Below are 115,343 nucleotides of genomic sequence, written 5' to 3' on the forward strand. Positions count from 1 at the left end.
TTAAACGTAAAGATGATGCCAAACAGCAATAACATCGCAGAGAACACAAGTCTGGTTCTCGACACACGAACACCCCCTAATCAACCACCTGATTATATCATATTTTTCCTTATTATGGTTTGTGACCCAAATAAAAAAAGACGCTTCGGTTTTTAACCGAAAACGTCTTTGGTTTTGCAACTCAAATCTACTTCTTGGACAGGAATGCATCGAGCTGCTCTTGTTTGGCTGCAATGATTTTATCAATGCCTGCAGCTTTCAGCTTCTCCAGATATTTCGGGATCATTTCATTCGGATCTACTGCACCCGAGGTCATGCCCGGTTTGAACTGTTTGTTCACGTTGTTGACCGCAGCAATTTCATTTTTGACGGTTTGACTGTTGAAGGTAAAGCCCAGTGCAGGTGACTTAACGCCTTTGGCATTAAACTCCTTGAATTTTTCCCATTTCTGCGGATCTTCATTATCCCAGAGGTAGTTCAGAAACTGGTTGCCCAGCTGCCATTGTGCGCCCGGATTGTATGTGCGACTGTTGGCATCTACCCCTTCCGGGAGGGTAATAATGTTGTCCTGACCGTCTTTTTTTACATAATGTGTGCCTTCGATTCCGAAATTGAGCAGATTGTTAATCTCTTTGTCGGAATGCAGCAGATTAATGACTTGCATCGCCTTTTCCGGCTGCTCAGAGGAACGGGAGATCGCCAGCATGGCACCGGAAGCATCCCCGGTTGTAATCGTAGGTTGTGTCATCTCAATCTGAGTCAGTGGATATCCAACGTACCCTTCTTCTTCCTTATCCTTGCCCGGCTTCATGCCATCGGTCCAAAGGAAAGCCTTGCCTGCCTTCGCCTGATCTTTCGGGAACACATTGGAGGTCGCCGCATCACTGTTGATGTATCCAGCCTGATACCACTTACGTGCAAGCTCAGCGGCCTCCTTGAATTCAGGGGTCTCCACTTCATTCAGTACCGTCGTTGTACCCGCTGTTTTGGAGATTACACCCGGAACGGATGCATCACCAAGATAATCCCAGTCCAGGTTCTCCAGCAGGCCGTTACCATTGGTATTGGACATATAGAACGGAGTAATACCCGGTTCGTTTTCCTTAATGGTTTTGAGCAGTGGCTCCAGATCAGCCCACGTTTTCACTGCGGTCAGATCCAGTTTGTATTTGTCAGCCAGATCTTTGCGTACGAGTACACCACGTGTTGCTGCCAATTCCTTGTTGGTAGGAACACCATAGTTTACGCCATCCACCTGGGAGCCTTCCAGAAAGGCGGGATCCAGATTCTTCTTGATATCCTGCCCATACTTGTCAAGCAGCTCATTAAGCGGCAGGAAAGCACCTTTTGCCACATTGACGGTATAATTTTGCCAGGCCGCCGTGAAAATAATATCTGATTTTTCGCCGGAAGAGATCATCAGATTCAGCTTGTTATCCCACTGACCCCAGTCGATTGCATTGATCTTGAGTGTTGCCCCGATCTTGGGCTCCATCTTTTTGTTGATCTCGGCCTCGATCAGAGCCACATCTTTCTGTGGCGTTCCCGGATAATACAACGTCACTTCATAAGGCTTGCCTCCACTCTCCGCTGCACCGCCACCCTCTGCTGCCGGTGTTGTTCCGCCTTTGTCCGATGAGCACCCTGCCAGCACCAGGCTCAGCGCCATAACTGCTGCCGCGATACGCGGCCATACCTTAAACGTTTTAACCAAATGAACCCCTCCCGTCATATGTTGGACCCTGCAACCGATTGCCCCAATTCGCCATGTTTTCAATCTGCCAAAGTCCGTACCTTTGCCGGTCCTCCGGCGTGTCTGTACTCGCTGATTTTTGTATATGCCCTCTCAGGTCCATCTTCGTTATCTTCGTTATATATCCGTTGCCCTCTCCGCTAACCGACCGGAGTTACCCCTTCACTGCGCCCACCGTAAGGCCTTTGATGAAATAACGCTGGAAGAATGGATATGCCAGTACAATTGGACCAATACCGACAACAGCCATCGCCATTTGCAGTGTTTTATTCGGCAGATTCAGCAATCCGCCCTGTGACGAAATCTGTGAAGAGACATTGGAGTTGGATGTTAAATATTGAATATCGAGCAGCGTCCGGTACATGAGGTACTGAAGGCTGATCGTTCGGTTATCGGATATAAAAATCATGCTAAGATACCAGTCGTTCCAGTAATTCAATGTGCTGAACAGCGCAACGGTCGCCATCACCGGAAGGGAGAGCGGAAGCACGATACGTGTAAACGTTCTCAGTTCACCTGCTCCATCAATCCGTGCCGACTCAAGAATCGATACCGGAATGGAATTGGCGAAGAAGGTCCGCATGACCAGTACGAAGAACGGTGACAGCAGCAGCGGCATGATCAATGCCAGAATCGAGTTTTTCAAATCCAGTACGTTCACATAAACGAGATACCAAGGAACCAGCCCGCCATTGAACAGCATGGTGAAAAAGATGAAAAAGGCGAACCACCCGCGATACGGCAAATCCCTCCGGGAAAGCGGGTACGCGTACAATGCAGTCAACGCTACACTCGTTATCGTACCTATCACGGTTACGATAATTGAAATGCCATAGGAGTGGATGATCTGATCCATGTCTTTGAACAGAAACTCATAAGCAGTCAGGCTGAACTTCTCCGGAATCAGCTTATACCCGTTCGCAATAACCGTCGTCTCGTCCGAGAATGAGATCGCGAAGACAAGCAGGATCGGCACGATGCATGCAATGGCATAGAAGATAAACATACCGTGTATGATAGACGCGGAACGCCGCGACACAGCTAATGGATCACGTGATTTCACAGCTGGCTTGCCTCCTCTCAAAATAATGCATTATCTTTGTCCATTCTCCTTACGATGGTATTGGATACAAGCACAAGTACAAATCCGACAACCGCCTGATACAGCCCGGCTGCCGAGGACATCCCGATATCTCCCCCAATGAGGAAGGTTCGATATACATACGTATCCAGAACATTCGTTACAGGGAACAATGCGCCCGATTCCAGTGGAACCTGATAAAATAGACTGAAATCCGCGTAGAAAATACGACCGATCTGCAGCAATGTCATAATGACAATCAGTGGGACGAGAAACGGAACGGTAATGAAGCGAATCTGATGCCACTTGCTCGCGCCATCCAGTACGGCCGCTTCATAATATTCCTCATCAATACCTACGACGGCTGCCAGATAAATGACGGCATAATAACCGATATTCTTCCATGTATTTACCAGCGGCAAAATGTACGGCCAGTACTTGGGCTCTGAATACCAATCAATTGGTTGTCCGCCAAAGAGTTGAAGAATCGTTGAGTTCATGAAGCCCGAATCCTTGCCGAGAAAGGCGAGCACGAGATAACTGACAACGATCATCGACAGAAAATAAGGAAGCAGCATGAGTGACTGATACAATTTGGACATCGCCTTGTTCTTCACTTCATTCAGCAAAATGGCAAGCCCTACACCTACAAATAAATTCAGCGCAATAAATACGGTGTTATATGCGAGCGTATTACGTGTGATCTCCCAAGCATCGCTGGTGGAAAACAAATACTTGAAATTATCCCAGCCGCTCCACGGGCTGCCCCAAATACCGTCGGCATAGTTTACATTTTTGAAGGCAATCAGAACGCCGAACATGGGCATATAGTTGTTCACCAGCAGAAACAGAATGCCTGGTAAAAACATGAGATACAAAACCTTGAATTTACCTAGATTGTACAGGACAGACTTTCGTTTTCGAACCGGTATATCCGGTATGTCCCTTCTATCCGATAGACGTGCTCCCTTACCCGCCTGGGGTTGTGTCTTCATAACTTGTTCTCCCTCACTCCTCTTGAATTTCATCCTCAGGATGAAACACCGCTGTGTCTCCTGTGGTTCAAGTATACGGCGGGGCGTTCACGTCCACTATCTGCTGTGGTGACCTGTTCACTTATCAAATTATGACTTTAAGGCGTCAAAAAACAAAAGACGCAGCATGCTGCGTCAAATCTGTACCGTTCGGGACTGTTTGCGAAATTCCTGGGGTGTAATACCCGTGCACTTTTTAAACATCTTCGTAAAATGAGAGTAGTTGTAGTACCCCACCTTGCCTGCGATATCCGTCACCTTCACGGTTGACCGGGACAACAAGGTCTTCGCTTTGGCTACTCTGCGCTGGAGAATGAATTCGGAGAGCGACATGCCCTTTTCTTTACGAAACAAGCGGGACAGATAGGCTGGATTAAATCCGGCAAAGGACGCAAGTTCTTCCCGCATCAGCTCTTCACCAATATGATTTTCAATGTAGATGCATAACTGGTCCACAATGGTCATTGGACTGTGATCGTCCGGGTACAATACCGGGATAGCACGACTGATCAGGTCTGATGTCCACTGCTTCAGTTGGGGCAATGAACGTGTCACAACGCTTTCTTCCGGCTCTCGTTCGCCAGGGTACAGGCTGCGTACGGATACATTTTTCTGATGGAGCAGCGGGTAGATCACATGCAGCATTGCATGATAATACAGGTGGAGAATTTCTGGTGACAGCCGCTCCTGGGCAGCCAGTAATTCAAAGATTTCATCGACACGTTCGCGCAGGTCATCAAACTTCCCCGTTTCGAACAGGATGGACAGCTCGGAAAACCACGGTATGGGCAGAAAGCGATCCTCCGTATCTCGGCCCACTTCGTCATAGATGAAGACCCCTTCAAGCTCGTTGATATTGCGACGCTCCATGTCCTTCAGCTCATTCAGCATACCTTGAAGATCCGTAACAGCCACCGGAACTCCAACATAACAGGATAATCGGCAATAAAAATAATTACCGCACTCCTGAATATAGCTCTGACATCCTTGCGCCAATTCACTCGCCGTTGGTACGATACCGTCCTGTTCGTATGCAAGCACAATATTCAGTCCACTGTGGTCCTGAAACACTTCGCCGGGTTTGTCACCAAGCAGCATTTCCTTGGCAGCATTGCGGAGCGCATATTCCAGCACCTCCTCATCACGCAGGTCGAAGTCTCGCACCCATTCTTCGACGGATATGACAATCGGCAGCACAAGCGCTTGCGGATCAATCTCGGCTCCGTACACCTCGGCCAGTTCCTGAAGCCTTTGATGAGTTAAGGTTACCCGTTGTGAGAGGGCATCTTTCCAGAAACGCTCGGTCAACAGCGGTTTATGAGTTTGCCAGCGTTTGTACACGGTCTCATATACTTCATTGGTGCGGGAACGCAGCTCCCCGTCCTTGATTTTGTCCATTGCCTGGTTCACAACCTTAAGCAGCTGGTCTGCGGGAGCAGGCTTCAGCACATAATCGAAGCTGTTCAGCTTGATTGCGGTTTGGGCATAATCGAACAGGGCGTGCCCCGTAAGAAAAATAGTTAACATCCCGGGATCATGCTTTAACACCCAACTCTGCAGATCCAGTCCCGTCTCACCCGGCATCTCAATATCACAGATCATAATATCGATGGGATGGGTTTTTATCAGCAATCTCGCTTCTTCGGCATCCCCAGCACTGAACACCTGGTCAATTCCGGCCAGGCTCCAGTCCACCCCTTCCACCATCGCTTGCAGGGCATATACTTCATCATCCACGATCAACAGGTTCCGCATAGGCTCTCCCTTCTTCCTCTTCCGTCTGGGCGGGCATATGAATAACGACTGCTGCCCCTCCTTCAGTCTGATTCCTGAATTGCAATCCGGCATGTTCGCCGTATTTCACTAACAGCCGATGGATAACGTTCCAGATGCCAATGTGCTGCCCACCCGGAGCTTCGGCGTATTGCCCCTGCTGCAGTCGCTCCAGTATTTCTTGTTTAAAGCCAACACCGTTATCCGTAATGGAAAGTTGAAGTACCGAATCAATTTCATTTTCGATATGTGAATCAGACCCAGATAACGTTTTCGTTTTCCGGGCAGTTATGCGAATAACAAAAGGCTCTGTACGCCGCTGAAAGCCATGAATGATAGCATTCTCCACAAAAGGCTGAATCGTTAAGGGCGGCAGCACATAGTGCCCGAGATCCGGGCCAACATCCAGAGCGAACTCCAGCTTGTTTGGAAACCGCAGCTTCTGGATCTCCAAATAATGAATGATATGTTCCAGTTCTTCATCCAATCGAATAACACGTTTGCCTGCACGCAGGCTGAACCGGAAATAATCCGCTAGGTGACTAGCCATCTGCTGTACAAGCTCATGCTTTTGCAACGAAGCCAGGCTATGAATGATATTCAAGGAATTCAGATAAAAGTGAGGATTGATCTGCATCTGCAATTGTTTGAACTCTGCTTCCCTCGTCCGCAATTGCTCCTCATACACATCAATCTTCAGATGCTGGATTTCACTTGTCATCTGATTGAAGCTGTGCGTGACAAACTCCAGTTCAGATGAAGCCGGCGTCTCCAGCCTCACATCAAGCTCCCCTCGGCTAACCCTTCTCATCCCGCGTATGAGCACATTCATTGGACGGAACAAAAGCTGCCTGAGAAAAATCATCGCTGTAATCAGGATGACCGCTGCACCAATCGGAAGCAGGCGAATGATCTGCTGAAAAAATGGCAGGTTTCGCATCATATCCTCCTCGGGCAGCAGGACAATATAATTCATCTCGGACATGGCTGAGGGAATTCCAAGCATCAGGTACTGACGTGCACTGCCAGTGGATGTCACTTCAGATATCACCTGGTAGGGATTATTTAACCCAGTAATATGGGCTGCGGCCAGCTTGATTTGTGCCGAGTTCAGGGCTGAATCGGACAAGGCCCCACCATCCGCTCCTACGATGACGGCTCCTCCCCGGTTACCGGATTCTGTAAATTGCTCGGGGTGATTCAGTGCATTCATGTCTACAAGCGCTCCTGCATAGAACTGAGCGTTGATCCGTACTGTTTTGACCAAGGCATTCCATGTGTCTCCCCGAACGATGCTCCACTCCGGCTTCTGGATTTCCCCCTCCAGTTGCTGCATCTGAACTGGCATACTCTCCTGAACAATCGACATTTTGACATCATAATTGCCTGAGGTAGCGAGCAGCAGATCATCATTTACGGCATCGTACAGAAAAAATGAATCGATCAGATTATAAAATCCGATATCTGTCATGAATTTGTTCATAATGCGCTGCTTCGCAATAATATAATCACCACTGCCGTATTTGAGAAAAAACAGGGAAATAATATCCGGGTCACGCTCGCCCAGACTGTATAAATAACGATTGGTCTCCTGCAGCACGCGCTCGTTCTGCTCCACACTCTTCGCCAGATGGTTCATATTGGAGAGAGATACCTGATCACGTACCACTTTCATGGCGTATACGTTGTTGTAATAAAGCAGCATGAATAGTGGCAGCATGATCAAGGTCAAACCCACAATAAACTTAAAGCGCAGTGAACGGATAAAATTCATGAATTCCCGCCCTTTTGTCTAATCTGATTTGAAGTTCATTTGCACATTTTTTGTAAACGCTATCAAAAAACAGGCAATTCCTCCTGTCTTCTGATGCTCCACCTCTGTATTCCTTCCATATTCTTCCTTATAATGGCATGTTTATTGTAGTCATACTTGGTTGCGTCTGTCTATGTAATTCCGTGACCTGTTAGTGTCAATTCTGGTGACTTGCACTTGGCTTACAGTTCGTGTACAAGGTTCCATGCTCTAATAAGTTCTCCATCTGTAAAAAAAATCCTGCTCCCTACTCCACGAACGCCCGGTGATGACATGCATACGATATATCACTCCTTGGGTTGACACCCGGGATGGAAGGAGGTATGTCCGATGAATATTCAACTTGTCCCATTGCATTATGTATATCTGGCTTTTATCGTATTGATTATCGCCGTCATGGTTCGTCGTAGAGATACAACCATCATTTGTGTCGCAGGTATTATGACCATCGGATTTCTGTCGACTGAAACATTAAGCGGATCGGTATCCGGAATCTTCAGCAGTTTTATCTATGCAGCCAAGGAGCTGCTCGGCACTATTTTTATCATCTCAATCATTGTCGCGATGAGCCGGGTGTTAATCAGGACGGGAATCAATGAAGTTATGGTGAAGCCGCTCACCCGGTTCATCCATTCTCCACAGGTCGCGTACTGGGGAATCGGATTCATTATGATGATTGTATCGCTGTTCTTCTGGCCTTCACCTGCCGTTGCTCTGGTTGGGGCTGTACTTCTTCCAGTAGCGGTACGAGTCGGACTTCCACCTATCGGCGCTGCCATTGCCATGAATCTATTTGGGCATGGAATTGCCTTATCAGGGGATTACATCATTCAAGGTGCACCCAAACTGACGGCTGATGCAGCAGGACTCCCCGTTACCTCCGTCATGACTGCAAGTATCCCGCTTGTCATAGTGATGGGAACGGTGTCTACCGTAACGGCATTCTGGATGCTGCGCAAGGAGATGAAATCAGGTTTTACCGTTAAACTTGGTGATCCAGTCTTGGGTGAAGCAGCAGCTGCCCTTCCACCTTCATTAGATTCTGCGCCCGTTTCCGGGGGGCCTTCTGTTCAACATCAACCCATGCCGCGCCGTCTGCAAAAGACATTCGCTCTGATCATCCCATTGTTTTTCGCTGCGGATGTCATTCTGATGTTTTTACTTCAACTTCAAGGCGGGGATGCCACAGCTTTAATTGGTGGAACAGCTGTGCTCATTCTGATCGCCGTCTCCCTTGCCGCGCATCGTCATTCAGGTCCGGAAGAAACAACAAACTATTTAATTGAAGGATTCCAGTTCGGATTCAAGGTGTTTGGTCCAGTCATACCGATTGCCGCTTTCTTTTATCTGGGGGATGCTGCGATCACAGAACTGTTCAACAACCCGCTGCCTGCTGGTTCACACGGTATTGTTAATGATTTGGGGGTAGCTCTTGCCGGGTTGGTTCCACTGAATAATACGGTAGGCGCTATTACGATGACGGTGACCGGAGCGGTCACGGGAATGGATGGTTCGGGGTTCTCAGGGATATCCCTGGTCGGCTCCATTGCGTCTATGTTTGCAGGTTCGGCAGATTCCGCACCTGTACTGACGGCACTGGGTCAGGTCGCCGCCATATGGGTAGGCGGTGGGACCTTGATTCCATGGGCCTTGATTCCAGCTGCTGCCATCTGCGGGGTCAGTCCATTTGAACTGGCACGCCGCAATCTGAAGCCAGTATTGCTGGGATTAACAGTGACTACAATTGTGGCTATCTTTCTGATCTGATCGCGGAAACCATGCTATTCGAACTGAAAGGACGTACGCAGGTGAGCCCAGGACCAAAGCTCATCCTTACTCATTCCGGCCAGATGTAGCATCTCCTCATAGGGGTCTCCCTGAAGTCCCAGTACTGCAGCGAATGCAGGCTCCGTCTTCAAGCCTCCCAGCTTTAGTTTGCGAATCTCCCGATGTCCTGCTGCGCCCCAAAGTTGCAACAATTCCCACTCTACCCGCATGTGAAGATAGGCATTCTGACTGCGTACAGATACGGACTGAGCGAAAATCTCTATAGGCCAGTTTCCAATATCCACACAACAGGTCACATAAGGAAGCTGGCCTGCACGGCCGTCCCCCCATTCACATCGAAAACCTTGCATTTCCCTTAGTTGACGGTGCAATAGGGTTTCAAACGCTTCCAAATCTGCTGCCTCACATAATAGATCAAGATCACTTCCGGGGATATCAATATCAATCGGTACTGTTCCAGCCGGGTAAGGCTGGTAAGCACCCAATATGCTTAATAATCCGCTAGATTGCAGCACCTCATAAGCATCCTGCTGACGCTCGTTACCCGAGGCCAGATGTGTCATTACATCCGCAGTTGTAATCATGTTACAACCTCGGGCACCGGCTCATTCCGACGCTCCCGTAACGACTTGTTTCACACGGCCCACCTGTCCATTAGTCAAACGCACTTTAATTCCATGCGGATGTGTGGGCGATTTGGTTAATAAATCCTTCACGATCCCACGTGTCAGCTTGCCTGTAGGCTGATCTTGCTTGAGTACAATATCCACTTCAAGCCCCGGTTTGATATTTAATCGTTGTTGTCCATTCATGGGTTTCCCTCTCCTCTTCAACGTATTCCATGTCATGCAGCCATAATTCACAAAGCTTCATCTATTGTAGACGTTTTGGATTGAAAACGAAAGCCATGTGCAACGTTCAAAAATTGAACTAAACGGTCATTCCCGCTTTGAAGAGGGATCAGAGGATTTGCTTTTCATCCTCTTCAGAGCTGATCGATACACTTCATCTGCACTCTCTTCAGCTTTATTCGTATCCGTTAACACCGCTTCCTCATCTACTTCAGCAGGTTTACGGAAATGAAGCAAGGCTTGGCGGTAAGCTTGATCACCGTCTGTCGTCTGCGTCTCTCTTATATGAGGTGAAGCAGGCACCTCCAACGTGGAATCCATCTGGTGAATCTCCGTTTGTCTGCGCTCCTCATGTTCTAAAACCTCGGTATGCTCGGCCTGTTCGCTAATTCGATCTTCCTTCCGGGCATGATCTTCTTCATGGAGCAGGACAGGCCCTTCTTCCACCTCTGCTATTTTGGAAGCTCGTGCTTCTGCAGCCTTGCGGGACGATCTGGAGTTATAAATCATCAGAAACACAACCCCAATAACAACGATTACCGCCAAAATGATCAACATGTGTGCATCCTCCTTATCATCCGCCTGTAGGCAACCTTAATCAATATATTGGTGCCCTATTCTGCGAATAATATTTCACCTTGTTTCGTATAGAGCGACAAAGTAGCGGGAATGCTCCAAACAGGATTGTCAACAGAAGACTTTCAGAACCGATTAAAGAGAAGATTCAAAGAAAACCGAATTGAGGAGGAATGATCAGCATGAATTCACGTGCCATTTTGATCAATATCATCGTTATATTGGTGATTTTGGGAGCCGGGGCGGCCGGGATCTACTATTACAACCAATCCACAAGTTATGTTAAAACCGATAATGCGCTAGTAACCGGGCAGCCTATCTCCGTGGCTTCCGCAGTAAGTGGTGAGCTTCGATCCTGGAAAGGCAAGGTAGGTACAACATTTAATGCAGGCGATACCGTCGCCACAGTCTCCGCTGCGGGCAAATCAACATCCGTGACGATGCCTGTTGATGGCACCATTGTACAACAAACCGCTGTCGAAAATTCGCTCGTATCTGCAGGTACGCCCCTCGCACGGGCCTATGATTTCAATAATTTGTACGTGACAGCCAATGTCGACGAGACCGCGATTGATAAGATTAAAACGGGTCAGATCGTAGATGTGTATGTCGACGCTTTTCCGGACACCACTTTGACGGGCAAAGTAGACCAGATCGGACTTGCCACTGCATCCTCCTTTTCGCTATTGCCTTCGTCCAATACGAATGCAAATTACACCAAAGTAACACAAGTCATCCCGATCATCGTTACGATCGAAGGATATAAAGGACTGGGTGTGGTTCCCGGCATGAGCGCTACCGTGCGCGTTCATATCTAAGGCTGCTGATGGAAAATCAAGTGCCACTTGGGAAAACCATCGCTGTCCTGCTGCTCGGCGCATTTATCGCCATTCTGAACCAGACTTTGCTCAATGTAGCCATCCCCCATCTGATGAATGACTTTAACGTCTCGGCAACGACCGTGCAGTGGCTATCCACAGCCTACTTACTGGTAAACGGGGTACTCATTCCGATTACCGCCTACTTGATCGAGTCGTTCGGGACCCGCAAATTATTCGTGACCGCGATGCTGTTATTTACGCTGGGTTCGTTGATCTGTGCCATCAGTCCTGGATTTACGGTCATGCTCATCGGTCGTATCGTACAAGCCAGTGGGGCTGGGATTATTATGCCTTTGGTTATGAATGTGTTTCTGACTGTTTTCCCTCCAGAGAAACGGGGAACGGCCATGGGCACGATGGGTATTGCCATGATGTTTGCCCCTGCCATTGGTCCAACCTTATCTGGATGGATTGTGGAACATTATACATGGCGGATTCTGTTCTATATGGTCATTCCGCTCGCCTTGCTTGATATTTTGTTTGCCTTCATCTGGCTAAAAAATGTGTCCAAGCTTACTTCACCGAAATTTGATGGGTTTGGCGCGTTATTCTCCACGATTGGTTTCGGCTTTCTTCTCTATGGATTCAGCTCTGCCGGAGATAAAGGCTGGACCAGCGCAACTGTGCTGTTGACATTGATTATCGGTGTGCTCTTCATCGTTTTCTTTGTCCTCAGAGAGACGGCCATGAAGAACCCTTTGCTGGAATTTCGTGTATTCAAATACGATATCTTCACCATCTCGACGCTGGTCAGTGCAACGATTAACATGGCACTCTTTGGCGGAATGCTGCTATTACCGATCTATCTGCAAAATATAAGGGGATTCTCTCCCCTGCAATCCGGTTTGTTGCTCCTGCCAGGCGCATTGCTAATGGGCGTCATGTCTCCTATCTCAGGCGCCTTGTTTGACCGGATCGGCTCTCGCCCCCTCGCCATTGTCGGTTTGATCATTACCGCCATCTCCACCTTTGAGTTTAGTAAGCTGACAGGGGAGACACCCTACGGTCACATTATGATGCTATACACGTTCCGTAGTTTCGGGATGTCCATGCTTATGATGTCTGTACAGACAGAGGGGTTAAACCAATTACCGCCTCATCTCACAAGTCATGGGACGGCCATGTCCAATACGGTCAGGCAGGTGGCAGGTTCAATCGGGACCGCTTTGCTTATCACCGTGATGGCGACACGTGCAGGTATTCATTTGGCGGATTACAGCAACACGGTCACCACAACCAATGCAGCATTGACCGAACAAGTCGGCATGCTCGGTACGCAGATGGCTACTGCGGCTGGAATGCCACCTGAGCAAGGTTCCAGTCTCGCATTACAGCAGCTCTATGGTATTGCTGTTCAAACGTCAACAATTGAAGGCATTAATGATGCTTTCATTGTAGCAACCTGGATTTCGATCATTGGTCTGTTTCTATCGCTGTTCCTGCGACGGGCGCGCTCCCGTCCTCGTAAAGTCAAGCCTGAGCGCTGAATTTCACTGGAAACCAATACCCTATGTACCCCAAAAAATCTGGTGATAACAGTGATCGGAAGGTTGTTCTGTCATCGGAGTGGCAAGTGGTAAATATTCTTTAGTTCAATTTATATATTGAAACGATAAAAAAACCGCAGTCTCTTCATCAGAGACCTGCGGTTTTTGGCTTGAACTATGGATGCTGAGGTAAGGATGAATTGTCATCCTTGGCAGCCTCTCTCGCCTTGACGGCCAGTAGTTCCGATACGGTTACAAAACGATATCCCTGCTCCTTGAGCTTGGGCAGAATCGTTTTGAGCGCCGTTATCGTCTGCGACTTGCCATCCACCTTATCATGAAACAGAACGATATCCCCGTTACGTGCGTTCTTCAGCACTTTGTTCACAATGGCTGATACACCTGGTGAAGCCCAATCACGTGTGTCCTGATGCCAGGACCATAACACGATCGTATAGCCTTGCTGCTTGGCGACCTGAATGACCATGTCATTGTAATAGCCTCCCGGTGGCCTGAACAATGTGGGACGCTGCGCCCCTGCTCCAACAATGGATTTCTCCGCTATGTTTATTTCATGGCTGTACTTATCCGCCCTAATTGATCTGACCGCGTACGTATGTGCATACGTATGATTGGCGATTTCATGTCCTTCCCGCTGCTCCTGCTTGATCAGTTCAGGAAACTTTTCGGCCCATTTGCCAAGTACAAAAAAAGTGCCTTTAGCCTGATATTGCTGTAGCAAAGCCAGAATCTGCGGGGTTTGGACCGGATCTGGCCCATCATCAAAGGTCAGTGCGATGAGTTTGTCATGCGTAGGAACCTCCCACACAATCTCTCCCCGTTCCTCATAATACTGTCGATTCTTCTGCACAGGTTTGGCATAGGCAGAACTGCTGCCAAGCAAAATAATCAGCATACACAATCCGATGCATCGGGCTGCCTTCAGGTTCATGTTTATGTCCTGTCCTCTCTTTATCTTCAAACGTATACTCCCTGTTAGCATCTCCCGATTCACCAGAACTATTTAATGAAATATCTGATCAATGAACTGCCGTTCCACAATTGTACACATTCGAATGATCAAGTGTTTTTCAGCGCAGTGGCTTCCACATCATTGATGAATCGGCGGAGTTTTGCGGCCACCTCGCGGTTGATTTCACCCTTTTCGTACAATTGCTGTATGGTATTACGCTGCTCCTGCATCGCCACCATTTGCAATTCCAGCTTATCCTGATCAAATGGATCTTCGGTTTTGCCCTGATTCCAGGTACGCAATTTGGCAATGACCCGTTCATATCTGGAGATGACCGAAAGAGCTACAATCCGGTTACTGTCGTTCATATGCGCTCGGATCGCCTTGATCGCTGCTTCCGAGGTACGCATCTTCACTTGACGGAACAGCTCCGCATTCTCGATCATAAACGGCTGATCCGGTTTCCGTGAACGATGGGTAAACACATGTCCAAACACTCGTCCAATTTCACTGAGTGAGAACATCATCTGGGTATTCGTACGATTCGCAAGCATCATTTCCTTACGATCCAACCAGCTGTTACATCTAAAGGCAGCTTCCGAAGCAATTAGATTTTCGTCCATCATATTCTCGATTTCCTTGCGTTCAGCCCGGGTAGCGATGAGATTAATTGCTGTTTCCTGTTTCAAAATGTCTTTGCGCTTTCCAGCAGTAAGCTCGCCAGCCGCCTGCCTGATATATTTTGACAGATCCGAAACTACGGCAAGCGCAGCAGCCTTGTTCTCGTCGTTCATTTCCGACTTGACTGCGCGAATGGCAGCGTTCAACATAATATCCTGTGCTTTTTTTTCCGTCGTTTGCGGCGCACCTTCCTCCGCTTTCTCTTCGTTCTTCGCAAGAATAGGAAGGAATACACTTGCAGCAATCAGAGTGAACAGAATCACACCTGCCGCCAGGAAAATGATCAGATCCCTTTCAGGAAACGGAGACCCATCCTGGAGAACATAAGGAATGGAGAATGCCCCTGCCAGTGTTACAGCCCCTCTCACACCTGAAAGGGTAATGATCGTAATCTCTTTCAGCCGGGGCGTCCCGCTCGACAACTCCTCACCGGAATTTTCATTTCCTTTCCAGAACAGATAGATCCAGACGAAACGAAGGACCAACAATAAGATTGAAATTAGGCCCACATAGCCGAGTACTTGCAAGTTATCAAATGAAACATTTTCGAAGATGGTACTCAGCACATCCGGGATCTGTACCCCAAGAATGACAAAGACTAAACCGTTCAAAATAAATAAAATCACAGACCAGGTGCTGGCAGACACGACCTGCATCTTCAGTTGTACAGACTCTGTCCGGTCACGCTCAATCGCATGAATGATCCCGCCAGCGACTACCGCCAGAATACCCGAAACCCCGACCTCTTCACTCACCAGATAAATAACGAATGGCGTTAAGATTTGCAACAACATATGAATGGTCACATCTTCCATACCTAGACGGCGAATCCAGACACCCAGTCGGATCAACAGTAAGGATAACAAGGCACCAATCAACAACCCACCAATCGCGATAAGTATAAAACTGAATGACGCCTGAGCCAGGGAAAATACACCCGTCACCGTGGCGGCAATCGCAAATTTGAATGCAACCAGACCGGATGCATCATTCATTAATGCTTCTCCCTCAAGAAGCCTATGTATGCTCTTGGGCAAATGCACACGACCTGCCATGGCGCCTACAGCCACAGCGTCTGTCGGGGACAGTATTGCTGCAAGTGCAAAAGCCGCAGGTAGCGGAATAGTTGGAATAAGCCAGTGAATGGCATACCCTGCAACGACAACCGTGACAAATACAAGGCCCAAGGCCAACAACAGGATGGGCGCTCTTAGATTCCACAGCTCGTGCCTAGGCGTTCGCTTCCCGTCGTTGTACAGCAGCGGAGCGATAAAAAGCACGAAGAACAATTCCGGATTCAGTGGCAGATGCACACCCGCAGGTAACAGTGCTATGGATACACCAAGAACAATTTGAATTAGCGGAATAGGGATAAAGGGTACAAACCGGTTCAAAATATTCGATAAACCGATCAGTACCAGCAAAACAAGCACGGCAATAAACAGTTCCATGATGACAATCCCTTTCCGAGTAATAAAGTGGTGAAACCTTTTTTGTATAGCCTTATTTTAACATAAACCAAAGTTGATTATAAAAATATTGTCATATTCCAATACCAACTCAAAGCGATTGGACCAATAGCCTGGTTAAAGATTTCTGATTGGTTCTGTTTATAAGATGTTACAATATGCTCAGGACAATACCCGTTTGGAAAGGAACTTGGTGTATATGGCATTTGGAATTAAACGACAGGAGCTGGCCGAGTGGAAAGAACGTGTATCTCGTGGCGAACTTGCCTATCTCACTCATTTTTGGATTGACAACCGTTTTCCGGGCATTACCAGTGTGACCAAAGTGGGCTGTGCGGATCTGAATCGGCTTGAACATTGGTGCGCGGAACATGGACTGGACCCACGATACATTCATCGGCGTCAGCCTTTCCCCCATTTTGACCTGCTCGGTAAAAAACAAAAGGAAATTCTCATTCAGGAAGGCCTGACCGATCACATTCAACGCTTCCATCTCTGATTGAAAAAATAAAACGCCAGCCTTCAAGGTTTCAAGTCCCAAAACGGACTCAAATTCTTGAAGACTGGCGCTTTGCACACCCATATTTAGCGATGCGTTTGTTCCAGTGCTTTCATTTTTTCCAGCAGTTTCAACTCAATCTTCTTCAGCATGCCGAACATCTGCAGTTGTTCCTCTTCCGTAAGCGCCTGCAAAAGTTCCCACGTCATTCGACCGCGATTATTAATCAACGTTCTCGCAAGCTGCTTCCCATCTTCCGTTAAGGACAACCATACAATCCTTCGGTCCTCTTCGCTTCGCACCCGCTGGATCAGACCTTCGCTCTCCAGTTGATTCAGCACAATTGTGGTTGCTCCTGAAGATAGACTAAGTTGTCTTGCCACATCTACAGCCATGCAGCGCTCTTCACGTAAAATCATGCCCAATATATGACTTTTCGTCGGATTCAATTTGCAGTTTGTTTCATTCTTTTGCTGCTGATCCAATACCTTATTTTTATATCTGAAGAAGGCCTCCAACAATTGATCGACATTTGCCAATTGAGAGTTTCGCTCCGTGTCCGGGCTCATAAACGTTCCTCCTACCTTTGATCATTAACCTACCTTATATTGTAACATATTTGTACTATTTTGTTTGTGAAAAATGCGCTTGTTTCCCAAAACCCTTTACTTGTCTGTAAAGTTCATGCTTATTTTGCGGTTTCATGTGACAAGCTACCTTATAGCATGAACAGATAACCACACAAGGAGGAATCAAGCAATGAACATTTATATTGTTTTCGATAGTGAAGGCGGCCATACACGGGCGCTCGCCGAATCGATTGCTGCTGGCGCAGCCAGCGTACATGGTGCAACCGTTCATTTGCATTCCACAGAAGAAGCAGACATCTACAAGCTGGTGGAAATGGACGCCATTATTTGGGGCTGCCCAGGCCATTTTGGCTCCATCAGCTCCGGGTTGAAAAAGTGGATCGACAAGCTGGGTTACCTGTGGGCTGAAGGCAAACTTGTAGACAAAGTTGGTGCGGTGTTCTGTACCATCGCCACCGAGCACGGTGGACTGGAGTCAACCTTGATTCATTTGCTGACACCTATGCTTCATCAGGGGATGATTATTACCGGCCTGCCTGGAAACTTTGCAGATAACGCTCTATATGGCTCCTATTATGGTGTTGGGGTGACTTGTCCGGTGGACAGTGATGATCTGCTGAGCGAACAGGGCATAGCATTGGGTAAAGCTCTAGGAGAACGCGTGGCTCGCATAACCAACCGATTGATCACATAGAAATCAGAGTAGTTCCCCATAAAAGAAGAAATTGCTGTTCTTATCAAGCCTGCGCACATAAGCTGTGAAAGATTACTGCAGGCTTGAACTCCCCTCACTTTAGAAAAATAGAATGATTCTATTGCAATATTGGATTGGATTTGTTTATAATAACGTATATCTTTAAAGTTACTTTTAGTTACTTAATGATTTTTATAAATCTGTTATTATAAAGTAATACGATATTCATCCATTATATTGCAAGGGAATTTTACACATGAATCAAAATTCGCATTTAAAAACTGATGTTTGTATTGTGGGAGCTGGCCCCGGAGGGGCTCTACTTTCATTCCTGCTGAAAAGGCAGGGAATATCTACCATTTTGATCGAGCGCCAGCCCCACCTGCTTAAGTCATTCCGCGGGGAAGTGCTTAATGCAGATGGTGAGGCTATACTGAAAAAGCATGGGTTATACCCTGCTGTCACCCAGCGTGGCGTGCTTCCCCTGGAGCAAATTCAATATTGGGAGAATGGCCAGATCATTCAGACCATTTTTCCTGGAGAGCAAGAATCCCATGTGGGCATTCATGTGCCGCAGGATCATCTGCTGGAAGTCATCGTGTCACAATCACAGGAGCAGGAAAACGAACAAGTTCTTTATAATACGGTTATGACTGGATTGCTGCGAAATAAGGCTGACAAGACGATTGGTATCAACATTCGGCAAGCAGGACTGCCTGCTTCCATTGAAGCAGCTGTTATTGTTGGTGCGGATGGCAGATATTCAGCTGTACGCAAACATGCTGGTCTGACCCCGGAGGCCCGTAAACATGGGTACGACCTGTTATGGGCTCGAATTCCTGCTCCAGCAGGCTGGGAACCTGCTGTTCGGATGGCGAGTATGGACGGTCAGCAGTTGGCGTTATTCTCACAATTCGGAGGTTTCGTGCAGATCGGATGGAACATTCCGCAAGGGTCCTTCTCCAAGCTGCGGGAACAGCCTTTCGCTCCCTTTGTACAGAAACTGGTTGCAGCCTTCCCCTGCCTCGCTGATTCGGTAGCTGCACATATCCAGACCTGGAGTGATTTTGTTTTGTTATCCGTAGAGAGCAGTTTCGCTGAATCGTGGGTGCAGGACAATGTGGTCTTGCTTGGCGATGCCGCTCACACCATGACTCCAACGGGTGCTTTTGGATTAAATGCAGCATTGGAAGATGCGGATACGCTCGCTGAACTGCTCATTGAAATGGCAGCTGATCAGTTCACTTCCACTGAACGTTTACATGAACTTCAGGCCAGCCGTGAAGAAAAAGTGAAGCAGCAGTTGGCCAGACAACTGGAAATGGAGTCTTCGTTCCAGCAGCGGTACGAATCTTTTCTATAATGGAGCGTATATTCACTCACAGCTCCTATAATTAAACAGCCGACTGTTCCTGGGGGGGAATAATCGGCTGTTTTCTTCTTTTATGGGCTAACCTGCGTGTATCCATCCGTGAACCTGATTTCCAAATGGTATGTCTGAAAAATTATAAAAAAACGGAACAGGAATCAGGCTTCCCTACCATTCATGGCGCTCACCCTTAGCTCAGTCATAGGCAGAGACAGCTTTTCGGGATGACGTAATCTCACCGTACGGCTCTCACCAGGAAGAAGATCGAAATAGTTATCACTGAAACGAACGCGACCAAGGGGCAGCTCGAGCTTCACCAACCGTGCAATTGCACCAATGGCCGTAACGGATACGGATTGTTCCTCTTCGTTCACATGTACATTGAGCTGCGCTGGAAGAAGGTTAACATTCTTCGGATCTCGTAAGAAATATCGATTCAGTGGCGCAGTGAAACCTTCCGCGACCAATTCAACCAACACTTCTTCTGCCAATCTGCCTCCCAATACTTCCGCTTCGCTCATCTCGGCAATGCGAGTAGAGCATTGTGAACCTGTCTCTACATGATGCGAGCTGGAATATACTTTTTCCCCATTCAGTCCATAGACATTAAGTCGAAGCTGTCCCCTCAACGTCTCCCGTGTATCATTCACGACCCATAACGTAAGAGGCTCACCCGGTTCATGTTCCAGAGACAGCAGTATCGGATGAAAGAATACTTTTCCATAATAAAAGGAGGCCTTCGGCAGCAGCTCGTAGTCAATCATCGACCAACTTGTGCCTGGCCAGCTATCATTCAGCTGCCACACAAGCGCTCCACTATTGCGGTGATTAATTCGCCGGAAATGTTCAATACCGTACCGTAGTCCTTCCGCCTGTGTCAGCATCGAATAATTCATATATTCCTCAATATTTTGCGGAATGCCTGTATAACCTTCCATTAGAAGAATGCCTTTCTGATGATTGGTATCCTTATTCCGATAGGCCATTTCGGGGCTTCCCCAATAGAACTGCCCTGCGGGCATGTTTTTCTCCAACGTGTAGCGGTTGGCCGAGGCATGCATGCCGAATTCACTGCTGAACAGGGCATTATCCTTTTTATAATTTTTGAAAGTCACGCCCTCAATACTGTAGTCCAGCAGTGGTGGCTCGCCGTGTTTACGAGGATAGACGGAACCATGCCATACCTGCCAGTTATGACGATCCCCCACATCCGGATCATTGGCATCATTGCCGTGACTGTCCCCATACGGTGAGGAAGGCCAGTATGGACGAGATGAATCCAGACGCTCCAGCACTTCCGGGATCAGCTCATGGTAGATCAGCTCTCCATAGAAGGGGCTGGTAATATCTCCACTGGCAGACTTCATATCATAAAGCCAGTCAATTTCGTTATTGCCACACCAGAGTGCAAGCGAAGCACGATTGCGCAGGCGCAGGACATTATTTTCAACTTCATCTCGTACATTGTTCATGAACTCCCGATTGAAGTCAGGGAATAATGCGTTGGCAAAAGCAAAGTCCTGCCACACCAGTATACCTTGCCGATCACATTCATCATAGAAGATGTCCTTCTCATATATACCGCCTGCCCAGACACGCAGCATATTCATATGCCCTTCCACGGTCAGCTCGATCAGCTCACGATACCGGGAGGCAGGGATGGCACCAATCAGATGGTCGGCTGGAATCCAGTTGGCTCCCTTTGCGTACACCCGCACTCCGTTCAGGATAAACGTAAACGCATCCTCACCCTGTTCATTATGAAGTGCTAGTTCAATGGTTCGTACACCGTAAGGCTCGTTGTATTGATCCACTTCCACTCCATCCGCCAATAGAGTAACTGCCAGCCTATACAAGTAAGGCTCACCCAAATCATGCGTCCACCATAATTGCGGTGAATCCAATGTTAGTATTGTATCTGCGAGACCATTTTTCACAACGACTTCAGCAGACCGTGCCACTTCCTGACCACTCGCATCCAGTATACGTATATCACATGACAAAACCACAGCTTTTTCACGTTTGTGTCTGCTGCGAAAAGACAATACAGACTTCACATCAGCAGTGACATGGACAGCCGCTAGCTGCTTGCTCACTGATTCGGTACGTGCAAATACGTTCTCCAGCTTTGCGATTGTTCGTCTTTCCAGCCGTACCCTGCCCCAGATTCCTACAGTGACCATCCGCGGTCCCCAGTCCCAACCGAAATTCATCGCAGCTTTGCGCAGCCAAGGCCGTTCCTTCGTATACGAAGACCAGTCGAACGTTTCCTTGTCTCTGTGATGCAGATACAGAGGGTCGAACTTGACCGCTATGGCGTTCCAGCCATTACGAACCAGTGTCGTCACATTGAACGTGTGGGACATGAGCATATTAGCCGTTTTTCCAACTTCATGTCCGTTCACATATACGGTCGCGAACGTATCCAAGCCATCGAAGACCAATTCGAAATACTCCTCCGCTTCCCCATCTTTTACCAGATTGAAATTGGTGCGATACCACCATTCCTTCTGCTCGATCCAACGACTCTTGGCATCGTTATGCCCATAGTAGGGCGGATCAATGATGCTGCGTTCAACAAGAGCAGTGTGCACATCCCCTGGCACCTCCGCTCCAATCCAGAATCGATCATCCAGCGCTGCTGCTGCAACATCCATGGCCCGCTTTTCCCCAACCTCGAAATGCTGAATCTTCCATTGTCCTGACAAATCCTGACTTAAATTATTCATCTTCACGCTTGCCTCACTCCCCAGTTTGCTTGGTAATTAAATATCGAAAACGTTTGCAAAAAAACATGACTGCGTTCGCTATTTTCCTCTGCTAACCTTTAATGTTCAGAAGTCTTGTACGACACTGACTCCTCACGATACTCGCTCGGAGTCATGCCCGTATGTTTTTTGAACAGCCTGCTAAAATACTTAACGTCCTCGTATCCGCTAATGGCGGCCACTTCACTTACTTTCGCGGGGGAAACCGCCAGCATGTCCATCGCGCGCCGAATTCGCATACTTGTTACATAATCACCAAACGTGACGCCAGTTTCCTTCTTAAATAGTTCACTGAGATGACCCGGATGCAGATGAACCTGACCTGCGACATGTTGTAGGCTAAAATCCTGTACCGATCCGGATTCCATATAAGCAATAGCCTTCTGTACATGGGTAGTCCGTCCTTGTCCTATCTCGCTGTGATAGGTATGCATCAGTTCATATAAATGATGAAAAAGCAGATCCCGAAGTTCACCAGCATCGACATTCGAGTCTGGCCTCCATGGTTCGAACCGTTCCAGGTCGTCTCTTCCAATGGCACGCATGGTACGAATCAACCAACGCTGTCCTGCATTCACCGCAGCATGCAGACAGGCATTGAAAGACTCTGGCGTTACTTCGGGGTCCGTCAGGAGTGCATCCACCAGTTTTCGTGTCCATGTGGTCAACATAATTGAATCATTATCCATTAACAATGTTCCCAGCGTGGTTTCTTCCTCATGTTGAAGGACGGTTTTACCTCCTGTGCGGTGCAAAACGTCTTCATATTGCCATATCCTATCCTCAAGTAACCCATGGTAACGATATGCGAAGGACGCCGTTCGGTAGCTCTCATGCAGAAGCTGGACCTCCATGCAGGGTCTACCTACTGCTGCACGCAAAGTACATTTCAACAATTGCTCTATCCGTGTTAACGCAATGCTCAAAGTAAAGTGGAAATCCTGTTCATATGGGGGAAGCTTTACAACACAGATAATCCGGTCCTTTTGAATGTGTGCAATTGCACCTGGCAGAACATCCTCCAGCATATTTTGCACGGCAAAGTTCAGCAAAGCAGCGGAGGAACGATTCCACCCCGCAGCTTTCAAGATCAGAATCTGTCTCTGCATATGCTCCATGTCTGATGGAAATTCGGATTGCCCAGTCATTCCGGATTGGAGAAATACAGGACAAGGACTAGATTCTACGTCTCCCTCAATGATCCATTCAGCGAACAAGCGCTGTTTGTTCTCTCGCAGCAGCTGCCCTTCTCTTGATTTCTCAGCCCAACGTTCGCTAATCCGTTGTTTGGCCTGAAGCACTGTCTTGATAATTTCTTCCGGCTTACTTGTCTTAAGCAGATAATCTGTGACACCTTGACGAATCGCTTGCTGAGCGTAAGAGAAGTCATCGTATCCCGACAAAATAATGACCTCGAGTTCAGGCAGCATGTGCAGCCCTTCCTCTGCCAGTTCAAGCCCCGTCCTTCCCGTCATCCGAATATCAGTCATCAGAATATGCGGCCTCTCCTCAGCCATGCGTGTTAACGCCTCTTCTGCCGAGGCTGCTGGTGTAAGCAGCTCAATCCCCAGTTCATTCCAAGCGATTACACTGGCGAGCCCTGTTCGGATAATGACTTCATCGTCAACAATCAGTAATCTCATGGCGATTCCTCCAAGATTGGAATGGAAAATGAAATTCGGGTTCCACCTCCGACTCGGCTGTCCACTTCGAGCTGCGCCTCAGCTCCATAATGAAGCAGTAGTCTTTCGTTCACATTGCGGAGCCCGTAGCCCCCTTGCTTCATAGGCTCTTTTTCCGTCCGATGGTGGTTTGAATCATGCTGCTCTTCCTCAACCAATGACACCAGGCTGCTTCTGACATATTCCAGTCTGTCCCGCCCCATGCCAGCCCCGTCATCCAGAACAAGCACACTCATTCGTTCCTGTTCTTGCCGAATCATGATCGTAATTGTGCCCATACCTGCTTTCGGCTGAATTCCATGAATCATGGCATTTTCGACGAGTGGTTGGAGCAGCAATTTCAGCATCATTCGCTGTTCAAGTGCCTGATCAACAATATAATGTACGGCGAACTTGTCGGGAAAACGGATGGACTGCACACGTACATAATGGCGAATGTGGGTAATCTCCTGCCCTACAGGACAATAATCCCTACCCTGATTCAAGCTGATACGCAAAAAATCACTTAATCCCTCGACCATCTCTGCGATCCGCTTTTCCTCAGACATCAAGGCAATCCAGTGAATGGATGAAAGGGTGTTATACAGAAAATGAGGATTGATCTGCGCCTGAAGTGCTCTGAGATCAGCTTCCTTCTTGCGGGCTTCACCACGGATAACCTCTTTTTTCAATATCTCAATATGTGCACCGAGCAAATTATAACTCTCTCCCAGCTTGCCGATTTCATCATCACTTTCCGATCGGAATAGGGGCAGCGGTCGATCCGGGTCCATTCGGGACAGATGTCTTGTAAGAACTCGCAGCGGCCTTGTGATTCGTCGCACCGTAAACCAGACAAGTCCTGCACTGATCGCAGCAGACAGGCTCACTGCAACGGCAGTGAGGATAAGAATATAACCGTTTTCGGACTTATACTGATCATAGGGAACCGTTCCGGTCAGCGTCCAGCCTGTCAGCTGTTCCGGATAATACAGCAACGTACGTTTCTCATCGCCGCTGCCATATGTAGCGGTTCCCCTTCCTTCTTGTTGAATCAGCGTTTGTACCTCAGGCTCAATCTTCTCCAATGACTGTCCAAGACGGGATTTGTCCATGGAAGACAAAATCTCTCCAGTGGAGCCGATCAGTTCCAGCCGACCTTCACCCTTACCTAGTCCCAGCGCCGCCCATCCTTTCGAGATGGCCTTCTCATCGAGACTGATCGCCAGCCATCCGATGGGGCGATAATCATGAATACTGCGAATGGGTCGAACCAAGGTAATTACATTTTGGATACCGGCATAATTCTGAACCGGATATACGCCAGTCCAAGCTTTAACTGCATCCCCATGCGGAGCAGGAGGATACGATACATTGGATGATTCATACCAAGTAGCCGTAGAGAGAACCGCATCAAAACGATCCGGATAGATGGCAATGTTGGCAATATATTTTTTGGAAGCGGCCAGATTCGTCATCCTGCCCAAAATATCCACACGCTCCTGCACATCGTCCTCATCGCTACTTAAATACCGCTGAATGTCTCTTTCTCCAATCAGAAAAATCGATAGCGTCTCGACATCCTGCAGCATATAACGCAAATTCGCTTCCACCTGCTTCAATGTGTCCATGCCCGAAAGCTTTGTTTTTTGTTCTGTGATGCGGGAAGAGATGAGAAAGGCGAACAGCCCCAGTGCCAGCAGCGGCACAATCATGGAAGCCGTAACCACGACGGACAACTTCCGTTGCAGTGAAGATGTTAGCCAGCGTCCCACACCTTTTCCTCCTCTGGATGCGCTTTCGTTTACCCTTTGACTGCTCCGGCCGTCATGCCTTTCATAACTTGTTCCTGAAATACCAGATATAGAATGATCGTCGGGATTACGGACAAGGTCATGGCAGCAAGAGTCAGGCCGTAATCGGTCTGATATCCGTCGGCAAAATTGGCGATCGCGAGCGGTAACGTTTTCAAACCTGTCTTGTTAATAAACACGAGTGCGAACGAAAAGTCATTCCACGCGTGCAGAAAACTCAGAATAGTGACCGTTGACAAGGCAGGTACGGACATGGGAAGCATGATCCGGATGAAAAGCCCCCATAGACCTGTTCCATCTATAAAAGCAGCCTCTTCAATATCACGTGGAATACTGGTTAAATAAGCTGTCAGCACAAATATCGCGGTTGGCAATGCAAATGCGGTATACGGCAATATCAGTGCCCAATACGTATTCAGCAGAGACATCTGTTTCATCAAAATAAATAACGGGACCAGTGTGCTGTGAATGGGAATCAGCATGCCTACAACGAAGAAAGTCATGATTAGCCCTTTCCAGCGAAACTGGAAACGTGCAAGTATAAATGAGGCCAGCGCTGCAATAAACAGCGTTAGGATAAGCGAACCTACAGATACAACCAGGGAATTGCCAAAAGCGGTTCCCAGCTTGGAGCTTTCCCAGGCATTGCTGAAATTTTCCACGTTCCATTTTCCCGGCAGCCCAAAGGGCCTGCTATAGAACTCTTCATTCGTTTTGAATGCACTGATCACAAGCCAGTAGAACGGATACAATGTTAAAATACCATAGACCGTCAACAGCGTCCAAACAATTCCACTACCGAATCGGCGAACCGGATAGCCTGAAGTATTCCCTGGTGTTGGCATGGATAAAGGTGTAACACTCATTACATTCCCCCCTCTCTCCTAATTCTCTTTTTTCTTACGACTTGTCGCCCACTGGCTTGTTCCGATAAGCAGCAGGGAAATTAGCACGATGGTGGTCGAGATAGCGCTCCCGAAGCCATAGCGGTACGTTGTAAAGGTTGAATTATACATATACGTTGCAAGCAGCTCTGTCGCATGTGCCGGGCCGCCTTTGGTCATGATGTACACCAGATCGAATGATTTCAGGCTGCCCGAGATACATAGAATGATCGCCACCTGAACCGTTCCCCAGATCATGGGCAAAGAAATGGAAACCAGCTTGCGGATTCCGGAAGCACCGTCAATCTTGGCAGCGTCATGTATTTCACCAGGAATATTTTGCAGCGCCGAGATAAAAATAATCAGGTACAAACCGACAAAACTCCAGAGCAGTGGTGGCACCAGGGAGAAAATCGCAATTTTGTCATCCGAAAGCCACTGCAGCTTCCAGCCTTCCAGACCCAATGCATCCAGCAGGAAGTTCAGTATCCCGATTTGCGGATGATAGATATATTGCCAGATCATACCGATAACTACGGTGGATAATACCATCGGCAGAAATACGGCTGAACGCAGGAAACGCTGTAACGGATTGCTTTTGTGCAAAATGACCGCCAGCATCAACGCTAACGGAATTTGCCCAAATACCGAGGCCAGAACAAAAATGACGTTGTTTTTCAGTGCCCGCCAAAATACGGGATCATGCCATATTTCCACATAGTTATCCAGTCCGATATATTTTGATTCACCGATCCCCGACCAGTTGAAGAATCCATAGTACGCTGACCATACAACCGGCACAAATACAAACAAAGCGTAAATCACAACTGCCGGAGCGAGCCCCAGCATTATAAAACGTCGACTGCGCAATGCGTTCAATTTGCTCACTTCCTTTCATCAAACCTTTGGCAAAAACAACTCTTGATATCATTGTAAAACCCCTCCCCTGGCGGGAAGGGGTTTAAATCTTACCGTAATGCATCTTAACGCTCCAAAATCGGGAAACCTATGACTTAATTTCCGACTGCATTGGCTTGGGACGCCTGAATTTTATTCGCGATGTCTGCGGCTTTGCCACCCATTAATAGCTCCTGCAATCCATTATTGATAACCTCTACGGTTGCAGAACCTAGCTTGGAATCATACACCGGAGTAATTTTCACCTCCTGCATTAAGTCATAGAGTTCCACAAACAATGGATGGGCTTTGGATTTATCCAGATCAATCTTGTAGCTGACCAGCGTGCTGCTATCCAGAGTTGCCTTCTGACCGTCAGGACCTGCCAAAGCGTAGAACAGCTCCATGGCCGCATCCTTCTGGGCACCGCTTAACTTTTTGCTTACACCCAAGCCAGTCCCTACAACGCCAGATGTCGTTCTGGCCTCACCTTGGCCTCCATCTACTGCTGGTAAAATTGTAATATGTGTATTGTTCAAAATGTCTTCCGGTGCGTTGTTGACAAGGTTGGCCAATGCCCATCCACCGTTCATCACCATCGCTGCTTTCCCCTGGAAGTACAGCTGCATCATCTGTGTTTCGTCAATACTGTTGAAGCCATCCTGAAAGGCTTTGCTGTTACCGAGTTCCTGCATTTTGTCCAGCGCCTGGATGAACTGTGGGTCTGTAAAGCTGGCCCCATCCTGGGCTGCTGCCTTTAAGAACCAGTCTGTGCCAGTTACCCGGTCAGCCAATGTACTGAAGATGGTGGATTGGGCCACCCAATTGGCTTTGTTCCCCAGTGCGATCGGTATGATTTTGTTCTCATTAAATATAGCAAAGGCCTGCTCCAACTCAGCCCATGTTTCAGGTACTTTCACGTTGTACTGCTTGAACAGTGCTTCATTGTAATAAATAAAGGATGTGGGTGCGAGATTCATCGGTACCGAGTAAATATCCCCATCGACCGTATATCCATCCAGGGCGTTCGGAATAAAGTTGTCTTTCCATTCCGGCTTCGCGTCCAGCTCGGCATTGATCGGCTGCAGCAGATCCCCCTTCACAAACTCCTTGGTCATCGCATCCGGCCACATGACGAACAGATCCGGCATTTCATTAGCCGCTGCTACCGTCCGGAGCCTTGTTTTGAGGCCATCTGTCGGCAGACCTTCATCCACCACTTCAATATCCGGGTGCGACCCACGGAAGTCTTCAATGATTTTGCGCATCGCCACCGCTTTGGCATCTTGTCCAGTCCAGTTGTGCCAGATGGTGACGGTTACTTTATCCTTGCTGTCGCTGCCTTCTGAGCTTTCCCCGCCGCCGCAACCAGCCAGAACGATGGAAAACAACGCCATTACCAACATTCCCGAAAGCCATTTTTTCAACATCTTTATAGTCCCCCTTGGCAATTTGAATACACTTATTGTAAATGGTGACGCTATCATTTTGTAAGGTGACGATGCACGGATGCAGGGGTGAAAAATATCGGATACCTGGTGGATCCTTCAATCTTTGCTTCCATATAAAAAGAGCCCTCAAAATGAGAGCTCTTTGTTGAATTTGTACTCATATATCATTCATGCTTATAAATAAATGAATAGATAAGTTCTGATTTATTTCATACTGTCTTTCACAAGTGCTGCAAAAGCTTCCGAACCTTCCTTGGTCAGATGTACACCATCTTTTTCAAAATATTCGTCATGCCCTTCACTTGCAGTGTGCCAATCAATAAGAGATACATTGCTGTAATCGGAAGCTGCTTCGTTCAGTGCTTTATTCACCGTTCGTTCCCATGGGCGAGGAACTCGCACGGTAACCAGATAAACATGTTCTTCATCTTTCAAATAATCCAGCACTGAATTCAAACTCTTGGAATTGAATGAACCGTTCGTCCCTAGTTCCAGCACAACCTGACTGCCCATTTGGTTATTTCTCTTCAGGCCATCCAGTACATCGGCAGCCTCCCACATCTGACGGCCGATATGACCATCCACGTGAACGCCCGAAATGGTTTGTTCAAGATAAGGCTTCGCGTCCAAAATAACCGAATCCCCAATGACCGTATAATGAATCTTCCCGTCTTTGGCTGGAGGAGCTGTCTCCCCCTCCTCTGTGGACGAATCTGACGTATTGACAGGATCATCCGGTTGTTCATTACCTTTGTCTTCTGGATTCCCCGGATTGCCGATGCTGCCTTTGGATTTACCAATAACATGGTTTGAGTCACCAGGAGTTGATCCTTTTTCCTCACCTGAACTTGCTTTCTCAGGTTCGGGTTCTTTTTCCGGCTTCGTCGTTTGCTGTTCTCCTTCACCAGGTGGATCTACAGTGTTCGCCGCTGGTTTATCGTTTTTCTGTGGCGCAGGTTGGTCGGTCCCGGAAGTGCCGGAAGTGCTCACTGTCGCTGGAAGGACGTCCTGTCCTTTTTCCTCCGTTACGGAGTGTTCTCCATTCAGCGTAGCCGACATCGATACCGAATGGGAGTCAGAGTTCGCAGCAGACGTAATCATCATCTGTGACACGGTAAACGACATCAGTAGAACGCTCATCAGCAATCCAGCGCGCTTCCACCATACGTTACGTATTCCTGTTGCATTTCGATCTCTTCCCCATAACCGGGACCAAGTATCCCGAAAACCGTTATGACGAATTGGATTCTCAATATATTTAAGTGACAAGGAGGCCAGTGCAACCGTTGCTGCAACCTGCAAAACCATTCGGACAGGATGCGCTCCACCTGTATCTACTGTTGGACTCGTTAGAATAATGACAGGATAATGCCACAAATATAATCCATAGGATCGTTCCCCGATCCAACGCAATGGCTTAGCGCCAATGATCCGTGCCAGGACGGATGAAGGATGAGCCAATACAGCTACGAGCAATGTCGTCGCTATGGCCTGAAGCACCATTCCTCCTCGATACAATGAAGGGTCGTACTCGCTGGTGTTCAGCATCATGTAAATTAACAAAGCCAGCGCAGCTAAGCCTGTCACATCCAGAACAAGTCGATTCATGCTGGCAAGGGACGATGATAGCTTGCGACTTGGCCATACCACGGCCAGTGCTGCGCCAGCCAGTAAGGCAAATGCTCTTGTATCCGTTCCATAATAAACACGGCTCGGGTCCAGATCCGGATTATACATGATGGCCATTGCACCAGCAGACAATTCAGCTGCTACAACAATAAAGACGACCAGCCATCCCTTTCTTTTGAACAAGACGATTGCTGCCACCAGTAGAAGGGGCCATACGATATAAAACTGTTCTTCCACAGCGAGCGACCAGAAATGTCCAAAGGGTGATGGAGGGCCGAAACTTTCGAAATAGGAAACGTTATGAAAGATATACCACCAATTGCTTATGTATAATATTCCCGAGACAATGTCTCCACGCAAGGCAGCGAGTCGAGATGGATCTGTGCAGAGCAGCCAAATCATCACCCCTGCTGTCATCGTGATCATGCCGGGTAGCAAGCGCCTTACTCTTCGCACCCAGAAATCACCGAGGGATATCCGGCCATGCTCCTGCCATTGTGTCAAAAGAATGTCTGTAATCAAATACCCGGAGAGAACAAAGAAAATCCCCACACCGAGCAAACCGCCCGGAATAAAACCTAAATTCAGATGATACCCTATAACTGCAAGCACTGCGATGGCTCGTAAACCATCCAGTCCGTTCATATGCCGCTTGCTTTTCAACGATTGTGACATGCGAGCCCCTCCTTGACAATGTGAGTCGACATCATCCATGTCTGGGGCGTTCGAGAACTCCTTGTGGTTCTGGTTGTCATTAACATACGTATTGCACCTTCCATCATTCATTTAGAACATAAAGAAGACGTAGTACTTAACCATGATGCTTTATGAGTACGATCTCTTTATATCTTTGTCGTTATCTCCCGTTTAGCATTATACGCCCGAAAGAAACATCACAAATTACAGTAATAGTTACAATCCAGTGAAACGATGTAACCTTTCCTGCCAAGCTTATACAGCTGTAAAATCATACTCTAATTTTATTGTTAAATACAGCATTTTTCATGGAATGGCTAATATTACCTTACCTTTTATTGCATATATGAGCAGCCCCCTGTTGGGACTGAAATAGATAAACGAACAATAGGAAAAGGCTGCCGACTTGCTCAGCAGCCAATAACCATTATAAACCTATCTCTTGCCGGATTGAAAGTTTTGCTCATAATTGCATCTTGGTGCCTAGGACCCTAGAGGTAAAACGGATGAATCTTCTCTTCCGCGCCCCCATCAAGGATTCGATAAGAGGATCGTCCTATGTACATTGGAATTTGCAATTTATCCAAATTAACCATTCCATTGTCCAGGAAGTATTCGGGGTCTTGATACCGTTGTAACACTTCGCCTGCAATCCATTCATGATCTCCATACGTCGTTATATCCATGACCTTGCATTCATAAGCAAAGTAAGCTTCGGTTAGAATCGGTACATTCACTTTGATTCCTTCTTCGTATGTAATCCCGAATTTCGAGAATTTATCTGTGTCTCTTCCACTGAAGGTTCCCGCAGCCTGTATCCACTCCGAATGATGACCCGGAAGAAAATGTACTCCGAAAGCTCCACTCTGCTCAATCAACTCATAAGAGTACGTTTCCTTCCGCAGCGATATCCCGTAAATTCCAGGAGACGATCCAATATAGGTATGCCAGCCTGAGGCCATGACATTCTGCAATTCCTTATGACGGGATGTCACGACCGCTACCATTCCGGGATATGAATAAAACAAGGGTTCATCTATCGGTTTCCGCACCTGATCACCTCTTCTTCGTTATCAATCAGCCTCAAAGCTGTAAAAGACACTTTCTCATCCATTATTATACAATATAAGTAAAGGATGAAAAAGAATTACTTTCTGTATCACAAATCTCATTTTACATTTAGAAGTGGGATATTTATTATTTGAAGATAGTTATAATCATGTCGCCATATTTTCAATCTCTACTATTGTTTCGTCGAATACGCTGCTCTCTTCATCCAATCTTTCTGCAATTTCAATAATTCTGTCGATGACTTCCTTCTCCTGATTGATTACCCGCTCACTCGCAATCTGAGCAAGTTGCTCATGCTGCCCAACACAAATGGAACGACTGGCATACTCGAACATGGGAATATCATTCGCATCATTGCCAAAAGCAATGAATTCATACGGAGATACCCCGAGTGCTTGCAAACCTGTCCATTTATTGACACCTTTAGGACTGATATCAATGATATTCTCTGTTCCATGCATGTAGGTAACGACAGGAAGGTTGTGCAATGCCTTCAGCATTTCCTGATGATTACGGCTGCTTAAGACAACTACCTTCACAATCTCGGTTAATTCTTCCAGCAGCACGTTCTTCGCTCTGCACCCAGGATCCAGATTTCTTCGAATCGGATGCTCCGGGTTGCCTGAGTAACAGTAGTCCCATTGACAATCAATTAGATATTCTGCTTCATGCTGCTTCAATAACGCCAGTATATGGTCTGCAATGGAGGCTTCCAAATAAACTGTTGAAATCTCAAGCCCACTGCGATACACAAACCCTCCATTCCCACCTACCATTGGAAACTGCTGCATATGGACAGGCAGAATAGGCAATAAATCGCGGATCGGTCGTGCAGATGCAAAAATAAGTTCATGACCTTTCTCCATTAGAAAGTCCAATGTCTGAACCATTTCTCTGCTTAATGGTTTCCCCTTAAAACAGATCGTTCCATCCAGATCAAACACAAACTTCATCATCATTCCCCCTCGTTATTATAATCATATCAAGTTCATATATAATGAAAAGGACCGATGTCCATTTGAGGTGAAAAAATGAAAATGTACAGGGAACACAAAAAAATACAACCTTATATGTCGCTTATTAATTTGGATCATATCTTTACTGACGCTGCTGCGCTTCAATTTCAGCTTCGGGAGTATGATTCAGACGAATATGTTCTTGAGGAAGGTAATGAACTGGATGGACTTTACTTTCAAGTAGAAGGGCTGACCAGAGTCTCCTCAAGTGTAGAGACTGGCAAATCTCTTTTGCTGCGTTTCTGTCACCCCTTGTCTATCTTTGGTGATATTGAATTAATTCAGAAAGTGGTTGTACAGTCACAGGTTCAGGCGATGCAACCCTCCAAATTCCTGTTTATAGACATACAAACCGTTGAACGAAATTTAATGCAGGATTATCGTTTTTTGAATGAACTGCTCAAACATCTGTCCTATAAATTGCAGACATGTACAGCGGCATCCCGAATCAACTCACTCGCCTCCGTTGAAGAACGGCTTGCCATCTATTTGATGTCCACTCGTCTGCCCAAAGAGTTCGGAAAGGAAATCAGCACACCCCATATTCCGGACATAGCCTCCGTGATCGGTACAACGCCCCGACACTTAAATCGCCTCATTCAGAAACTGTCCGATTTGGACATACTCTGCAAAAAAAGAAAAGGTTTTGTTGTGCTGGATTGGGAGCGGCTGGATGAACTATCAAATGGATTGCGTTATGACTAGCATTCATAGTAATCTTGATTAAACACAACTGAGAAATGGGGATTAGCAATGATTGAAAAAGCAACGTTTGCCGGGGGATGTTTCTGGTGTATGGTAAGTCCTTTTGAAGAGCAGCCCGGCATTCACGGGATTATATCCGGATACATGGGTGGAACCGTAGAAAACCCTACATATGAGCAAGTATTGACCGGAGAAACGGGACATTTGGAAGTCGTGCAAATTTCTTTTGATCCAGCCATTTTCCCATATGAGAAATTACTTGAACTGTACTGGCCGCAGATCGATCCAACAGATGCGACTGGACAAGGTAATGATCGCAAGAGCCAATATCGGGCTGCTATCCTGTATCATAATGAAGAGCAGCACCAATTGGCCCTCAAATCAAGAGAGGAACTGGGCAAAACAGGCCGATTCGATAAACCTGTCGTTACAGCCATTGAGGAAGCCTCCGTATTTTATCCGGCAGAAGAATATCATCAAAATTTCCATCGCAAAGATCCGAAATATTATAAAGAATCCCGGATTTACTCCGGACGTGATGAAATTATCAAGAAATATTGGAGCTAATTTCTTTAAGTTATAAAGCGGCACAGGTGGCCGCTTTTTTGTTGCATCCTTTTTACAGTACATCGATTAAGGCCTTCAAGTCTCTGATGTTATCAATAACCTGATCCGCCTGAGCTAATTCGTCGGCTTGAGCAAAGTCAAAATTACATCCGATGGAGATTAAATCATTGTCCTTCGCAGCCCTAATGTCAGACAATCGATCCCCGATTACCAACCCTTTAGTGATCTTATATTTCTCCACGATGGCGCGTACGAGATCAGACTTATTCTGTGATGAAATCTGCTGTATACTGAATGTTTCGGTTACCCACTCATCCAAATGATAATAGTTTACGATGGCACTCAAGTATTCGATTTGTCCATTACTCGCTATGTATATCGGCATGCTCTTCTCTTTGCAGTATTGAAAGAACTCTTCTACGTACGGATAAAGTGCACCTTGGCCTGACTCGATATTCGCAATCAACTTCTCATGAAACCATTCATTGGCTTGTTGTCTGATTTGGTCCGAGTAGTCGGGCAATAAAGTCTCCCAAACGACGGGCAAAGGAACTCCCATAATTTCACGATACTTTTCTATCGGTGTATTCTGATCCCATAACCCCTTTGATCTCAGATGATTAAAAGTATCATGCAAAGAAGTTTCTAATATTCGATCTGTCTGAAATAGCGTACCATCCATATCAAAAATCAATGAAAGCATGAACAAATTCCTCCCTTTATAACCAGAATCATCTTGAGATAAACTCGTCACTCTACTTAGGTAAAGTCACTATTCATCAACATACGTGAATACCTATCATTTGACAACCCTTCCAGATTCCCTGATTAAAATCGCCCCTTATTCGAAGGTTGGTTATGAACTGCCTCTCATTCGTCCATACTATGACCTACGAATAAAACGTCATCACGTATGGCAGGGGAGGAAGCACCATGAACCGGAAAAACCCGTATCATCTCAATCAACCTGCAGCAGAACTACCCGTTCCACTTGAATTCGATCGCAGCTGGCTAACCCAATTGGAGTCCAGACTTGATAAAGGCGGCCCTTGGGGTGATTACAGACTCTTTCAACTTGGCATTCAAGCGGAAGAGACGAATCTGATTCCCAACTTTGATGAAATCCAGTGTCTGAAGCATTTACAGGGACTCACCCCTCTTCCACACCAGATGGACACTGCACGTAAAGTACTGTTTGAAATGTCAGGCCGTGCCATTCTTGCCGATGAGGTTGGACTTGGCAAAACGATAGAAGCTGGCCTGATTTTGAAAGAATATATGATTCGTGGACTCGTATCCAAAGTTCTGATTCTCGTGCCTGCATCCCTTGTGCTGCAATGGGTCCGGGAGCTGAATTCCAAATTTGGCATCCCTGCGGTTGCACAGAAAAAGGCCTATTCCTGGCAAAATGAAATCGTGGTTGCCTCTATGGATACAGCGAAGCGTGACCCCCATAAGGATTTGCTGCTGAATACCGATTACGACATGATAATTATCGATGAAGCGCATAAGCTCAAAAATAAAAAAACGACCAACTATCAATTCATGCTGAAATTGCGGAAAAAGTACTGCCTGCTGCTCACGGCTACGCCGGTTCAGAATGACATGAGTGAGCTGTTCAATCTCATTAACCTGCTCAAACCGGGACAGCTTGGCCGTCAGGGTGATTTTGCAGCCAATTTTGTCGTCGACAAACGTATTCCAAAAAATCAGGATCAGCTCAAGGATGAGCTGTCCAAAGTCATGATCCGTAACCGACGCGGAGAAGGACCTGTGCAGTTCACCAAACGGAACGTATCCAATGTGAATTTGCAGCTATCTGCTGAAGAACAGGCCCTTTACGATGGTGTAACCTCTTTTGTGAAAGATCAGTATCAGGAAGCGGGCGGCAACTTGAGTAGCATGCTCTCCCTGGTGACGTTGCAGCGCGAAGTGTGCAGCAGCCGGGATGCCGTGTTTGTAACCCTGGTCAATCTGTCCAAGAAACTTCCACTGGACTCTCCGCTTCGAGACAAGATTTGGGAGCTCGTTGCCCATATTAAAGCGATCAAGGAAAATACCAAAGCGGAAAAAACAATGGAACTCGTTCGTGAAATGAATGAGAAGGTTATTATTTTCACCGAATACCGTGCCACGCAGGAGTACTTGCTCAATTATTTTCGCAACAACGGCCTAACCGCTGTTCCCTACCGTGGCGGCATGAATCGGGGTAAAAAAGACTGGATGATGGACCTCTTCCGCGGCCGCGTACAGGCGATGATTGCCACCGAAGCGGGCGGTGAAGGCATCAACCTGCAATTTTGCCATCACATGATCAACTTCGACCTGCCTTGGAATCCCATGCGTGTCGAGCAGCGGATCGGTCGCGTACACCGACTGGGACAGCAGAATGATGTGAACATCTACAACCTTTCGACGACAGGCACAATCGAGGAGCATATTCTGAACCTGCTTCATGAGAAGATCAATATGTTCGAGATGGTCATTGGTGGATTGGATGTCATTCTGGAGCGGCTGGAGAAGAAGGAATCCATCGAAAAAAGTTTGTACAAAATCATGCTTGAATCACAGAACGAAGAAGATATCCGCCGTAAAATGGATTCGCTTGGACAATCGCTGAATTCCATTCAGCGTGAAGTCGCAGATGAGGCACCAGTCGTATCGGGGCTTGACCTTCGCAAAGGAGGCCTCTGATCATGACCATGTCACCCCATGAAGTGCAGGCGTATGTGCTCACTTACCTGGAAACACTAGATTGTCAGATTATGGAGCGTTCCCCTGCCCACGTTACGGTAAAGCTTTCACCTGAAGCCGACAAGGCGTTAACCAATCGTCCGTATTATTGGGGATTTGTGGAGCGAACCGGAGCACCTGCGGAAACGATGTCCTTTACCTTTGTCTTTGATCCGGATGCCTATCAACAGGCACTGGAAACTGAGGAAGCAAAGGCTGCACAGTTAGCTCCTCCACCCCCACCAGGTGCCGATCCCGGTAGCCCCGAGGCTCCCAAAGAAACTATTCTAGGTCGGTACTTCGGTATTGTCCCTTCTCTGCCTCAGCTGGGACCCGGACGGATTTTAAAAGAAGATGTTGTATACGGCAGCCGCAGGTTGCAACAAATTTTCAATGCAGCGCGTGAAGGCGGCGCATTTGTCAACCTGTTCGAACAAGCTGCAAAACGGCAATTGCGTGCTACCGCACCAGCAGTATATGAGCCATGGCTTGGTGTGTGTTTTAAAGTGGAATTTGCCTGTGATTTAAAAAAGGAGGAACTTCATTTTATCGGCATCTCCCTCAGAACAGGGGAAATTGTCGAGAAGTTCGGCTCGAAGCTGAACAGGCGTGACCTTAGCCCAAGACTGGCTGAGAACATGCATGTACAGACCGCCAAAATATCGCTAGTCGATGCCGGAGCAGCTCTGGAATCCCATTTGACAAACCGCTTGCTCGAACTTGACTATAGCTGGGCTGAGAAAGCCAAAGAAAGGCTTGATCTGGAACTGGCTGTCGTGGATACGTACTATGAAGCAGTCCTTAGAGAGGACACCCCCGAGGTCGACGTAGATGTGACCTCCGCCTCCAGTACAGACGGGAGTTCAACTGTTCAGGCTCAAGAGGGGACGGGGCCTTCTGTCCATATCCAGACTTCTCGCTCCGGCCCTTCTCGTATCCAGAATGTACATTTACAGCCCATGGGATCAACTGGTGTAACGGTAACAGCCGGATCTGATGTCGAACTGGCGGCTGAAGCTGAGGCCCAGACAGAACCAGAAACGGACCCGGAACAGGATAAAGCCCGACAAGCGGTGTTAGACCGTGAAGCTATGAAGCTGCAATACGAAACGCGCCGTACCGAGATGATCTGGCAATATGAGCCAAAAGTGAAGGTGACCGCCATTAGCAGCGGCATGTTTCATTTAAGATAGACGACGAAGACACTACTTTTCCCGCAAATGACGGCAAAAGTAGTGTTTATTCATGATGGGCAGCCCGACAGGTTGCAGCAACCTTTGCACAGCTTGTCCTCTAGAATGAAACTAGAACCGATCATGCAACGGGATGTTAAGTCCTTTTTGTCATGATATGTACCCTAGAAAAGTAGGTGTTTAGCATGAAACGACCCTTCCACCCTGCGTGGAACGTATTGCGACGAATTACAGGCATTGCTGTGTGCCTTCTATGTGTAATGACCCTGCTCCCCTTATTGCAAGCCGAAGGTGCTGGAATTCAAAATGCGTCTAGATCGCTTCAACCCTTTACATCTGCCATAAGTACGGCTGAGCTTCATTCCGACACGTTGGCCCCTGAGGCAGTACAACAGTTTGCACGCAAGCAAGCCACCGTCCTCGCTACTGAACATGGAGGAAACCGTTGGGATTACGCTCAATTGGAATTTTTCCCCCTCGGGCCAGGGACGCGCAGCTGGCTTGTATACGCTAATGTTGAAGGTTCACCCGTAGGTTATATGATTATCTCAGCGAACGACCAGGGGCATTTGCAGCTTAGCGAATATGGTCAGGGAGAACAACGTCCGTATGACATTTCCTTGTTGGATCAAGCCCTGGATAGACAGCAATTGGACTTAAAGGATCTAATTACGGACGGTGGAGAGCTCCAACTGCGTTATGCTTTTCCCTTGCTGGCCTATTGGAAAGTCGAAAGACCTGATCAGGATGCAATCTACATTGACGCGACCAACGGTGATACCCTTCCAACCGGTGTTCTGAATGTACTGGATACGGACTCACAGCAGTTTACGAAACGATTGAAGTCCATAAGACCAATATCTGGACAAACTGTCGTTATGACACCCGATGATACATCTAAAGTCGCCTCAACATCTGTTGACTCCATGGACCTGCAACCGCTGTTTGATCCCGCGGACAATCTGTTATGGATCACATCCAAGGCAGTTTCAATCACCGGAATCAAAACATTAAATCAGCAATGGAAGGAACACAAAAAGATTGTTTTCTCTGCGGATCAACAAAATGTCCTATATGGCGGACCTCTGCCCGTCAGTGGTTATCAGATCTGGCGTAACGATCGTGGCACAGTTCAAAATCAGTATGTAGCTATTGGCGGTAAGACTTCGGTAAGACGATTTGTACCTCTTCAAACCTTACTGCGGGACGGGAATTTCTATGCCGTGAAACCATGAACGATTTACACAACAAATAAGACGCCTTCCTCTGGTTCTTCATAGGAATGCGTCTTTTTCTGTGGGGGGGAAGCTAGGCTACTACCTGCGTTAGTTCTTGATTTACCCTTTACCGGAGGAGCTTCGTTTCTTCATGTCCCCCTGCGTATTCATCGTTTTTTCCTTTTTCCCTACCCACAGGGATACAGCAAAAGGAATCATTCCAAACCACTTCATGGTCCACGGTTCTTTGGCTTTGGTGCGTCCTTTACGTTCATCCTTCGGTGTATCGATATAATGAACGACTCTTTGCGTGATGTATTTCACCAACTCATCACTTTTGGCCATAACCTTTGCCTCCTTTAGCTCCGGCATAGCCGGGGCTTATGTTACCTCTATTGTGTGCAGAAGCGATCATCGATAAACATTTTTTTGCTGGGAGGAGTATGAAAAACAGAAGAATGCACAGTCTAATGCCAAAGGTATCCATCCACTACTTCATGGCATAAGATGCCTATTCCAAAAAGGAGCGTGTATTCTCATGTATAAGCTGCTGGCCGCATTGATGGCATTGCTAATCAGCATCAGTTGCATTCCCGTGAACTCCCACGCCGATGCGGCGAAAGTCACACCAACCAATCTGCCTACATTGTATTCACAACGATCACCCATAAGCCCATCCATGCTGCCGGTAACCGATGGAGATGCCTATCATTCCACTCATCATGCGTTTGCAGCACCTGTAATCCTTCTGGACGTCGGTCACGGCGGCATTGATGGTGGAACAACAGACCACGGAGTACTGGAAAAAGACATCAACCTGGCCATTAGCCAAAGGGTGTATCTCCTGCTTCGCAGCAAGGGTTATGCGGTCATCATCAACCGACTTGGAGATTATGCGCTGAGTGACGAAAATCGCTGGTTAAACAGTCGCTCACGCCATCGCAAGGATTTGGCACAACGCAAAAGCCTTAGCGAAGAGGTCAGCACCGACATCGTCGTCAGTATCCATGCCAATTGGAGTCCCAGATCGTCTACACGAGGTCCGGTTGTTTTGTATCAGAATGAAGGACGCAGCTACATGCTGGCAAGCTCCATTCAGAATGAACTTAATCAATTGTATGAGACACAACGCGATGTCGTATGGGGCAAGCCCTTTTACCTGTTAAATCATGTGAAGCAACCCGCTGTAATTGTTGAAACCGGATTTCTGAGCAATGCACGCGATCGCGCGATGATTAGTGATCCTAAACAACAGAAACGGATCGCACAGTCCATCGCAAATGGCATTATTTATTATCTGTCGGCAGTTTAGGCTCGGCTTGCCAATGCCAAACATCACGAACCAGATCGCTAATGCCGACGAACTCAATCTGACCTTTGAGTCGGGAGACGGATTCATGGACTACAGCAGAGGTATTTAATCCGGTATGGCCAACATGGCCGATCACGACACACACATCCTTGTCCATGGCACGCTTGGCCGCCAGATCCATTTGTTTGCGTATATGTTGTTTGGAATTATGGTCATCCAAAAAAATGTCGTTGCCGATAGGTGGCATATTTTTGGTGATGGCCAATTCCCCAACTACGGAGCGGAAATTGGTACGACTATCCACAAAAAACAGCCCTCGCTCTCGACATACATCCAATACAATGGACATGATGCGTTTGTCAGACGTAATTTTGGAACCCATATGATTGTTCATGCCGATGGCATATGGAACCTCATCAATGGCCTTCTCCACTCGATCACGTACTTCTTCATCCGTCAGATTGGAGGTGATCGCACCTGGACCTAGCCATTCTGGTCGTCCCTTATTCGGCTCCATGGGCATGTGAACAATGACATCCATGCCTTTTTCATGCGCCGCAATCGCATCTTTCTTCGTCGTTTGCAGGAATGGCATCACGGCCAACGTCAACTTCACCGGCGTTGCCAAAATTTCAGAAGTACCTTTCATGTCATTTCCCGCATCATCAATAATGATCGCCATTCGTTTATGCTGGGTTGGTTTTGCTGGAGTTTCTGATGATGTATAACCTGAAGTTGAATTCCCAGGTACTTGCATTGAAGATTGCTCCGTTATCACTTGCTCTGGTGCCTGTCCTGAACGAAGCTGTGATTCCGCACTGCTGGCAGAAAGGCCCGTACCATAAACCATTAATATCGTACCTGTCAACACCACTGACAATTTAAATTTCCAGGTGCAGGACCACCCTTTTCGTTCGGCCTTATTCATCCATCGTTCCCTCCTTTGTTCTGTCCCATCATTATTTGAACAATGAAGGGGGAATATGTAGACAAAAAAAGCCTGTTCATTCCAATGGAGCACCTAAGGCCACAGTCTTGGACCGCTGTGAGCGATATTGGCGCGGGGCCTGACCTGTCAGTTGATGAAAGAGTCTGGAGAAATAATGAACGGAGCTAAAATGATATTTCTCTGCGATCTGTGTGATACTTAGTGACGTATGTTGCAGATCATGCTTCGCCCGTCCAATACGAAATTGATTCATATACTGAATGGGAGAGTATCCGGTAGATTTTCGAAACAACTCGAAAAAATGCCCTCGGCTCATATTGAGGTTTTTGTAATAGATCTCCAGCGGCCTGGGTGCCCCGTGAAGTAAGTCCTGCTCCATCATTTTAAGCATATGGGCTATCCGGCGATCAGCGATTACATCGTCCTTCCGCATGCAGCAGTTCAGAAAATAGTCAATAAACGTCTGAAAATTACGCTGAGTCATCAAGCTGCGCATAAAGGTTTGCTCGTTGGTGTATGACCCGCTGTTATAAAAATCCTGGAACAGATCCTGCCAAATCCGCAGCGACTCCACCTTTGAATTTTCCCTAATCGTATAAGGGAAGCCCGGGCCAACAAAGGCTTGATGCAACTCCTGCGGCGGATAACAGATCGGACAGGCTGTATCAAACACAGCTTTTCGCTCCACATAGTGCCAATCAAAATAACAGCACAGGTGTATCATAGGATTCTCCGCATCAGCCACCCATTCATGCAGCTGCCCCGCTGGAATATAGACCAAGGAACCTGGACCAAGCTTGCTGCTGTGACCATTTGTACTTAAAACCCCATATCCTTCGTTAATCAAGTAAATGGAGCTGGTATAGCAAATTCGCGGAGAACTCGTCTGTCCTTTCACAAAAGGGTATCGTGTCGCCAAATATACATAGGGATGCAAGGAAGCAAAATCCATGGGAAGTTTCCTTTCCGACTCCGTTTCTCTTGAGGTTAACCTTTCATCTTCATGACCGAAAGGTACAATTCGGCACTAGAGGTACATATCAGCAGTACCAATTGACCTGACTATCGTGCAAATCATGGACGTCTTGCTAAATACAGCAAACTGCTGTTCAGATACAGTAAAAACTGTACATCGCATGACTTTCATGAGGAGGACGACTTGTGCCAAAGAATGATATGCAAACACAGACAAAACACGAGGTAAATAAGAATAGCGGATATGAGCGGGCCCAGCTGCATCCCATTGCTTTCACGGGTCCTGCACCGGATTTCTTCGAAGGTGCACTGCTCGGCAACGGAGGATTGGGCATTGTGGTAACAACCCGACCTGACGCCGTGTTACTCCATTTTGGACACAACAATGTTTGGGATATTCGCCTCGCCGAAGAACACCGTGACGAGCTGATGACTTTCCAAGAGGTCTATAACAGATTTGCTGCTCTTCCAGCCGACTTACAACGATTGACGGATCATCCTTGGTACAAACAGTATTGTAAGCTTGCCGGGCAAAATTACAGTAAAGCTTATCCCAAGCCCATGCCCTGCGGATCTCTTTTACTGCGATATGATCGACGAAAGGCTGAAATCATTGGCCATACCATTGATATTGCCAATGGCCTTTGTACCGTTGATTTCCTTTTAGACGGCAAACCTGTCGTATTCGAGCTCTTTGTAGAAGCAGAGCGCGACCGGATCTGGATGAACGTGTACGATGGCGATACGGGCGCTTTGGCTGCCTTATTCAATGAGGTCAAGCTGATTCCTGATCCCGAAACACCGTCAGAATTCCCTCAAGCAGCAGTTATAACGGATACAGATACGAATACACAGTCATTTACGCAAATTTTACCGCATGTGGAGCATCCATCTGCGCCTTATGTAACTCAGGTAAAAGATAAGGCTTTCCGGCTCGCTGTAACCGTATCTGGATTATCCCAGATTGAAGAACAGCCCTTCCGCACGCCAATTTCAGAAGTCATTCTCTCTCCTTCCGGAATACATGAGCACGGCTTTCTGGCCTGCGCAGAGCTATGGGAAGGTCTTTATAATGAAATCGATGATGAGGCCCTTCCCCCAGATTTATCCTCCTTCATTCAAGCTAAGGAAGAATCGACTGCAAAGTGGCAAGATTATTGGAGCCGCTCCTCCGTCGCACTGGAAGATGAATTTTTGGAGCGGATCTGGTACCATAATCTGTACTTTTTCAACTGTGCAGTCAAAGAGGGCGTGACCTGTCCTGGCCTTTTTGCCAACTGGAGCTATCGAACCATCGGCGCAGACTGGCATGGGGATTACCACATGAATTACAACACCCAGCAGCCATTCTGGCTCGCATTCTCCAGCAACCATCTCGACAAACATCTTCCTTACGTGGATATGGTTGATCATGTACTTCCTGTCAGCCGAGCGTGGGCACGGGATTATTACGGACTGAGCGGAGCTTATTTCCCACACTCAGCCTATCCTGTTGAGATGTCCATGATGCCCTACCCTGTCCCGCACTGGGGATGGGAAATCTGTGAGACGCCTTGGACCGTACAAAGTCTATGGTGGCACTATCTATATTCCATGGACGAGACGTTCCTACGTGATCGTGCATTTCAACCCATGAAAGAAGCCGTGCTGTTCATGGTCGATTACATGAAACGCCCAGAAGCACAGGGGGAACGCTGGGGAGATGACAATTATCACATTTTTCCGACGGTGGTACCGGAGCTGTATGAGATTGCACCCGGTTTTGGCAAGAACAAAGATGGCCTGATTGACCTGACACTGACACGGTTTCTATTCAATGCGTTCACCCAAGCGTGCGATATTCTTGAAAGGGTAGAAACCGAGCAGAAGCTTCTGGAAAATGTAAAGGAGATTTTGTGCCATTTCCCTTCTTATCCCACAGCCAAATCCGGCAAGGGTCCAGTCTTTGTGTCGGTTGAAGGTGAGGATCCTGACGTGGTGTATAACGTCCCGATTCCGATTACGACCGTATTTCCGGGCGAAGACCACGGGCTTCATTCACCAGAGGAGGAATACCAGACCGCAGTAAACTCCTACCTTAACCACCGCAACGAAGGTGGGAATGAACTGGTATTCTATCATCTTGCCGGAGCCCGGCTTGGCGTATTGGATTTGGAACGATTTACGCGTCAAATCCAGTATTGTCTGCTGCCAAACGGAACTTGCACAGACCGGGTCCTAATGAGCGGTGGTCGCTATGCTGACACGGACAACTTCGATTTCATGTCCCGCATGGGCATCTGGTTCGAAAATTTCGCCCTGCCTGCTGTAATCAATGAATGCCTTCTTCAAAGCTATAATGGAAACCTGCGCTTCTTCCCCAACTGGCCGAACGGTCAGAGGGCAGAGTTCCACACCCTCCGTGCCGTGGGTGGATTCCTCGTCAGTGCGGCTTTCGTGGATGGAGAAACCGATTGGATTGAAATTGAGAGCAAAGCAGGCAGCTCCCTTTCCTTCTATATCCCTTGGACAGAAGGGGCAATGTGCACTCTTTCATCCGGCGAGCAATATATGTTGTCTGGTCCAATTGGCAAGATCACAACAGTAACAGGAGATATTATCACTATTGTTAAAGCGAAGGTGTAGTGCATCGTGTGGAATGCGGTCAACAAGAAGAAGCGCCCCGGATCATCCCAGGACGCTTCTTTTTTCCAAAATTACTCTTCAATTATTTAGAATTCCACAGCTCCATACGCTGAGCATATTTCTCGTTAATAATATCTTCCACTTTCTCATCGCCGGCCTTTTTCATATCCTCCAGCATCTTGTCAAATACTGAATTGGCTTCAGCTTCACTTGGGGCAATAATGGCTCTTGTAATGCTCTGATCCATAATATCCTTCACCTTCTGGGCCGTCAGTGCTTGAGGTGTTCCCCCATCCGGATTCAGGTTATCATACTGTGCTGTATCCCATACGGAATCGCCGAGACTCTTGAGGGCCAGTTCATCCACTTCACTACGCTGGAATTTAACCGCCATGTCATACGGCTGTCCATTCGGATCCAGACCATTTTTGATAAACCATAACCATTTACGAACACCGCTTTTCTTCACCGTGTCATCCCAGTTATCCTTGAAGCTTTGCAGGAATGCAGGGTCTGGTTGTCGCTTACCATCCACCATCGTATATTGCTCGCCTTCCTTACCCCACAGCAGCAAATGCTGTCCTTCATCACTCGCCAGATAATTAAACAGCTTTATGGTTTCTTCCGGGTGTTTGTTGTTTTTGGTAATAGCAATGGCATCCCATCCAAGCGAGCTTCTTGGACCAAATGTCGTTTGAGCCGGATCTACGCCCGGAGCAACAACCTTGTATGCAAACAACTGATTCTTTTCCCCGCCGTCCTTCTTCAGGGCCGCATTACCGTTACCTGGGTCCCAATAAGCACCTGGTGTAGCGAACACCGCACCAGTCGTCAGCTTTTGAATCCAGGTCTGCGTTTTGCTAATAGCAAATTCCTTCTCAATCAGACCTTCTCTATATAAGCGATTGATATATAACAGCATCTCACGATATTTGGGGTCCTTGACATCATATTGCAGACGTCCGTTGTTATCATAATACGTTTTTAAGCCCCACATGCCTTTGAAAGTTCCGAGATTCGCACCCATGTTCTCACCGTTCATGGTCATGGGGATGGACTCTTTGCCATCAATCGTTTTGTATTTTTCTTTAAAATTTTTCAGGAGAGCTTCAAACTCATCCGTTGTGAGTGGCTTTGAACCATCTGCCTGGTCTGGAAGAAACTCTTCCAGCAGGTTTTGTCTCATCAGCATACCGAAGACCGGATCACTGTCGAGTCCATACCAGTTTGCCAGATAGTAGTTCTTGCCGTCTGTATAACGTGTTTTGGTCAAGGTTTCGCCATACATTTCTTTCAGATCAGAACCGTACTTTTCAATTAACTCATCCAGTGGAATGAATGCGCCGCTTGAAATGTACTTATCGAGGGAAGCATCTCCCCGGCTCATGACCACCACATCCGGATAGTCACCACTGGCGAGCATCAGGCTCAGTTTTTCCGTTGGATTACCCGTTGGTTGTTGGATGGAAATCTCTATGCCTGTCTTTTTGGTAATTTCCTGGGCAACCGCATCGGTAAAAGGTTCTCCTTTGGTATTGCCGTCAAACCAGGTTAGCGTAATCGGCCCTTGATCACCATCTTTACCCGCTGTATTGTTCTCTCCGTCATTGGAGGAGCAGCCCGCCAGCAAACCAACGACTAATGCAGCTGTAATTCCCATAGTCATCCATTTTTTTGTCTTTGTCATTGACACCCTAATTCCTCCCAATGAATAAATTCCTGTAGTGCTAGATTGAGCATTTCCAAAACGATCTCTGCCCACCCCCTTTCAGAGAGAGGCCACCGGACAAACCTTCCCTGCAACCGGATTATGGAATAGATTAACTCTTCACCGCTCCCAAAGTCATGCCTTTAACAAAGTATTTTTGCAGGAACGGGTACACCATAACGATTGGTAAGGTGGCTACCATGGTAGCAGCCATTCGAATGGTATCGCTGGAAACCGCATTTCGTTTAGCCGAGTTGGCCAGCATTTGCGTTTGTGAGATCATGCCACCGGTCTGAAATTGATTCAATATTTTGACGAGCACGGCTTGCAGGGTCTTCAGATCCGAGCTGTAGGTAAACGCATAGGAATCAAACCAGGCATTCCAATGTCCAATGGCTTGAAAAAGGCCCACCGTTGCAAGTACAGGTGTTGTCAGCGGCATCACAATTCGGAAGAAAATGGTCAGATCGTTAGCGCCATCCACCCTCGCCGATTCTTCAATCTCATGGGGCAGCTGCTCCATAAAGGTACGGACAATAATCATATAGAAGACATTCATCAAACTTGGCAAAATAAATACCGAGAATGTATCTATCATATTCAGTGCCTTAAGCACCATGTAGAACGGAATGAGTCCACCACTGAAATACATGGTAAAGATAAAGTACAGGTTCCAGCCTTTACGACCAATCAGATTTCGCCGACTTAGCGGATATGCAAGCATCGTAATGACGAGAACCGACAGTGGTGCGCCAATCAGCGTTCGTTTGACGGTTACCCACAGCCCGTTTAAGATCTCACTATCTTTTAAAATCTGCTGATAGCTGTCCAAAGTTAAATCCCTGGGCCACAGGTATACACCGCCCCGTACCGTATCCTCCGCGCTGTTCAATGAAAGAACGAGTATATTCCAAAACGGAAGAAATGTAACCAGTAATACGAGAATAAGAATGAAATACACAATGATTTTGAAAATACGATCCCCGAATCTGTTCAGTATCATCACAAGCGCTCCCCTCTGTCTCTTTTATAGTTAGAACAACGCCTGATCGTTCACTTTTCTGGAAATCCGGTTCACGATGAGGACAAGAATAAAGGCAACAACGGATTTGAACATTCCCACAGCAGCCCCGTAAGAGAACATGCTGTTCTGTAGTCCGTATTTGTAGGCATAAATATCAATAACTTCGGAGTATTCAAGCACCGTATTATTTTGCAGCAGGTATTGCTGTTCAAATCCCGCATTCAAAATGCCTCCGACCGCGAGAATGGCCAATATGACAATGGTAGGGCGCATGGAAGGCAGCGTAATATACCACATTTGCTTAAATCGACTCGCTCCGTCCACCCTTGCCGCTTCGTAGAGCTCCGGATTAATGGAAGCAATTGCGGCGAGATACATAATGGCGCTAAAACCCATCTCTTTCCACATGTTCGACAGTGCAATAATCCACCAGAATAGAGGCCCGTTCTGCAAAAATGCGACCGGTTCTTTGACAACGCCCAGCAGAACCAGAATATTGTTAAGCATTCCATCTGAAGCCAGCAGCGTAATTACAATGTTGGCTGCAATAACCCATGAGATAAAATGCGGCAGATAAGAAACCGTCTGTACAAAGCGCTTGAAAAATCCCTGTCTCGCTTCATTCAGCACAAGCGCGAGAATGATCGGCGCAGGAAATCCGAAGAACAGGGTCAGCAAGCTTGTTGCAAGCGTGTTACGCATAACCCGATAGAAGTCTCCTGTTGTAAAGAAATACTCAAACCACTGGAAACCTACAAATTCGGCATGGAAGAACTGATGAAAAAACGATCCTCCACCCGGCTGATAATTCGTAAACGCCATATACAGTCCAAACATCGGACCATAGGAAAATAGCAATGTCGCAATGAAGGCAGGAAGCATAAGCACGAATAACCATTTTTGCTCTTTTAGCCTGCTTATCAGATTATTGCTCCTGACTGTTTTGATAGCGCTTACCTTATGCATTAAACACCCTCCCTTTTTCTATACAGCAGTATGGCCGGCCATATCTTGATTCAACTTCTCTCCTATTTATCATAAATTTGACGCAGATCGCTTGCCATAGTCGAATTCTCCGAAAGATACCGCTTTTTAAAGATGTTTTGGTGCAAAGAGAGGATTGGATTTCCATAATCACTCTGCTATGATGAACTGTGCAACGAATAATCAGTCAAGAGAGGGCTTCCCGATGCACCAATTCTATCGAAAATACATATACATGCCTTTTGTTAACCTGAGCTTTCGTTCCAAATTATTTATGGTATTTGTACTAGTCACCATCATTCCGATGATGCTATTGGTTTATTTTTCGTATGAACTTACCAAAACGAAACTTACCGAGCAGATCTACATCAACATGACGAACTCAACCGCTCAGATCACTAAAAATCTGGAGAATAAACTGGACAGCTACGAACATATTTCGGCTTCCATTTATTTGGATAACCGCCTTGCCAATTACCTTACGAACGAATATCAGGATGATCCATCCTATTTGGATGTCTATAATTACATTGGCAATCGAATTGACACCGTGATGGCTGCCTACCCTGATTTTGATAGCGCATTCATTTATTCAGACAATCTATCGCTGCCCAAAGACAATTATTATATCAGACCAATTACACCCGAAGTTGAAAACACGGAACTGTTCCACAAGTTAAAACAATCCTACGGGAACATTATTCATCTCTCATCGCCACAGACAGAGAATGGTCCTGCCATGTTTACGCTCGCCCGGCTACTGAACAACAATAGTAATCAGTACCCCTACGGGATGCTGGTCTTTCAAATTTCCGAGTCTGTCATCTATTCTCTCATGGAAAAAGAAGCAGGCGGCAAAGACATCTTTATCATAAACGACAAGGGCATTATTCTGTCTTCAGCGGACAAGCAGTTGATCAACACAAGCCTGCCCAAGCTACTTCATCAGAATTTTGATGAGACGCCTTCAGGCAGATTTGATACAACGTACCAAGGGGTGAAGGCTCTAGCGGTGTATAACACGCTCAAAAATGGCTGGAAAACGGTGTCCATCTTTCCTTATGACAGTATCATCAAGGATGCCAAATCTCTCTCTCAGCTTATTATCAAGATTTCACTGGGCTTCATTGGCGTGGCCTTGCTGCTCATCTATATTACCGCCTCGCTGTTCAGCAAACGCATCAGGACGTTAATTCGGATGATTCGGCGCATTGAACGGGGGGATTTCAACCCTACCCATGAGGAACAAATGGGCAGTGATGAGATCGGACAGCTTCACTTTGCATTCGAACAGATGACAACACGGTTGAAAAGTCTGGTTACAGAGGTCTACCAGAAGGAGCTACAGAGCAAGGAAGCCGAGCTTGACCTGCTACAAGCTCAGATCAATCCTCATTTTCTGTATAATACACTCGGCTCGATCTCCTCTCTGGCCGTAAAGCATCAGGACCCTCAGATTCAGGATATGGTTCTTCATCTGGCCAAGTTCTATCGGATATCCCTGAATAAAGGAAAGAGCATCCTGACCATCAATGAGGAATTGAAGCTGACGCAGAGCTATAATGCCATTCAGCTTATTCGGTTTAAGGGCAAGCTGAATATCATCTACACGATAGATCAATCGATCCTGCCCTACTCAACAGTGAAGCTTGCGTTACAGCCTTTTGTAGAGAATGCGGTGATTCATGCACTTTGGAATCAGGATCGGCCCCTGAATATCCATATCAAGGGTGTCATTGAGAATAATAGTATCGTCTTATCTGTCATAGACGACGGAATGGGCATGCGGCGTGAGACGCTTCAGTCTTTGTTTGAAGAGAAAGAAGGAAGAGGCTATGGCATTTCGAATGTGGATCGGCGGATTAAGCTGAAATTCGGTGAATACTACGGTGTTAAAGTGTATAGCAAACTAGGTATCGGAACCACGGTCCAGATCCGTCTGCCCCAAAAAGAGATTCAATAAAAAGGAGTGCAATGCTGCCACGATTGGCTTGCAAAGCACTCCTTTTAAACCATGCTATAGAGTCATTACACCTGCTCACGGATACGATACACCAAGCTGTCGAAATCGCCGCGTAGGGGCAGTTCTACTCCGATGTTCATCAGCGCACGCCCACTGACCGATAACCCCAGCTCATCAATGTAATAGCTCTTGTCAGCCTGAAGCCCTGCCAAACGCAGTCTTGGTAACGGTTCACCCAGCTTCTGCGAGTGAAGAAAAGCGAACAGCACATGATCACTTCCTTCCGTATTGCTGTACTGGACAGCCGTAACCCCTTTATGACGAAGCGCAGTCAGACGGAACTGTCTGCCGAACTGGACCAGGTGGCGAATGGCTTTGTACTGACCGATGAATTCCCCGGACTGCTCAATCCATTCATCACTCCACTCGTTCAGATTGGAGCCAATACCAAGCGTGCCCATCATTGCACTGTGGAATCGATATTTCAGGGAGACGTTTCGTCCATTCATTCCTGTAGGCGACTCGGTCACCCAACAGGTCATCATACGTGGTGCATACGTATACGAGAAGCCTTCCTGAATGCTCAGACGGTCGAACGCATCCGTATTGTCACTCGGCCAGGACTGGTCGGCATAACGGAAGATGCCCAGATCAATCCGCGAGCCCCCTCCTGCGCAAGTCTCAAACTCCACATTCGGGAACTTGGCTCGCAGCTGTGACCAGATATCATACAGGCTCTGGACATGCCTTACCCAAACTTCTTTCTGGCGGTTAATGGGGTGATCCTTCATACCCGGCTCCGTGATGGTCCGGTTCATGTCCCATTTAATGAACTTAATCTCATGATTGCCCAGCAGTTCGGTCATAAAATCAATAATGTATTGCTTGACCTCCGGCTTGGAAATGTTCAGCAGCAGTTGATTGCGAAGCTCCGTGCGTCCCCGGGTCTCAAAATGATATACCCAGTCTGGATGCGCTCTGTAGAGATCACTATCCGGGTTGACCGACTCCGGCTCCACCCATATGCCAAATTCCATCCCGAGTCCGTGAACCCGGTCAATCAGCTCCACAAGACCGTTCGGGAACTTCTCCTTGTTCACGTTCCAGTCGCCTAACCCCGCACGGTCGGAATGCCGCTGCCCGAACCAGCCGTCATCCACGACAAACAGCTCCACACCCATCTTGGCTGCCCGCTCGGCAAGCGCCATTTGGTCCTGAGCATTCACATCGAAGTAGGTAGCTTCCCAGGAGTTGTAAAGCACTTTCCCGATTTCACTGCGCGGCAGTATGTAATCATATTGGTACTGATGCAAGCGGTGGCTCATGCCGCCAAAGCCTTCAGGGCTAAATCCGCCAACAAAGACAGGCGTCTCGAACGTTTCCCCTGCACCCAGCAGCCATTCATTGTCAAAATCATTGATACCGCCCGTTACCCGGACATGGGTGAACGGCGTTTTCTCGGCGACAATCTTCCAGTTCCCGCTCCAGGCGAGAGCGCCAAACCATACCCCGCCGCCGCTTTCTGTCGAAAGACCGTCATCAATGGCAAACCAGGGGTTGGCATGACCGTCGGTGAAACCTCTCCGTGATTCAAGCACCTTTTTCCCCTCAGTCAAAACGGTATTGCGCAGTTGGAATTCACCCGACCATTTACCCGTAACATGCGTCAGGCGATAATCCTGGAGATAGGGCAGGGTCCAGGCTGCGGATTGCATGCTTTCCAGCACGATAGCTTCCTGTCCCGTATTTACGATATTCGTATAACGCTCCACCAGGTCGAATTCCGGGATGACCCGATATACCAGCTGCGTTTCAAGTGCATACACCTGATCCTTTAGTGTGACAATCAGCGTCTGTCTGCCATCCTGCTCAATGATCTCGTGACGGTCATACCTTACTTGAAGATCGCGGACACCATCAGGCATACGCAGTTTCAGAGATGGCTCTGTGTAAGATGCGCCTCCCCAGAAGCTATACTCTTCTACCTCTCCTTCGACTTCTGCATCAAAAGAGCTATGGGATTGTAGATGGAGCAACGGAGCGCTGTCTTCAATTTCCACCGGGACTCCCCAATATAGATGCTGGAGATGTTCTCTTTCATTAATTCCAAAAATATAGGACGAGTTCTTCATCTGTATTGCAAATATGCGTTGTTGTTCATTATATTGAATCGTCAAGTTTATCATCCTTTCGAGTTCCTGTTACCCTTGTGCTGTGTATTGTGAACATACATATTATTGTAGGAAGCAGGAGTTATATTAGCCATATCGCAATCTTACAATCCATAGGGGAAATCATCTGTCATTTCAAAGTGATGAAAATAAGGCTGCGATGTCCACTCGCAGCCTCATAGCTTACTTCAAAATCAGGTTGTAGATGACCTGAGCGGCTTCTGCACGGGAAGCAATCCCTTGAGGTACAAACTGTCCCTGTCTTTGTCCTTGAACCAGACCCAATCGGGCTGCATCTTGTACCGAAGCAGTTGCCCATGAAGAAACCTGATCCATATCGGTAAACAAGATGTCTGTAGAACCAGCAGGCATTTTTCCAACATACAGTTCATTTGCCTTCACCAGCATCACCGTGATTTCCTCACGGGTAATCTGTGCGTCCGGCTCGAACCTGACATCACTTCTACCGTTTACAATACCGGCTTGGGTCGCGATCGAGATGGGTTCCTCGTACCAAGCATCTGTCGCCACATCTGTAAAGAGCACTTCCCCTGCTATGGTCAGTCCCAGGGAATGAACGAGCATAGCGGTGAATTCAGCGCGGGTGATTGCACGTCCGGGCTCAAATTGATCCTCATTTGTGCCATCAACAAACAGTTTAGCCGCTAATTCCTTGATGACAGAGCTGGCCCAATGATTGGCCGGAACATCAGCAAACGTCCGATTCAGTTCCAGAACAGCATACTTGCTGAAGTGGCTCACTTTAGTTGTTAATACGCCATTCGTATAATCCGATTTTAGAAATTCAAGTTTTCCATTTTCGTTGATATAATAAATTCCTCCCTGCGTAGGCTCGAAGCCTTCAGCAACTGCCAGACTCAGCGTAATTGGATGATCAAACGCAGAGAGTGTTTCGGTTGTACCTGATTTTGTTGTTGCTGAAAGGCTGAATTCATAGATTTCTCCCTTAAGGGAAACGGTTGCCCGGGAAGATGCATCCACTTCAGCTATGACCTCCTTGGCCTTGCTGCCAAGCGGAATCATTTTCAGGGAAAGCGTACTATCTTCCTGTTGCCCCGCTGGTAGTTTGCTCAGTAGCTGCTGGAACAAACTCGCAGGGATTTGCAGAGTTAGCTTGCCTGATTTCACTTCCAATGTATGGTTGCCGAGCTGACGTAAGACAGCCGATGACAGTTGCAGCTCCTGAGTACCCGCTTGGATGTCCACAACGGCTCTCCCTGCCCCACTGTCCACTTTCAGCATATCGGCTGTAATGACGAGTTTTACTGTATCGTTCTCCGGAGTCGCGCTGTTGCCGGAGTTCCCGCTAGTATTATTGGTATTGCCATTGTTGCCAGGGTTGCTTGGATTATCTGGATTACCTGGGTTGCCTGGATTTCCCGGATTTTCCGGGGTGACTGGTTTTTCGGTCAATTTAACCAACTTCGATTCATCCGGTGCCAGCGAGATGGACCATGAACCCGTGGCTGACGAAGATTCACCTGTCCACAAGTCTTTTAACGTGTAGGATTTGGAATCATTCAACCCAGCACGACCCAACTGAATCGTTTTGTTCGTTGAAATATTGCCGCTGTAATTAAATACGGCAAGGTAATAATCATTGCCGTCCTTCAGAACAAACGTATCTGCTGCGTTTGCATTCGTATTCCCTTCAAGCGGCTTGAATACTTTTCCTTTCAGCGCCACCTGAAGAACATCCGTGTTATTGTACAATGCCGTCATGTATTCCTGTGCCTTGGGATCGTTCACATCATCGGAATCCAGCATCACCGTACCGGCAATCACACCGGAATTTACCCGGCTGCGGGCTTCCTCCAGACTTGATGCACTGCTTAATGCCAGATGATCAGGGTCTGTATAGGAATAGATCGTGCCATTTTGCCAGAAACCATATGTCAATGAATTAAGCATGTACTCCGTCTCATTGATTTTGCCATAGGTGTCACAGGAGATCCGTCTGCTGTGCGCGTATTGACTTGGAAAGATCGGTGCAATGGACGCACTAATGAACATTTTTCCGTCCAATCGCTCTTCGACGTAACGCATTCCTTCATTGTATGCCTGGATTCCTGTCATCACGTTAGTGTCATAGTGTTGGCCTTCCAGTGAGCCATGCGTCAGGAAATCCAGTTTGATGAATGTGAATCCAAGTGTTTTAAACTTATCCAGAAAATAATTCATGCGCATTTGACTCCCCGGATGTGTCACATCCAGTGCATATGCCCCATCCAGCGTAGGCAGAGGTTTCCCCTTAGCATCCTTGAGTACAATATCACCATACGTATATTTCCCGTTGGTACCATCTACCGTTTGGCTCATATCGTTGCCCCAGTACACAAATGGTCCCCAGTAGATGCCCGCATGCTGACCATTGTCCTTAATTACAGATACGGCTTGGGCAAGCTCTGCATCACTCAGATTATCCCAGTAGGAATCCATATTAATGAATACATTGCCGTTATTGTTGAACTTCTTCAGGCTGTTCTTAAAATAATTGGACACATCTACTACATTCTGATACGAAAGGCTGCTGTCATAAGCGCCCCAACTATTCCATCCAACCGGAACACCTTGCGGCAATTCCGGATTCAAGGCCAGAGGAGGCGTGATGATCGCATTCGCTTTACCGTATTCTTCAAGTCCTGTACGATAATCACTGAAAGCACCTACCATAATCAGTGGTGAAGACAGTTCAGTACCGCTCAGGCTGCCATGGGACTGGGTATCGCGGGTAACATCACTCGCTGCACCACCATACACAGCGAATTCATTCAGACGATTAGCAGAACCTTTCCAATCAATACCCGTCTTCCATGTGTCATGGGTTACTGAACCGATCACCAGACCATTACGAGTCGAGTTATTGAATACCGTTGTCATTTCGTAACTAGTATCCGCCCGGTTCATCGTTTGAGATTTGTAGCGAATCCAGGCATCATTGTCAAAAGGCACTGTCAGTACTCGATTATCCGAGCTAACGCCGATATCTACACCGCCCGTATTTTTCACCGTAATTGGTGACATATAATTGCTCTGGATCTCCGAATCACTGAGGGCATCCAGACGGTTGAGGAAATACGATTTATCTTCATAAAACCGGTAGACCTGCTTCAGGGTTGGTTTGCCAGTGGAAGTATGAACAAAAGTCAGCTCAACGCCTTTGCCGAATCCATCCTCAATCTCCAGTGGTGCTCCACCGCTCGCATGACTCTCATACCCTTTGGTTTCCACAAGGCTCTCACCAAGTTTAATGCTACTAAAGATGCCCCGCATCTTCTGCCCATCTGCCCAGCTATAGCCGACTAATCCAGTCTGGGTATTATAAGACACTTCATATTTTCCGTTCGATACCAAGAGGCCATACGTATAATCGGTTACCGTGATATCCCCGTAACGTTCCGAGTCACCCGGTGTTCCCAGATCGTCATCTCCTTCACCCGGATTTTCAGGTTCTGTCTCTATCGCAGGCTCTACGATAATCCGGTCCAAATCGGGAGAATAGCCATTGTTGTCTGAAAAAGTAATCGTATTCTCACCTTCAGTTAACGGGAGTGTAAGGTCATAGGTACCTACCGTATCCCAATCCGTTGTTTTGGGCAGGTCATGGTATTGCTCTTCTCCACTATTTGCGTGGACATAAAAGCTCCGAGGATCACCGGAAAAATAAGCTACATTAACGCGGTAATCCCCTGTCATCGGGGCTATAATCTTATTGAACGTCAAGGAGCTCCCGCCATTCAAATAGCCAACCTTTTTGCCACCTGAAGCATTGGAACTGTCCATTACACGCGCTTCACCAGTCAGCGTATTGTCCGAATCTTCGGCTTCATAGCTGATCGTATACGGGATTACTTCAATTCGGTCAAAATCGGGGGAGTACCAATCATGATCCGAAAATGTGATGGTATTAACACCCTTATGAAGGGAAGCTTCCACATCATACATGCCTACTGTATTCCAGCTTGCCGTTTTGGGCAGATCAATCATCTCATCCGTGTCATTGTTCACCTGCATATAGACTGGTCGCTGGTCACCGGAAATATAAGATATTCGGATCAAATATGTACCATCTGCCGGTACAGTGACATTCGTAAATTGCAGTGAACTGTTTTTGTTCAAATCGGTTACTTTCTTTCCACCTGAACTAACGCTGCTGTCTACCACCTTGGCATTGCCTTTCAAAATATTGTCAGCTGCTTCTGCCTCAATGATTGCACCATGCAGATTTTTCTTCCAGTCGTCTCCGCCTCCTTCTCCCGGTTGACCACTGTCCAAACCGCGAATCACAATCTTGTCGATGTCGGGAGAATACCAGTTGTTGTCATCGATCAGAATGGTATTGGTACCCGCGTTCAACGGAAGGGTCACATCAACCATTCCCACCGTATCCCAATCGACTGTCTTGGGCGGTTCTTCAAATTGCTTCTCCCCGCCGTTCGCGCTAATATTGAATGGCCGCGAATCACCTGAAATGTAATAAACGGAGATCTTATAATTTCCTGCCTCACTTACAGTAACATTGTTAAATTGCAAGGAACTGCCTTGGTACATGCCTCCGACCTTCTTGCCGCCCGAAGCCGTCGGGCTATCAGTGATTGTCGCATTGCCGAGCAAAATATTCCCCTCGGCCTCAGCTTCATAGGTATTCGTATCATCGGCGTGAGCCGTTCGAGCGAACTTGCCCCCGCTAACTACCAAGCAAATAATGATAAAGAATACAAATCCTTTTTTCATAATTTGTCCCAACATAACATGCCTCCATTTTCTTTTGGTTGAGTTAGGTCTCCATATGCCTATTCCTGTAGTGGTTCACAGCTATCATCTGTAATCGCTTTCATAAAGAGCTGCCAAATCCCCTCTCTCCCCCTTCCTTTCCTATATGCCTAATTGTAAAAAGGAGGAGGGGGATGTTCCATACCACAATGTTACTATTCATACAGGAAAGCCTCTTTCATTTGCCATATCATAGGTTAGTAAGAGGGAGCTACCCAAATCATGTTCAGGAAAAATCGGAGGATCATTATCTTTACCTGACAGCCTGCATTATCATATACTTTTCCTGTATTCGTTAGGTGTTACACCTTGTGTCTTTAGGAATAGAGAAATAAAATAGGACGTACTCTCATAGCCCACATTCTGTGCGATATCATGAATCTTGAGCGAGCCATCTGCCAGCAGTTCCCTGGCTTTATCCAGTCTGATACGTGTCAGATAATCGTGGATTGTCATCCCAGTTTTTTCCTTAAAAATGGATCTCAAATAGTTTGGTGACAAGTATACCTGATCAGACAGACTGTTGATGGTAATCGGCTGATTGTAATTCTGGTCGATGAGGGTGCGGACCTTGTGAATCAGTTTGGCATTTTTGTCCATAAACCGCTCACCCAGCATGCTCACGGCATCTTCCGCAGTACCGAGAATCAGATCCTCGATCTCATGCAGAGTCAGCGCATTATAGATGGAATGATACAGCTCTGCCCGCTTGGGAACAGGCTTATGAAGCTGCTCCAGCAGCTCATTAACGAGATCTATCGACCAGTCGCAGATGATTTTTTTCTTGACTCGCAGTGTTGCCAATCCCTCAATATATCCGTGCAGCTTCTGCGCGGCCCATTCAAAATCCAGGCGGTTAATGGCCTCAAACCATTCCTTCTGATCAAATGGGGGCATATGCTCCGTATAAAACTGATTCGAAAGCGTCTCCGCATGAATAATCGTACCTGTACCTTCATAGAAACGCTCGTTCAAAACGATACGCGTCTGTTCGTACAGACAATGAATATGGGATAACTCGGCTTCTTGTCCCCCTACAGCTGCCGTCACTGTAAAGTCCAGGGCATTACGGATAGCCTCAGATAAGTCTTCCCACGCGTAATGTCCCGGCTGCTGGGCCGCTTCCATAAATACACCGGTCTCCCCTTCCTTGTAATCCACAAAGGTCGCTTTCAGGTTCTTCGCCTTGAAGAAATGATCAAGAAAAGACACCAGTCGAGATGTGCAATCCTCCAGACTTTGCTGTTCCCCTTCGGCCTCCTTGGGATCGATACTGAACAAGGCCATTGCATATCGGGTGGTTTCCGGCTGACGAGTTAGACGGCTGAAACCAAACGCGAGATCGATAGCACGATCCGCATCTTTTTCGTAAGATAACTCCTTCAGAATATTGGCTTTGGCCGCCTCCAAGGAACGGTTTTTAATTACAACTTCCTCACAACGCTGTTTCACTTTGTTGATAACGCTTTCAATTTCATTTAGATCGAGCGGCTTTAGCATATATCCTACAGCCCCTACGTTAATAGCCGATTTTACATATTGAAATTCATCGTGTCCGGTCAGAAACATCACCTGGATCGAGTCAAAGCTCTCTTGTATCTTTCTCGCCAGATCAATACCGTTCATCATCGGCATCTGTACATCCGTAAGGACGATATCAGGCTGGGTGGCCTCGATTTTCTCCAAGGCCTCCCTGCCGTTGCTCGCTGTTCCCATAATATAGATACCCATCTCTTCCCAGCGGATATAATCCCTCATCATCTCAAGTTCCAGTTCTTCATCGTCCACCAAAAAAATACTATACATCAACGTCCCCTCCCTTTTGTCTCTTTCTGTCTCTATTATATGTTTTTCCCCCCGTGGGACCATGGTCCATATAAATGAAAGTTATTTTCAAGTATAGATCGTTATTTTACCAACTGCAGCTCGCTATTGAAATAGTAACTTTCACCTGCTTCTGCATGAAGGATCGTTCTCTGTTTGCCCCAACAAATCGTGAACGTTCCCGGTGAGAAAGTGTGAATGGTCGTAGATATCAGCTTTCCATTGTCCCAGACAGCGTCTACCTCCGCATTTCCTTTCGCTCTCAGCCCCGTTATCGAGCCTGTGCTCCAAGCCAGCGGGAGCGCTGGCAACAGATGAATCTCGCCTGCATAACTTTGCAGCAGCATCTCCGCAATGACAGCTGTACCGCCGAAATTTCCATCAACGACAAAGATATTGCTCTCTGCTCCGGCAATGCCCGATTTGGAATAGGTAAACAGATTATCAAAGCACAAGCCGCCAATCAAGTGTGAAAGCTGTTTATAGGCCATCTGCCCATCATGCAGCCTTGCAAAACCCAGGCCAAACAGGGCAGCTGTAAACTCGACATCCTCCAGCTCTTCCTGAAGCATGCGGTTCTCCAGCGTTACACGCGCTGCCGCACTGAGTTCCGGTGTCCGGTCTGGTGTAATCTGACTGTCTGGATACAAAGCGTACATATGGGATAAATGTCGATGCTCCGGCTGTACCTCCTCGTAATCCTCCAGCCATTCCTGAAGCTGGCCTTTCTTACCGATCTGTAGAGGTGGCAGCTTGCTGATGGCTTCCTCCAGCTCCCTTCCCCAATCCTCATCTCTGTCCAGAAGCCTTGCTGAAGTGAGGCAGAATTCAAAGAGCCGGCGCACCAGTATCTGGTCCATTGTCGTACCCATGGACAGTTGCTGGGCATCATCTCTCGAATGACCAGGATAGAAATGATTCTCCGGCGAATTGGAGGGACCCGTCACCAGCCAACCGTTCCGAGGATGCTCACACATGTAGTCCAGATAGAATTTCGCGGATTCTTTAAGTACAGGATAGGCCACATTCTCAAGGAAAACATGATCCTGACTGTACTCATAATGCTCAATCAGGTGTGTAGCCAGCCATAATCCGCCTGTAACATTCAGCCCCCAGGAAGTCTCCCACCCAGGCAGCGTAAAGCCCCATACATTGGAGAAGACGTGAGCGACCCATCCGTCGCATCCGTATAGATTACGTGCCGTTTCCCTGCCCGCTTGTGCCAGATCCTCAACATACCGAAGTAACGGAAAATGGCTCTCCCCCAGATTCGTAATCTCTGTGGGGTAATAATTCATCTCGGTATTCACATCAAGATGATAATCACAGCTCCAGCCCATTCGGCACGCTTCACCGTCATTCCAGATTCCCTGGAGATGCAGAGGCAGCGGAGAGTTCTCGCGAGAGCCCGCAATAGTCAGATACCGTCCATATTGAAGAAACAAGGCGAATAACTGTGGATCTTCATCCCCGCCACCCTGTTCCAACAAATGAATACGATGATCTGTAGTCAGATCGGATTTTCCTTTGGCCCCTAACTGAATATCTACCTTGTCATATTGCTCGCTGTAATCTTGAATATGATCCTCTCTCAGCAAGGCATACCCCTTGTTTAAAGCCTTCATCAGCGTATCCTCGTTCTCCGTTACCCAATCCTGATCTGTACGTCGATAATCTGTACTTACACTGAAATAAATCCATGCCTCATCCGCTTCGGTCACGGTCAATCGACCCTCTTCACTGGCGATGGTCCCCCCGGAAACAACCAACTTCACCAAGCCCTTGGCCCATACGCCGCAAGTCCCATCACTATGTACATTTTCCGTCGCCTGACCTTGGAATTCGAGCGTGTTGTCATTTAGGGCGACAACTTTGAATGATTCCGTGCTTCCCTCCAAACCAAGCGTGAAAGATATACTACCTGGCGTATCGCTCCAAATTCTGGAGGCCACTATATCATCGGTGTGGGAAGCAAACACTTCACGAAGAATCGTGGTATCTTCATCCTTCCAGAACGCCCCGGCAAGCGCCTGGGTCAGATCCAGTTCTCGTTGGAAGTTACCGCCCTCATCAGAACCCGAATTCTTCTTCTCAAATTCAATAACAACATCACATAATCCAAGATTAGTGCCGAAATTACGCTTCGTTGGCTGTAAATGCTGCTTGGCAAGACGATCTCCTCCAGCATAATCGCTAGCGAAGAAATAACCGCGCATCTCTTCCAGTGCAGCCTTGCCTCCTCCGGAAGGGTGCTCCGCGTCAATCCGACCTGACCAATAGGTGACCTCGCTCATTTTCCATACCTCACGATGCAATGACGCCATAACAACTGCCCCTATTCTTCCATTGCCCAGCGGCAAGCCTTGGGACCAATCCGCTGCAGGGGTTGAATACCACAAAGTAAAATCGTTCATATCATATCCTCCAGTCCAAAATGATTATCTTACAAATAGACTCATATGCGGTCCAGTTCATTCCCAAAACAGACAAACGCGCGATCTGTGAGATACAAAAGCGCGCGTTTGACTTGTTTTTATTCTAAAACCGAATCACTGCTCTGAATTGCCAATTCGCCCCAGCAGTTTCACTTCACAGTCAATCTGAAGATTTTGGATTCTGCGGGTTCCAGTGAGACTGTAAGCTCTCCAGACGTTTCCCCTTGGGAGCCTTCCCACAGGTCTTGTAAGCTGTATACGGCATTGGCGTTTAGTCCGGCCCGCTCCAGCGAGACAGACTTCACCGCAGCTTGGGCAGCATCAAAGTTGAAGACAGCCAGATAAAAGCTCTTCTCTTCCGGCGATTCAAGGACAAACACGTCAGAAGACAGCTTCCCAAGATCGCCTTCGACTGGACGGAAGGTTCTACCCATACGAGCGACATTCAGAATATCCTTGTTACCAAGCCACGCTCTTGCTCGTTCGGCAGCATCCTCTTTGCGGAAGTCGTCCCCGAGCAGAAGCACCGTACCGGCAATAACTGAAGCGGTCAGGCGGCTGCGCCCTTCATGCCAGCCGGTGGCTTCCTGGTTGAAGCTCTTGTACAACACGGAATGGTCAGGATCATTGTAGCGATACAGCGTATTGCTCATCCACCAGCCGTGTGTCAGCGAGTTCAGCAGATATTCCGTATCCGCAAGTGTACCGAAGACATCACAGGAAATACGGCGGCTGTGGGCAAAAGCATATGGAAATAATGGAGCGATGGACAAGTTAATGAAAAACGGCCGACCGATTACTTCTGGCGAAAGCTTGTGCTGTAAATAAGACATGCCATAGTGATAAGCCGCGATCCCTGTTGTAATATCCGGATTGTGGTGCTGTCCTTCCAGTGAGCCATGCGCCAAGAAATCCAGTTTGATATATTCGAAACCTTCCGAGATGAATTTGTCCGTGAACCAGTCGATCCTTTGCAGGTTGCCAGGATGTGTCGGGTCAATGGCCAGACCGCCGTCCACATCCGGCAGGATCTCACCCTCACTGTCACGTAGCAGAATGTCTCCATAGGTATATTTTCCGTTCGTTCCTTCGACTGCCTGACCGAGCTGATCAGGTCCACCCCAGAAGGCAAATGGAGTCCAGTACGTGCCCGCTCGATGTCCATTTTGCCGCACCCGCTCCAGTGCATTCTTCATTTCTTCCGGTGTAAAATTGTCCCAGAACGCATCAAAATTGATGTATAACGTATCCTCATTCTGGAATCCAAGCGGCTGCACTTCATTTTTCAGAAAATCGCTGGTCGCTGTATACAGATCATAGTCCAGATCACTCATGGCCGCAGACCAGCTGTTCCATCCGATCGGCACACCGCCCTCCCAAGGCAATTGAGCCTCAATCCAGGTATTGGCCTGACCGTAGGCTTCGAGACCTTCACGGTAATCCTCATAGAAACCGATGAATACGAGGGGAGATTCCACTCTTCTGCCTTTCACATAACCGTGAGGCTGGGAATCGCGAGTCAATTCACTCACAGCACCGCCGTACAGATCAATTGCCTCGATACGTCCACTTTGTTCGCTTTGCATACGAATCCCTGTTTTCCATACTTTATGCGTAAGGGAACCCATCACGATTCCCCGACGGCTGTCGGGCACAAACAAGGCTGTTGCCTCGTAGCTCTCTACATCCAGCGGTGGCTTGACCACCGTATATCTGACCCATTTATCGTTATCAAACGGTACACGCAAAATGCTCGGTTCATCCTGGCTGGATTCTCCACCGAGGGATACGGCTTTGGACTGGATGACAGCCATACGGTTCGCCTTAAGCTCTTCATCGCTGACAATAGCGGTTTGCACCAATACAAACGGTGAGGATTCGTACATATAGAAATGTTGCTCCAGTTGCGGCAGTATCGATGTTTTATGCAGAACGACCAAGTGGATACCTTTTCCAAAACCCTCCCGAACAATTGCTTCCTGTGTCGTCAGTTCATGGCTCTGATAATGGTCCGTGCTGTATTCACGTCCCTGCCAGCGAAAAGCGCTGCGAATGCCCTTCACATGGGATGAATTGCTGGCAATGCAGGCTGCTTCCCCGTTACCCAGATCAATCTCCAGGCTTAGGTGTCCGTTCGTCGCACGGATATAGGTGTCACTCTGTTGCTGCACTTGTACAGATGTATCGCTAGTTAGCATCATATGCCTCCTTATTGTTGCATGCTGTAACTTGAAGTGGGCATGCTCATGCGATGTGATGGCGGGTTACCACATGTCAAATGTCCGCCCACCCAAGTCTGCCCTCATTATAGGGACAGAATAGAGCGTTTTCCATGCAACGATCTTCCGATCCATATCGCGATTTAACACATCTTCATCCTACTGTTTTATAACCCCCATCAGACGTAATGTCGTACGTCTGTCCGGCAGATGTCAGGAAACTTACGGTATTCGCATCATTGCGTATAGTCTCAACCACGACGCCGTCCAAGGTTACGAGAATCCGGGAATTACACCGGAGCACACAGTCTGTGCCTTGCAGAGAAGTGATCTTTGCTTCCGCAAGCTGTCCCTTGTCCCACCGGATGTCTACTTCAAATCCACCGCGTGCACGAAGTCCTTCAACACTTCCCTGCTGCCATGCATCCGGCAATGCGGGAAGCAGCTCCAAATATGGACGATGTGATTGCAGAAGCATCTCGGCAATGCCCGCAGATGCTGCAAAGTTGCCATCAATCTGAAATGGCGGATGTGCACCGAGCAGATTGGCATAAACGCCGCCGTGGTTGTATTGCTCCGAACTTCCATCCTTGACCAACCGAAGCATGTTGGAGAGCAGACGCAAGGATCGATTGCCATCCCGGAAGCGGCTCCACAGAGCTACTCTCCAGCCCAGGCTCCAGCCTGTGCTCTCGTCTCCGCGACGTTCCAGTGAGGTCCTGGCAGCAGAAAACAGCTCTGGTGCCTCCTCTTCGGACAACTGTCTTCCTGGATACACGCCTACCAGATGCGAGGTATGCCGATGGTACGTATCCTCGTCCTCGAAGTCCTTCGACCACTCCTGCAATTGGCCGTATTTGCCGACCTGAAGTGGCAATAGCCGCTTGCGAGTATGCTTCAGCTCTTCCCTGAAATCCTGATCTATTCCGAGCAGCTCGGAGGACTCGATGCAGTTCGTGAACAACTCCCAGATCAGCGAGATGTCCATGGTAGAGCCCGGACTTACCGCAGCTACACCTTCCACTGTCCTGAATTTATGCTCCGGCGAAGTGGACGGCGAAGTCACAAGGCTGCCGCTGCCATCCTCAATGAGCCAGTCCAGCGCGAAGAGGGCTGCCTCCTTCATCACAGGATAGGCGGAATCTCGCAAATATGTTTCATCTCCGCTAAAGGCATAGTGCTCCCACAAATGCTGGGTCAGCCAGATGCCTCCCATCGGCCAGTACGCCCAGCTTGGATCGCCGTCTCCGTAATCGCCAACCGGTGCAGACTGTCCCCACAGATCCGTATTGTGATGGGCTGTCCAGCCGCGTGTGCCATAGTTGACCCGAGCTGTCTCGGCTCCGTTTTTCGCCAAATTGCCGATCATGTCCAACAACGGCTCGTGGCATTCTGCCAAATTGCATATTTCAGCTGGCCAATAGTTCATTTCGGTATTGATGTTCAGCGTGTAATTGCTGCTCCAAGGAGGACGGGTTAACGCATTCCATATCCCCTGGAGATTCGCGGCCTGCGTTCCAGGACGTGAGCTAGAGATGAGCAAATAGCGTCCATAATGAAAGAGCAGCTCCACAAGCCCTTGATCTTCTGCCCCAAAAGTCGTAATTCGCTGCTCAGTGGACATCTGCTCCGAAGCAGGCGATTGTCCAAGGTGAAGCTTGACCCGATCGAACAGCAATCGATAATCCGCAATATGGGAGTCACGCAGTCCGATGTATGATTTGGTTGCTGCCTTTTTCAGTATGGAGCCAGCAATCAGGGAGGCATCTTTCCCTTCAATTCCCGGAATTTTGTGAATCCCATTAAAGCTAGTAGCCGCACTGAAATAAAAGGTTGCCATCGTTGCACCCAACACATGAATTCCGCTGCCATCCACCGTTACCTGTCCATCCTCTGTCGTTACGGCTAACTGTCCTTCAAAAGTCATGCCCTTGTTATCGCCGGGTTCACCATATCGGATAGGATCATTGCTTGTCACATAGCTGGGGTCTACATGCTCCGGAGCTGTTCCTGCCAGAACAACTCTTTCTTCCTGCACTGAAATTGTGTGACGAAGCGGACTGTCCAGCGTGGCATGCACATTCAGCGCTCCCGCAACACTAGCGGTAAGATGCAGCACGAGCACTTGATCGGGATGAGAAGCAAACATTTCACGGGTATACCGCACATTGCCAACCTGATATTCAAGGCTGTGCAGTGCATGTTCCACATCCAGCGAACGTTTGTAGGAATGATAGATACCCCCATGGTCAAAACGGAGGAGCAAATCCCCAAAAGGAAGATACGATTGGGTGTACGGTCCCAGCATTCCTTTCGTTAAGGCATCCGCCTCCGTATAACGGCCCTCTTGTATCAGCTTGCGGACCTGAGGCAGAATATCCTTAGCGCCAGGGTTATTGCTTTCCTTTGGATATCCAGACCATAAGGTATCCTCGTTCAGGCTAACTTTCTCCAGCTCCACTCCGCCGAATATCATGCCACCCAGACGGCCGTTTCCGATGGGAAGCCCTTCTGTCCATACGTCTGCCGGTTTATCATATTGTAATTTCATGTTCTCTCTCCCTCCCAATCACTCATTCAAAAGTTAATCAGACACCTTTACTGCACTACTGATCGTATTGTCCGCTATGTCTACCTCACTGCAGGCGATTAAATGGATTACCTCTTCCATGCGGGGTAATTTCCCCATTTCGTGCATGGACAGAATTTCATTCGACTTGAAGGTTAGCCCGCCAGTGCATTTGGCGCTTAGAACCGGTATATCGCAGTCGGTTTCAAACTGATTGTTCCGAACAGTGACTTGTCGGTGAACTGGAGCGCTTGCATCCACGTCCACGTTCTCTGGGGAAATGAAGATCACAGGATGCTCCCCGCTGCCACACTCGACAAAACGGTTACCCGTAATAGTCACATCGTCCACCCGTCCAGACTCATACCAGGATTCAGCGTCTACGGCGATGAGAATGGCATTCATGTGAATCCGTTCAAAGGTATTGCCGACAATAGCGACTTTGCGCCGCGTCGTCACAAGGATGCCGCGCGTGGGCACCCGGGCAAAGTGATTATTTATAATGTCGACTTCAGGCGTCCACGTCACATTCTCGATCACATCATGCCTGCCAATGCCATCCGGCACCGGATGGACTAGCGTCAACAGCAGCTCACGCGGATTCAGCCTCACAACGTCAAGCACTTCATTAGCTCCATAGGTAGTAAGGGAACCGGAACGAACAAATTCAATTTTGTCTCCTGGGTAAAATCCTGGCAGTCCATATGTTTGAGGATGCATAAAGCGAACCTTCACGGAATTCTCGCCTGGCTGTTCTATGATTCGCAGGTAGGTGCCATGAACATTGACAGGATCATCATGCGAACCGGAAAAACGGCTCTCTTCTACCTTCACCTTGCCCCGGCAGCTGGACATATGGATAAAATCCGCAAAACCAGCAACGATCCTTCCCGTTTCCGGACGTGGAGACAGGTCCAGCCTACGGAAGGTGAGATTTTCGCTGAATTGACCTACAATACCAAGTCCATGCAGAAAATGCAGGCCGACATCAGTAAAAGTGACATCCGAACTTTGAGTAATAAATACACCTACCTGATCCCGAATGCCATCGCGGTTCTGCAAAACATGACCCGGAACCACCATCGGTTGATGATCGAAATGAAGACGTACCTTCATCGGTTCGAGCTCTTCGACAGACTTGGCCTTTTCCAACCAGTTGTCCATTCTCCAGGTCGTATTCCGCACCGGGTCAAAGGTCTGCATGGGGCCTTCTGTGAATCTCCAGCCCTCTCCGACCCAGGTCAGTCTACCATCCTGAATTTCATAGCAAGAATGGGGATGAACCTCGGTATCGAAGAAATCATTGCCACATCCAACAATCTTCATCTCGGTTACCGTTGGTCGGTCATAATCGGTATGTAGATTACGTATCAACACATGTGAACAGCCGTCTAACAGGAACATGGTCTGCTTGCCATGAAAAATAAACAGGGAGCCGTTGCCCTCTATTGTGAACTGATCCAGATCCTTCAGCAAAATACCAATAGTCCTCGTTATATCAGCGTTTTCTCCCTCACTGGCTGTATTCGAAATATAATAGGGCGCTCGAATCGCCTCTTTCGGGTAGAAATGATACGTACCTTTCGCACATTCCAGCACAACAGGACCAGCAATTTGGGCCGCAGCCTGAATCGCACGGGCCATGGCCGGCTGGGTATCCAGCCCCGAGTCTGGCTGGGTGCCGTAGTCGGTCAATCTAACAATGGTGGAATTCACAGTTGTGCCATGTTCAGTAGAATGAATAAGTATCCCGCCCTTCTTTTTTGTTTCTCCGTTATTAAAACTCGGATTCTCCTTAAATACAAGGAAATCAGGTGCCGGCTCTATCATAAGCACCTGATTTCGATTTGTATCTTGATTACTGGGTCACATCATAGGCCTTTTGCAAAATTTCCAAATAACGGTCAAGCTTCAGATTCTGCAGACCTTTAACATAAGCGTCCCAGTCCTTATTCAGATCCTTGTTACCTGTGATAAATTGCAATTCATTTTGCTCGATATAGTTTCTGATGTTGGTTTGCAGCAAGCTGGCTTCGTCAATTTCGTTTGGATCAATCCAGACGGACCAGATAGGGAACAGCTCTTTGGGTTCATGCCCTTCATACAACAGCGATGCGTCATATAATCTTCTCTCATAACCATTGGATGCATAAATATCTGTGCCCTGAACGAAAGTATCGCGATATTCTTTGGGCATATAGAAGTGAGCCATACCACTCCAACCTGCATTGCGCGGTGCTTCACCTTCAGCCATCGGAATTTGTTTTACTACAGGTTTAACGTCTTTCCCCAATGCCACATCGCCATCCACCGGATCAGTCCAGTCAATTCCCTTCATGCCGCTTGCACCGTTTGTTTGACCTTCTGAAGTGAACATGTAGTCAACCATTTTGATCAGGGCAATTTGCGCTTCTTCACTGGCCTTGTTCGTAATTACAAACTTCGCTCCCGGTGATACACCGCCCGCATCATGCGTCGCGTAGGACACACCCTGGGGTCCAGAAATCGGTGGCAGCGGGTTATAGTGCGCCGAGCGAGTATTGCCTTCATCAATGTTTACGAAGATCGCGGGATGCATGGCTGCACCAGCACCCAGAATTTCTGCATCGGCATTTTCACCGATTTTTTTGAAAGCTTCTGCGTTTTGTGTGAATGCACCAGGGTCAATCAGACCTGCATCAAAGAGGGACTTGATGTAAGTCAATCCTTCCTTCCATTCTGGTGTAATGGCCGCCGATTGAACTTTCCCATTTTCCATTTGCAGGTAGTTTCTGTCATCATCATAGACAAATGCGTTCATCAGGAACGGAATAATCCGTACGCCGAACTCCTCTATGGAACCACTCAGCGGCACCTCATCTGCTTTGCCGTTTCCGTTCGGGTCCTGTGTTTTGAATGCTTGCAGCACGTTTTTGAATTCTTCGGTAGTCTTTGGCATTTCCAGATTCAGCTTTTTGAGCCATTCGGTATTCATCCACATCTTGCTCGGGTAGGAGCAGTGGAAACATTCCGTATACGCAACCAGTCCATAGATATTGCCATCAGGTGCTGTGTTAAGCGTTTTCAAATTAGGGTTCTTCTCCATGGCCGCTTTGATGTTGGGCGCATACTGATCAATTAGATCATTCAAAGGAACGAGCACCCCCTGCTTGCCATACTTCAGAAGATCAGCCTGAGAGAACTGGTCTATATAGTGGGTAAGCAGATAGGCATCAGGATAGTCGCCGCTTGCCAGTGAGATTTGCCGCTTTTCCTTGGCCCCGTCCGAAGGATTAATCTCCCAATTGAATTTGATATTAAATTTGTCTTCCACAAATGCAGTGAATTTATTGGTCGGAATATCAATGCTAGAGTCCTGAACCGCGAACACGCTGATATTCACCTTGCCGCCCTCTTCTGAGCTCCCCGACTGTGCAGTGGATGAGCTGCCATTGGAACACCCGCTCATGACAACTGTGAATGCCATTACCAGCATCATTAGCGTTACCATACTTTTCTTCAAATCTGATCACTCCCTTTTGTAGTTTACCAGTTTGAAACGATGAACCCTTGCGTATGAACGCTCTATATCTTTTATTCTCCATACACCAAAACCAAAGATCAACCCTTAACGGAACCGACCAGCATCCCCTGTACAAAATGACGCTGTACAAATGGATAGATGACGAGTACAGGCAAAGTGGCGACCACAATTAACGAATATTTTAACAGTTCGGTAAGTTGCTGTCTTTCCACCATTTTCGCCACGTCCATGGCGCCCGAACCGTTGTTTTGAATGATGATACTTCGCAAGATGAGTTGCAGCGGGAACAGATCTGCCGATTTGAGATAGATTAAGGCATCAAAGTACGCATTCCACTGCCCCACAGCATACATGAGAACCAACACGGCGATGATCGGCTTCGATAATGGAAGTACAACGCTCCAAATGAACCGCATATCACTGCACCCATCAATTTCGCTGGCTTCCAGAAGCTCCCCGGGAATAGAGGATTGAAAGAACGAGCGGGCAATAATCACCTGCCATACCCAGATTGCGTTTGGAATCAGCAGCGCCCAACGGGTGTCAATCAGATGTAGCTGCTTTACCACCATATAGGTGGGGATCAGCCCGCCACTGAAAATCATGGTGAAGGTGATGATCATCATCAGGGTGTTCCTGCCGAAAAAGGTTTTACGCGACAATGGATAGGCGATCATGATGGTCAGCGCTACGCTGATCAGCGTACCCGCGACCGTATAGAAAATGGAGTTACCATAGCCGATTAGAATTTCAGGCGTGTTGAATAATGCCTTGTAGCCGTTGAAGGAAATATCTACGGGCCAGAGCCATACACGACCGGAAGTTACTGCTGCCGGGCTGCTGATGGAGCTGCTGACGATAAAGATCAGCGGATAAATGACCACCAGCGCCACGATACTGAGCAAAATATAGATAGTAACCAGGAACGTTTTGTCCGCAGCGGACTCTTTAATCTTTGTTTGAACGGTTGCAGCCATAGGTGAACTCCTTTCCTACCAAATGCTATTCTTAGTAACTCTCTTTGCCAAACCATTAACCGTAACCAGTAAGACCAGATTGATCAGTGAGTTGAACAGCCCCACCGCAGTCGCAAAGCTATAGTTGGCATTCAATAAACCGACGCGATATACATAGGTTGCAATGATTTCAGAATTGGCCAGATTGAGCGGATTCTGTAGCAGATAGACTTTCTCGAAACCAATTGCCATCACATTCCCGACATTCAGAATCAGAATGATGACAATGGTTGGCACAAGCCCTGGCAGATCCACGTGACGGATTTTTTGAAAACGCGAGGCTCCATCCACTTTGGCCGCTTCGTACAATGTGGGATCAATTCCCGCAAGTGCTGCCAAATATATAACCGCACTATAGCCCGCAGTCTGCCAAATGTCGGACCAGACATAGATCGAACGGAACATGCCAGGCTCACCTAGAAAATTCACGGAATCCAGTCCAAAGAAATTCATGGCGATGTTTACAAAACCAAGCCGCGGTGCCAGAAACAGCATAATCATGGACACCATTACGACCGTTGAGATGAAATAGGGAGCAAAGGATACAAGCTGGACGAACTTCTTGAACTTGGCTCCGCGTACCTCGTTAATCATGAGTGCGAGCACAATCGGAATTGGAAATCCGGCCAGCACTAAATAACCGCTCAGCAAAATGGTGTTCTTTACAAGGGTCCAGAATAATGGGTTCTCAAAGAACAGACGAAAGTTTTGAAAACCAACCCAATCACTTCCCCATATTCCCTTGATGACGTTATAGTCCTTAAAGGCAAGAACCGCATTGATCATCGGATAATACTTGAAGATGAGAAAAAATAGCAAGGGCGGAATCACCAGCAGATGTAACTGCCAGTGCTTCATCATTCTTTTGCGGGCATTGGTCAGAAAACCAGGTCCCTTTGGCTGTGTTGATGTCTTGTGATTCAATACGATTTCCTTCTCCAGAACAATCCCCCCTTACCAGCTGTCTGTGATGCGCTATTTTTGGTAGCGCTTTCTTAGATCTGATCATAGTCGATTTTGACGTCCCATAAACAGGTACACCTCCGCCGTTTAACGTACAGTTATCCCGCTTTTGGGGGCACAAATCCGCAGCACGACAGCCATTTTTCCATTATGGAGGCATATTCGCAAAAAAAAAGACCGCATTGTCCGGAACACGGACAACACAGCCTTAGGGTCCTGAATTTATTTAATCATCAACCGATTGTCTAAATACGCTGGGCGAAATGCCGTTCAATCGCTTGAAGGCCCTTCTAAATGAGTGAGAACTATTGTAACCTACCCGTGACGCAATCTCGTCCACCGTATAATTGCTCTCTTTTAACAAAATTACGGCCTGATCCATTCGGACTTTGATAAGATGGTCAGAGAAATTGACACCCGTAAACTCTTTGAATAATTGAGAAATGTATTTCTCGGGCCGCTCCACATGCTCTGCAACCCGATACAGAGTCAGCTCTGTATCGGAATACATTTTCGCAGTATATTCCTTGATCTGTTTAATGATTTGAATATGGGCATCCTTCTTTTTGTTCGCAATAACGGAGCACAGTTCTTCCATGATTTCATAAAACTCAGCCTTTATCGTTTCGAGCGGCTCCGAGGAACCAATATCAATAACCCGTCGTTTCACATTCTCGATGGAGGTGTATTCCGTAAACGCCTTTTGATCCAGCAGCTTGAGAAAAGTCCCCTTCATTTCTCCAACAAGTTGATGCTTCATTTCCATGGACAGTTCACGCTGCTCCATGTTCTGCTCAACTATTGCTTCGACAATCCGTTTGGCCTCTTCAAGTTCTCCTGCACGGATCGTGCCAATCAGTCGCTGCTCCGAATCCAGTGGATAATAATAAGTTGTGTTTTCGGTTTGGGTTTCGTTGTTCCACATCATGCCTTTTTTGTTCATGTAGACTGCATATTCCAGCGCTTGATTGGCCTGATCAAAGGAAAGACTGACCTCTGTCAACGATGTAAATAGATTGCCGAATCCAGACTGGATGGTGATCCTGTATTCATTGAACACATACTGTGCCAGATTCTCCATGGTATGCGTGATATCTTCCTTTTCACGATCCATTTGGGGGTCGGTTTCCTTGGAAAAGAACAGGATGACCACTTTATCCGAGCCCATATCCGTCATCAGGACATCTACGCCCAGTTCAGCCAATGCCTGCTTCAACAGTAGGCGGGAGGCATTCAGTTCATTCAGGATCTCAACGCTATCCATACTGGCATACCCCTTAATCTGAACAATTCCGGCATACCCCGTGCCTGGATACAAATTAATATCTGCCTGTTCGGCGGCGGAAAGAATCTCATCCCGTGATTTGAATTCACCGGAGATCAACCGCTTCAGAAAGGCATCTCTGACCAGTGGGAGCTGGCGATTCAATTCGGATTCGAGCAGCTTGTTCTTGGTCAGCATATCCGCAATATTTCCACTCAAAAAATCAAATTCATTTTTGGGAGCCGATTCATCTTTCCCAAACTGCTCTTTCATTACACTTAACAGTCGATTGATTGGCATACTGTTGCGATAGGCCAGCACGAGTCCAACCATCAGTCCGATGAGCAGTGTGCCGCCGGTAATCAGTAGCGTCATCCCCTTGATCCTGTTTGCATTCTCCATCAGGACATGACGGGGAATGCCTGCCTGGTATACCCATCCGTTCTTATCGGATCTTGTAGTGATTACGAGATCATCCCCATAGAACTGGCTGACTCTACTTGGGTCAAAATGAGAGTCGGAAGCCATTTTCACCATCTCGGGCTCGGAGCTCCCCTGCAGCGCAATGGTATTGCCCTCCCTATCGCTGATATGAACCCAGCCACCGTATCGGTCATTCAGGCTGGACAACAGATTGAGAATCATCTTCTCGTCAATGATTACAACGGCAACAGCCGGTGAAGAATCATTAAAGCTGTCCAGAGGCAATGACTGCATATATGTGATTACCGAGGTCTGCTTTCCCCTGCTGACATAGGAACTGAGCGGTTTAATTTCACTCCGGTGGGTCTTCCCCAACACGTCCTTCATCCATTCTTCCAACGAAAGATCGTTATAACGGAAATCCGTGTAATAGTGATTCGGTCTGTACGAAGAGCCCGGGGTCAAAATTAGATTGTAATTCGCAAGATAAATATAATAATTTTGCAGAAAATCGTTGGTCTGTCCAAAGGTCAACACATTCTCCATCGTTCTCCAGATCCCATATACGTTGGTTTCGTTGTCCCTTTCATTCATGAGAACGTTCAATTCCTGATTGACCGCAAGCTGCCGGGTGAAACCCTCCACTTCCGCCATGCGGCCCTCCAGTATTTCCTGGCTTTTCTGAAGTTGGGTAACACTATTCTCAATGGAAATGGACTGTGTTACGGAGATGGAAGTCAGATAAGACATATAACCGCCAATGCTGGGTATAACCAAAATGATCACGTATGAAATTAAAAATTTACGAAAAAGATTGGAATATTTAATGGGTAACCCTCCTCCCCCTCCTTGAGGTATTGGTAGCGTTATCAAAGATAATAACATTTTGCTGCTTAGTCAATTGTTTTATCTCATTTCTCCATCGTGTTTCATTCGGGAATGAATAAAAGGCAACGATAAAAGTAGATTATCATTGCTTTTTTTAACATTTCCGAAGCTCTTTGGTTTGAGATGATGCGTGACTTCAATAGCGCATTTTCCGGTACGACAAGCCTGCCCTCCCAAAACTTCTTATCATTCAGAAAAAAGGGGCCATGATGGCCCCCAATCCTTGTTTCACTTCATTTCTTCTTTGCTTCTTCGTCCTCTGTCCGGGGGGTTACAACCTGATCGGCCGATGCTGCTTCAATATCGCCAAGAGCCCAGTGTGTGGAAGGAACATCTTTCCACTGCGGCTGCGAAATGTTCGTGAGTGGTGCTCTGCCTATAGCTCGATTGATGGCAACAACTGCTTCCGCTCTTGTCAGTACGGCATTTGGTCGGAAAGTTCCATCACTATAGCCTTTCAGGATGCCTGCACTTTGCGCTTTCAAAATGGCTTCCTTGGCCCAGTGACTGCTGATATCAGAGAATCCACTGCCTGGAGTTCCGGCATCCGGACCAAGAAGGGCAACAAGACTGGCCAGCTCCGCGCGAGTTATGGACTGATTTGGCTTAAACGTACCATCCTTGTAACCATTCATCAGCCCCAGTTTGCTTACCTTGGCAATGGCGTCAGCTCCCCAATATTCAGACTTAACATCACTGAATGAAATAGCAGGTCCTGTGGCTTCTTTCTCAGATACCATTGCCAGTATGGTTGCCATCTCTGCACGGGTGAGCTTGTTATCCGGCTTGAACAAACCACCCGGATATCCTTGAATATAGGCCTTATACTGAATATCCTGACCATTGCCAGTACTTGGTCCCGCCTCTGGTGTGCCAGATTCCGGAGTTGGTGATGGCACAGAAGTATCTGAAGGCTGGACGACTGGAGTCGATGGTCCGCCTGGATTGGATGGTGCACCCGGATTGGATGGCCCACCTGGATTCGACGGATTTGTTGGTTCTCCATTTCCGGTAGGGACAGCAAATTTCAGTTGGTCGGCCAGCATGAGATCACCGGATTTCTTAACAACTTTGAGTGTATGCTGGCCTTTTGTCAGACCCGAAATGCTGTAAATCTCCTGCATCATTTGCCGACTTGGACTATATACGTTCACAGTTTGCTTCAGTTGTCCGTCGACATAAATATCCACTTCTCCCTGCTCGGGTCCAGTAGGTGTAATCAAGCTTATTCCGGTCCCTTTGAAGGTGTATTCGAAGAAATCTCCATTCGCCGTCGTAGAATGTACGTCATTGAGATAATCACCGCCGAAGGAAAAACTGAGATTCAACGTTCCCACGGGCTGGGCAGCTAGATATGTTTTGCTCAGTGTAACGTGCTCTCCATTCAATGTGTAATCAGTGCCCCGAATCAATTCATTAGAGCCGTTGGTAACACCCTTGAAGCTTTCCACCTGTTTCAGCAGCGTTACATCAATATCAGCCTGAGCGGAAGCTAATTTGTCAAAGCTCGCATTCACCGGATTAATCATATTCGGAAGCTCAACCTTGAGCATATCAAGTAGCATGAACCTACCCGACTTCTTGACGGCCTTCAGTGTGTGCTGTCCATCCGGAAGGCCCGAGATGCTGTACAGGTTCTGCTGTGCCAATCGTCCGTTGCGATACGCACTGACCGTTTCCTTGAACTGACCGTCCACATAGATATCCATATCCCCCTGTGACTGGTCTACCTCCGTGAACAACTGGATCCCTGTACCTCGGAAGGTATACTCAAAGGAATCACCGTTTGTCTCGGTATATTGTACATCATCCTTATAGTCACCCATGCCTCTCCCCGTGCTGCGGGACCAAGAGCCATTGTATTTAATGGCTGGATCGTCATTATTGATGAGTGCATAACGAATGCCCGTTGTATCACTGACTTTAACTACAAGAGTCTGCGGATCACCAGCGCTGAAAGTGACGCTTAAGTCTTTCGTTCCTACAGGCAATTGGGTGAGATATTCTTTCTTGATGTTCAACTTATCATCGACCACCGTGTAGTTGTCTTCACTGAGCATTGCTCCGTCATTTTCAATGCCAGTTAATGTGTTTCCGTTCAATGACAGTGTAACAGCAATGTCCTTCTGTTGTTCAGTTGCCTTGTCAAAGTCGGCAAAAGCCGGACTAATGGTGCTGTTCTGTACTCCTGTGGCAATTTCCGTTGTTACTCTAAGCGCATCCAGCAGCATATATCGGCCCGATCCTTTGACTACCTTCAAGGTATGCAAACCGTTATCCAATCCGGCCGCACTATACAGCACCTGTTGGGCCTCTCGCTCACCACTCGTATTAGAGCTAACCGTTTCAGGCGTTCCATTATCGAGTGTGACTATCATTTCTCCCAGCCCTTGATCTTTCTCCGTCAGCAGGTCAATGCCTGTTCCAGTAAAGGTATATTCAAAAGAATCACCGTCTGTTTCCGTAAAATGTACATCATCTTTGTAATCCCCAAAACCTCTGCCGGTGTTTGGACTCCATGAACCCGTATATTGAATATGGTTGTCATCATCATTAATGTAAACCACATCGGTCACGGCAGCAGCATCCATGGCAGCAGCATTTGCTGCAATTTCATTTTCTGCATTCGCGGCACGTTCAGATCCAGCGTCTAGGTCAGATCCTTGCTGCGTATTTATATTCGCTGGACTAGTGTTCGAAGAATCCGAAATAGCGATGCTCAGATCCTGTTTGCCATCGATTTGCTCCTTGCCTCCGTTACGCTTCCAATCCCCACTATAGTGCATGCCTGTATCATCATCATTAACGGCTGATGTGCCGCTCAGTGCGGTTACCTTAAGCATTCGGGAGGCATGGGGTTCCAGCACGCCGCCACTGAATTCCGTATTAAAAGTTCCCAATTCGGAATGACTCCAAAGGTCACGAACTGAAGCTGGACCTTCCAGTCCAAGATCACTCCATTTCACTTTTACTTCGGCACTCCGATTGCCCAGATTGAACAGAGCTACGCTGTACGTACCATCTCCGTTATTGGCATACCAAACCTGCTGCTTGGTATCTATGGATACCGGATGGCCTGGACGTCCGGCCTGATTGACCGCAATGACTTCATCATTAGTAAGTAATTGAAGTCCATAGCTGTCCAATCGTGTCAAGTCATTTCCGGTATAGAGGGGCGCTGAAGAGATGGACCAGAACGTCATGGCAGTCTGGCGCTCGTCCTTGGTCAGACCATCCATAGAGCCATTCCCGATATTCAGGGAGTCGAAATCATTCCAACCCCCTGGCCCTGCATCACGCCACCAGATGGCCGCTATGGGGAATAAGCGTGAAATACTCGACCATTCAGTCAACCCCTTACTGCTATCGTAGGCTTCAATATCCCAATCAATCCGCCAGCCATTTGCATACTTTTTCCAGACGTCCACGTAGTTGTGGTCAAGCGCCCAGGAAAGCTCAAACCAGATGTTATTTCTATCCAGTGCTTTGGACCATGCCTCCACATCACCGCGTGCATCCCGGCTCAGGTTATTGATGCCTGACCCTGGAGTCACACTGTCGAATTTGACAAAGTTGATGCCCCACTCACCAAGAAGATCCACGATGGAGTCAATGTACTTCTGTGAGCAAGGGTTCGAAAAATCAATTTTGTAAGTGTATGAATCCCAAGCATCCATTACAACGAGCGGCTTTACCGCAATATCCTGCATACGACATGCTCCACCCGTCCCATAAACCTCAAGATTTTTATTATAAGCAGTAATTGATAACCCCGGAATCAGATAGATCCCGATCTTCTGTCCGTTATTATGAACATAATCAATAACCTCCTGAAATCCGTTCGGATAAAGAACAGAACTCGGGATCGGACGGCCGTATTCATCCTCGTCACCGTTCCAGCCAGCATCAATATTAATGTATTCATATCCATGAGCTTGCAGCTTCTCACGCATGGCGTCCGATTGCTTCTTAATGCTCTCGGCCGATGTCCAGTTACCCGCCCCGTCATATACCTGCATGCTGTAACTGCTCCAGCCCATATACGGCTTCTGGGCCAGACTTTTATCTGCTGCTTGTGCCACATTGCCTGTCGTTCCGATCATTCCGAACTGCACTGCTGCAATCATGAATACCATAAAACACATTGCCATCCTTTTTCCGATTCGTTTCAAATTATCCCTACCCCCTCTGAATTTGGTCGTTCAAATCCTTGTTGATAGCGCTTCCATACGAGAAGAGAATAGTGGATGAGGGATCCCTGGAATAGGTACAATTCGGTATTTTACGTACAATTAACCTGAAATACAGGGGCAAATCGTCGCATAACGAACCTTTTTCCATTACTGGATAAATAAACAAACAATCAGGACGAGCAACGACTAAAATCGGTAAGCAAATAAAAAAGGCTCCTGAAGGCATCAATGCCATTCTAGGAACCTTTTTCGTGATACATTATGATGCGGTCGAGAGGACTCGAACCTCCACGGGGGTTAGCCCACACGGACCTGAACCGTGCGCGTCTGCCAATTCCGCCACGACCGCGTATGTCGTATCTCCGAGAAATTATATCGCGGCGACAAGAAATAATATATCATGTGCAGGTAATTAGTGTCAACAAAAAAATATAATTTCCCACTTCAATGTATGTAATATAACCAATACATTGTCCAATTTCTCTCCCGTTGAAACAGTAGTTACTTTTTTGTCATCGATTAGAATCCAACATTCGAGTTTTTTCAACATAAAAAGTCAGAATTCCGTTAACATTGAGGTGCTAAGAAAACATTAAAACAGGTTTGACATTTTCGCATTTATGCAATATAGTTTCAAAAGGTTACAAAAACTTAATTATTCATTTGCCGAGTTTCATGTTTGAAAACGGGGGAACCATTTTGGGTGAATTATTCTTATACATAGGAAATATAGGGAACCTTCTACCGAACCCTTAGCTAACTCCGTAGGCATCGAAGGGAGAACACAAATTTTGAAAAAGCTTATCATCTCCATTTTTGGAGCAGCAGTACTATTTACATCCGGGGCAACAAGCACTGAGGCAAGCAGTATTAACACCGTGGTAAACAACATGACAGGCATACCTTACAAATGGGGTGGCACTACGCTCGCCGGGTTTGATTGCTCGGGATTTATGAGATATATTTTCAACAAATACAGCATTGAATTGCCACGCACTTCGCAGCAGCAAGCCAAGGCTGGCACGCCGGTATCCAAAGCTAATCTGCGTACAGGTGACCTGGTGTTCTTTAATACGATGGGTAATGGCATTTCACATACAGGTGTATATATCGGTGGCGGACAGTTCGCTCACGCTTCAAGTAGCAAGGGTGTAAGCATCACTCAATTATCCAATCCTTACTTTAATGATCGTTACGTAACAGCTCGCCGGGTAACAGGACAGTTTATGTATAACAAAATGCTGGGCAAAATATAAGAACACGAAAAGGCTTCGGTTATCACCGGAGCCTTTTCTTTGTCTGCCCTATATTTCTACAGAAAGCTGGACAATATTGTTCTGCAATATATAGGTTAATGTAAAGCCTTCTGTACTCTCATTGCACCCTGAGACAGCGCATGGCCTCCGCCTACGGCTCCAGCCACAGCCACCGTCTCCATAATCTCCTGATCGGTCGCTCCTTTGGCACGTGCCTCTTCCACATGGTAGAACGTACATACCTCATTATTGGCAAACAATCCAATGCCCAGGGCAATCAGCTGTTTGGTCTTGGCATCAACCGCTCCTGCCTGAAAACATTCTCCAGTGAACTCATGATAAGACTTCACCACTGCAGGCAGCACGTCGCTTAATTCACCCATCTGATCTTTATAGGCATGAACCTTATCATTCATCAGTGTCATGGTTACCGCACATCCTCTCGGCTGATATGTTACAAACTCTCACTGTACCTATCTTCTCTCCCGAGAGGTGCAATTATGCCAAAACATCCATGGTAAATGAACCTAAAACGCATGTCCTATTCTTCGAGCAGGCTCTTGCGTGGTTCGCTGAACAACTGGTACTGATAATTCCGATCAAGCTTGACCACACGACGATTCTGACGGCGAATGAGTACCTGCTCCCCGTCCCAGGCTACGACAATGCCTGTCACATCATTGGACTGAATCTCGTCCCGAATCACCCTTACTTTTTCACCCGATAAACGCAGTGCATCCAATTCTGCATCACTGATCATATTCTCGACGCCTACTTTCTCCATAAAAATTATTTACAAAAAGAGACCTAAATGAAAAGTCATTTAGGTCTCACGTGACTGTATTGGACTGTCATGTCATTCGAAAGTATGTCCCGACTGAAAGTTACCGCTGCGCGTGCTCTTTGCTGTCGTTCTTCTCAAACCAAAAATCAAGCACTTTGGCGGACATCACACGTTCTTCAAGGTACTCCACTTGATGCGGTGTAAATTGTTCTTTCCAAGAGAAGGACAACTCTTCGCACAAGCCTACAATCGTCAGCAATTCTGACCAGGCAACGTAGCGTTTGTACCAGAAAAATTGAGGATGTTCAATCATATAGGGATAAAGGTCATCGAATTCCGTATGTTTACAATCCAGGGCACGCTCAAAATGTACTTTCGATTCCGCCAGCTTATCAATAAAAAATTGTTCTGTTGCCGGTTGGTTACCCATGGTGTTGCCTCCTCTCCCTAACATAACCCCATTATAAATGAAATCAGCGGTCATGCAAAGGCATTGTTATAAAAATAGGCACTTTTTCCTTTAAAAAGTCACATTTCGTTATCGTCAAATTGCACGGTGCCGTCGTTCAATGAACGAATGCGCACCAACGCTTCAACCGGGATGCCCTGCTCACGAATCGTACGCGCTCCAGCCTGAAAACATTTTTCGACCACGACACCGAATCCAACCAGCTCCGCACCCGAACGTTCAATAATTTTAATAACGCCGCGGGCAGCATCACCATTGGCAATAATATCGTCAATGAACAAAATACGATCATTCTCATGAATATATTCACGGGATACCATAATATCCGTTACGATTCCTTTGGTAAAAGAAGGCACTCTTTCACAGTAGGCATCGGGGTCAGCCAAAAGTGTTTTTTTGCGACGGGCGAATACCAGCGGAACACCCAGTTCATATGCGGCAGCAAAGGCCACCGGAATTCCCGAAGACTCCACAGTAATGACCCGAGTTACACCACTTTCACGGAAACGAGCGGCAAATTCACGTCCCATTTCCATCGTCAATGCAGGATCAATCTGGTGATTCAGCAGACCATCCAGCTTCAGCACCTGATCTGACATGACTACACCTTCTTGTAAAATCCGTTGTTTCAATACTTCCATAATTTGACCTCCCAAGCCTATCCTATGACGTAAAAGTATCATAGATCCGGCTAACAGTTCAAGCGAAATTGCCTTTACTCTTGTCCAGAGCATGTAAATGACCCCATGCCGCACTTCAATTGTCATGACTTTGATGGGTCAAGCATACCTTGTACCATGGCACCCGCATGTCCAAACTATTCAGGGGCCTGAGAGGGGAAACACATGAAACAGGCATTTCGGGTGCTGCAGATCGCATTTACATACATTGGAACGGTAGTAGGAGCCGGCTTTGCAACAGGGCAGGAGATATTGCAGTTTTTTACCCAGTATGGCAAATGGGCCACCATTACCATTGGCTTATCGACCATACTCTTTATCTGGTTAGGTACAAAAATGATGCTAATTGCCCATGATACCGGCTCTCGCTCTTACGAGGATCTTAACAAGCATCTATTCGGTCAAAAAGCAGGAAATTGGATTACCTGGGTGACTCTCCTGATTCTCATTGGAGTAAACAGTGTCATGTTGGCCGGAGCCGGATCGGTCTTTGTAGAGCATCTGGGGCTCCATTACCAGACAGGTCTAATTGTTACACTTATCGGTACATATCTGCTGCTTGGACGCGGCATTCAGGCCATCCTGCAAATGAACAGTATCGTGGTGCCCATGATGCTCCTGCTTTCCCTCCTTATGATCACCAGCACCATACATCATCCCGGCGCAAACCGATTTATTACCTTAACCACTGACAGCAATCCAATCCAGGTCTGGTTATCGCCTCTGTTGTATACTTCATTCAACCTGGCACTTGCCCAAGCTGTACTCGTTCCGGTGGGGAATCAGATTCGCAGCCGAAAAGTACTGAAATGGGGCGGCGTTCTAGGCGGGATTGGTGTAGGATTCATGCTTATGGCAGCTCACTTTGCCATGTCAGCCCAGATGCCTGGCATCACGCAATTTGAAATTCCAATGGGCAGCATTGCCTTTCAACTTGGATGGGTCGTCCAGTCAATCTATGTATCCCTGATTTTCATGGAAATCTTCAGTACGTTTGTAGCCGATATTTATGGAATGACCCTCCAACTCAGACAGCATGTCCGAGTACATCCCAAACTGATCATCCTGGCTATCATGCTCTTATGTTATTCGCTCAGCCAGTTTGGATTCAGTTCACTGCTCTCTATCCTTTACCCCATTTTCGGCAGTTTGGCACTGTTCTGGGGTGCAAAATTAATAATGGATCGATGGGGAAGCTTTCGCGGGCGCAAAAAACATCTATAACAATGAACGATATGGTTGAATACATCTCTTCCCTTAACATAACAAAAGCCGCTGATAACCCAGCGGCTTCTTTCTTTTCCCTCTCCAGAACCTAATTCTGGCTCGGAAATTGCAAATACATTTTTTTCAGTTCATTGACCGATCTGCCCAGAGAGTAATGGGTTTTGGCTTTCTCACATGCCGAACGAGCCAGCTCATAACGGTACGCCGGGTCAACCATAACCTGCTCCAACGCTTCTGCCAATGCATACGGATCTTCTGAGGGCACCAGCAAGCCGTTGCTCCCGTTCTCGATCTGCTCTGGTATGCCGCCCACATCTGTCCCTACAAGGGCAAGACAGCTAAGCGCTGCTTCAGCAAAAACAGACCCGAATGCCTCGGCCCGTGAAGGAAGAACAAAGATATCAAAAAATGGCATGAATTCCTCAGGATGCAGAGTATAACCATAAAAGATAGTCTCATTATAAATACCCAGCCGCTGGGCCAATTCTTCCAAATCGGGACGAATCGGTCCGTCCCCAATAATATGAAGCACGTAGTCATGTCCCCGGGCTTTCAGCTCGGCACAGGCTTTGAACAGAATATCCAGCCCTTTCGCAGGAACCAGTCGACATACGGTGACCAGTTGTGGTATGGCATTTTCATGGGGGATGGGCTTGAACCTTTTCTCATCAAAACCGTTCGGAATCACACCGATGACATCAGGATGCTGCACATAAGGCGCCAGATAACGACGGAATGAATCCGATACCGTTAATAGTCGCTCAGCTTGATACTCCAGCTCACCATAGATCGCCAGCAGAAACTGATGCTCCGGTCCTTCCGGCTCAATACGGCCGTTCAGGATTAGCTCTCGCTCATAACTGGAGTGAATCGTTTGAATGAGGGGAACATCCGGGAAAACCTTCTTCATTGCAAGCCCCGCGATCGGGTGATGGGCATGAATCAGATCGTAAGGCTTCAGAATACGCAGCTTGGTCCACCACAAATAATCCCGGTAGGTTTGCATATATTTTTGAACGACAGGACTATCCTGATACTGGGTCCAATCGAACGTCTCAAACTGGATATCCTCTCTGCCCTTGTTGCGAATTCGCTTAGGCAGCGAGAACAGATCCATCTCCCACCTCGGGGTTGTAAACCTCTCTTGCATATACGGAATCATAGAGGATACACCTCCGGGCTGCTCCGGAGGAAAGAAAAGCGCCTGCAGCAATCTCACCGTTAGTTTCCCCCTTTCTAGCATAAGTCTTTTCAGTAGATCTTCCATCATGATATATCAGAACATATGTTCAGTAAAGGTACAAAATGAGATTCCTTATCACTCGGACATCAATAGCTGAATAATAGAATTCATTTCAATATCGATTGTACCATGCTGGTTCTGACGCTGACGACATTACGAATATTGTTAGGTTTTAGCGCACAGTCTTACTTCTGAGTCGTATATACAACATATTCAGGAGATGCTCGGCTAAGAAGCGGATATATGAATGGAGAGTTAAACCTCTTTATCGATATGTCGGTATGCTAATGAAAGCCGGTGAGCAGTGGGTTGCTCCCGGCTTATTACATGTATTTTATATATTGCATACTGGTTATACAGACAGGCCTGTGACCGCCTTTTCATACGTACTAAAGCCTTCTGTCTCTCCCACAAAGGTATAGCCATTACGCTTATAGAATTCGTTCAATGTTGCGTTATCCGCACCGCAATCCAATCGGACGATGTGTTTATCCTCAAACTGTATCCCGCTGCTGGACCATTGCAAAATCGACCGTCCCAAACCACTCTGAGCATATTTTCTACGTATCGCTAATCGGTGCAGATAAAGTGCGCCATCCCCGGCATGCGCTTTGCTTCCCCATAAGTGCACATCCCATGCGCTTGGCTGGCTCATTAAAATTACCATGCCAGCTACGTCAGAACCCTTCTTAAATACAAATACGTCCCCACGCTGAATCGCCTCTGCCGTATTATGGGAATCCTCACCCTTTAACAACGCATTCCACTGAGAAGATCCCTGGCTCCGTAGCCATTCGGCTGTTTCCATGAGCAGGGACATCACATCCTCCGTGTCTTCCGGCTGAGCCTGCAGTGCTTTAAATTCATCATTAATGTAGTCTGTTGTGATACTGAAATAGTGCTCCATGATTCTCCTCCACTTCCAGGTCTCTCTAAAACTAATGGTACTATACCGGGAAATGACTTTTTCGTCAAAAAGAAAACAAAAAAGGTAAGAGGATGTCCCTCTTACCCATCTATCTTCGCTTCATCAATAATTTGATTCCGGTATAACATCGTGAGATGTAATGTATCAAATTCAAGCTCTTTGTCCAGCTCCCGCATCAGAACTTCAACCAGACTCTTTCGCTGAGCACTGGTGCCAGGAACCTCGTAATCCATATAGCCTGACAAATCGGCATATGAGGTATCAATCGTTGCTGTGCCGACAGGTAATCCTCCGCGTTCTTGCAGATACAGTTCATATATGCGAAATTCCCGATCTTTGCGCACCAACATGACGTAACAGGTTTCTTCAGCAGCTTCAATCTCTTCGAGATCTTCTGGATACTCGATCTCTACCTCATCCGCAAAATCCCGGTGCACCCATTCCAAGGATTCCAGTTCCTGTCCCTGATGCCACATGCGAATTGTAATGGTGTCGATTATTTCTTCATCCAGCTCTCGTACCAGCAGCTCAGCAGCGGCATCCTGATAACTCTCTGCGGGGTCATCATACCAATGTATCTCACCCTGTACATCGGCACCATATTGTTTTAGAGAGGCTTCCGCCACTTCCTGTCCATTCGCGTCATTAAATACATAGGTGGATATGCTGCGTCCGGCGCTTACCATTTCCATCTCCAGCATATGTTCCGGGTCTTCATATGTAAATGATTCGGCTTGTGAACCGGGGATGACATGTACTTCATTTACAGCATCTCGAATGTTCTTTCCATCGGGATAATACGTATCATCAGACTGCGACGACTGAATTAGCAGATCCGTATGGGATTCTGGCTTCTGTAACACAGAATACAGTGTACCGCAGCTCACAAGTACTTCATATTCAGCAGCACTTACCGCATCCGCAAGAGAACGAATATACTCGTGCACCTTCTCGACAATAACCTGTTCTGACTCGTCAGGTAACGAATTCTGCTCCATTTGAAGGCTGCCGGATACCCGATCCCCTTCCCTAAACACTAGCAGAAGCGAACCTGCATATTGACCGTCCACCATAATATCCTGAACTTCGCCACCTGATGTGCGAAGATCAGGAATCAGCTCTATTTTCAGTTCCATGTACCTGTCCCCCTCAGTTCCTAACGTTATTCTGTTAGGATGCCCTTGTGAGCGGTAGTTTATAAGATAAAGCGTCAAATCCGATTTAAGAGCACATTGTTAGACGGACAACACATATTTTTGGATAGCGTGAGCTACACCCTGATCGTTGTTTGAAAGTGTAATCTCATCCGCAGCAGCCTTAACTTCCTCCGGTGAATTGTCCATCGCAATCCCTTTGCCTGCAAAGGTCAGCATTGTGATGTCATTGTAGTAGTTACCTACCGCCATGATCTCGGAAGGAAGGATTCCTTTGGCTTCAGCCAGTCTTTTGAGAGCTGCACCTTTGGAAGCTTCGGGATGCATCAGATCAATGAAAAAATCACCGCTGCGCGTCATATAATAAGGAAGATTCCAGGTCGACCACTCCTGTTGCACCGCGTTCATCTGCTCGATTGATCCAAACGCAGTGAATTTGGCAAGTGGCTCTGTCATATCCGCCCACTGTGGCAACTTTAATGGCTCTGCCATGAAGTTTTGATACATCTCGCGTACCTGCAACTCCAAACCTTCCGGCTGATCCACATAGAGTCCAAACGCCGTGTTGATATCAAAATGCACACCTTGCGTTCGGCAGTATGTTATGAAAGGCTCCAGTCCCTGTCCATCCATGGCAAAATGGTGCACCACTTCACGAGTCTCAACCTGTGCCGTTACCGCTCCATTATGTGTAATGACATATCCGTCAAGTCCCATCTGCTCCATAAACGGAATCGTATTCGCCGGACCTCTGCCTGAACACAGGACAATCTCGGCTCCCTGACGGGAAGCACGAATTAAGGTCTCTTGCGTCATTTCGGTAAGTTCATGATGATCATTAAGCAGCGTTCCATCGACATCCAGTGCGATTAATTTAATTGTCATTGTCTTCATTCCTTATCTGTAAGAGAGTCGCACCCACCCAAACCCTCCCTTCCGAGGGAGGGCCCCAGAGGGCTCTGCCCTCTGGACTCCCGCTTTGTTAACCGGCGGCGGGTGGGATCTTGCTATGTGACGGTTGACGTGGGAGCGCTTGGTTGCCGGGTCCTCCGCTTGACAGCGGCGGTCCCGCCCAAGCTTAAGCGGGACCATTACGGGCAGCGCTTCGCTCCCTGCCCGGCTCCCTGCTCCGCTTCGCGAAGGACGGGAGCTGTTGCGCCTTTGGCGCGATGGGCAGGGCTTCGCTATCTGCCCAAGCTCCCTGCTCCGCTCCGCGAAGGGCGGGAGCTGTTGCGCCTTGGGCGCGGTGGCCAGGGCTTCGCTTTCTGCCCAGGCTCCCTGCTCCGCTCCGCTCCGCGAAGGACGGGAGCTGTTGCGCCTTCGGCGCGGTGGGCAGGGCTTCGCACTCTACCCCGGCTCCCTGCTCCGCTCCGCGAAGGGCGGGAGCTGTTACTTCCGCAGAAGGTCTAATTCTTCTGCGGTTAGCTCGCGATAGCTGCCAATTTCCAGATTGGCATCCAGCTCCAGGTCACCCATGGCTACGCGTTTCAAATATACCACGCGCTTGCCTACAGCCTGGAACATTCTTTTCACCTGATGGAACTTGCCTTCATGAATTATCAATGAAATGGAAGAGAATATGCCCTCTTCCGTTTCCTCACGATGAAGAACAGTCAATTCCGCAGGCAAAGTCTCATATCCATCATCCAGCTGAATGCCGGCTTTGAATCGTTGCACATCTTCTTCATCAACGTTCCCCAGCACACGAGCTTCATACGTCTTGGGTACATGTTTGCGGGGGGATAACAAATCATGCGCAAGTGGACCGTCATTCGTTAGAATAAGAAGGCCCTCTGTATCTTTGTCCAGTCGTCCCACCGGGAACGGATCGAAGACACGATCTTCTTTACGCAGCAGGTCAATTACCGTTTTATCCCGATTATCTTCAGTTGCCGACACCACGCCAGGTGGTTTGTGCAGCATCAGGTAGATCATTTCCCGATACATGATCCGCTCTCCGTCAGCTTCAATCACGTTCACTTCCGGATTGACCTGCACACCGCTATCTTTCACCGGTTTACCGTCCACACGAATTCTGCCCTGCTTCACCATCTTTTTGAGTTCACTTCGTGACCCCACACCCATATGGCTCAATATTTTATCCAGACGCAGCGTTTGTTTGCCTTTTCCATTCATACCGATGTCCACCTCCAGCCTGCCGGATATTCATTCTTCAGTACACCATCCAGCCATTTCCCCCAGCCGGCAGCGAAACCATCCACACATACCAGTACATAACCTTTGGCTGCCGTATCTGCTTTGCGTTCTACACGCGATTCTTCGATGTTCAACGTCTCTCCCTTGAGGTACCTTACGGCTTCTCCGTTAGCGGATGATAGATTGATGAATCGCTGCGCCTCTGTTGTATGCAATGCACATGCCAGCGGATGAGAGGGCACAAATCGCCCATTCTTCACGTTACCCATAAACCAGCCTGGCCGTATAACCTTGAGCCCTTCCAGACGAGCAGCACCCACAGAAGATTGATACACCCGATCGCCGTAATACACCGTTTCTCCAGCAAGCTCGATTTCCAGATTTTCTTGTACAAATTGAGTATATACCGTTCCCGGATCGACACTCGTCTGGTCGGCTCCTCGTCCCTGAACCCGTTCGTTTTTGCGGCCACCCCGTTCGTTTCCTTTACCCGGTTTTCCCTGAGCCCTGCCACCACGTGAACTCCTGTCATTGTCATTGCGCTCCCTGGATTCGGTTCTCATAAGACGTTCCCGTTTCCGTTCTTCTTTCGTAAGAGGTGGGGATACATGGATAGATCGGTCCTCGGATTCACCGGGATGCGTGAAATCTCCATCCACTGCCTGTCCAGTCTGGACTTCACTGTTCGCTTCACGACCTGCATCTTCTTCGGCCAGAGATTGCGCACGATGCTGCAATACAGCAACATAATGTCCTTCCCCCTCCAACAGATGAGGCCATAACCTCGCAGTGCCGCGTGTTTGGTCCAGCACAGATTCCGTCTCTTCTGCTGTCTCAGGCAGCATCTGACGCACCCAATCCGGGCGCCCTGGAGCAAATCCTGCAGTAGCAGGGATGTCATTCACCACAAAATCAGGATTGATGTTCAGAAACTCCGCAATCATCGCTTCATTTTCCTCTGGTGCAAAAGTACATGTGGAATATACTATCGTTCCTCCTGGAGCGAGCAGCCTGGCTGCCGTCTCCAAAATATCCCGCTGCATCAGCACACATTTTTCTACCGAATGATGTTCCCAGGATTTCACCATGTCCTCATCTTTGCGGAACATGCCTTCACCGGAGCAAGGAGCATCGATTAACACTTTATCAAAATAATGAGGGAATGCCTTCGCAATTCGCTCAGGTGACTCGTTCAGTACAACGGCATTACGTACCCCGTACAATTCCACGTTTTTGGCGAGTGCCTTCGTTCGTTCCGCGTTAATATCGTTGGTCACGAGCACACCTTTCCCTTGAAGCTTGGCTGCGATTTGGGTTGTTTTCCCGCCAGGAGCCGCGCACAAATCAAGCACACGTTCCCCAGGCCGCACATCCAACAATTCAACCGGAGCCATGGCGCTTGGTTCCTGAATATAATACAAGCCTGCATGATAATAAGGATGTAACCCCGGCTTAACCCCGTGAGGCACATAAAAACCCGTTCCGCACCACGGAATGGGTCGCATATCAAATGGAGCAATTTCCTTGAATTGTTCCAACGATATTTTCAGCGTATTCACTCTCAGCCCCGCATGTGGCGACTGCTCATAAGATTTCATAAATTGTTCAAATTCATCGTCTAACAAGCTTTTCATTCGCTCGGCAAATATCGAAGGCAGCTGTACAGCCATAATCCCACTCATCCTGTCTTGTTAAAATTGCATATAGTTCTATGTTATCATATCCGGGCATGGCTTTCCTATTGATTCATACGTATTCCACTACAGCGTGTAATGTAGTATAATGGCAAGTAGATTGATTGATGTGCAAAAATTCGGGTGTTTATGCATATTATCCCATCCTGTATTTTTGCCAAAACTATATTTCGATATGATCGATGGGGGATGTCTTAATGAAATCCAAGAAGAAAAAGAAAAGTGCTGCAATCCTTATTTTCCTGGGTGTTTTCATTGTAATGATTGCCGTACTCGTTCTGGTGAATCAGCAATCCAAGAAACAGATGGATAGCGTGCAAAATGCCTATGGCATCGCCGCTTCCAAGCTTAATCCCGCAACACGCGAATTGCTGGACGATCCGAACTACCAACAAATTATTTTACCTGATGATCTGAAAGCCAAAATCGATAACAAAGATAGCTTCTTTGTCTATTTCTTTGCCTCCGACTGCTCACACTGCCGTGCGACAACACCTCAGCTGATGCCACTGGTGGGCAGTGAAGGCATCGAGCTTCCTCAGTTCAATCTGCGGGAATTCGATTCCGGCTGGACTGATTATAACATTGAGTACACACCGACTCTGGTATATTATCAGGATGGTGTGGAGAAAGACCGCATGGTTGGCGGACTGCAGGAAAATGGCAGTGACAACGGTTATACTTTGGATGACTACAAGCAATTTTTCGAGAAATATAAGGGCAGTGCCACTCCATCAGCAAGCTAATCGTATATCCCTATAATATCGAACACCCCGGCCAATTCCTCTAGAGGAGCTGTCGGGGTGTTTTTTATCAAGTCATATGTTGGACACTATGTTATTGATCAAATGAATGATGACTTTCCATGACAAGCTTACTCGCTCTGCAAGTTCTGTTCCTGCTGCAATGCTTTCATCTTCTCTTCATAGATTCGTCCACGTGTAGGACTTCGGCGTTGGGGAATATTGGGCTTCAGTTCAAGGGCTCGTTCCCGAATCTTCTGAACCAGCACCTCATCCTTAATTTGAATGTGCAGGTCTCTGTAAGGAAATTTCTGTGGCTCAGCACTCGAAAGTCCATCAACCAGTTCCTGTACTTCTTGCACCAATCGCCCAAGGGCAATGCCTCGAGCAGTTTCCGGATAGGACTTCAGCAGATCTACCGAACTCTGTAACATCATACGTCCCCCGCGAAGGTTCGCATTCCTGAAATGATACAGCCCCACTGCGATTTGCAGTAATCCTTTGTACAGAGAATCCCGATCACGTTCAAGCCACAGCTCTTCCAATACCTCATGGCATTCAAAGTAGTCCTGATCGCGATTGAAGTAGATTAGATAGTCAACATACAGCGGCTCATAGCTGCTCATCCGGGTTTTCGCCCTTTCTGGCCGCATTCAGAAGTGCTTTCACATCATCGAGAAGGTCTTTCAACCCTTCCATATCATGACGCTCCCAGCAGTCATTGAAGCGCTTTTGTGCCTCTATCGCTTCATTCACGAGATGGTAGAAATACAACTGATGTATGATCTTCAGCGTTCTTGATACGATATTGGAATCATCCTCAAAAGCCTTTTGCGCCTCCAGAATTTGCAGACGAATCGCCGACATTTCATTATCGAGTACAAAAGCGGCTTCAGCCGTTTTTTTCAACCTTGCCCGCATATCATCAGGCAGGCTCTCCCGAAACTTGTAACTCAAGGAGTGTTCAATAGTAGCCCAGAAGTTCATCGCCAGCGTCCGAATCTGAATCTCGGCCAGCACGTTCTTCTGTCCAAGGGCTGTTTGAACAGGATACTCAATAATCATATGGAAACTGCGGTAGCCGCTCTCTTTGAAATTGGTGATATAATCTTTCTCGATTAATACCGTCAAATCCTTACGACCGCGAATATACTCGGCTACCCGCCGAATATCATCCACAAACTGACACATAATGCGGATACCTGCAATATCCTCAATGCCCGTTTCCACCTGATCAAGCGGCACATTCAGGCGTCTGGATTTCTCCAGAATGCTGGATATTTTTTTGACACGACCGGTAACGAATTCGATCGGGGCGTATTCTTCCCTTTTCTTAAGCTCCGCCCGCATCGTTTTAAACTTAACTTTCAATTCCTCTACCGCTTGTTCATAAGGAAGTAAAAATGTACCCCAGTCTCTACCGTCCATGCTTATGCCTCCTGTCTCTATAGCTTCCCCTGTTCTTATCCATTATACATGATGTTAAGCGGGGGGAAGAGTCCCGTACGACATTACCCTCTTCCACGCTTCTAATTTCCAGTTCGGGGAACTTCGAAACAACGCTTAACGATGCTCTGCACCGACAGCTTCCGATATATGGCTGTAACCGTCTTTGCGCAGCAACTCACGCAGTCCGGCATGAATCCGCCGATTCACTTCAGGTCCTTCATAGATTAATGCCGTATAAATTTCCACCAGGCTGGCTCCAGCTTTAATCTTTTCGTAAGCATCTTCGCTAGTGAAAATGCCACCCGATCCGATGATCGGCAGCTTGCCTTCAGTCTGGCGATAGATCTGACGAATGATTTCGGTGGAACGGTCACGCAGCGGTTTGCCACTTAGTCCACCTGTCTCTTTGGCATGCTGATGGGATAGTCCGTCTCGGCTGATCGTTGTATTCGTTGCAATGATTCCGGCAACCCCACTATCTGCAATGGTACTTACCATATATTCAAGCTCCTGGTCATTCACATCCGGTGCAATTTTGACCAGCACCGATTTAACGGCACCGCCCGCTCTTTTGCGCTGCGTCTCCATCTCTTTCATGACAGCAGCAAGCAATTCCTTCAATTCATTCCCATGTTGCAGATTACGCAAATCCGGTGTATTTGGTGAACTAATATTCACCACAAACAGGTCCGCATAATCGTACAGCGCCCGAATGCATTTTTCATAATCCAGATGGGCTTCTTCATTTGGAGTCGCTTTATTTTTACCTATATTTACGGCCACTGGAATTCGGCGCTCCGTAAGGCGTGCCAATTCACCCGCCATCGCTTCCGCTCCGAGATTATTAAAGCCCATTCGGTTCACCAAGGCCTCATCGGGAGGCAGGCGAAATAAACGCGGCTGATCGTTGCCAGGCTGTGCAAGCGGTGTGACTGTGCCTACTTCCATGAAGCCAAACCCAATGGAAGAAAAGCCCGTTACAGCCTGTCCGTTTTTGTCCAAACCGGCAGCAAGGCCTACAGGCGTAGGGAAGTGGCAGCCAAACATATCCACAGCCAGATCCGCTGTTTCACGCACGCCATACATGACGCGCAAACCGGATGGAACCGGGCGAATACTCCCCATTCCGCTGAGGCCGCCGATAATTAGATGATGGGCCTGCTCAGGGTCCATTTTGAACAACAAGGGTTTAGCAAGACTTCTGTATAACAAATCACTCACTCCGTTCTGGTCCGGTACGCTGAAAAAACTGCTTTCCGTCTTTTTCATATGTAAAAAAACACTCTATACACAAGTCTATCCGTTTCTTCTGCAAAAGGAAAGTAGTTTGAGCATAGACAGAAGCATTTAGCTTAAACTCTAAGCGCTCACAAGAAATCCACCCGCCTACTGGAAATGACGAGTTGAATTCTTTACAATGGGAGCATGGCTAGATCGTTATTAGCCTTATTCCATGAAGGAGGAAACAGCCCATGGCTCCCAAACGCAAACCACCTACTTTGCAGCAAAAGAAAGATGAGGTCAACCGGAAAGCGATTATCTGGACGGCAGCCAGCGTCGGTGGACTGATCATTATCATTGGTGCGCTTATTATTATCGCCAACCTGTAAATGCTCCAACCGACTGTTTTAGCATCTACATACCAATCCAGCTTGGATTTTACGTTTTCTTCGGTCTGAATCATTTGGTTTTACGTTTAATTCAACCAATGATACGTCTTATTCGGATTACTTTGCTTGGGAACGAGTGTGTACCGGTAGCGATCCTTTGCTTCTGGAATAACAGCTGTCTCTGGCAGCAAATCTTTCCCGATGCGTACCGGAGTTCCCTGAGGAGCAAGCGCAAACAGCTCTTCCACATCTTCAGTACTCATCCTCACACATCCAAGGGATTCATCCAGCCCGATACTGTTTGGCTCGTTGGTCCCATGGATGGCATAATTCGTGTCAGATAACTGCATTCCTCTACTCCCAAATTCGCCGTTGGAGCGACCATTTGGATTAACAACCTTGTCTGATATTTCAAACGAACCCTCTGGCGTGCGATCTCCCCCAAGCCCTACCTCGTAATTCCGAATAATCGTGTTACCGCTAATCAGTGCAAGCTTATGTCTGCTCTTGTCCACAATAATCTCAAGCCGATCCTGCAAAAAAGGCTTTCCGCCTAACGTATCCACAAATGCAGCGTTTTTGCCTTGCGTCGAATCTGAAATCACACGCGCTCCTTCATCTCTGTTCTTCCCGTTCCCCATTTCCCCTTGCTGATGCATGGCTAGTAGTGCCGGGAACATCCGGGTCATGCCTGGTGCAGTTTCTCCCAGAATATTATCAGGAAAGGGCTGGGCAAGCTGTGCCACATTCTTAGGCCAGGTTCCATTTTGTTTTTTATATGTAATCATTGCACTTGACAGCGCTGCCGCGGATTCCTGTTTCGCTGTCCAGGCTTGTGCCAGCCGCTTGATCTCTTGTGATACTTCGGGTGGTTCACAATTACACTGCTTGGCATCATAACTCTGTGCGGTTAATTTGCCATTGCTGTTGGTCTGTACGATGTATTTCACCGACATATTTCGCTTCCACAACGTCCAGTTACCAGCAACCTGCATCCCAAGCACAGCTGATGTCTGCACTTTCGGACCAGAGCCCGACCATGCAGCTGCCAATGCAGCTTCACCCTGGTCACCTCCACCGAATGCCGCTGCTGTAAACACATTGGACTTCACTACAGGAGCCGGATCATCTGCCGGGCTATCTCCTGATTTGTCCGCGGAATCATCCGTCGGTTCCAACGCCGAGGCCAAGACATCTGCCGCATCACGATTGAATCCAGGAGCATCCGCAGGCGGTAATCCTGCCAGTACAAGGAGCATCAGCAGAGTGAGCCACATCTTGCGAACACGATGTTTTTTCTCCTTTTGCTCAGCCACCTCGACCAGCTTCTCCTGATAATCCACCCATATATCTGCCGGTGCCTTGCTTCGCTCGAAAGCTTCGTAGACTTCACCCGCCTGCTGAAAACAATAGTTCGCCTTGGCCTCCTGCCCTTCACCCAAATATTCCTTACCGAGTAAATACCAGGCCATTTTATTATCTGGATGTTTCTTTACATAAGTTCGTAAATGAGTATTTTGCATCCGATCCTCCATCATTTCGCCGTATTCCGTTTCTTTCTATATCGGCAATTGATGACAAGAAATCCATAGGACTTGAGTACCCGGATCGATGCCTCAATATTCGACAAAAAAAGCACACTCCCCTGTCCCAAAGACAGAAAAATGTGCTTTTGTATGTTTCATATGAAAGGAATTAGCCTTCTTTATTGAAAGGTTCATCCGCTACTTTAATGGAGTCCGTAGGGCAGCCGTCACAAGCATCCTGCATGTCGTCGAACAAGTCATCCGGAATTGCTTTGATCCCTTTGTTGGCATCCCCATCGAAAATTACTTCTGCCAAACCTTCATCATCATAGTCATAAATGTCTGGCGCCGTTGCTCCGCATGCTCCGCACGCAATACATGTATCCTTTTCAACCCAAGTATATTTACTCATTACCTATCTCTCCTCCTATTATTCAAGAACGCACAGTATTTTTATCTAGAAACATATTAATACAAAGTAAGAGTTATTACAAATCATTTTAACAGCCTCAAGACTCCATTATGCCCTATTTAATCAAGACTTTGCAAATTATCTTTTTGCAGCGAAGTTCCCCGCACTTTATGATTTCGTAGTAATACGGAAGGATCATCCCCCAGCATTCCAGCTGTAACAACAGCATTTTCGCCAAATTTGTCACGTAATTGATCCATAATGCGAATCAGGTTTTCCTTCTTCGGCTTCTGCTCATATTCAAACAAATCAAGCTGTATTGCCGACTCCTCACGCGGGATTAGCGTTTGAAGGGTAACCCCCAGCATACGAACCGGCTTGCCCCCGCCCCAATGTTTCGCAAACAAAGCACAGGCTTCCCGGTATATGACCGACGCATCTTCAGTAGGCACTTCCATCATGCGCGATCTCGTAATGGTCTTCATATCCGGTGTACGAATCGTAATCTGAATGCCCTGACTGAGCATTTCGTGCTTGCGCAACCGTCTGGCAACCTGGTCACTTATATTCAGTAACACCCGATGCACATCATCCATTTCAGATATATCCGCAGGTAACGTTGTCGTGTGTCCAATCGATTTGTTCGCTTCACGTTCAGCCTGAACTGCTGAATGATTAATACCGTTTGCTGAATTTTTTAACCAAGAGCCATTGATTCCAAACACATCGGTTAACATCCGTTCGTCTGATTTGGCCAGCTGTCCTATCGTTTCAATGCCCAGCTTCTTCAGCTTTTCGGCTGTTTTTTTACCAATGCCAAACATCTCGTTACACGGTCTATGCCATAAAATCTGAGGCACATCTCTCATCCGCAAAATCGAAATGCCATTAGGCTTTTTCAAATCAGAGGCCATCTTGGCAAGCAGCTTGTTGGGTGCGATTCCGATTGAACAAGGCATCCCCAATTCATCCCGGATTCGGTTCTGAATACTCTCTGCAATTTCCAGCGGTGTACCGAACTGTCTGGACCCTGTAATATCGAGGTAACATTCATCGATGGAGGTCGCTTCGAGCAGCGGCGTATAACTGTAAGCTATTTTCATGAATTCTCTCGAATACCTTCGATACAAATGAAAATCCGGTCGAATCACTATTAAGTCAGGACACTTCTTCAGCGCTTGATGAACGACCATACCTGTGGAGATGCCCCTTCTGCGAGCTGTGTACGAACAAGTTACAATGACGCCTTTGCGCACTTCACTGCTGCCAGCAACGGCCGTCGCTTTTCCTCTATATAATTCCGGTTCCTCGGCTTCATGTACAGAGCAATAAAAAGCATTCATATCGACATGCAGAATCACTCGTCCGGCGGCAGGATAATATCGATCTACGTTCATGTTATTATTCGTTTGGTCTGAAGACATGATCTACTACCGCCCTTTCATATACACTATTCCTCGAAAAGCATTCTCTTATCTATTATATCAAAATCCCTTATGTAAATATCATTCATATCCCCTTATTTTCGAAGAGATTTAACGATCATTCGAATGACACCCCACACGGCAACGACCATAATAGCGAAATCAAAATGAAAGAAATGATTATATTCTCCCAGACAATAGTCATCCTCTTCCCCCCATTTATGCAGAACAAATTTAGAATTCATATTCAATCCCGGAATAGCTGCATATAGATGAAGCATACCATATTACAAGACTACTGTTTACAACACACTCTACTCTACAATCCATCATTTGTTACACCAAATGGTGAATTCGATGTAGCATTTGGCGATAATGGTGCTATAATAATTAATTATACAAATTCACGATTTTATGACAAATCTACACTTTGAATTTAATACAGTGTAGCGTTACAGAATCGAAGGATTCGTCACCCATATGATCAACCGTTTTTTTCAAACACACCATTAAACTTTCTAAAAAAAAGCGCTTCATCTTAAAGGAGGATCTTCATGTCAAAGGCCATCTCCATCTTCGATACGACTTTACGTGACGGCACACAAGGGGAGGGAGTCAGCTTATCGGCAGATGACAAGCTCAAAATTGCCAAGAAGCTTGATGACCTCGGTGCTCATTATATTGAAGGCGGAATTCCCGGCAGTAACACCAAGGACATAGAGTTTTTCAAAAGAGTCAAGGAATTGAACCTGAATGCCAAAATTGTCGCTTTTGGCAGTACGCGTCGTAAAGGCAGCATCGCGAGTGAAGACGCCAATTTGAAGCGCATGATTGAATCAGGTGCTCAGGCAGCGACGCTGGTTGGTAAATCATGGGATTTCCACGTGCACACGGCTTTGCAAACCACTTTGGAAGAAAACCTGTCCATGATCTACGATTCTATTGCCTACCTGAAACAAAACGGCATGGAAGTCATCTTTGATGCAGAGCATTTCTTCGACGGATTCAAGCACAACCCGGAATATGCACAGGCCGTGCTGACCAAAGCCCATGAAGCCGGAGCGGACTGGCTTGTGATGTGCGATACCAATGGCGGAACGATGCCACATGAAGTGTATGAGATCGTATCCACACTGGCTGAGCGCCTTCCACAGGCTCAATTGGGTATTCATACACATAATGATTGTGAACTTGCTGTCGCCAATACGTTAAGCGCTGTACAAGCTGGGGCCAGACAGGTCCAGGGTACAATGAACGGTTATGGAGAGAGATGCGGTAACGCCAACCTCGCTTCCATTATCCCTAATTTGCAACTGAAGCTTGGATATGAATGTGTGTCTGAGGATTCGATGCGTCAGCTCACAAATGTGGCCCGTTACGTTAGCGAGATTGCCAATGTAAATATGCCGATCAATCAGCCATATGTCGGAAATGCAGCTTTCGCCCACAAGGGCGGCATCCACGTCTCAGCTATATTGCGTGATTCGCGAACCTACGAACACATCGCGCCCGAGCTTGTAGGGAACAAACAGCGTGTACTCGTCTCCGAACTGGCAGGACAAAGCAACATCGTGTCCAAAGCACAGGAACTGGGTCTTGAATTCGATCCGAGCAGTGCCAACTCACGTCAGATCATTGAGAAGATCAAAGATCTGGAACATCAGGGTTATCAGTTCGAAGGCGCCGATGCCTCGCTTGAATTGTTGATTCGTGAAGCCAACGGTGACATGAAAGAATTGTTTACCTTTGAATCATTCAAGATGCTTGTTGAAAAAGTGGCTGGCAAGTCTGTTGTTTCGGAAGCCTTTGTTAAACTTAATGTAGGCGGGACAAGTGCTTATACTGCGGCTGAAGGCAATGGTCCAGTCAATGCACTGGATAACGCGCTTCGTAAAGCCCTTGTGCAATACTTCCCTTCCCTTGCCAACATGCATCTCTCCGACTATAAAGTACGTGTTTTGGATGAAAAAGACGCTACCGCAGCGAAGGTTCGTGTATTAATTGAATCCAAAAACACCGAAAACACGTGGAATACGGTCGGTGTATCCGAGAACGTGATTGAAGCGAGCTGGGAAGCACTTGTACACAGTTTCCGTTATGCCCTTCTTCAGGAAAAATTGCAGCACGAGCCTGATGTAGTCAACATACCTGCTCACGGACTAAGCAACCATTAATGCATATTTCCCGGAAAATAAAAGAAGCGCCTGTCTTCCAATAAACATTGGAAGACGGGCGCTTTTGTTTCTCTCTTGGCTAATCCGCAATTAATTCCTTAATTTTGCGCTCCAGCTCTTTTTCTGGCAGAATCCCCAAGATAATTTCCTGAACGACACCTCTGGAGTCAATCAGTACATTCGTCGGAAAAGCGATACCGTTATATTTGGCATATGCTGTTCCGTCTTCATCAAGCAAAATAGGGAACGTCAGTTTGTATTCATCCACAAAGGCTTTGGCATCCCTGATTTTATCGTACGTTGTTACATTCACACCGTACAGATCCAGTTTATCTTTGTATTTTGCTGCCAATGTATTAAGCTCAGGAGCCTCCTGCTTGCACGGTTCACACCAGGATGCCCAGAAACTGACGAAGATGGCCTTTTCCTTTGCTCCGCCTACAGAGTAGGTTTTCCCATCCATGGCGTGCAAAGAGAAGGCTGGTGCCAGTAAACCCGCCTTTGGCCCCGTCTCTGTGGGCATCGGCTCCTCTTGCTTAAACACAGCTGCAATTCCGTTGTCTGCATTTTGAGCCAAAGCAATGCCCACAAGCAATACAACACCCAGCAGTATGTATATGTTTCGTTTCATGGCCAGCCACCCTTTTATTTGATCAGCAAATCTAACGCAAATGCAGCAGATAGTAACGCTTTTTTGGACTTAATCCAAATGCGTTCTTTCATATTGTACCCTGTTCCTTTAAAATTTTACAATCCGGGTTACACAAAATAAAATTAAAAAAGGACTCCTGCCGAAGCAGGAGCCAAAGAGAGAGGGGTGAATACAAATGGCAGCACTTCACGGGCAGCAGAACAGCTTCTACATCCCCCGCTCGGTAGAGCAAGAGATGTCTAAGCATATGTTCGCTTCGCTGCCAATGGAAGCCTGCGGGGTTGTGCTGGGTGAAGCCGCAGCGGGCGGCATACGAATCAGTCGGTTTCAGCCGATTCGTAACGTAGCGCCTGACCCGCTGCACCATTTTTCGCTGGATGATGCAGACTGGATTCGGTGTGTGTTCAATGAGCCACAATTAATTGGACTCTTTCACTCCCACCCCCGAACCACGCCCATTCCTTCCAACGAGGATCTGCGTAACCTACCGATTTTCGCCGGATTACTCCAGGTATATCTTATCGGGTCGCCTGATCTTAATGCTGAATCACAACCAAAGATGCTTCTAAACGGTTATCAGATCCACACAGGCCCTGATTCATCCATTGGAATGGCCCATGTCCATTCTTACAGCTTACAGGCCGCCCAGCTATGCGTGACTTAACTGGGTGTACAGATCGCCCAATGTGTTTACATTTTGATGAGTCATATCCTCCAGATAACAGGACCATAATTGTGCAGTCATTTTGGCATCCTCCAAGGCGTGATGGCGTCCATAGATTGGAATGCCTCTGGATTCCAGCAATTCATCCAGCCCATAGCCTGTTCTGCTCGGTTCAAGCCAACGCGCCAGCATCATCGTATCAATGAGCCGGTGCGTGAGCCTTACTTTGGATGTCCGCCATAAGGCCGCATTCAGAAAAGCCCGGTCGTGCGCGCTTGCATGAGCAACCAGTACACTCCCGCCAACAAAAGACATGAAATCATGCAAGCCTTCCAGCAGCGACGGAGCATCCAGCGTCATTTCCTGTGTAATTCCCGTTAATTCGGTAATGTGTTCCGGAACGGTAACTTTGGACTGAACCAACGTATAGAACTGCTCATTCTCCAGCATGACACCGCCACGAATGCGCACCGCCCCAAAGGAAAGAATCTCATCCCCATGCTGGGGAGAGAAGCCTGTCGTTTCCAGATCAAATACGACCGCATTCAACTCATTCAAGGGCGTGTGCAGCACCTCGGGTCTGCGCTGTTCTCTCATCATCGAACGGATAAACGCCATATGTTGCGCCGTAGGGGCTCCCATTATGGAAGCGATGGCGGAAGGAACCCCTCCCTGGCGCAGCGAATTCCAGAATCCAGTATTGCCCCTTGCCGGCTCTCTCATGGACGTCTCCTTTCTGCAAACCGAAGTTGTCTTTGCAGCGCACGATGTACTCGCCGCACCAACCCTAACGTATCCCGGAGCTCATAAAGCATTTGTTTTTCCTTCAACTGTTTCTCATTCAGGAAACCACCGCTATGCTGCAATCCATGTTTGATCACAATAGGTGTACTGCGTCGAAGCCTCAAAGCTGTCATAAATGCACGCTGAGCTGCATCCAGCAAAGTAAGCGGAACTGCTTCAAGCGAAACCAACCTCTGAATTCGCTTGAGCGTGGATGTTTCCTTGATACCATGCTGCAAAGCCAGAAAACGCGCACTGTTCACCAGTGGAATATACAAGCCGTATTTCACATCAAACCCACCTGCATGTTCACCGAATCGTTCGGTCACTACCCGTCCGAGGATGTTGAGTGTCGCCTTGTGTTTAACGGTATTACGCAGCACGGCATCGGAAAGCTTAGGAACTGACCTGAACCCTTCATAAAACGCAGAAATCCATTCCTCCGCCAGCTCAGGCTCACCCGCAACAAAACGCATGTCTGAAGCGATAATCAGATTGCGAACCGGCTCCCATGACAGATCCGATCCCCATGCTTTCAGTTGTTCCTTCCATGATTCCAGCGTTTTCCTCCATAAAGACTCAGAACACATCACTTTGCCTTCACATTTGGCATAGCCTAGTTCCTCCAGCATATCGGTCATTCGAAGTCCGAGTTCGGCAAAATATGTTTCTTTATCCTCATGCGGGGTATCGCTGATTATCATGCCATTGTCCTGATCACTCCATAACGTCGCTTCCTGCCTGCCGGAACTGCCAAAAACGATAAAGGCATAGGGGACGGGAGGTCGGCCTAGGCCTTCCTCTACCATCCCCTGGATGCATAACTCTACTGCGCGCCGAGCAACCCGGTCATGCAGTTCATTTACCGTCTGGTACCATTCAATCGGCGACAAGGAAGCGGACAACAGTTCCAGGAGCTCATTCTGCAATATCACACGTGCCTGGCGCAGTTCTTGAGAAGATGCCGCACCATCTATCCCCTGATAGGACCAGGATTGATTTATATACGGGATGGGTTCCATCATGTCCAGCCTCCTTGAAGCATGATTCAGCAATCATTCCTCTTAGGAGCTGAACGTACCGCCATTGGATTTCGTTTCACCATTTTTCATTTGTTCAGGGTACCCGTAAGTTCCATGCTCACTTAAATCCAGACCCATCGTCTCTTCTTCTTCCGTTACACGGATTCCCATGACAGCTTTCATACCACCGAGAATAATGAAGGACATGACCAATACGAAGGCAAATGCACCTGCCAGACCCAAAAGCTGAACACCCAGTTGGTGGAAACCACCGCCGTAGAACAGACCCGCTTGACCTACGCCTGCATTCTCAGCAAGTTCCGGTGTTGCGAACAAACCTGTGGAGATTGCTCCCCACATACCAGCAATACCGTGTACAGAGAAAGCATAGATTGGATCGTCAATTCCTTTGCGCTCAAAGTATTGAGCTGTGAAGAATGTGATAATACCAGCCAGAGCACCAATAACCAGAGCTGCCCATGGTTCAACGAAAGCACAAGCACCTGTGATGGCAACCAGTGCCGCGAGCACACCATTCAGCATGCTAGGGATATCGGATTTACCCAATACAGCCCATGAGATTAACAGTGCAGCAACACCACCGGCCGCCGCAGCTACGTTTGTAGTTAATGCTACATAACCGAAGAATCCATCACCCATAGCAGATAATGTACTACCTGGGTTGAAACCGAACCAGCCGATCCAGAGGATAATTACACCCAGTACGGAGTAAACCTGGTTATGACCTGGAATGATGTTAGGTTTACCATCTTTGTTATACTTGCCGATACGCGGCTTCAACAGGATCGTTGCTACCAGTGCAGCAGTTGCACCCGTCAAGTGGACAACTGTGGAGCCTGCAAAATCTTGCATACCAAGCTCAGCCAACCAGCCGCCGCCCCATACCCAGTGAGCAACAACCGGATACATAATAATGGTATACAGCGTACCGAAAACGATATATACACTCATCTTTGCACGTTCTGCCATACCACCGCAGGCAATCGCCAGGGATACCGCTGCAAAGGCAAGGTGGAATACAAATTTGATTGTTAGCGGAACATCAGAGAAGGCCAGTGATTCGAACGAAGCAGCCATTCCGTCCCCACTCAGGAAAAACCCGGTTGTTCCGAAGAAACTGTTACCATTACCGAAACCAAGACCGAAGCCCAGAGCCCAGAAGGCAATAACCGAAATTCCCAATGTCAGGATGGTTTTACCTGCAATGTGTCCTGCGTTTTTCATTCGAGTCGAACCCGCTTCAAGTAGAGCAAATCCCCCTTGCATCAGGAAAACCAGCACAACAGCCAGAAACGTAAAGGCTGAGTTCAGACCGCTTTGAAGTTCGATGTTAGTCGGCCCCTCCGCAGCTGCAAATGCGCTGACCGGGAAAGCCAGTAACGTGAGCATTATTAACACCGACACCAACCATTTCTTTTTCATATACCCCACTCCCTTTTGTGTTAGGTTTATTAACATATCGTGAAACTCTTAATGCCATTATAAGCAGAAGACAGGAAAGTTGACAAGAGTATTTTCATCAAAATTGAAAAATATTTCTGGGAATAAAGTCATACGTCTTTTTCTTGCACTTAAGTACATAATCATGTCCCATAAGCACATAGATATAGAAACGCAGCTGAACAGGCCACTAAAGCGTAACGTTTGACTGTATGGTTAAAGATCATGTATCATAACTAATAGTAAGAAAAAAATTGGGCGGGTTATGCAAAGCCGCAACTGGAATCTACAATTCCCTACATTTGAATGTGCAAGCGAGGTGAATATCATTGGGGATATGAAATTATTTCGGATTGGCGAACTTGCCAAAACTGCAGGCGTGAGTGAACGGACGATTGATTATTACACGAAGCTCGGTCTCATCGCTCCTGAAGAGCGTACAGAAAAAAACTATCGTCTTTATAGTAATGAAACTTTAACCAGGCTTGAACGTATTGTACAGATGAAACAAGAGAAATATAGTCTCGACGAGATTAAGCAGTCTCTTGAGAAGTGGAGTCTGGTGAGCACGGAAGAACAGGTTGCCAGCAAATTGACAACCTTAGAGCTCCACGTGCAACAGCTTGAGCGAGAGGTGAATGAACTTAAACCACTGCTTGGCGAGATGAAACCTGTACAAGCACGCAAAATGATGGCTGGATTACTCGCCAAAAGTGCCGGTACGATGGAAGCCTTAAAAATCTTGCTTGAGAACACCATGATGTAGCTTATTATTAGAAAGCGGAGGAATGAATATGAGTTTTAATAACGGTATGTTCGTTTTGATCATTATCGCCTTTTTGCTCTCCTTATGGGCGCAATTTCGCGTTAAGAGCACATTCAACCGATGGTCCGATGTTAAAAACCTGAATGGAATGACCGGGTACGATGCTGCCCGTCACATGCTGGACTCAAACGGCCTGCACGACGTTCCTATTGAGCCTGTGCGTGGAGCACTCTCCGATCACTACGATCCGATTAATCGAGTCGTGAGGTTGTCTGAGCCTGTATATTACGAAAACTCTATCTCGGCTGTCTCCGTTGCGTGTCACGAAGTAGGCCATGCGATCCAGCATAAGGAAAATTATCCGATGTTGGCACTACGTCACCGGATTTTCCCAATCGTCAACTTTGCATCCGGACTTGCACCTTTCTTGCTCATTGCCGGTTTCATCTTTAACGCAATGAACCTTGTCGGAATTGGTATCATCTTCTTCTCGGTAACCGTTGCGTTCCAACTTATTACTTTGCCGGTCGAGTTCAATGCAAGTAACCGCGCAAGAGAGATTATGGTATCGGAAGGTTATATCCGGAATGAAGAAGAGAGAGGCGTCGCCAAAGTATTGAATGCCGCAGCATTGACCTACGTTGCCGCAGCGCTAATCTCATTGCTTGAACTGATTCGTTACATCGGAATTTTCAATAGCCGTGACTAATTGAATACCAAAACAAAAACAAAAAAAAAAAAAAAAAAAAAAAAAAAAAAAAAAAAAAAAAAAAAAAAAAAACAATACCCCACCGTCAATCGGATGGGGTATTGTTTTGCTGTAAACCGAAATAATTAAGCAAGAATGAACGAAATGACTGCGCAACAAGTGGAAGCTTGTCATCTGCACGGTGGATCAATCCAATTGTACGCGTCACTTTCGGATGAGAAATGGCTACATGCGCCGGCTGCAGCGGATTCGTTTGGAAAAGCGCCATTTCCGGCAGCAAACTTACACCCATGCCAGCCGCAACCAGCCCGCGAATGGTATCCGTCTCTTCACCCTCAAAAGCAATTTTGGGCGTAAACCCGGCTTCAAGACACGCATGCCAGACAATCGGACGCAGAGAATATCCTTTACTGAATAACACAAATTTATCATCTTTGAGCTGCTCTAACGCAATGCTCTCTTCACCGGCCAATGGATGATTCGGCGGAAGGATTGCATGCAGCTCTTCCGTAAGTACAATGTCACCATCCACCTGGTCGTGCTTCTCCGGGAACGGAGATATAAATGCCAAATCCACCTCAGCCGATAACACATCACGAATGAGCGTTGGGAACATGCCTTGCTTGAATCTGAATTTGACGTTAGGATAACGCTGACGGAACGCTGCTACAACCGAAGGAATCAAGTGAATACCGAGACTGTGAGGAAAACCGATACGAATTTCACCATGCTCCGGGTCAAGAAACTCATGAACCTCCCCGACCGCCTTGTCTAGATCTTTCAATATGCCTTCTACTCGTTTGCAAAAGAGCTGTCCGACTGCGGTTAACTGCAGATTTCGCCCTTTTTGCATAAAGAGGTCTACTCCCAGTTCTTCCTCCAGCTGATGAATCTGACGACTCACCGCAGACTGCGCCACATGTAATTCCTCCGCCGCCTGCGTAACATGCTCCTTCTGTGCCACTTTCAAAAAGTAATGCAACTGTCTTAATTCCACTGCCCCTGATCTCTCCAATCTGCTATACCCTACTTATCCTTGATTGCATTCCGTCTTCAGATCAATCCGACTACTGCTTAAAGCTCCGGGGTTTCCACAAGCGGATGAGAAGTCCATAAATGAAGAATCCACCTAACAACCCACCCAAATGAGCCATCCAGTTAATGCCTGACATGGCAAAGGAAAAAATAATTCCGAATACAAGCAGTGTATACAACGTTTTACGTGAGGCTTCATCCATCATCGTCCGCTGGAATAACGCTACATACAGAAACGCACCATAGATTGCATAGATCGCGCCTGAAGCACCTACCGAGATTGTTGTCGCTCCAACCGAGTTATACCATGCCACAGCCAGAATGTTGCCCAGAATGCCTCCACCCAAGTACAGCACACCATATCTCACCGACCCAAGCAGTCGTTCCATTGGTGGTGCAAATACGATGAGCGCGAAGCTGTTAAACAACAAATGACTGAAGCCTGCATGCAGGAACATCGACGTAATGTAACGCCACCACTCAGCGAATAGTTCATGATTTGAGAGCGCACCAAATTTAAGGAGCGTCATGCTATTCGTCGAACCACCGTTCAGGCTTAACACAATAAACATCACAACATTGGCAATTAAAATAATCGACGTCAAAGGGAAAAATTTCAAATAACTTTTCCAGTTCTCATACCTTATAAATATCATAAGTCTCTGCTTTCACTCCACCCTGTTCAGATCGGCCTGCAAGTCTGATCCATTCTAATGATCTTTCGTCCGAATTGGACAATGCCTTTCATAAAAGATTATAATGGATTTTGGCACGGATCACCAACTTATAAGGAGGAACATTATTATGGCACAAGAACGTACAGGCGCAGCCACCTTTAAAGGTAACCCTATTACATTGATCGGACCCGAGTTGAAAGTGGGCGATCAAGCACCCAATTTTACACTGAGCAAAAACCTGGTTGAAGATGCATCACTGAAAGACTTCGCAGGTAAAATCAAATTAATCAGCGTTGTTCCTTCATTGGATACTGGCGTATGCGATGCCCAAACTCGCCGCTTCAATGTTGAAGCTGGAGATCTTGGAGATAACGTTGTCGTATTGACAGTTAGCGTTGACCTTCCATTTGCACAAGAACGCTGGTGTGGAGCAGCCGGAGTTGATCGCGTCGTAACACTGTCTGATTACAAAACACGTTCATTCGGTGAAGACTATGGTGTTCTGATCAAAGAATTCCAATTGGACATGCGCTCTATCTTCGTGGTGGATGCTGAAGACCGAATTACATATGTGGAATATCTGCCTGAAATGACAGACTCCCCTAACTTCGAGCAAGCGATTTCCGCTGTAAAAGCCTTGCTGTAAAAGGTAGCTCACGTTCAGAACAAAAGCGAGGAAGGTTCACCTTCTCTCGCTTTTTGTTATTCACCATCTATTTCAATCATTTGACTTATACTTGCTCAGCTTCTTATCCAATACAGAGAACAAATTCATGATTGTGCGATAATTAGAACCCAGGTCTCCGAGTGAACCACGTGAAGCCGAATACATATCGACCGCACTGCGTACAGGACTTACCGATATAATGGAAACCGTAATATCCATCGTCCGTCCAAAGGTAGTCCGCTTCTCCAGTATGACCTCTCCCACAGAAGGCACTTCATGCAGTACTTTATAACCCGGAATTTTTTTGAGTGTCGAAGAAACTTCTTCCCAGGCTCTGTCTTTGGATAAGTTATAATACCGTGTTTTTAATTTGGGATCCTTGGCTCGATCGCTGGTCCCCTCCATGCTGCGGATGATACCGACGAGCGTTCTCTTTAAGGTCAAGACCCTTCCTCCTTTGAATGTAACCGTTCCATTTATGTATACTAGTGTAACATTGTTCATGTAGTAACAAAAGGGCAAGCAACACTTTTAACAAAATACAGCCGATTCAACAAAAAAATCAAATAAAAAGCACCCTGCAATTCCTGGATTAGAGGAAAAAGTCAGGGTGCTGTACATGATAAAAATAGAAACCCGCCTATGCCGTCCGGCTACATTGTCTTATGAACCTGCTTGGCAGGTGGGTGGCCGCAAAAATGTTTTTTGAAGTCCCCATGTCATATAGACAGGGCGTTTCAGCAACATTCTGTATTGATCTCCCGAAGACATCATCATTGGTTCAAAACAACGAATAACCGAAACGTACATCGCAGGATGTACAATTATTATATCCCTAACTGTGTAAAAAGTAAATGGTGACAGCTCATGTTTTATTTTTGGAGATTATCGTGTTTTTCGTCAGTTGGCTTCGGTTCAGAGGATTCAACCGTCCCTACTATCTCAACCGAGTCTCCTGCCTGTTCTGCGGCTTGTGCGGCTTCCTCTTCTTCTTTCTTCAGCTGCATCTTCTCCATCTGCTCCTGCATCTTATTAAAGGTTGCGTAGAAGTTGAAGAAAGCAAACCAGGCAACAATGCTAATGATAAAGAAGATGAACAAGACCGGATAACGAAAACCGATATAGAACAACAATCCACTTCCCAGCAACGTGGAAAATACACGGAATGGTCTAATCAGCGTCAACAGAACCGCATTTTTGATAATCAATCCGATAGACATATGGTAATGTACAACCATCGAGAAGAAGTTAAAGAGAGAAACAAACAGCAGCAGCAACAGTACGAGCATAATAATTCCGACCAGCTGCATATTCTTGAATTGTGTCATGTATACTGTGTAATCCAGATACATAATGGCAAACAGCAAGGTATAAAAGATACCTCCGATTAAACTCTGTTTGTAGTTCTCTTTGTAACCTACAAAGAAAGTACGGAAGATCGGCACGTCCGTATCACCCATATTCCATTTACGTACGACCGTAAACAGGGCCGAAGTCGCCGGGAATAGTGTAAGCGGTGCCACAATGGCTATAGCCCAGTTCATTTGAAGTGATTCGTTGGCGAGGTTCTGCTGCATGACGAGCACTTTCATAAACAAGAAAAACAAGAACGGAGACGAACAAATAGCCCACAACAGATTGGTTGCGGCCAGTCTCGTAATCCACTCTGTAAGTCGGTAGATCCCACCCATAGCTCCTTTAAATTCCAAACAATTCTCCTCCTCCGCAGCCTTGCGTCTAACCTGAAGTCTAATAATATTAATATACCTTATTATAGATAGGAAAAGCCAGCACTTCCCGAAAAGAGATCAACGGTACACCGGGATGGCATATTCTGCACATAAAAAAATGGAGCAGTCGCCCTGCCCCATTTTCCAGTTCAAACTTATATATTATTCGAAAGAAGAATCTTTGGCAGGACGACGTCCTTCGTTGTTGCTTGGACGCGGTTTGCGGTCACGGTTGTAACCACCTTCTCTGCTGCCACTTGCACTGCCACTGCTGTTACGATCGCGGTTATATCCACCACGTCCGCCGCTACCACTGCCACTGCTGTTGCGATCACGGTTGTAACCACCGCCACCACCACTGCTGCGGGTGCCGCTGTAACCCGATGGTTTGCGTCCGCCAGAGCGAACATCCGGTTTACGACGTTTTGCACGGATCGGATCTTCAGGAGTCAGATCAACTTGAGCATCTTTTTTGTCACCTGTCAGGAGCTTCAGAGCAGCCGATAACAGTTGAACAGAATCATATTGCTCCAGCATTTGAATCGCGATACCTTTGTATTCGTTCAGTTCGCCGGATTGTACGATTTCGAGCAAACGCTCAGCTGTCAAACGTTGTTTGCCTTCTACCGCTTCTGCCATTGTTGGCAATGGTTTGCGTGGAATACGATGACGTGTTACACGCTCGATAAAGTGCAGGTGGTCGATTTCACGCGGAGTAACGAAAGACCATGCAGCACCCTCTTTACCTGCACGACCTGTACGGCCGATACGGTGAACATAGCTCTCCGGATCTTGCGGAAGGTCAAAGTTCACAACGTGAGTTACGCCGGATACATCGAGACCACGAGCAGCTACGTCTGTTGCAACGAGTACATCAATGCTGCCGTCACGGAACTTACGCATTACTGTATCACGTTGGTTTTGGGACAAGTCACCATGAAGACCATCAGCAGAATATCCACGTTTTTGCAGAGCTTCAGCCAATTCGTCAACACGACGTTTTGTACGTCCGAATACGATCGCCAGTTCAGGAGATTCCATATCCAGCAAACGGCTGAGTGCTTCGAATTTTTGACGCTCAGGCACTTCAATGTAAGCTTGGTCAATCAAAGGTGCGCTTACTTGTTTAGGAATCACGGATACGTGCTCAGGGTTGTTCAAGAATTGTTGAGCCAATTTTTGAATGTTAGGAGGCATTGTAGCTGAGAAAAGCATCGTTTGACGGTCGTCCGGAACTTGTTTCAGGATGGATTGAATATCCTCCATGAAACCCATGTCGAGCATTTCATCTGCTTCATCCAATACAACAGTTTGTACATCATCAAGTTTGATTGTTTTGCGGTTGATATGGTCCAGGAGACGTCCCGGTGTACCAATGATGATCTGTGGTTTTCTTTTCAGTGCACGGATTTGACGAACGATATCTTGTCCTCCGTAAATTGGCAGGGAGCGCAAACCTTTGAAGCGGGTGAGTTTTTCGATTTCTTCGGCAACCTGAATCGCAAGTTCACGTGTAGGTGCCATAATGAGGGCGCGGATTTTTTCATCGCTTTTGGAGATTTTGCTGATCAATGGAATACCAAATGCAGCGGTTTTACCAGTACCCGTTTGAGCTTGACCGATCAAGTCTCTGCCTTCAAGAGCAAGAGGAATTGATTTGGATTGAATTGGGGTTGCCTCTTCAAAACCAAGTTCGGTGATCGCTTGCAGCACCAGTGGTTCAAGATTGAAATCAGTGAAATTTAAATTTGTCAAAATTATTCATACTCCTTCTATATGGTGGACATGGTGGACAATCCACTTTGTTGTCTGTATTCTTAAGTAGCGTTAATATTTATAGGTTATCCCATCAAGCCGAATTATTTTCACAAACGAACATAATTCGTGAATGGGTCCCCAACATAAGACTAAAACTACATACATGTGTTTGAAACATTTCAAATTTTATCGTTCCATTTGGAAAAAGTTTCCTACTCAAGAATATCCACAAATCATTATATCACAAAACAATTCAAGATTACCAGCAATCTGGTTTTAAATATAAATGAGGTGATTAAATTGCCCAAAATGGTTTGGCACTTTTTAGTGATCGTATTGGGTGCTGCAGCTATTGCCTGCGGCTTCAACTGGTTTTTGGTTCCCCATCAGCTTCTTAGCGGCGGGGTATCCGGTATTTCCATGCTTCTTGGCTATTTTACAAATTTGAATCTTAGTATCATGTATTTTGTTCTGAACATCCCCCTGCTCGTTGCAGGCTGGTTTATTCTTGGACGACGCTTCATTACATTAAGTATTGTCTCGGTAGCAGCCACCTCCTGGTTCATCGCGCTTCTGCCTGTTTTTGCTGTGGCAACAGATCCCCTTCTGAGCTGTGTATTTGGGGGTGTGTTAGTGGGACTGGGCACTGGTATTTCCTTCAGGGTTGGCGGCTCGACTGGCGGGCTCGACATCGTCGGTTCCATTTTCACCCGTAATCGCGACTTCCCTATTGGTACGGTGATGGCAGGGATGAACGGTGCTATTATTATGCTCGCTGGCTATCTAAATAATGACTGGAACATTGCTCTTGCCTCCATGGTATCAATTTATATCACGGGTAAAGTGCTGGATCTGATTCACATCAGCCATGTGAAAGTCACATTGTATATTATTACAAATGAAACCGAAGCGATGTTGAAAAAATTGCTTATTCGCCCTCGCGGGGTCACCAAAATCAAGACCCAGGGAGCATACACAGACATTGAAAAGGACATGTTAATGACAGTGACTACTCGGTACGAGCTTGTTGAAATCAAGCGAATTATCAAGGAAACGGACCCGAACGCCTTTGTTAATATTGTGGAAACAGTTGGGGTCATGGGCTCTTTCCGCCGAAGTTGAGACAGATGTACGGTTAACAATTCAAAACATTGTGGTATAATAACGGTGTACGGCTCCTAAATATGTTGTATAGCAGGATGTGCCCTTCAATTTCACAGCACCATGTGCTTTTCCGATTCGCGCCGAATGACTTACCATTTTGGAATTCGAGTAGGAAAGGGTGATTATTGTGGATATGGAAACGGTAAAACTGTTTGAAATCGTCAACAGATGGTGCCCGGAAATGCTCCCTTTCTTGAAACCGAATGAGCTCGACTCACTGATTGTTCTCCGGGATGGGCTGGGCATCCTGGAACAGGGAGACGCAATGGAAATCATTCAGTACAGTATTTGTGAGCATCAAAATGAGATTTACATTCAATAATTTTTTTTAGATTGATCATGCCGCTTCTTGTGGGGTTACCCTCAACAGGAAGCGGTTTTCATTTTTTCCATCTGTTTCATTACTTGATTAATATGGTTAAAAGCCCAGAGGCTTTATTGTATAATTCAAACATGGAATGCACATAGGGGAGTGGAAATGAATGAATATGTTTTGGGCTTTACTGGCTATGGCCTTGGGAACCTTCAGTGGTACACCAGCTACAGCAGATCAAGGGAATCAACCTTTTCAATCATTAACAAACAGTTTCAACACCGCCATCATTCAATCTCAAAAAGGTCAGGTCGTTATTGATGCGGATAACCCGCCTGCCAAAATTGACCCACAACCCGATGCACCCGTCGTCAAAGGCATCTATGTAACGGCCTACAGCGCAGGTGGTGCACGCATGACATCATTGCTCGATCTGATGGATAACACGGAGCTCAATTCCATGGTCATTGATATCAAGGACGATCTCGGATACATAACCTACCCTACGGAAAACAAGACGTTACAGGAAATGGGCAAATCCCAACCTTTTATCCGTGATATGGATGCGCTGATGAAACGCCTGCAAAAACATGATGTTTATCCGATTGCAAGAGTTGTTGTATTCAAGGATACGATTCTGGCCAAGAAAAATCCGGAGCTCTCTTTCCGCAACAAGGACGGTTCCATATGGGCCAACGGCAAAGGCGACAGCTTCGTAAATCCCTACAGTAAAGAAGTATGGGATTACAATATAGAGATTGCCAAGGAAGCTGCCAAATTGGGATTTAAGGAAATACAGTTCGACTATGTTCGGTTCCCGGAAGGCTTTGAAACGCGTGCGGACGCATTGAAATACACCAAATCCGACAAGTCCCGGGTCGACATCGTAGCCGAATTCGTGCAGTATGCACGCAAAGAGCTTGCACCGCTGGGGGTCCGAGTCTCGGTTGATATATTCGGTTACGCCGCCTCTGTACCCGCAGCTGAGGGAATTGGACAGGATTTTGTGAAAATATCTGAAAACGTGGATGTCATCTCGCCCATGGTTTATCCAAGTCACTACTCCACCGGCTGGTACGGTTTGAAAGACCCTGACAAAAATCCATATGCGACCATCAAAGGCTCCATGGAAGATACACATAAAAAACTTGATCCAACCAAGGAGCTCAAACCCGTTATCCGCCCATGGATTCAGGACTTTACAGCAAGCTGGCTAGGCAGTGGACATTACATCAAATACGGCAAAAAACAAGTCGAGGATCAGATTCGCGCGATGAAAGACATGGACGTGGATGAGTACCTGCTCTGGAATGCCTCCAACCGATATACGCCAGATGTAAACTATAAATAATGCACTCTTATTCTCGATCACTTTATTCCAATGACCTCGTTCCGTCCCGTACGGAGCGAGGTTTTTTTACTGTCTTCTCACCTTTACTTTCCGCAGCAGCCATGATCCCCTCCCTGTTCAAACGGGGCAAAATCCACTACAATAAATAGCTGTCCGTACATGACAGTTTAGTGATAACTCTTTAGAATAGCGAGGCATTGCCAGTGAACATGACCACCACCAGCT

The 115,343-nt window shown here is 47.2% G+C and carries 91 protein-coding genes, 1 tRNA gene, 1 other RNA gene, 1 pseudogene and 1 riboswitch (2 of these 95 cut by a window edge); of the genes and pseudogenes, 27 read left to right on the forward strand and 67 right to left on the reverse strand.

Annotation, left to right across the window (positions count from 1 at the left end; translation table 11 throughout):
• The 6 genes from QP794_RS00220 to QP794_RS00245 all read right to left on the reverse strand — a co-directional run.
• Positions 1-65 carry the 5' end (the start) of a hypothetical protein gene (locus QP794_RS00220; RefSeq protein WP_024630100.1) on the reverse strand. The gene continues 634 nt to the left of window position 1, outside the view, so 65 of the gene's 699 nt are visible here — the first part of the coding sequence; the start codon lies at positions 63-65; its stop codon lies beyond the left edge, outside the window.
• A 122-nt stretch (positions 66-187) separates the two neighbouring features.
• The gene (locus QP794_RS00225) at positions 188-1,714 is read right to left on the reverse strand and encodes an ABC transporter substrate-binding protein (protein ID WP_285074415.1); all 1,527 of its coding nucleotides are present in this window, start codon (positions 1,712-1,714) and stop codon (positions 188-190) included.
• Between the two features lie 193 nt (positions 1,715-1,907).
• Complete coding sequence (locus QP794_RS00230; protein WP_024630098.1) at positions 1,908-2,816, reverse strand: carbohydrate ABC transporter permease; 909 nt, start codon at positions 2,814-2,816, stop codon at positions 1,908-1,910.
• Between the two features lie 17 nt (positions 2,817-2,833).
• The gene (locus QP794_RS00235) at positions 2,834-3,829 is read right to left on the reverse strand and encodes an ABC transporter permease (protein WP_179132696.1); all 996 of its coding nucleotides are present in this window, start codon (positions 3,827-3,829) and stop codon (positions 2,834-2,836) included.
• 174 nt (positions 3,830-4,003) lie between these two features.
• Positions 4,004-5,623, reverse strand: a complete 1,620-nt coding sequence (locus tag QP794_RS00240; RefSeq protein WP_285074418.1) for a response regulator transcription factor — start codon at positions 5,621-5,623, stop codon at positions 4,004-4,006.
• A complete protein-coding gene (locus QP794_RS00245; protein WP_285074420.1) occupies positions 5,598-7,415 on the reverse strand; it encodes a sensor histidine kinase in 1,818 nt (605 codons plus the stop codon). The genes QP794_RS00240 and QP794_RS00245 overlap by 26 nt, the downstream gene beginning before the upstream one ends.
• 369 nt (positions 7,416-7,784) lie before the next feature.
• Here QP794_RS00245 and QP794_RS00250 point away from each other — a divergent pair, with 369 nt between their 5' ends.
• Positions 7,785-9,221, forward strand: a complete 1,437-nt coding sequence (locus tag QP794_RS00250; RefSeq protein WP_285074421.1) for a hypothetical protein — start codon at positions 7,785-7,787, stop codon at positions 9,219-9,221.
• A 14-nt stretch (positions 9,222-9,235) separates the two neighbouring features.
• On the opposite strand, the gene QP794_RS00255 is transcribed toward QP794_RS00250, so the two are convergent.
• From QP794_RS00255 to QP794_RS00265, 3 genes are all read right to left on the reverse strand, one after another.
• On the reverse strand, positions 9,236-9,826 hold the full coding sequence (locus QP794_RS00255) for a DUF4269 domain-containing protein (RefSeq protein WP_285074422.1): 591 nt from the start codon (positions 9,824-9,826) through the stop codon (positions 9,236-9,238).
• Positions 9,827-9,847: 21 nt separating this feature from the next.
• Positions 9,848-10,054 (reverse strand): YwbE family protein, encoded by a 207-nt coding sequence (locus QP794_RS00260; RefSeq protein WP_285074423.1) that lies wholly within the window; start codon positions 10,052-10,054, stop codon positions 9,848-9,850.
• A gap of 126 nt (positions 10,055-10,180) precedes the next feature.
• Positions 10,181-10,651, reverse strand: coding sequence for a hypothetical protein (locus tag QP794_RS00265; protein WP_285074426.1), 471 nt, complete (start codon positions 10,649-10,651; stop codon positions 10,181-10,183).
• A 200-nt stretch (positions 10,652-10,851) separates the two neighbouring features.
• On the opposite strand from QP794_RS00265, the gene QP794_RS00270 reads away from it, so the two are divergent.
• Both QP794_RS00270 and QP794_RS00275 read left to right on the forward strand, forming a co-directional pair.
• A complete protein-coding gene (locus QP794_RS00270; RefSeq protein ID WP_024630090.1) occupies positions 10,852-11,487 on the forward strand; it encodes a biotin/lipoyl-containing protein in 636 nt (211 codons plus the stop codon).
• Between the two features lie 8 nt (positions 11,488-11,495).
• A complete protein-coding gene (locus QP794_RS00275) occupies positions 11,496-13,037 on the forward strand; it encodes a DHA2 family efflux MFS transporter permease subunit (RefSeq protein WP_094936493.1) in 1,542 nt (513 codons plus the stop codon).
• 175 nt (positions 13,038-13,212) lie between these two features.
• Here the strand turns inward: QP794_RS00275 and QP794_RS00280 are convergent, their stop codons facing one another.
• Positions 13,213-13,989 carry a polysaccharide deacetylase family protein gene (locus QP794_RS00280; RefSeq protein WP_285074430.1) on the reverse strand — a complete coding sequence of 259 codons (777 nt, stop codon included), beginning with the start codon at positions 13,987-13,989 and terminating at the stop codon, positions 13,213-13,215.
• A gap of 128 nt (positions 13,990-14,117) precedes the next feature.
• Positions 14,118-16,142: a Na+/H+ antiporter gene (locus tag QP794_RS00285; protein ID WP_285074431.1), complete on the reverse strand. Its 2,025-nt coding sequence runs from the start codon at positions 16,140-16,142 to the stop codon at positions 14,118-14,120.
• A 217-nt stretch (positions 16,143-16,359) separates the two neighbouring features.
• Here QP794_RS00285 and QP794_RS00290 point away from each other — a divergent pair, with 217 nt between their 5' ends.
• Positions 16,360-16,659, forward strand: coding sequence for a hypothetical protein (locus QP794_RS00290; protein ID WP_024629306.1), 300 nt, complete (start codon positions 16,360-16,362; stop codon positions 16,657-16,659).
• Positions 16,660-16,745: 86 nt separating this feature from the next.
• On the opposite strand, the gene QP794_RS00295 is transcribed toward QP794_RS00290, so the two are convergent.
• Positions 16,746-17,228 carry a MarR family winged helix-turn-helix transcriptional regulator gene (locus QP794_RS00295; protein WP_079347159.1) on the reverse strand — a complete coding sequence of 161 codons (483 nt, stop codon included), beginning with the start codon at positions 17,226-17,228 and terminating at the stop codon, positions 16,746-16,748.
• Between the two features lie 190 nt (positions 17,229-17,418).
• Here QP794_RS00295 and QP794_RS00300 point away from each other — a divergent pair, with 190 nt between their 5' ends.
• The gene (locus QP794_RS00300; RefSeq protein ID WP_053783691.1) at positions 17,419-17,943 is read left to right on the forward strand and encodes an NAD(P)H-dependent oxidoreductase; all 525 of its coding nucleotides are present in this window, start codon (positions 17,419-17,421) and stop codon (positions 17,941-17,943) included.
• 256 nt (positions 17,944-18,199) lie between these two features.
• The gene (locus tag QP794_RS00305; protein ID WP_285074435.1) at positions 18,200-19,306 is read left to right on the forward strand and encodes an FAD-dependent monooxygenase; all 1,107 of its coding nucleotides are present in this window, start codon (positions 18,200-18,202) and stop codon (positions 19,304-19,306) included.
• 164 nt (positions 19,307-19,470) lie between these two features.
• On the opposite strand, the gene QP794_RS00310 is transcribed toward QP794_RS00305, so the two are convergent.
• From QP794_RS00310 to QP794_RS00350, 9 genes are all read right to left on the reverse strand, one after another.
• Entirely contained in the window at positions 19,471-22,041 is a 2,571-nt protein-coding gene (locus QP794_RS00310) for a beta-mannosidase (RefSeq protein WP_285075174.1), read from the reverse strand.
• Positions 22,042-22,139: 98 nt separating this feature from the next.
• The gene (locus QP794_RS00315) at positions 22,140-23,723 is read right to left on the reverse strand and encodes a helix-turn-helix domain-containing protein (RefSeq protein ID WP_285074436.1); all 1,584 of its coding nucleotides are present in this window, start codon (positions 23,721-23,723) and stop codon (positions 22,140-22,142) included.
• Complete coding sequence (locus QP794_RS00320) at positions 23,720-25,516, reverse strand: cache domain-containing sensor histidine kinase (protein WP_285074438.1); 1,797 nt, start codon at positions 25,514-25,516, stop codon at positions 23,720-23,722. Before QP794_RS00320 ends, QP794_RS00315 begins: the two co-directional genes overlap by 4 nt.
• Before the next feature lie 29 nt (positions 25,517-25,545).
• Positions 25,546-26,400 (reverse strand): carbohydrate ABC transporter permease, encoded by an 855-nt coding sequence (locus tag QP794_RS00325; RefSeq protein ID WP_483311869.1) that lies wholly within the window; start codon positions 26,398-26,400, stop codon positions 25,546-25,548.
• A 39-nt stretch (positions 26,401-26,439) separates the two neighbouring features.
• Positions 26,440-27,318 carry a carbohydrate ABC transporter permease gene (locus tag QP794_RS00330; protein ID WP_285075175.1) on the reverse strand — a complete coding sequence of 293 codons (879 nt, stop codon included), beginning with the start codon at positions 27,316-27,318 and terminating at the stop codon, positions 26,440-26,442.
• Between the two features lie 134 nt (positions 27,319-27,452).
• The gene (locus tag QP794_RS00335) at positions 27,453-28,766 is read right to left on the reverse strand and encodes an extracellular solute-binding protein (protein WP_079347170.1); all 1,314 of its coding nucleotides are present in this window, start codon (positions 28,764-28,766) and stop codon (positions 27,453-27,455) included.
• Between the two features lie 225 nt (positions 28,767-28,991).
• Positions 28,992-31,091, reverse strand: a complete 2,100-nt coding sequence (locus tag QP794_RS00340; protein WP_285074441.1) for an acyltransferase family protein — start codon at positions 31,089-31,091, stop codon at positions 28,992-28,994.
• A gap of 512 nt (positions 31,092-31,603) precedes the next feature.
• A complete protein-coding gene (locus QP794_RS00345; protein ID WP_285074442.1) occupies positions 31,604-32,164 on the reverse strand; it encodes a flavin reductase family protein in 561 nt (186 codons plus the stop codon).
• Positions 32,165-32,329: 165 nt separating this feature from the next.
• Positions 32,330-33,142, reverse strand: coding sequence for an HAD hydrolase family protein (locus QP794_RS00350; protein WP_285074444.1), 813 nt, complete (start codon positions 33,140-33,142; stop codon positions 32,330-32,332).
• Positions 33,143-33,253: 111 nt separating this feature from the next.
• Here QP794_RS00350 and QP794_RS00355 point away from each other — a divergent pair, with 111 nt between their 5' ends.
• The gene (locus QP794_RS00355) at positions 33,254-33,904 is read left to right on the forward strand and encodes a Crp/Fnr family transcriptional regulator (protein ID WP_285074445.1); all 651 of its coding nucleotides are present in this window, start codon (positions 33,254-33,256) and stop codon (positions 33,902-33,904) included.
• 48 nt (positions 33,905-33,952) lie between these two features.
• A complete protein-coding gene (msrA, locus tag QP794_RS00360) occupies positions 33,953-34,471 on the forward strand; it encodes a peptide-methionine (S)-S-oxide reductase MsrA (protein WP_079347174.1) in 519 nt (172 codons plus the stop codon).
• Between the two features lie 52 nt (positions 34,472-34,523).
• On the opposite strand, the pseudogene QP794_RS00365 reads toward msrA, so the two are convergent.
• Positions 34,524-35,240, reverse strand: a pseudogene (locus QP794_RS00365) (HAD family hydrolase); the annotation flags it as partial.
• A 164-nt stretch (positions 35,241-35,404) separates the two neighbouring features.
• Here QP794_RS00365 and QP794_RS00370 point away from each other — a divergent pair.
• From QP794_RS00370 to QP794_RS00380, 3 genes are all read left to right on the forward strand, one after another.
• A complete protein-coding gene (locus QP794_RS00370) occupies positions 35,405-37,165 on the forward strand; it encodes a DEAD/DEAH box helicase (protein ID WP_285074449.1) in 1,761 nt (586 codons plus the stop codon).
• Between the two features lie 2 nt (positions 37,166-37,167).
• Positions 37,168-38,397 carry a YqhG family protein gene (locus QP794_RS00375; RefSeq protein WP_285074451.1) on the forward strand — a complete coding sequence of 410 codons (1,230 nt, stop codon included), beginning with the start codon at positions 37,168-37,170 and terminating at the stop codon, positions 38,395-38,397.
• A 185-nt stretch (positions 38,398-38,582) separates the two neighbouring features.
• A complete protein-coding gene (locus QP794_RS00380) occupies positions 38,583-39,632 on the forward strand; it encodes a hypothetical protein (protein WP_285074453.1) in 1,050 nt (349 codons plus the stop codon).
• Positions 39,633-39,734: 102 nt separating this feature from the next.
• Here the strand turns inward: QP794_RS00380 and QP794_RS00385 are convergent, their stop codons facing one another.
• A complete protein-coding gene (locus tag QP794_RS00385; protein ID WP_079347185.1) occupies positions 39,735-39,959 on the reverse strand; it encodes a YqzE family protein in 225 nt (74 codons plus the stop codon).
• A gap of 193 nt (positions 39,960-40,152) precedes the next feature.
• Here QP794_RS00385 and QP794_RS00390 point away from each other — a divergent pair, with 193 nt between their 5' ends.
• On the forward strand, positions 40,153-40,926 hold the full coding sequence (locus QP794_RS00390) for an N-acetylmuramoyl-L-alanine amidase family protein (RefSeq protein ID WP_285074455.1): 774 nt from the start codon (positions 40,153-40,155) through the stop codon (positions 40,924-40,926).
• Here QP794_RS00390 and QP794_RS00395 read toward each other — a convergent pair.
• On the reverse strand, positions 40,901-41,854 hold the full coding sequence (locus tag QP794_RS00395; protein ID WP_285074457.1) for a divergent polysaccharide deacetylase family protein: 954 nt from the start codon (positions 41,852-41,854) through the stop codon (positions 40,901-40,903). The genes QP794_RS00390 and QP794_RS00395 overlap by 26 nt on opposite strands.
• 76 nt (positions 41,855-41,930) lie before the next feature.
• Positions 41,931-42,827 (reverse strand): AraC family transcriptional regulator, encoded by an 897-nt coding sequence (locus QP794_RS00400; RefSeq protein WP_285074459.1) that lies wholly within the window; start codon positions 42,825-42,827, stop codon positions 41,931-41,933.
• 209 nt (positions 42,828-43,036) lie between these two features.
• Between QP794_RS00400 and QP794_RS00405 the strand changes: the two genes are divergently transcribed.
• The gene (locus QP794_RS00405; protein ID WP_285074461.1) at positions 43,037-45,475 is read left to right on the forward strand and encodes a glycosyl hydrolase family 95 catalytic domain-containing protein; all 2,439 of its coding nucleotides are present in this window, start codon (positions 43,037-43,039) and stop codon (positions 45,473-45,475) included.
• 82 nt (positions 45,476-45,557) lie between these two features.
• Here the strand turns inward: QP794_RS00405 and QP794_RS00410 are convergent, their stop codons facing one another.
• From QP794_RS00410 to QP794_RS00420, 3 genes are all read right to left on the reverse strand, one after another.
• On the reverse strand, positions 45,558-47,162 hold the full coding sequence (locus QP794_RS00410) for an extracellular solute-binding protein (protein WP_285074463.1): 1,605 nt from the start codon (positions 47,160-47,162) through the stop codon (positions 45,558-45,560).
• Positions 47,163-47,295: 133 nt separating this feature from the next.
• Complete coding sequence (locus QP794_RS00415; protein WP_029880772.1) at positions 47,296-48,186, reverse strand: carbohydrate ABC transporter permease; 891 nt, start codon at positions 48,184-48,186, stop codon at positions 47,296-47,298.
• Between the two features lie 30 nt (positions 48,187-48,216).
• Entirely contained in the window at positions 48,217-49,173 is a 957-nt protein-coding gene (locus QP794_RS00420; RefSeq protein WP_285074470.1) for an ABC transporter permease, read from the reverse strand.
• Positions 49,174-49,351: 178 nt separating this feature from the next.
• On the opposite strand from QP794_RS00420, the gene QP794_RS00425 reads away from it, so the two are divergent.
• Positions 49,352-51,154 carry a cache domain-containing sensor histidine kinase gene (locus tag QP794_RS00425; protein ID WP_285074471.1) on the forward strand — a complete coding sequence of 601 codons (1,803 nt, stop codon included), beginning with the start codon at positions 49,352-49,354 and terminating at the stop codon, positions 51,152-51,154.
• 65 nt (positions 51,155-51,219) lie between these two features.
• Here QP794_RS00425 and QP794_RS00430 read toward each other — a convergent pair whose 3' ends face one another.
• The 13 genes from QP794_RS00430 to QP794_RS00490 all read right to left on the reverse strand — a co-directional run bounded on the left by QP794_RS00430 (position 51,220) and on the right by QP794_RS00490 (position 79,785).
• Positions 51,220-53,340 carry an alpha-galactosidase gene (locus QP794_RS00430; RefSeq protein ID WP_285074472.1) on the reverse strand — a complete coding sequence of 707 codons (2,121 nt, stop codon included), beginning with the start codon at positions 53,338-53,340 and terminating at the stop codon, positions 51,220-51,222.
• A gap of 168 nt (positions 53,341-53,508) precedes the next feature.
• Entirely contained in the window at positions 53,509-58,095 is a 4,587-nt protein-coding gene (locus QP794_RS00435; protein WP_285074473.1) for an S-layer homology domain-containing protein, read from the reverse strand.
• A gap of 297 nt (positions 58,096-58,392) precedes the next feature.
• A complete protein-coding gene (locus tag QP794_RS00440) occupies positions 58,393-59,925 on the reverse strand; it encodes a response regulator (protein WP_285074474.1) in 1,533 nt (510 codons plus the stop codon).
• Positions 59,926-60,026: 101 nt separating this feature from the next.
• Positions 60,027-62,357, reverse strand: a complete 2,331-nt coding sequence (locus QP794_RS00445) for a glycoside hydrolase family 95 protein (RefSeq protein ID WP_285074475.1) — start codon at positions 62,355-62,357, stop codon at positions 60,027-60,029.
• A 170-nt stretch (positions 62,358-62,527) separates the two neighbouring features.
• Complete coding sequence (locus tag QP794_RS00450; RefSeq protein ID WP_285074476.1) at positions 62,528-64,579, reverse strand: alpha-galactosidase; 2,052 nt, start codon at positions 64,577-64,579, stop codon at positions 62,528-62,530.
• 172 nt (positions 64,580-64,751) lie between these two features.
• The gene (locus QP794_RS00455; protein WP_285074477.1) at positions 64,752-67,148 is read right to left on the reverse strand and encodes a glycoside hydrolase family 95 protein; all 2,397 of its coding nucleotides are present in this window, start codon (positions 67,146-67,148) and stop codon (positions 64,752-64,754) included.
• 33 nt (positions 67,149-67,181) lie between these two features.
• A complete protein-coding gene (locus tag QP794_RS00460) occupies positions 67,182-68,996 on the reverse strand; it encodes an alpha-1,3-galactosidase-related protein (RefSeq protein WP_285074478.1) in 1,815 nt (604 codons plus the stop codon).
• A 28-nt stretch (positions 68,997-69,024) separates the two neighbouring features.
• Complete coding sequence (locus QP794_RS00465) at positions 69,025-70,668, reverse strand: extracellular solute-binding protein (protein WP_285074479.1); 1,644 nt, start codon at positions 70,666-70,668, stop codon at positions 69,025-69,027.
• 98 nt (positions 70,669-70,766) lie between these two features.
• Positions 70,767-71,666 (reverse strand): carbohydrate ABC transporter permease, encoded by a 900-nt coding sequence (locus tag QP794_RS00470; RefSeq protein WP_024629273.1) that lies wholly within the window; start codon positions 71,664-71,666, stop codon positions 70,767-70,769.
• 15 nt (positions 71,667-71,681) lie between these two features.
• Complete coding sequence (locus QP794_RS00475; RefSeq protein ID WP_024629272.1) at positions 71,682-72,536, reverse strand: ABC transporter permease; 855 nt, start codon at positions 72,534-72,536, stop codon at positions 71,682-71,684.
• 358 nt (positions 72,537-72,894) lie between these two features.
• Positions 72,895-75,141, reverse strand: coding sequence for a helix-turn-helix domain-containing protein (locus tag QP794_RS00480; RefSeq protein ID WP_285074480.1), 2,247 nt, complete (start codon positions 75,139-75,141; stop codon positions 72,895-72,897).
• Positions 75,142-75,476: 335 nt separating this feature from the next.
• Positions 75,477-79,370, reverse strand: coding sequence for an S-layer homology domain-containing protein (locus QP794_RS00485; protein WP_285074481.1), 3,894 nt, complete (start codon positions 79,368-79,370; stop codon positions 75,477-75,479).
• Positions 79,371-79,701: 331 nt separating this feature from the next.
• Positions 79,702-79,785, reverse strand: a tRNA-Leu gene (locus QP794_RS00490).
• 305 nt (positions 79,786-80,090) lie between these two features.
• Positions 80,091-80,222: riboswitch (cyclic di-AMP (ydaO/yuaA leader) on the forward strand.
• A gap of 5 nt (positions 80,223-80,227) precedes the next feature.
• Between QP794_RS00490 and QP794_RS00495 the strand changes: the two genes are divergently transcribed.
• On the forward strand, positions 80,228-80,692 hold the full coding sequence (locus QP794_RS00495) for a C40 family peptidase (protein ID WP_024629269.1): 465 nt from the start codon (positions 80,228-80,230) through the stop codon (positions 80,690-80,692).
• Between the two features lie 95 nt (positions 80,693-80,787).
• On the opposite strand, the gene QP794_RS00500 is transcribed toward QP794_RS00495, so the two are convergent.
• From QP794_RS00500 to QP794_RS00515, 4 genes are all read right to left on the reverse strand, one after another.
• Positions 80,788-81,117, reverse strand: a complete 330-nt coding sequence (locus QP794_RS00500; protein ID WP_285074482.1) for a carboxymuconolactone decarboxylase family protein — start codon at positions 81,115-81,117, stop codon at positions 80,788-80,790.
• Between the two features lie 116 nt (positions 81,118-81,233).
• Positions 81,234-81,452: a hypothetical protein gene (locus QP794_RS00505; protein ID WP_024629267.1), complete on the reverse strand. Its 219-nt coding sequence runs from the start codon at positions 81,450-81,452 to the stop codon at positions 81,234-81,236.
• Between the two features lie 124 nt (positions 81,453-81,576).
• A complete protein-coding gene (locus QP794_RS00510) occupies positions 81,577-81,906 on the reverse strand; it encodes a hypothetical protein (protein WP_024629266.1) in 330 nt (109 codons plus the stop codon).
• A 98-nt stretch (positions 81,907-82,004) separates the two neighbouring features.
• Positions 82,005-82,586 (reverse strand): xanthine phosphoribosyltransferase, encoded by a 582-nt coding sequence (locus QP794_RS00515; RefSeq protein WP_079347234.1) that lies wholly within the window; start codon positions 82,584-82,586, stop codon positions 82,005-82,007.
• A 204-nt stretch (positions 82,587-82,790) separates the two neighbouring features.
• Here QP794_RS00515 and QP794_RS00520 point away from each other — a divergent pair, with 204 nt between their 5' ends.
• Positions 82,791-83,849 (forward strand): YkvI family membrane protein, encoded by a 1,059-nt coding sequence (locus QP794_RS00520; protein WP_285074483.1) that lies wholly within the window; start codon positions 82,791-82,793, stop codon positions 83,847-83,849.
• A 91-nt stretch (positions 83,850-83,940) separates the two neighbouring features.
• Here the strand turns inward: QP794_RS00520 and QP794_RS00525 are convergent, their stop codons facing one another.
• The 6 genes from QP794_RS00525 to QP794_RS00550 all read right to left on the reverse strand — a co-directional run bounded on the left by QP794_RS00525 (position 83,941) and on the right by QP794_RS00550 (position 91,004).
• On the reverse strand, positions 83,941-85,071 hold the full coding sequence (locus tag QP794_RS00525) for a glycosyltransferase family 4 protein (RefSeq protein ID WP_285074484.1): 1,131 nt from the start codon (positions 85,069-85,071) through the stop codon (positions 83,941-83,943).
• A gap of 376 nt (positions 85,072-85,447) precedes the next feature.
• Complete coding sequence (locus QP794_RS00530; RefSeq protein ID WP_285074485.1) at positions 85,448-86,002, reverse strand: GNAT family N-acetyltransferase; 555 nt, start codon at positions 86,000-86,002, stop codon at positions 85,448-85,450.
• A 101-nt stretch (positions 86,003-86,103) separates the two neighbouring features.
• Positions 86,104-87,159, reverse strand: a complete 1,056-nt coding sequence (locus tag QP794_RS00535; RefSeq protein WP_285074486.1) for a hypothetical protein — start codon at positions 87,157-87,159, stop codon at positions 86,104-86,106.
• A 99-nt stretch (positions 87,160-87,258) separates the two neighbouring features.
• A complete protein-coding gene (locus QP794_RS00540) occupies positions 87,259-88,062 on the reverse strand; it encodes a Cof-type HAD-IIB family hydrolase (RefSeq protein ID WP_285074487.1) in 804 nt (267 codons plus the stop codon).
• Between the two features lie 504 nt (positions 88,063-88,566).
• Positions 88,567-89,313, reverse strand: coding sequence for a pseudouridine synthase (locus QP794_RS00545; protein ID WP_285074488.1), 747 nt, complete (start codon positions 89,311-89,313; stop codon positions 88,567-88,569).
• Positions 89,310-91,004 (reverse strand): RsmB/NOP family class I SAM-dependent RNA methyltransferase, encoded by a 1,695-nt coding sequence (locus QP794_RS00550; protein WP_285074489.1) that lies wholly within the window; start codon positions 91,002-91,004, stop codon positions 89,310-89,312. Before QP794_RS00550 ends, QP794_RS00545 begins: the two co-directional genes overlap by 4 nt.
• 221 nt (positions 91,005-91,225) lie before the next feature.
• On the opposite strand from QP794_RS00550, the gene QP794_RS00555 reads away from it, so the two are divergent.
• Positions 91,226-91,774, forward strand: a complete 549-nt coding sequence (locus QP794_RS00555) for a thioredoxin family protein (protein WP_285074490.1) — start codon at positions 91,226-91,228, stop codon at positions 91,772-91,774.
• A gap of 128 nt (positions 91,775-91,902) precedes the next feature.
• Here QP794_RS00555 and QP794_RS00560 read toward each other — a convergent pair whose 3' ends face one another.
• The 3 genes from QP794_RS00560 to QP794_RS00570 all read right to left on the reverse strand — a co-directional run bounded on the left by QP794_RS00560 (position 91,903) and on the right by QP794_RS00570 (position 94,432).
• Complete coding sequence (locus QP794_RS00560) at positions 91,903-92,397, reverse strand: DUF309 domain-containing protein (RefSeq protein ID WP_285074491.1); 495 nt, start codon at positions 92,395-92,397, stop codon at positions 91,903-91,905.
• On the reverse strand, positions 92,384-93,199 hold the full coding sequence (gene yjbM, locus QP794_RS00565) for a GTP diphosphokinase (protein ID WP_024629255.1): 816 nt from the start codon (positions 93,197-93,199) through the stop codon (positions 92,384-92,386). Before yjbM ends, QP794_RS00560 begins: the two co-directional genes overlap by 14 nt.
• Before the next feature lie 135 nt (positions 93,200-93,334).
• Positions 93,335-94,432 carry a quinone-dependent dihydroorotate dehydrogenase gene (locus QP794_RS00570; protein ID WP_285075176.1) on the reverse strand — a complete coding sequence of 366 codons (1,098 nt, stop codon included), beginning with the start codon at positions 94,430-94,432 and terminating at the stop codon, positions 93,335-93,337.
• A gap of 260 nt (positions 94,433-94,692) precedes the next feature.
• Between QP794_RS00570 and QP794_RS00575 the strand changes: the two genes are divergently transcribed.
• On the forward strand, positions 94,693-94,830 hold the full coding sequence (locus QP794_RS00575; protein ID WP_162842436.1) for a hypothetical protein: 138 nt from the start codon (positions 94,693-94,695) through the stop codon (positions 94,828-94,830).
• A gap of 86 nt (positions 94,831-94,916) precedes the next feature.
• On the opposite strand, the gene QP794_RS00580 is transcribed toward QP794_RS00575, so the two are convergent.
• The 3 genes from QP794_RS00580 to QP794_RS00590 form a co-directional block, all read right to left on the reverse strand.
• On the reverse strand, positions 94,917-96,353 hold the full coding sequence (locus tag QP794_RS00580) for a L,D-transpeptidase family protein (RefSeq protein WP_285074492.1): 1,437 nt from the start codon (positions 96,351-96,353) through the stop codon (positions 94,917-94,919).
• 172 nt (positions 96,354-96,525) lie between these two features.
• A complete protein-coding gene (locus QP794_RS00585) occupies positions 96,526-96,768 on the reverse strand; it encodes a ferredoxin (protein ID WP_090924741.1) in 243 nt (80 codons plus the stop codon).
• Between the two features lie 119 nt (positions 96,769-96,887).
• Positions 96,888-98,192 (reverse strand): DNA polymerase IV, encoded by a 1,305-nt coding sequence (locus QP794_RS00590; RefSeq protein WP_285074493.1) that lies wholly within the window; start codon positions 98,190-98,192, stop codon positions 96,888-96,890.
• 554 nt (positions 98,193-98,746) lie between these two features.
• On the opposite strand from QP794_RS00590, the gene cimA reads away from it, so the two are divergent.
• Positions 98,747-100,366: a citramalate synthase gene (gene cimA, locus QP794_RS00595; RefSeq protein WP_285074494.1), complete on the forward strand. Its 1,620-nt coding sequence runs from the start codon at positions 98,747-98,749 to the stop codon at positions 100,364-100,366.
• A gap of 79 nt (positions 100,367-100,445) precedes the next feature.
• On the opposite strand, the gene QP794_RS00600 is transcribed toward cimA, so the two are convergent.
• Positions 100,446-100,997, reverse strand: coding sequence for a TlpA family protein disulfide reductase (locus QP794_RS00600; protein WP_094937460.1), 552 nt, complete (start codon positions 100,995-100,997; stop codon positions 100,446-100,448).
• Positions 100,998-101,193: 196 nt separating this feature from the next.
• Here QP794_RS00600 and QP794_RS00605 point away from each other — a divergent pair, with 196 nt between their 5' ends.
• A complete protein-coding gene (locus QP794_RS00605) occupies positions 101,194-101,682 on the forward strand; it encodes a M67 family metallopeptidase (RefSeq protein ID WP_285074495.1) in 489 nt (162 codons plus the stop codon).
• On the opposite strand, the gene QP794_RS00610 is transcribed toward QP794_RS00605, so the two are convergent.
• Genes QP794_RS00610 through QP794_RS00620 form a run of 3 tightly spaced genes read right to left on the reverse strand, consistent with a single transcriptional unit; the run spans position 101,668 to position 104,930 of the window.
• Positions 101,668-102,405 (reverse strand): exonuclease domain-containing protein, encoded by a 738-nt coding sequence (locus tag QP794_RS00610; RefSeq protein WP_285074496.1) that lies wholly within the window; start codon positions 102,403-102,405, stop codon positions 101,668-101,670. The two genes, QP794_RS00605 and QP794_RS00610, sit on opposite strands and share 15 nt — an antisense overlap.
• The gene (locus tag QP794_RS00615) at positions 102,402-103,496 is read right to left on the reverse strand and encodes a DUF294 nucleotidyltransferase-like domain-containing protein (RefSeq protein WP_483311870.1); all 1,095 of its coding nucleotides are present in this window, start codon (positions 103,494-103,496) and stop codon (positions 102,402-102,404) included. Before QP794_RS00615 ends, QP794_RS00610 begins: the two co-directional genes overlap by 4 nt.
• Before the next feature lie 33 nt (positions 103,497-103,529).
• Positions 103,530-104,930 carry an ammonium transporter gene (locus QP794_RS00620; RefSeq protein WP_285074497.1) on the reverse strand — a complete coding sequence of 467 codons (1,401 nt, stop codon included), beginning with the start codon at positions 104,928-104,930 and terminating at the stop codon, positions 103,530-103,532.
• A gap of 355 nt (positions 104,931-105,285) precedes the next feature.
• Between QP794_RS00620 and QP794_RS00625 the strand changes: the two genes are divergently transcribed.
• Both QP794_RS00625 and QP794_RS00630 read left to right on the forward strand, forming a co-directional pair.
• Positions 105,286-105,714, forward strand: a complete 429-nt coding sequence (locus QP794_RS00625; RefSeq protein ID WP_024629244.1) for a MerR family transcriptional regulator — start codon at positions 105,286-105,288, stop codon at positions 105,712-105,714.
• A 28-nt stretch (positions 105,715-105,742) separates the two neighbouring features.
• On the forward strand, positions 105,743-106,423 hold the full coding sequence (locus QP794_RS00630) for a zinc metallopeptidase (protein ID WP_024629243.1): 681 nt from the start codon (positions 105,743-105,745) through the stop codon (positions 106,421-106,423).
• A gap of 85 nt (positions 106,424-106,508) precedes the next feature.
• On the opposite strand, the gene gltC is transcribed toward QP794_RS00630, so the two are convergent.
• Together gltC and QP794_RS00640 are read right to left on the reverse strand one after the other, a co-directional pair.
• Positions 106,509-107,420, reverse strand: coding sequence for a glutamate biosynthesis transcriptional regulator GltC (gene gltC / locus QP794_RS00635; RefSeq protein ID WP_024629242.1), 912 nt, complete (start codon positions 107,418-107,420; stop codon positions 106,509-106,511).
• Positions 107,421-107,490: 70 nt separating this feature from the next.
• Positions 107,491-108,114, reverse strand: coding sequence for a rhomboid family intramembrane serine protease (locus tag QP794_RS00640; protein WP_285074498.1), 624 nt, complete (start codon positions 108,112-108,114; stop codon positions 107,491-107,493).
• Between the two features lie 148 nt (positions 108,115-108,262).
• On the opposite strand from QP794_RS00640, the gene tpx reads away from it, so the two are divergent.
• The gene (gene tpx, locus QP794_RS00645; protein WP_024629240.1) at positions 108,263-108,781 is read left to right on the forward strand and encodes a thiol peroxidase; all 519 of its coding nucleotides are present in this window, start codon (positions 108,263-108,265) and stop codon (positions 108,779-108,781) included.
• A 72-nt stretch (positions 108,782-108,853) separates the two neighbouring features.
• On the opposite strand, the gene QP794_RS00650 is transcribed toward tpx, so the two are convergent.
• From QP794_RS00650 to cshA, 4 genes are all read right to left on the reverse strand, one after another.
• Positions 108,854-109,246, reverse strand: a complete 393-nt coding sequence (locus QP794_RS00650) for a DUF1499 domain-containing protein (RefSeq protein WP_024629239.1) — start codon at positions 109,244-109,246, stop codon at positions 108,854-108,856.
• Between the two features lie 185 nt (positions 109,247-109,431).
• A non-coding RNA gene (gene ssrS, locus QP794_RS00655) (6S RNA) lies at positions 109,432-109,623 on the reverse strand.
• Positions 109,624-109,674: 51 nt separating this feature from the next.
• Entirely contained in the window at positions 109,675-110,511 is an 837-nt protein-coding gene (locus QP794_RS00660; protein ID WP_285074499.1) for a YesL family protein, read from the reverse strand.
• Between the two features lie 183 nt (positions 110,512-110,694).
• A complete protein-coding gene (gene cshA, locus QP794_RS00665; protein WP_079345612.1) occupies positions 110,695-112,287 on the reverse strand; it encodes a degradosome RNA helicase CshA in 1,593 nt (530 codons plus the stop codon).
• 312 nt (positions 112,288-112,599) lie between these two features.
• Here cshA and QP794_RS00670 point away from each other — a divergent pair, with 312 nt between their 5' ends.
• From QP794_RS00670 to QP794_RS00685, 4 genes are all read left to right on the forward strand, one after another.
• Positions 112,600-113,412 (forward strand): YitT family protein, encoded by an 813-nt coding sequence (locus QP794_RS00670; RefSeq protein WP_483311871.1) that lies wholly within the window; start codon positions 112,600-112,602, stop codon positions 113,410-113,412.
• Between the two features lie 175 nt (positions 113,413-113,587).
• Positions 113,588-113,776, forward strand: coding sequence for a hypothetical protein (locus QP794_RS00675; protein ID WP_029880762.1), 189 nt, complete (start codon positions 113,588-113,590; stop codon positions 113,774-113,776).
• Positions 113,777-113,936: 160 nt separating this feature from the next.
• Positions 113,937-115,118 (forward strand): putative glycoside hydrolase, encoded by a 1,182-nt coding sequence (locus QP794_RS00680; protein ID WP_285074501.1) that lies wholly within the window; start codon positions 113,937-113,939, stop codon positions 115,116-115,118.
• A 209-nt stretch (positions 115,119-115,327) separates the two neighbouring features.
• Positions 115,328-115,343, forward strand: the start of a protein-coding gene (locus QP794_RS00685; protein WP_285075178.1) for an MATE family efflux transporter. The gene runs 1,346 nt beyond the window's last position; the window shows 16 of its 1,362 coding nt (coding positions 1-16); its start codon is at positions 115,328-115,330; the stop codon falls past the right edge of the window.

Source organism: Paenibacillus sp. UMB7766-LJ446 (genome assembly GCF_030226665.1).
Taxonomy (GTDB): Bacteria; Bacillota; Bacilli; order Paenibacillales; family Paenibacillaceae; genus Paenibacillus; species Paenibacillus vandeheii.

Bases quoted from the DNA above. Each gene is read 5' to 3' on its own strand.
- QP794_RS00235 (WP_179132696.1), bottom strand. From the start codon at position 3,829: ATGAAGACACAACCCCAGGCGGGTAAGGGAGCACGTCTATCGGATAGA.
- QP794_RS00240 (WP_285074418.1), bottom strand. From the start codon at position 5,623: ATGCGGAACCTGTTGATCGTGGATGATGAAGTATATGCCCTGCAAGCG.
- QP794_RS00245 (WP_285074420.1), bottom strand. From the start codon at position 7,415: ATGAATTTTATCCGTTCACTGCGCTTTAAGTTTATTGTGGGTTTGACC.
- QP794_RS00250 (WP_285074421.1), top strand. From the start codon at position 7,785: ATGAATATTCAACTTGTCCCATTGCATTATGTATATCTGGCTTTTATC.
- QP794_RS00255 (WP_285074422.1), bottom strand. From the start codon at position 9,826: ATGATTACAACTGCGGATGTAATGACACATCTGGCCTCGGGTAACGAG.
- QP794_RS00260 (WP_285074423.1), bottom strand. From the start codon at position 10,054: ATGAATGGACAACAACGATTAAATATCAAACCGGGGCTTGAAGTGGAT.
- QP794_RS00265 (WP_285074426.1), bottom strand. From the start codon at position 10,651: ATGTTGATCATTTTGGCGGTAATCGTTGTTATTGGGGTTGTGTTTCTG.
- QP794_RS00270 (WP_024630090.1), top strand. From the start codon at position 10,852: ATGAATTCACGTGCCATTTTGATCAATATCATCGTTATATTGGTGATT.
- QP794_RS00275 (WP_094936493.1), top strand. From the start codon at position 11,496: ATGGAAAATCAAGTGCCACTTGGGAAAACCATCGCTGTCCTGCTGCTC.
- QP794_RS00280 (WP_285074430.1), bottom strand. From the start codon at position 13,989: ATGAACCTGAAGGCAGCCCGATGCATCGGATTGTGTATGCTGATTATT.
- QP794_RS00285 (WP_285074431.1), bottom strand. From the start codon at position 16,142: ATGGAACTGTTTATTGCCGTGCTTGTTTTGCTGGTACTGATCGGTTTA.
- QP794_RS00290 (WP_024629306.1), top strand. From the start codon at position 16,360: ATGGCATTTGGAATTAAACGACAGGAGCTGGCCGAGTGGAAAGAACGT.
- QP794_RS00295 (WP_079347159.1), bottom strand. From the start codon at position 17,228: ATGAGCCCGGACACGGAGCGAAACTCTCAATTGGCAAATGTCGATCAA.
- QP794_RS00300 (WP_053783691.1), top strand. From the start codon at position 17,419: ATGAACATTTATATTGTTTTCGATAGTGAAGGCGGCCATACACGGGCG.
- QP794_RS00305 (WP_285074435.1), top strand. From the start codon at position 18,200: ATGAATCAAAATTCGCATTTAAAAACTGATGTTTGTATTGTGGGAGCT.
- QP794_RS00310 (WP_285075174.1), bottom strand. From the start codon at position 22,041: ATGAATAATTTAAGTCAGGATTTGTCAGGACAATGGAAGATTCAGCAT.
- QP794_RS00315 (WP_285074436.1), bottom strand. From the start codon at position 23,723: ATGAGATTACTGATTGTTGACGATGAAGTCATTATCCGAACAGGGCTC.
- QP794_RS00325 (WP_483311869.1), bottom strand. From the start codon at position 26,400: ATGCCAACACCAGGGAATACTTCAGGCTATCCGGTTCGCCGATTCGGT.
- QP794_RS00335 (WP_079347170.1), bottom strand. From the start codon at position 28,766: ATGTTGAAAAAATGGCTTTCGGGAATGTTGGTAATGGCGTTGTTTTCC.
- QP794_RS00340 (WP_285074441.1), bottom strand. From the start codon at position 31,091: ATGTCACAATCGTTGAAAAGCAAGCGGCATATGAACGGACTGGATGGT.
- QP794_RS00350 (WP_285074444.1), bottom strand. From the start codon at position 33,142: ATGATGATGAAGTTTGTGTTTGATCTGGATGGAACGATCTGTTTTAAG.
- QP794_RS00355 (WP_285074445.1), top strand. From the start codon at position 33,254: ATGTCGCTTATTAATTTGGATCATATCTTTACTGACGCTGCTGCGCTT.
- msrA (WP_079347174.1), top strand. From the start codon at position 33,953: ATGATTGAAAAAGCAACGTTTGCCGGGGGATGTTTCTGGTGTATGGTA.
- QP794_RS00370 (WP_285074449.1), top strand. From the start codon at position 35,405: ATGAACCGGAAAAACCCGTATCATCTCAATCAACCTGCAGCAGAACTA.
- QP794_RS00375 (WP_285074451.1), top strand. From the start codon at position 37,168: ATGACCATGTCACCCCATGAAGTGCAGGCGTATGTGCTCACTTACCTG.
- QP794_RS00380 (WP_285074453.1), top strand. From the start codon at position 38,583: ATGAAACGACCCTTCCACCCTGCGTGGAACGTATTGCGACGAATTACA.
- QP794_RS00385 (WP_079347185.1), bottom strand. From the start codon at position 39,959: ATGGCCAAAAGTGATGAGTTGGTGAAATACATCACGCAAAGAGTCGTT.
- QP794_RS00390 (WP_285074455.1), top strand. From the start codon at position 40,153: ATGTATAAGCTGCTGGCCGCATTGATGGCATTGCTAATCAGCATCAGT.
- QP794_RS00395 (WP_285074457.1), bottom strand. From the start codon at position 41,854: ATGAATAAGGCCGAACGAAAAGGGTGGTCCTGCACCTGGAAATTTAAA.
- QP794_RS00400 (WP_285074459.1), bottom strand. From the start codon at position 42,827: ATGGATTTTGCTTCCTTGCATCCCTATGTATATTTGGCGACACGATAC.
- QP794_RS00410 (WP_285074463.1), bottom strand. From the start codon at position 47,162: ATGACAAAGACAAAAAAATGGATGACTATGGGAATTACAGCTGCATTA.
- QP794_RS00415 (WP_029880772.1), bottom strand. From the start codon at position 48,186: ATGATACTGAACAGATTCGGGGATCGTATTTTCAAAATCATTGTGTAT.
- QP794_RS00420 (WP_285074470.1), bottom strand. From the start codon at position 49,173: ATGCATAAGGTAAGCGCTATCAAAACAGTCAGGAGCAATAATCTGATA.
- QP794_RS00425 (WP_285074471.1), top strand. From the start codon at position 49,352: ATGATGAACTGTGCAACGAATAATCAGTCAAGAGAGGGCTTCCCGATG.
- QP794_RS00430 (WP_285074472.1), bottom strand. From the start codon at position 53,340: ATGATAAACTTGACGATTCAATATAATGAACAACAACGCATATTTGCA.
- QP794_RS00435 (WP_285074473.1), bottom strand. From the start codon at position 58,095: ATGTTGGGACAAATTATGAAAAAAGGATTTGTATTCTTTATCATTATT.
- QP794_RS00440 (WP_285074474.1), bottom strand. From the start codon at position 59,925: ATGTATAGTATTTTTTTGGTGGACGATGAAGAACTGGAACTTGAGATG.
- QP794_RS00445 (WP_285074475.1), bottom strand. From the start codon at position 62,357: ATGAACGATTTTACTTTGTGGTATTCAACCCCTGCAGCGGATTGGTCC.
- QP794_RS00450 (WP_285074476.1), bottom strand. From the start codon at position 64,579: ATGATGCTAACTAGCGATACATCTGTACAAGTGCAGCAACAGAGTGAC.
- QP794_RS00455 (WP_285074477.1), bottom strand. From the start codon at position 67,148: ATGAAATTACAATATGATAAACCGGCAGACGTATGGACAGAAGGGCTT.
- QP794_RS00460 (WP_285074478.1), bottom strand. From the start codon at position 68,996: ATGATAGAGCCGGCACCTGATTTCCTTGTATTTAAGGAGAATCCGAGT.
- QP794_RS00470 (WP_024629273.1), bottom strand. From the start codon at position 71,666: ATGGCTGCAACCGTTCAAACAAAGATTAAAGAGTCCGCTGCGGACAAA.
- QP794_RS00485 (WP_285074481.1), bottom strand. From the start codon at position 79,370: ATGATTGCAGCAGTGCAGTTCGGAATGATCGGAACGACAGGCAATGTG.
- QP794_RS00500 (WP_285074482.1), bottom strand. From the start codon at position 81,117: ATGACACTGATGAATGATAAGGTTCATGCCTATAAAGATCAGATGGGT.
- QP794_RS00505 (WP_024629267.1), bottom strand. From the start codon at position 81,452: ATGATCAGTGATGCAGAATTGGATGCACTGCGTTTATCGGGTGAAAAA.
- QP794_RS00510 (WP_024629266.1), bottom strand. From the start codon at position 81,906: ATGGGTAACCAACCGGCAACAGAACAATTTTTTATTGATAAGCTGGCG.
- QP794_RS00515 (WP_079347234.1), bottom strand. From the start codon at position 82,586: ATGGAAGTATTGAAACAACGGATTTTACAAGAAGGTGTAGTCATGTCA.
- QP794_RS00520 (WP_285074483.1), top strand. From the start codon at position 82,791: ATGAAACAGGCATTTCGGGTGCTGCAGATCGCATTTACATACATTGGA.
- QP794_RS00530 (WP_285074485.1), bottom strand. From the start codon at position 86,002: ATGGAGCACTATTTCAGTATCACAACAGACTACATTAATGATGAATTT.
- QP794_RS00535 (WP_285074486.1), bottom strand. From the start codon at position 87,159: ATGGAACTGAAAATAGAGCTGATTCCTGATCTTCGCACATCAGGTGGC.
- QP794_RS00540 (WP_285074487.1), bottom strand. From the start codon at position 88,062: ATGACAATTAAATTAATCGCACTGGATGTCGATGGAACGCTGCTTAAT.
- QP794_RS00545 (WP_285074488.1), bottom strand. From the start codon at position 89,313: ATGAATGGAAAAGGCAAACAAACGCTGCGTCTGGATAAAATATTGAGC.
- QP794_RS00550 (WP_285074489.1), bottom strand. From the start codon at position 91,004: ATGGCTGTACAGCTGCCTTCGATATTTGCCGAGCGAATGAAAAGCTTG.
- QP794_RS00555 (WP_285074490.1), top strand. From the start codon at position 91,226: ATGAAATCCAAGAAGAAAAAGAAAAGTGCTGCAATCCTTATTTTCCTG.
- QP794_RS00560 (WP_285074491.1), bottom strand. From the start codon at position 92,397: ATGAGCAGCTATGAGCCGCTGTATGTTGACTATCTAATCTACTTCAAT.
- yjbM (WP_024629255.1), bottom strand. From the start codon at position 93,199: ATGGACGGTAGAGACTGGGGTACATTTTTACTTCCTTATGAACAAGCG.
- QP794_RS00575 (WP_162842436.1), top strand. From the start codon at position 94,693: ATGGCTCCCAAACGCAAACCACCTACTTTGCAGCAAAAGAAAGATGAG.
- QP794_RS00580 (WP_285074492.1), bottom strand. From the start codon at position 96,353: ATGCAAAATACTCATTTACGAACTTATGTAAAGAAACATCCAGATAAT.
- QP794_RS00585 (WP_090924741.1), bottom strand. From the start codon at position 96,768: ATGAGTAAATATACTTGGGTTGAAAAGGATACATGTATTGCGTGCGGA.
- QP794_RS00590 (WP_285074493.1), bottom strand. From the start codon at position 98,192: ATGTCTTCAGACCAAACGAATAATAACATGAACGTAGATCGATATTAT.
- cimA (WP_285074494.1), top strand. From the start codon at position 98,747: ATGTCAAAGGCCATCTCCATCTTCGATACGACTTTACGTGACGGCACA.
- QP794_RS00600 (WP_094937460.1), bottom strand. From the start codon at position 100,997: ATGAAACGAAACATATACATACTGCTGGGTGTTGTATTGCTTGTGGGC.
- QP794_RS00605 (WP_285074495.1), top strand. From the start codon at position 101,194: ATGGCAGCACTTCACGGGCAGCAGAACAGCTTCTACATCCCCCGCTCG.
- QP794_RS00610 (WP_285074496.1), bottom strand. From the start codon at position 102,405: ATGAGAGAGCCGGCAAGGGGCAATACTGGATTCTGGAATTCGCTGCGC.
- QP794_RS00620 (WP_285074497.1), bottom strand. From the start codon at position 104,930: ATGAAAAAGAAATGGTTGGTGTCGGTGTTAATAATGCTCACGTTACTG.
- QP794_RS00625 (WP_024629244.1), top strand. From the start codon at position 105,286: ATGAAATTATTTCGGATTGGCGAACTTGCCAAAACTGCAGGCGTGAGT.
- QP794_RS00630 (WP_024629243.1), top strand. From the start codon at position 105,743: ATGAGTTTTAATAACGGTATGTTCGTTTTGATCATTATCGCCTTTTTG.
- QP794_RS00640 (WP_285074498.1), bottom strand. From the start codon at position 108,114: ATGATATTTATAAGGTATGAGAACTGGAAAAGTTATTTGAAATTTTTC.
- tpx (WP_024629240.1), top strand. From the start codon at position 108,263: ATGGCACAAGAACGTACAGGCGCAGCCACCTTTAAAGGTAACCCTATT.
- QP794_RS00670 (WP_483311871.1), top strand. From the start codon at position 112,600: ATGGTTTGGCACTTTTTAGTGATCGTATTGGGTGCTGCAGCTATTGCC.
- QP794_RS00675 (WP_029880762.1), top strand. From the start codon at position 113,588: ATGGAAACGGTAAAACTGTTTGAAATCGTCAACAGATGGTGCCCGGAA.
- QP794_RS00680 (WP_285074501.1), top strand. From the start codon at position 113,937: ATGAATATGTTTTGGGCTTTACTGGCTATGGCCTTGGGAACCTTCAGT.